The sequence below is a fragment of the Microcoleus sp. SVA1B4 genome (assembly GCF_036700545.1).
Classification (GTDB): domain Bacteria; phylum Cyanobacteriota; class Cyanobacteriia; order Cyanobacteriales; family Microcoleaceae; genus Microcoleus.
In genome coordinates this window covers 1-105,532 of sequence record NZ_JAUBPB010000019.1, presented here as the reverse complement: position 1 = coordinate 105,532, position 105,532 = coordinate 1, and the positions used below count along the sequence as shown (strand labels likewise).

The window sequence follows — 105,532 nt, the reverse complement described above, 5'->3', positions numbered from 1 at the left end:
CGTCCTTTTTGGACGGGCGGGACGCCCATCCCACAATAACAATTAAAATTGTAAGTTATTTAATTCGCAATCCTTAGAGGCTTTTCCATCATCGAACGTTATGTAAAAAAAATGAAAACAAATCTCCATCTCTCCCTATGCTTGTCCATAAACTTCAGCAACTCGTGCAGGGCCAAATTAGAGCAAAAAATTTAGGGATTAAATTTAACAGAGTTGCTAACTTTCAATTACCCGAACAATTAATTGTGCAAGGAAAACTGCATCAAGTAAACGTGCCTTTAGAGAAAGGCATGGACGGAGAATTTATAGAAGTGCTTTTAGACGACTGCTACGGAGTCGAGCAATTATCTGAATCGCTGATGACAATTATTGATATTGGAGCCAATGTCGGCTTATTTCCGATTGCTGCGAGGAACAGGTTTCCCCAGGCCGTAATTCACGCCTACGAAGCTAATCCATACCTAGAAAATTACCTCAAACATCAATCTCAAATCGCAAATTTTACATATTTTATGGAAGCAGTAGGAGGCCGAGATGGTAAAGTAGTCCTCGACATTCGGGAAGTTTCGGGAAAAACCCGATCGACAGTTAGCGAAAGCGGCGAAATACCAATGATATAATTTCGTAGGGCGATCGAGCGAATTGGTGGTAGCGTCGATTTAGCCAAATTATACTGCGAAGGTGCAGAATGGCTGTTATTTGAAGATCGAGATACTTGGCAACTTGTGCAAAACCTTTCTTTAGCATCCCGAACCTGCAACCCTCAAGGATATAGCAGATGTTGAAGAAGGAAGTTCGGCAACGGATTCGCTTTCTTCTGATGTAACGGAGCTCAGAAAGAAAGTTGGTTGTGCTGGAGTTGTGGTGATAAGTTACAGCAGAGGGAGATCAGGGTTTGGATCGCGGGCTTACAGTGGCATTTTTTTTGCGGAGTGGCATAACTACTCGGAATCCACAAATATGGCAATTCCTCAAGCGCTAGTGGGAGAGGGTAAATTAGTATTAGGTAGAGAAAAATCTACAGGAAGTATCGAAGTGCCTGTGCCATTCGGCTTGCCAGCAGGATCGGGCTGGTAAAGTTGGATACGATCGCGCCCAAGTCGTTTAGCTTGATACAGCGCTTGGTCGGCTGCAGCAATCAGAATTTCGGCTCCCGATTCAGATCCAGGAACAATACTCGCTACGCCCAGGCTGAGAGTGACGTAGGGGCTCACCTGAGAACCAGCGTGAGGCAGCTCCAAAGCTGCGATTTTGAGCTGTATGTGTTCGGCTACCAACACCGCGCCTTGAATCGCGGTATTGGGCAAAATAACGGCAAATTCTTCGCCTCCGTAGCGAGCTACTAAATCTGCTGGCCGATTGACTGCATCGGCGATCGCCGCGGCGACTTGTCGCAAACATTCGTCTCCGCCTTGATGCCCGTAAGTATCGTTGTAGCTTTTAAAAGAATCAATATCGCAGAGAATCAGGGACAGAGGCGTTTGTTCCCTGGCTTGTCTGTGCCACTCCATTTCTAAATACTGATCGAAACGGCGGCGGTTGGCTAGCTGCGTGAGTTCGTCTAAAGTTGCCAAACGCTCTAACTTGAGGTTGGCCGCTTGCAACTGCTGGTAGAGTTCTGCTTGCTTGATGGCGATCGCCAACTGGGTGGCCAGAGAAGACAGCAACTCTACTTCCAACTGCATCCACTGCCGGGGACTGCACTGGTGGGCCATCAGCAGCCCCCACAACTCGTCTCCTTGCACTAAAGGCACAACCAAATAAGCTCTCACCGCGAATTGTGCGAGCAAGTCAATTTGATATTGTGGCAAATCTGCAGCCAAGATATCGGCGATCGGTCGGATCGCTCGATGTTGGTACGCTTCGAGATAAAACTGGTCAAAACAGAAATTTTCCAGGGTTTCCCCCAACATCGGCTGGCAGTTGGCAGCTACAGATTCCACTGTCACCGCCCCCGTCGCCGGGCCGGCGCCGAAACTGCCGGTACAGGTGTTAAAGCGGACGATCATCACTCGATCGGCCTGAAGGAACTGACGCACTTCTGTCACTGTTGTGCGGAGCACTTCGCCCAAATCCAGAGACTGGCGGATGTGCTGAGTAATCGTCGCCATCAGCAGTTCTCGTTCGTTCTGCTGCCGCAGCGTCTCTTCTGCCCGCTTGTACTCAGTGATATCTTGAGCGGTGCCGAAAATTTGTTTGGGACAGCCGTCGGCTGTGCGGGCGAAAACTTGGTCGCGGCAGCGAAACCAGCGCCATTGGCCCGATCGATGTTTGAGCCGATATTCCAACTCCAAAATATGCCCGTCTTGAGTCGAGGGAAATTTTTTCTGGTGGGCTTTGAGCCTCGGCAAATCTTCTGGGTACACCAAACTGGAGTACAAAGCAGTTTGCATCTGTAAAATTTCTTGGGGAGTGTAGCCCAGCAATTTAGAAGCTTGACCGTTGACGTAGACGTTGCGCTGTTGGGTCAAATCGTAGATGTAGAGCAAATAAGGCGCCGCGTCAGCAATTTGCTGGATGAAATGCTGGCTCGATCGCAATTCTTCCTCCACCCGCTGACGCACTTGCACTTCTTCCACAGCTTGATCCCGCATTGTGCGGTAAGCTTGGATGCGATGGGTGAGGTCGGTCACGTCTTGAATCACCAGCAGCGCGTAGAACGATGGGGCATTGACCCCCGGCCATATTGATGACGAAACTGAGGGTGGAGATTCCCTAGACACAAAAGCACTTCTTGACGATCGGGAGCCGACAGTACCGTCTGATTCCAACTCAAGAGTATGGAGAACCCAGTCTCTAATCTCCTGTTCTTCAATGCCAGCCTCTACGGCCGGCACAGCAGTCACAGTAGTTTGCTGAATTCGCTGCTGGCCGTCTTGCCAAGTTGCCGGAATCAGGTGTTTGTGAATTTGAGAAGAAAAAATTGTTGGCGGGCCTCCTGCAAAGATTTGCTTGAAGCGAGTGGCGTACTTTAACTGACTCAGGTGAGGAAAATGGGTTGTGATCTTTGTTCCCAATATTTGGCTGCGGGAAATTTTAGTCCACTCTTCGAGACAAGTGTTCCAAAACAGCACCACAAAATCATCTTGCAGCAAGCAGGCGCCGACTGGTACGCTGTCGAGAACCCCAAACTTTTCCTTAATACTTTTGCTCTCCTCAATCATAGACCCCCGGCAAGTTGATTGATAGCAGTCAACAAGGTGTCAAAGGAATTAACATTGAAAATAAGAATGATATCTCCTTCAATGTGAAGCCTTTCAATCATGAAACTGGTCTGGGCTAATAAAACAACTGTATCAGTAGCTAAACCGCCAGATATCAGCAAACTAGCAATCGTCCCTTCGCTATAAGTGGGAATTGAATAGTTCAGGCGCTGCTGAAGTACGTTGCTGATTGCACCCATGACCCCATTAATTACAATATTTCCCACTTCACTTAGCGTACCAATTTTGACTGAATCGAGATCCTGAGTTCCAGCTTCTTCCCCTGTCAGCATTGTCACCAGCAGGGCAGCGCTGTTTGTGGGAAAGACTAGCTGGGCAATGCCTCCAAAGGAGCCTGTGAATTTGAGCTGGACAGCGGCGATTTGCTCGCCGTTGAGGTGTTGCTCTAACTCTTCTGCCACGTCGATGGGAGTCAGAATCTGAAGGTAGGGAATTTGCAAGCGAATCGGGGAGTCGATCATGTCGTTCAAAACCCCTGCGGCTTGACCGATCCCGATGTTGACGAGTTCTTGCAAAGCATCGAGCTGTCGAGTGCTTAATTTCATTGGGTGTTCTCCTCGCTGACACTGAGAGCTTTTTTGATCCACCCGATTAGTTCGTCTGAGTTGGGCATTTTGTGAATGACTGCTAGGGCTCCGAGTTCCATGCACTCGGAGCGTGTGCTGGCTTGGATGTCTGCGGTAATGACGATCACTGGAATTTTATATCCTCGATCGCGCATGGCTTGCAGGACTTCCCTACCTTCCATTTCCGGCATCAGCAAATCCAAGAGCATACAGTTTGGGGTTTTAGTGCCGAGCAGTTCTAGAGCTTCTGGGCCGCTGGATGCTTCCCAAGTCTCGTATCCTTCTGCTCGCAGGATTTTGCAGATTACCCTGCGAGTCAACCACGAATCTTCGACAACGAGAATTGATGTCACTACGTTCTCCTCCTTCTATTGTTTAGGACTGACCGGCGTTGCAGGTACTGCTTTTATCTTGACAGTAATTTAAAGTGCTGAGACGGTGTGCGATCGAGCTTCACTTGCAATTCCTGTTCTTAAAAACTAACGCATTAATGTATTGGATAGTTTAGTATCTTGGACTATGTGAAGAAAAAACCCGGTTTCTGAATGAAACCAGGTTTGCGGGATCTCTATTGCTCCTAACATGGGCGCTCAATTATAGATTACCAAACGCTTCCGGAGGGACTCTACTCGCTGTTTGGCCGTGGTATTGTCTGGCTCGCAGGCGAGAGCTTGTTCGTAGATTTCCAAGGCTTGAGCTGTTAATTTTTTGCGCTCGTAGGCGTGACCCAGATTATTGAGAGATGTAACGTATTCTGGCTGCAACTTCAGGGCTTCTTTGTAGTTGCGGATGGCGATGTCGTACTGTTCTTGGCCAAAGTGTGCAAAACCGAGGGCGTTGTAGATAACAGCTTGATTTTCTTCGCCTTCTAAGTCTTTGGCTTTCAGGGCTTTTTGAAACAGTACGATCGCCTGGGAGTAAAGCTTCTTATCTAGATAGATACTTCCTAATTCGTAGTATTCCTGCGCTGTTCCTTTTTCTACGGTCAGCTTATTTTCTAAGCGTTCCAGAGACATTTCCAGCTTCCGAGTTTTGAGAATCTGGCGCACCACAAACCAGGAAGTGCTGCCGAGTATAGCGAGCAGGACTGACAAGTAAATAATGAGCAAATTACTATCCATGTTTTTCTTAAAATTAGGTAGGTCTGTGGAAGGTTTTATTTATTTTAAGGCAGTAGAAATCTCTGATATCTGCTTCTGCAACTGTATAAAAAACAACGAAATAGCGATCGACTGGCCCGATCGCGATTTCTGAAAAAGCAAGAGTCCAGAAGTAAGAACAAAGAAGGAAAGTTTGTCTCAACCTCCTAAATTTATCAGGAGTTTTCCTTCTCTGGCAGACCGTTAAATCTTTCTTACTTCTGCTTTCTGCCTTCTGAAAATCAAGCTAACTTTCAGCCTCCGGCTCGATTAGCCATTTCCACGACTTTACCGAATGTTGCCGGGTCAATGATCGCCATTTGTGCCAGCATTTTGCGGTTGATTTCGATGTTGGCTTTTTTCATGTTGCCGATCAGTCTGCTGTAGCTCGTGCCGTGCTGGCGCGATGCAGCATTGATCCGAGCAATCCACAGGCGGCGGAAATCGCGTTTGCGTTTTTTGCGATCGCGATAACCGTTACGCAGGGCCTGCATCACCCGTTGGTTAGCTGTGCGGAACTGTTTCGACTGTGCGCCTCGGAAACCCTTGGCTAATTTGAGAATTTTTTTGCGGCGCGCTCTGGCGACATTACCGCGTTTTACCCGTGTCATCTTTAATTTCCGTTAAACTTTACAAGTATGGAAGCATTAACCGCACGTTAGCGTCGTTGGTCTCGTCGATGACGACCAGCTTAGAGAGACGGCTTTTGCGAGCTGAACTTTTGTGCTGTAGCAAGTGGCTTTTGTAAGCTTTGCGGCGCACAATTTTACCGCTGCCGGTCGCTCTAAAGCGCTTTGCGGCTGCTTTGCGAGTTTTGAGTTTTGGCATGGACTGGTGTTATTTGGACACAAGCTTCAACCGTATCACATTTGTGGTACTTTCTGCAAGGGAGATTTGCGGGTTGGGGGCGGCACTGTATTTACTGCGATATACAGGAGGGGCGATCGGGCGATCGGCTAATCTTGTGGTTGTTTGCTGCATAACAAATAGTATAAAATGTTATACTGCCGTTGCGGTATCATAAAGCCTTATCAACAGAGTTAATATTTGAAAGCTGTTCGTGAGGCAGGATAATTAAATTGAATATCCAACCTTAATTATTGATTCGGGCGCTTACATATCCCATGGAAAAAATCCCTGGAAAATATCCATTGCTCAGTAATGACAACTTCAACGGACATTACTTTGCTAATTATAGCGGTTCTGGGGTAAATGAGGTACACAATTCCACTAAAAAAGCTTGATAACACAGGGTTTTGGCGTACTCCATCTTTCTGAGAAAGGCTATATGTCATAAATGTACTGGCGAAATCAATAAGTGCTTAATTGGAATTACCCGAAATATATAGCGTAAAAGCTTCAACCGGGAAAGATTCTTGGGCAAAAGTTCCTTGGATAGCAATATTTAACAACCTTGTAACTGAGAGTTTCCAGTCGTGGTTTTACGGGAGCATCTCATATTTGTAAAAACACTTCTTCTGGCTGCTTCCTTCTGACTCTTTCCTCCTGCCTCCTGCTCCGCAGCAAGAGAGCCTCAAAACTCCAATTTCTAGCTTAGCTGCTTTTCTTGAGATGCTCCCGGTTTTACTGTGTTTATTTCGCGCCTACTTCTCGGAAATTTATCCTTCTCTCAATCAAGGAATAGCAGATCAAAGAAATACAGCATATTCCATGTATATGTAGTACACACAAGAAGAGAGACGCGAGTAAGGTGCAGATACACCCGTCAATCTACAATCTTTATCAAATATGAAGCAGATCCGCCCCCTACCGATTAACACCACATAAGGAATGAGAATTAAATAACTACCACTCTTGAAAGTGGGATGGGCCTAAGAGCCCGTCCAAAAAGGACGGGCTCTTAGGCCCATCCCACAATAACAATTAAAATTGTAAGTTATTTAATTCCCGATCCTAAGCCTCGTTACTCGTTTAAATGCTCCACAGCTTAGGGGATGTCGCTCACCCGATGCGACCATCCTTATGATTAGGGGTTACTATGGCATTTGAGCAAGACTTAAGTGTCAAATAATTTGCTAAACTTATCCATAGTTAATCGCCGAGAGAAAGTTCTATGTGGAAAGTGGCAGAATTCGCAAAATTAGTGGGAGTCTCAAGCTCTACGTTACGGCGCTGGGAAAAGGAAGGCAAGTTAATCCCTGAGAGGACACTGGGTAACCAGCGTGTTTATTCAGAAAGTCACCTAAATATAGTCCGGAACCTCAAAACCGGTAAAACGCCACCCCATCGGGTGATCGTATATTGTCGCGTCTCGTCCACTGGACAAAAACAAGACTTACTTCGTCAGACACAAGCTATGGAACAATTCTGCTTGGCGCAAGGAGTTGCTATCACAGACTCCATTCAGGAGATTGGGGGTGGACTTAATTTCAAACGTCCCAAATTTCTGCAAATCCTACAATGGGCGATGCTGGGCGATGTTAGGGTGCTGTACGTGGCCCATAAAGATCGCCTGTGCCGATTTGGTTTTGAACTTGTCGAGCAAATTCTAGAGTGGAATGGCGGGACAATTATCGTCGCCAACGCCGAAAGCCTTTCACCGCATGAAGAATTGACTCAAGACTTGCTTTCCATAATCCACTGTTTTTCTTCCCGCCTCTACGGACTGCGGAAATACAAAGCTAAAGTTAAGAATATTGTAGAGGGTATAGATCCTTGTTCGGATTCCTCTATAGTGAATCAAGTAAGCAGCTCCAAGTAAGTTTAACTATATTTGGCGTCAAACTATCGCTAAAATTGAATAACAATGAAGCAACCTTGGTGGCCAAACACCTAGGATTTTGGCACGTAGTATTTAATTGTGGATTAAGCCGGAGAACCCAAATGTATAGCGATGGGAAGCTTTCTGACTCCAAGGTACTCAACCAAGTCAAAAAAATTCTCACCAACCACGTCAAGAAACAGCCTAAATTCGTTTGGATGAACCAGTTGTATAGTCGAGTTTATCAAAATGCTTTGATTGACTTGAAAGATGCGTTTAGTCGATATCGTTCGGGGAAAGCAGGTTATCCAAAATTCGCTAGCCTCCGGGGAGGTATTTAAGCTGGATTTAGTATTAAACTCTCAATACAGGCCTGTCGGGATTTTCGGGATTGGGAATTAGACGCTGATTTTTGCAATCTACTAGCAAATCTAAAGTTTCTAACACAGTGTGGCCGATTAGCACCATATCACCTAAAACCATTGCCGCCTCAATCGTTTCGCGCCCTTCTATTTCAATGATAATAGGCCCAGTCAACCCCACTGTTTCTTGTCTGCCATCAGCATATTTTGCTATTTCCTGACTCCTAATTCTTAAACCAAGGTGTTCGCAGACTTCTACAGGAATAGCTGTGCGTACTGCGCCAGTATCTATGAGTGCTTCTGCTTCGTACACACGCAACAGATTTGGATTGAGCAATCCTCTCTTGACTAACTCTGCATCAAAGGCATTCGTTAGCTTGACTTTGACTCGAACTGCACCCATATTTTTGCGGGATTGAGTTTGAGCGCGATCGAGATTTATCATATCGCCTCTTTTCGTCTAGAAAGTCTACCTTTGATTCTAGCCCTAATTGATGGTTGTAAGGTTCGCAATGCACACCCTACAAGTAGAGTTTGTACGTAAGTCTTACAGCGTATTTCTGGTTTAGGAAGTGCAGTAGGGACAAAGGCTTTCGCCGTATCCCTACGGGGTTCTATCACTCTTGTGGGGAGTAGGGGTTGGGCCTAAGAGCCCGCCCTAAACATACAAGTTAAATGCACAACAGCTTACTCATCTTCTGCATAGATAAACCGATACAATTCGCTAGGATCTGGTTCAGCGCTTTTCTCAGCAAAATCCACTGCATCGTCAATTACTGCTTGAATCTTACGATCGATCTCTTTCAATTCTTCAGCCGTTGCCAAAGTTCGATCGATCAACTCAGCAGCCAACTTCTTAATCGGATCGCGGGGGAACCAATATTCCTTCTCTTCCTTAGAACGCAACTCATCAGGATCGGCCAAAGAATGGCCGCGAAAGCGATAAGTCAAAGCCTCAATCAAAGTCGGCCCCTCGCCGGCCCGCGCCCGCGCCACAGCTTCCTTCGCCACTTCCCGCACCGCCAAAACATCCATCCCATCAACCTCAAAACCAGCCATGCCAAAAGCATGAGCTTTTTTGTAAATCAGCGGGTCAGAAGTAGCTCGCTCGTGGGCCATCCCGATCGCCCATTTGTTGTTTTCCACAACATAAATAATCGGCAACTTCCACAAAGCCGCCATATTCAAACACTCAAAAAACTGCCCGTTATTTGCAGCACCATCGCCAAAAAAACAAGCAGTCACGCCATCGGAACTCTCATCCCCCAAAGCTTCGCGCCGGTACTTCGATTGAAAAGCCGCCCCGGTAGCTACAGGAATCCCCTCAGCCACAAAAGCATAACCTCCCAACAGTCGGTGTTCTGCCGAAAACATATGCATCGAACCGCCGCGGCCCTTCGAGCAACCCGTTTCCTTCCCGAACAACTCCGCCATTACCTCCCGCGCCGGCACGCCCGCGCTCAAAGCGTGAACGTGATCGCGGTAGGTGCTGCTAACGTAATCGGTGTCATCCCGGCGCATCGATCGAATCACGCCAGTAGACACAGCTTCCTGACCGTTGTACAAGTGGACAAAACCAAACATTTTGCCCCGGTAGTACATCTCAGCACACTTGTCCTCAAAATAGCGCCCCAAGACCATATCCTCGTAGAGCATCAAGCCCTCATCCCGAGAAATGGTTACGCTTTGCGCGTCAAAAACTGGTAAAGTCCGTTCCTGAACCATAAATAATTAATAGATGGCAAAAGTATAGTCATTTATTGCACAGGACATGGGAGGCGTCAAGTCCCTCCCCCTTCACTTTCACTTTGAGCGGATTAACCCGCCTCGGCTGAACTACGCAGCTCTCTATCCCATTGCTGAAGGCATTTGGGATTGCTTTTCTCAGGATGTTATACGCAGCATTAACATCAGAATTAATTAATTGACCGACTGATGTTTTGTACAAACCTCTCTTGATTCGCTTACCCTGGAACACAGGGTCTTTATCGGTTTTTCCGTAAACAGGGATTGGGTCTAGATTCAGAAAATTTGCGCGCGAAGTGTAAGATTCTTCTTGCACGATCACCTTAATCCCAACCAACCGAGTCTTGTATTCCAACATCTCAATTAATCGAGCGTGAGGAATACTGACAAAGTTTTGATTAGTTTGCTTTCCTAAATCAATCTCGGTTTTCCACTGTGCATTCTTACCAATTACTAGCGTCCCAATTTGTTTCGCTGCCAAATGGTCAACAATTAGGCGACTTGTGTGATGCAAGTAATTATTGACTTTTTGGTGGATCCAGCGAGTTAAGCGTTGAATGCGGGGTGAACTCTTGCGGCTTCCTTTCAACTGAGATTGTAACTGTGCTTTACGTTTGTTGTAGAACTGGTTGATTGATTTCAATGGTCGCCCGTTAATCAACAGAGGGATAAAACCCGGCTGATTTGAAGTTAACGCCACTAAGTTATCCAATCCTAAATCAATACTAGCTACAGAGTTGCCGTTACTAACGGTGGACTCCGGTTCATCATAAATCACCTCAATTACATAGGAATCGCATTTGGGAACCAGTCTAACTTGACAAATTTGAGCGGAATTGACTTGAGTTTTGATTAAAAGCTTCGTACCCGAAAGCTTGATAATTCCTTTTCTCAACTGTGTAGTGCTAATCGCTTGAATCGTGTAGACAAGAATGTTTCGCCCTTTAGCTTTATCTTTGTACTTCGGCAGTTTTGGGCGGCCGGTGAATTTAGAGGAATCGGCTTTGTAAGCTTTGACCGCTTCAAAGAATGATTTCCAATTCTTATCCAATATCATCAAGATTTGTTGGCTAACCGATTCAGGTAAAGCCTTGTAGGCTTGATGATGCTTCATCAAACGGTTCATTTCGTTGTAGTTGATATAGCCCCATCCATAGATAAAACTCTGACGAATGACGTAGTTAGCGGCATTGTAGAGATTTTTGGATTTAAAAGCTAATTCATCAATCAGTGGGAAACGGTGTTCCGTAGATTTAATGATATGTCGCTCTGTTAGTTGCATCCAGACTCTCCATTCGTAACGAGCGAAAAAATTTCATTTAACTCTCGTGACTATATAATAGTCCTATTGTTTATTGATGCTTACCATCTTAATGAAGTTTTATAATACCAGACGATCGGTTTCCTAGACATCTAAATTTAAACCCACATCTTGCACCATTCTCCAGAACAGGCAAGATGCCTGTTCCACAAAGAATAGATTTTCTTGTGGAACGGGCCGGAGAACCCGTTCATAAAAGGCTTATTCACAATGGTGCAACATCTCAGTTTAAACCCAGATGGGACACAACCGCAGCCGAAAACGATCGCACCTTGACTCCGCAGCAGTTCACCAATTGTTAAAATGAGTTTGGCCATCGGGGCGGATTGCCGGGACTCGGAGAACAAACTCCCATCTAAACCCCATGCACACGAATGATATAATTCCATTACTCTCAAACCCGAAAATGCTCAAGAGTCAAACTACTCATTTAGCTGACGGGCAGTGGGCCTTTGCATTTTCCTCACTGTAAAACGCCCTAGAGGGAAAAAAATCAGAGTATCTCTACGGCAAGTCCAACATACCGTGAATGGGGCGGTTGGAAGCCAACACCAGAATTTTTGATTTGGTTTGCGGGAGTATGTCACTTAAGATAGGCTAATTCAGTTGCTAGCGCTTTGGGGAAGTGGACAGTTCTTTAACTTATGTTAATTCCACTAGATTACTACCGGATTTTGGGTCTACCGATTCAAGCTACTGCCGAACAGTTGCAGCAGGCTCACCGCGATCGAACTTTACAGCTTCCGCGCCGGGAGTATTCTGAAGTTGCGATCGTCGCCCGCAAACAACTGCTCGATGAAGCCTGCGCCGTTCTGTCAGACTCAGAGGGGCGCAAAGCTTACGATGCCAATTTTTTAGCCAAAACTTACGATCGAGAGTCGGAAGCAGCACAGGAAGCCAAGCACCAGAGGTCAAAAACCTCAGCAGGCCCGGCCACCTTCCTGCAAGACGCAGGAGAAACCGTTCCGGCAGAGTCCAAGGCTTTAGAGGCTGCTCCCGACCCCCACACTCCAAGTATTGAAATCGATGACAACCAATTCGTAGGAGCCCTGCTCATACTGCAAGAACTGGGAGAATACGAACTCGTACAGAAGCTGGGTCGCCCGTATCTTAACAATGGCAGCATCGCGATCGCAGAAGGTCGTTTCGGCGACCCGCAGCTCGTGAGGCCAGATATAGTTTTAACCGTCAGCCTTGCCTGTCTAGAACTCGGCCGCGAACAGTGGCAGCAAGGTCAGTACGAAAATGCCGCAAAATCATTAGAAGCAGGTCAAGAATTGCTGCTGCGCGAAAGCCTATTTGCAAGCGTGAGGGGTGAAATGCAAGCCGACATATACAAACTCCGTCCGTACAACATTTTAGAGCTATTATCACTTCCCGAAGAAAAAGTCGCTGAGCGTCGCAAGGGACTGGAAATCCTGCGAGAAATGCTTCAAGAACGAGGCGGTATCGACGGTTCGGGAGACGATCGATCGGGTTTAGGAATAGAAGACTTCCTCCGGTTCGTGCAGCAAATGCGTAAACACCTAACTAGCAGCGAGCAGCAGGCGCTATTTGAAGCCGAAGCCGGTCGCCCCTCCGCAGTCGCCACTTACCTCTCGGTCTACACCCTGTTAGCCCAAGGATTTGCCGCCAGACAGCCATCGATGATCCGTCGGGCAAAGCTGATGCTGATGCAGCTCGGTCGCCGCCAAGATGTTCACCTGGAAAAAGCCGTCTGTTCCCTGCTGCTGGGCCAGACAGAAGAAGCCAGCAGAGCCCTCGAACTCAGTTCGGAAAAAGAACCCCTGGCCTTCATTCGCGAACATTCCCAAGATTCACCCGACTTGTTGCCCGGACTGTGCTTGTACGCCGAACACTGGCTACAAGAAGAAGTGTTTCCCCACTTCCGCGACTTGGCCAACGAGTCAGTGTCCTTGAAAGACTACTTTGCTGACCCGAAAGTACAAGCTTACCTAGAAGCTTTGCCACAGGACGCAGAAACCGCCAACGAATGGGTCGTGGTGCAGCCCCGCGCCGGCAAGCAGCCAGGGCGACTGCAACCGACAGCAGGTCGATCGCCCGCTGCCATACCCCCACAGCCACCCACAGCCAAGCAGGGAGCCAGTACGGTCACTTTGACCCCCGTACCGGGCGAGGCTTCCACCGCAGCTTCGGGAACGAAATCCCCGGCAACGGTGGCCACGCCGAGCGCTGTTGCCCCTGTCTCTCTCCCGATAGCTACAGTGCCACACCCAGCAGAATCGACTTCCAAACATCGCAGACGCCAACATTCAGGGCGCAGCGGAGCCAGCGGCAAAGGGCTAAAGGGCGATTTGGTCGATCGAGCGCGCACCAAGGCAACAGAAATTACCGCCCAAGTCAAGTCCATGCCTCCAAACAAGCTGGCTTTGCTTCTAGTGGCAGGTGTCCTGAGCCTGTTATTCCTGTGGTTAATACTCAGTCTGTTGGCTAGCGCGATGCAAGCCCTATCGGGCCCCCTCCAAGGAGAGCAAGCCCTCGTTCGCCTGGAAGAACCGCCCATAGAAATCCCTGCCTTGGCCGCAACCCCAGAACCGAGCGCCACAGGCGCAGTATCGGGAGCAATCACTGAGGAATCAGCCGGACAAATAGTTCAAAGCTGGCTATCGGCGAAAGCAGCAGCTTTGGGCCCCAATCACGCTGTCGAAGAATTAAAGCAAGTTCTGACAGAACCGGCTTTGTCTCGCTGGCAATTGATGGCGGAAGCTCAACAGCGTAACAACGCGCACCAGCGTTATGTACATAAGCTGCAAGTTAATGGAGTTACCACAAATCCGACTAATCCCGATCGCGCTCAAGTAGAAGCCCAAGTCGCGGAAAAAGCCGAAGTGTTCGATCGTTCTCAACTCGTTTCTTCCCGCAATGAAAACCTGCGGGTGCGCTACGACTTGATCCGCCAAGAGGGACAGTGGCGGATTATGGATTGGCAAGTGATTAAGTAAGAAATTGGTAATTAGTAATTGGTAATTGGTAATTTCTGCTTGCTAATTACTAATTCCCAATTTCTGATTATTAGGTGAGTTTTTAATATCAAATCCGTTAGCATCGGAATAGTAAATTCGAGTTCACTGTTGACTGTTGACTGTTGACTGTTGAAAGTGAACAGTGAACAGTCAACAGTGAACAGTCAACATCATTCCGGTGTTACCGGAAATGATATAATTCCAAAAGCGGGAGTTTTGAATTGCAGATTATTGTTGAAGGCTGGCGTTTTATTTATCATTCCTATTGCGTAGCCAATCAATTTCAACTGCTGGAAATGCTCGATCGCCCGCGAGGACAAATTGAGCTTTTCCACCGCGATATGCCCTACATTGACGCAGCTTGGGAGACGAAAATTAGTTTGTTCGATCGCCCAAATGAAACATTACTTCGCAGCATTAAGAGCCCGGCGGTAAATCAGTCAGCCGATGTTACCCTGCGAATGTACTGCCCGTGGGACTTCTCGGCATCCAGCAGCGCTCAAACTTGGGTATTTGCAGCCACAGAATGGGGGATTGTTACCAGTTCAGTATTACAGGCGATGGGTGTTAAGTCGATCGCCGAAACTCCGGTTAACTCAGAAACGAAAATTATTACACCTTCAGCGTGGTCAAAAGCCGGCTTAATTCGCAGCGGTGTTGAGGCCGATCGCATTTCGGTTGTACCTTTGGGTGTCGATCCTCAGATTTATTATCCTGCTGCGGGCGATCGGCGTCAATCACTGCGCGAAAGCTTCGGCTGGTCAAACTATTTTATATTTTTAAACATCGGAGGACAAACGGATCGCAAAGGTATTCGCCCTTTATTAAAAGCCTTCGCTGCGGTAGTTGACAAATATCCAGATGCGAGATTAGTTTTAAAAGGTTCTGAACTGCTTTATCCGTCGAGAGACGAGATTGCTGAAGCCAGCCGAGTTGCGCTCAACGATGCGGAAAGAGCAAGGGTTTTACCGAGATTAATTTATACTGGTAGCCAGCTATCTTTTGCTCAAATAGCTGAGTTTTACCAAGCAGCAGATGCTTATGTTTCTCCCTATTTGGCAGAAGGTTTTAATCTGCCAGTGTTGGAAGCGGCAGCGTGCGGTTTGCCGGTTATTTGCACTGCGGGCGGCCCTACGGATGATTTTACGCGATCGGACTTTGCACTGCGGATTGAAAGTAAATTTATGAGTGTGGAGAGTGAGGGGGAAACCTTATTTATCTTAGCTCCTAAGTGGGAACATTTGACTGATTTGATGCAAGGGGCGATCGAACAGCCTGGAATCGCTGCGAAAGCGAGGGTTGCGGGCCCGGCTTTTGTGGCTGAAAATTTTACTTGGAGGCGCGTAGTCGATCGATTGCTTGAGGTTATGGGAGGAGATAGAAAGAGAGAGGAGAGGTCTATTTTTGAGCCAATAATTTTGTAGTTTGGGCGTTTCAAGCCCTAGATGGGGAAATAGGTATTTTCCGGCGTAGTGATTAATCACCGAGAAAGTATGGCGTTTAGCGTTTCAATCCCTGATAGGGTTTTAGGTATTTTCCGGCTTAAGGGGCCGATTGCGATGAGTAAGAGTTAAAAAAGCGTGTTTCAATCCCTGATAGGGTTTTAGGTATTTTCCGGCAACTGTAGCTAACTAATGCTGAACTATTCCACCGGGTTTCAATCCCTGATAGGGTTTTAGGTATTTTCCGGCTTTAGTTAGTGGGTGACAAACATGGTTCAAGTCAAAGTTTCAATCCCTGATAGGGTTTTAGGTATTTTCCGGCACTTAGATTATGATAATAGAGATTATACACGATTAGGGTTTCAATCCCTGATAGGGTTTTAGGTATTTTCCGGCTTTGGTGTGTATTTTTACTTATGTGCAAAAAATGCGTTTCAATCCCTGATAGGGTTTTAGGTATTTTCCGGCGAGATTTAGCATTATTAGTGGGCAAGCAACTGAAGTTTCAATCCCTGATAGGGTTTTAGGTATTTTCCGGCCGTAGATGAGTGTAGGCAATCGTTTCCTCTTCTGGTTTCAATCCCTGATAGGGTTTTAGGTATTTTCCGGCACTATCAAATCACCCCAGATAGTTGCTTTTTTGTCGTTTCAATCCCTGATAGGGTTTTAGGTATTTTCCGGCGTTTATTGTAGCGAGTAAAACCGTTGGTGTCACGTGTTTCAATCCCTGATAGGGTTTTAGGTATTTTCCGGCCGGCTCAGCGTGTTTGGGAGCAAAGATCGGGTCAGGTTTCAATCCCTGATAGGGTTTTAGGTATTTTCCGGCTTTATGGCATTGAAGAAAATATTTTATCTCCCTACGTTTCAATCCCTGATAGGGTTTTAGGTATTTTCCGGCTAATTTTGATTTAGATGATGTTGAGATTAGTGACACGTTTCAATCCCTGATAGGGTTTTAGGTATTTTCCGGCCCGTAATTGCCGGCGATCGACTGCTGTACATCCACGTTTCAATCCCTGATAGGGTTTTAGGTATTTTCCGGCGGAGATATTGCGGGTCAATGTGCAGCACTCCTCGTTTCAATCCCTGATAGGGTTTTAGGTATTTTCCGGCTAGACGATCCGATCGCCCGATCTCATCTGCGGATTGGTTTCAATCCCTGATAGGGTTTTAGGTATTTTCCGGCTTGATGTAAACGCAGCATCTGCTGCAATTACTATGTTTCAATCCCTGATAGGGTTTTAGGTATTTTCCGGCACATTTGTAAAATTGAAGCAAAAAAGCACCCCTAAGTTTCAATCCCTGATAGGGTTTTAGGTATTTTCCGGCCCTCGCAGCATTCTTGCAGTTTTTTGAGATTAGTTGTTTCAATCCCTGATAGGGTTTTAGGTATTTTCCGGCAGTAACGGGGTGTTAAAACCCCGCTGTAGATTTGTTTCAATCCCTGATAGGGTTTTAGGTATTTTCCGGCTTATAGTGAGTATATGTACTCATGAAATATTTTTGTTTCAATCCCTGATAGGGTTTTAGGTATTTTCCGGCATCGCTAATAATTTCTTGATAGCGATAAGGGTTAGTTTCAATCCCTGATAGGGTTTTAGGTATTTTCCGGCCCGCGCCGCCGGAGTAATTGTCCCCAAGGGCGATCGGCAAGTTTCAATCCCTGATAGGGTTTTAGGTATTTTCCGGTCGGCTCCAATCTTGCACGGAAAGTGCCTTGAAGTTTCAATCCCTGATAGGGTTTTAGGTATTTTCCGGCTCGGCATCTCGGAGTAGAGCACCGCCGGGGGCAGTTTCAATCCCTGATAGGGTTTTAGGTATTTTCCGGCAAAGCAATTTCATTGTCCAATCTGACAGAATCTAAGTTTCAATCCCTGATAGGGTTTTAGGTATTTTCCGGCTTACTATCGGGGTTGAGCGATTATGTCGTACCAGTTTCAATCCCTGATAGGGTTTTAGGTATTTTCCGGCCTCTATCCGATCGCCCCACAGACCCCCAGCCAACAGGTTTCAATCCCTGATAGGGTTTTAGGTATTTTCCGGCTGTCCGGCGCTACCTTACCTCTACGATAACGACAAGTTTCAATCCCTGATAGGGTTTTAGGTATTTTCCGGCTAGTCGCTCCAGTCGCCGCACCTGCGAAACCCAGTTTCAATCCCTGATAGGGTTTTAGGTATTTTCCGGCCCGATTATCTGCAACCTTTTAATCAGTTAGCCGCAGTTTCAATCCCTGATAGGGTTTTAGGTATTTTCCGGCTGGAAGTTGTGGGCGGACGATCGGCTGTTCTTCGTTTCAATCCCTGATAGGGTTTTAGGTATTTTCCGGCAGTCAAGGGATTCAGGCGCTATCACGTTCCCTCCGTTTCAATCCCTGATAGGGTTTTAGGTATTTTCCGGCCGAAAAAGTAACAGCCGCGCAAACTTGGGCAGAGGTTGCGTTTCAATCCCTGATAGGGTTTTAGGTATTTTCCGGCTCAAATTCTGAAGAGTCGAATTCTGAGATATTCATGTTTCAATCCCTGATAGGGTTTTAGGTATTTTCCGGCAATCACGGCGGGGAATCTGGCGGGCAAAAATCCGTTTCAATCCCTGATAGGGTTTTAGGTATTTTCCGGCGGGGTTGCTGGTAGCACCTTCGGAACTTTGCTCGGGTTTCAATCCCTGATAGGGTTTTAGGTATTTTCCGGCAGTCGCGATCGGCGATTCGGCCGGTTTGGGATAGTTTCAATCCCTGATAGGGTTTTAGGTATTTTCCGGCCCGCAGCAGTAAGCATTATCACTGATATGCTCAGTTTCAATCCCTGATAGGGTTTTAGGTATTTTCCGGCTGCCCGTTCCAGAAGCCACGGTGTATTTGGTTTTCAAGGTGCAGTTGCGTCCAGCTAAAATAAAAGTACCATTCCAGCCTTCGGCTTGTCAATACCGGAGTTTCCATACTCACTCCAAAACCTTATCCTGTAAAGCTTTCAGACTTTGCGTCCAGCCTTTTTTTACACTAGGGGCATCAAACTCTTGCTGCACATGAGTTTGAGCCGAAAAATTTGATACCCCGATTTTAACACCTACCCATAGACGCAAACTCAGTAAAAAATATTCTGCGAGCAACGCGCTCTACGCCACCAATACATTCGATCTTACCCTGACAGCCAGCGCACAGCGGAAAAAACCAAATACTGTCTTCCTTGGGTTGGATGACTTTGTTCGGCGTGGCATCGTAACTTAGCACAGTTTCAACAGATACGGCAATGGCGCCGCTTGTTGGATTATATTGTTGTCTCGTTGTCGGACTCCATGAAAGGTTTCAACAGATACGGCAATGGCGCCGCTTGTTGGATGACTTTGTTCGGCGTGGCGATCGTAACTTAGACTTGAGTCCTAGCCGGAATCAATCTCCTCAACAGGTTTGATAACTTTGTTCGGCGTGGCGATCGTAACTTAGACTTGAGTCCTAGCCTCCATCAATCTCCTCAAACTATTCCGCCAACCAGAAAGCAAAGCGATTAAAAAACAACTCCGATCTATCAAAAAAAATTAGCTCATATTCAACAGCTAACGACTTAGACACTTATCTCTAAAATCTCACGAAAAAGCCATATAAAAGCTGCCAAGTCGTAGACTTATCAAAATCTATGCTTTAGAAAATCCCAGACCACAACTTATATTTTACCGAAATTGAATTCCCAATTAATTGCTAGGCGTGATTTGCCGCGACTTCTTCAGCGAAACCTAAACTTTCAATAAATAGCGAATTTTTACCTGCCATATTTGCGGTATTTGCGCTTCGCGGTTGCGAAAAATATTATTGGCGAATGGCCTAAAAATTGCCCAAATTAACTTAAAATCAGTAGAGTGGCATTTACCTTAAAACTCCCGATGACAAAAGCCGAAATTATCACCAAAAACATCACAGTTCCTAACGGGGATTTGGAAATAGCTGCATACCTAGCCCAGCCAGCCTCCCCAGGACAATTTCCCGCAGTTATCGTGATTCAAGAAATCTTCGGCGTCAACTCGCACATCCGCGAAGTTACTGAAAGAATAGCAAAAGAAGGATATGTGGCGATCGCCCCAGCCATTTACCAGCGTCAAGCCCCCGGCTTTGAAACCGGCTACACACCCGAAGCCATCCAAATCGGCAAAGAATACAAAGAAAAAACCACAGCTTCCGAACTTCTGGGCGATATCCAAGCCACCATCGATTACCTCAAAACTCTACCCTCTGTCAAACCAGAAAGTTTTGGCTGCATCGGTTTCTGCTTTGGAGGGCACGTCGCCTACCTAGCCGCTACTTTGCCCGAAATCAAGGCTACAGCGTCGTTCTACGGCGCCGGTATCGCCACCCAAACCCCCGGCGGCGGCACCCCCACGATCGCCCGCACAGCAGACATTAAAGGCACTCTCTACGCCTTTTTTGGCACTCAAGACCCCAGCATTCCCTTAGAACAAGTTGACCAAATCGCCGCCGAATTGCAAAAACACAGTATTTCTCACCAAATTTTCCGCTACAATGCCGATCACGGCTTCTTCTGCGACCACCGCGGCAGTTACGACGCTACGGCAGCAGCCGACTCGTGGGTGCAGGTGAAGCAGCTATTTCATCAGCAACTTCAACCAGCTTAGAGAGTGGGAGATGGGGAGATAGGGAGATGGGGAGAGTGGGAAATTTTTTTCTACTGACGACTGCCAACTAAATTACTGACAACTGACAACTAAACTGACATGAATTCCAAATCTACAGGTTCTCAAAGCGCAAAACCATCCTTTTCAATGGATGATTTTGCTAAAGCCCTCGAACAGCACAATTATGAGTTCCAGAAGGGACAAGTAGTGCGCGGCAAAGTGTTCGAGTACGACTCAAACGGCGCGTATGTTGATATCGGCGGCAAGTCTTCGGCTTTTTTGCCGATCGAAGAGGCTGCTTTGAGAACAGTAACGGATTTGTCGGAAGTGGTTCCGCTGGACGAGGAACGGGACTTTTTGATTATCCGCGAACAAGATGCAGATGGCCAAGTTACTTTGTCTCTGCGCCAGTTACAAATTCAGCAAGCTTGGGAAGATTTAGTCGAATTGCAAGAAACCGGTAAAGTTCTTCAGGTGCGGGTTTCTGGCGCAAATAAGGGCGGTGTGACTGTAGATGTTCAGGGAATGCGCGGCTTTATTCCCCGATCGCACTTAGTCGATCGCGATAACCTAGAATCGCTGATCGGTCAATCTTTGAGCGTTAATTTCTTGGAGGTCGATCGCGAACGGGAAAAACTCGTACTTTCCCAGCGGATGGCCACTCAATCGAATGCTTTCAAGGACTTGCAAATTGGTCAGTTGGTGGAAGGAAAAGTCAGCAGCATCAAGCCTTTTGGCGTGTTTGTGGACTTGGAAGGAGTTAGCGGTTTGCTGCACATCAAGCAAGTCAGCCAAAAATATATTGATAACCTTGGCAAGGTGTTTGCTCCCGGTCAACCCCTGAAAGCGATCGTGCTTGACCTCGATGAAAGTCGTGGCCGAATTTCACTTTCTACGCGGGTACTAGAAAATTACCCAGGGGAAATGGTGGATAAGATGGCGGATGTTATGGAGACTGCTGAAGAGCGATCGGAACGTGCTAGAAAGACTCTTTCTTAAGGCTTGATCTAATTACCACCCCGACTTCTTAAAGAAGTCGGGGTTCTAAGAGTGCGATCGTTTTACGTTTAATTAAGTTGATTTACTTATTTTGCATTTTACATCGACTTCTTATACCAGTTTCCCAAAAGAATCCCACTATAGCAATCGTCGCATCATTTAGGAATTTCTTACTCCCTCCCCTTACCAAGGGGAGGGTTGGGGTGGGGTAAAAAATTTACGACTCCTGCAAGGATTGCTATATAGGCTAACTCCAAACCCCTATCCAGTAAGTTAATACCTCTCGCCCATCAAAAATCCCAAATAGTCTTACGTCTTCCTTTCCCTATCTAACTCCATTTTTAGCGTTCGTTACTTAACCCCATTAGCTACTACTCCCAATACTTTAAAATCTGCTACATTTAGTTGATCTAAAGCTTTGCTTACCATGCCGCGATCGGTTTTTTCTATTTTTACTATCAGCACTGTACCATCAGTTTGAGACGCTAGTAAATGGCCGTCTGCTAAACCAATTAAAGGTGGCGTATCGTAAATCACTAAATCAAATAACGCTAGAAATTGTTCCATTAAATAGTGCATCTTTCTCGAAGAAAGTAATGTAATTGGGTCTGAGGGAATAGTACCAGCAGTCAGGACAAAAAGATTGTCATCGTCGGGTAATCGCTGAATAGCCTCATTTAAGCTTAAATCAGAACTTAAAACATTACTTAAACCTTTCATATTTGATAAGCCAAGATATGTGTGCAGTTGAGGCACACGCATATTAGCATCCACTAATAATACTCGTTTACCAACAGCAGAAGCAGTTTTAGCTAAATAAAGTGCTACAGTTGACTTACCCTCACCTTTAATGGTCGAAGTGATGGTTAAAGAACTTATTGGGTGTTCAGCATTTAATAATTGAATATTTGTGTATAAGTAGTGAAATGCCTCGACTACAGGAAAATCTTTGTAATTTGAAACTATTATTCGTTTTAAGCTTGCACTGTTAGTATTTGAACTTACGCTAGTGAATTTAGCTGGAACACGTTCACCTCGACCAGATTTAATTTTCATCGCTTTGGCGATCGGAATGACTCCCAAAATAGGGCGTTTAGTTGCTGATTTAATTTCTTCGGGAGTATGGAAAACAGTATTTAAAACTTCTACTAGGAAACCTATAGCAATGCCTAGTAAAGTGCTAATAACGATCGCAATGGCTAGGTGGCGACGGGTTGGTTTTTCTGTTACTGGGTAAAAATCACCATTTTCGTTTGTGATTAACTGTGGTTTAGATATAATTTGCCAAGAGCCATCAATTTGACCAGCATCTAGTTGTAAAGTTTTTTGTTTTTCGAGGAAGAGTTTGAGATTATCTTTAGCTAGTTCTAGTTTTAATTGTATGTCATCATAGCGAAGTTGAGCTTGAGGCATTTGAGTGATTTTTGCTTGCAGTGAATTTTGGCTATTAGTTATCAATCGCTCGCGAGCTTCCAACTGTTTTAGTTGTGATTGCATCTGCAAGAGGACAATATCAGCTTCTTTTTTGATTAAATCACGCAAACTTTGCTGCTTTTCCCGCAAAGATTGAATGGGAAGGCTATTTTCATAAAATTGAGTAGAGCTTAAAGCTAATTGCGACTCTATTTCATTTACTTTGCTAATTAAATTTTCATAGGATTTGGGGCTAATATCAATAATCCAACGATTATCGCCCGTTAACGCTCTTTTTTTGTAGCTTTCATATTGAAGCCTACTTTCTGCCAGTTGTGCTTGCACTTCTAGGCGACGATTAGTTAAATTATCGAGCTGATCTGATAGGCTGCGGCTGCGTAGTTCGGGTTGATTAAAGTTATACTGAAGCCTTAACATTTGTAATTCTTGTTGCAATTTATCGACTCTCTGCTGGAGTGGGGGCAGTTGTCGATCTATAAAATCAATACTTTGTTTGCTAACTTTCAAACGCTCTTTATCCATATATTCTAGGTAATATTTTGCAGTTTCATCCAGCACATATTGGATGCGCTTTGGATCTCGATCGCGATAGCTAATATCTATGAGTTTAGTACCACCCTGCTTCCCATCTCGCAAGAAAGTAATACGTTGGATAGTCAAGCGGCTACTGAGACTTTTATAGTCAAACTTTGGATATTTTGTTTGCAATTTATTGACTAATGGTAGTAACACTTCTGGGCTTTTTAAAACCCGCGCTAAACTTTGATAATCCACCGAGGAACCGTCTTCCGCTGATGATTTAATTTTGTTCAAGTCTGTGATGCCTAAACTGTTATTTTGAGCTTGAACCAATAGTTTTGATAGCCGATCGTCAGCCGTAATCGGTTCTGCTAAAACTGTGAATTTTCCTTCATACTCAGTAATAGAGTTTTTGGCAGCCCTGAGCACGAAACTACCGCTTAAAGTAGCTATGCTGGCAGCTACTATGCCCATCACCAGAAGGCGACGTTTGATGACAGCTAGTACCCAATTCATATCAAGAACTTGGTCATCCTCTGCTGGGGTACTAGCTAGGTAATTAGCGGAGGGAGCAGACAAATATTGACCATTAAGGTCATTTTTGATGGAAGACAACAGTTTTTTATCCATAGCAAGAATCTTATTTAATTCCTAATTTCCGAATAGTCTGAGTAGCTCTATCAGTCGGGTGGGAACGAGAATTCCACCAATAATATTACTAGCTGGTGAGAAAACAGTATTAATGTTGTCTACGAATATAGCAGTCCTCGATCGTGCCACTATAATTATGTCATTATCTTGAATCAGTGGGTTGCTTTGAGCGTCGATTCCTTGATTAAAGTTAATTGATACTTGCGATCGAGATATCGTGCCATTAGGATTTAGCCTGATCAGTTCCACATATCTAGAGTTAGCGCGATTTGGTCGAAAACCTCCCGCACTCATAATTGCTTGATTTAAGGTAGTATTAGGAGGTAATTTGAGTCCACCCGGAGCATTGACTTCTCCGATAACACTTACTTGCAAAGTCGCCGGAGCAAAGCTAGCAGTAGCTAGAACAGAAACTTCTCCGGGGTCGATCGCCGTCGCTGTCGGGACAAAGATGATATCCCCTTCTTGTAGTATAGTATCTTGAGAGGTATCTTGTTCTTGCAAATATTGCCAGAGGTTAATAGTTCTAATTTGTTGTTGGCCACTTCTAGTATAACGTTGGAGTTGGATTTGCCGAATATCAGCGATTGATGTTATGCCACCAGCTAGTTGTAGAGCTCGAATGATGGTCGGTTGTCCGCTGGTTCTTTCACCATTTCGGGTATCACCACCAATGGCTACATATCTACCCGGACGCTTCACCTCTCCGAATACTGAGACAGTACGGGGTTGATCTGCTGGTATAGAAAAATTAGATTCACTAAGTTGATTTGTTTCTGCTAAATTAATGGTTTCTTGAGGGGGAACCAAGATTTGATCTCCATCTCGCAACGTGATATCTTGGCTGCTCTGACCAGTTTGTAAATAATCCCACAGATTATAAGTGATAGTTATTTCTTTGTTAGCCGTAAGCCGACGCCGCACAATTACTCGTCGAATATCAGCGCTAGCTCGAATACCCCCAGCTTTTTCTAAAGCTTGAGGAAGCGTGGGAAACTGAATCGATGGTCTAGTTCCACCTCCATTAGCTAGGGGTAATAAGTAAGAGCCCGGACGACTTATTTCACCCGATAACCAAATATTAAGCGGGCGGGCAGCTTGTAAGCTGATTGTAACTAAAGGTCTTTTTACGACCTTACCATAAGCTCTAGTGATAACTTGGGCTGCCTGTTCTAAAGTTAATCCTTGAAGGGAAACACTACCAATAATGGGGATTTGAATAGCTCCCCCAGCGGGAATTTGATACTCCCCACTAAGCTGAGGCAGATCGTAGATATCAATTTTAATATTGTCTCCACCACCTAGATAGTAATCAGTATTAATACTTGTTGCGGGGGCTGGCGACTGAGCGAGGTTGGTTTGAGGGTAGGAGAGAGTGAGTACGAGCGCCAGCAGTGGCAGTTGTAAAGCACGGAGAGTAAGCCATTTCATAGGTAGTAACAAATTTATGATAGAGGTAAAGCCATGAAAGATATTTTAAGAATGCCGATGTTTGCGTTGATGCTATTGTGTTTAACGCTTATCGTGTTTGTGACTATTTATATTTTAGCTGCACGCCATCCGAAATTGAGTGGCACATTAGAAAAGATTTTTGTGGGCATACTTTTTTTTACCATCACTGGTGGTTCGGGGATCACGGCAATGCCCTTTACCAAACTCCATCCTAACGTTTTCTACAACTTAGAAACTACACCCCCAACGATGATTGCTCAAATTGCCATTTATGGGGGCATGATATTAATGCTATTTCCCCGCTTAACTAAAACTACCCAAAAAACAGTTTCTATGTGCATTAAATGGATAGCAGGAGACATTTTTTTAGGTGTGTTTTTGTTGATTATGACTTTATCGGGCTTGTGGTCACAAACTCCTGAAATTACTTTTAGGGCTATTTTTGCTATTTGGGTAGTAACACTGGCTTCTATTTATGTAGGGAAAGTGTATAGTTGGTTAGAAATTTATGGATTATTGAGATGGCTAACTGGTTTATTAGCTTTATGGTCACTTGTGAAAACAAATGCAGCGCCGGACGGTTGTTGGACAGGAGTTTTAGGTCATAAAAACCCTTTTTCTTTTCAAATGGCTAATACAGCTTCTTTATGGCTTTTATATGCTTTTAAGGATCGTAAGTATCGATATTTATCATTATTTATAACTTTAATAGCTTTAGTAGGATTGCAAAAAGGTTGTAGTGGTGCTAGTCGGATTTTGACAGTGGTATTAATCAGTTTGTGGAGTTATTTAGCCCTCTTAAAAAAATTACCTGTAAAATGGGCTTTTCTCTGCTTTATCTTATTTTTGGTCGGTAGTATAGGTATAAGTATTTTGGTATTAAATAATTTAGAGGCTATTATTGTGGATGGTTTGAAAAAAGATATGACTTTAACAGGTAGAACCGATTTTTGGCCTTTAATTATTGATCGAATTAATCAAAACAATCCCATATTTGGTTATGGAATACAAGGATTTTGGCAGTGGTGGCGTCGCTCGGAAAATCCCGCTTACGGAATTGTAGTAGCTAAAACTGGTTTTGTGCCACCCCACTCTCACAATGGTTTTATTGATATACTTTGCGAACTGGGTTGGGCCGGACTCTTGTTGTTTATTGGGTCATTCTTGAATAATATATTTAGAGGTATAAAGTACCTAGTTAAAGGAACTTTTCCAGAGTCAGGTTTGCCTTTGTATTTATTAACATTTATGCTAATGACCAATTTGACAGAGGGGGGACTATTGGGGGTTGGTACTTATTGGTGTTGGTATGTAGTTTTATCGGTAAAATTGAGCTTAGATAGGACAGCTAAGGATAATCCACACTGATGATGTCAGCGTTTGGTCAGGCCTATTAGGAGAATCTTTACAAAGAATAGGCATCTCCCCCACTTCTTAAAGAAGTCGGGGCTTTAACACCGATCGCGTTTTACGTTTAATTAAGTGGGCTTACTTAATATGACTCGCAATTGTTTCACTCTCCACCGTGGCTTCCACTGGCCAAGAATTTTCCATCTCTAGTGTTTGTTTCGGCTGATAAACTGCCAAGTCGAACCAGAAAGTCGTACCCACATTAACTTCGCTAACTAAATTAATTTTAGTGTGGTGCTTGTCAATAATGTTTCTGACAATAGAAAGACCTAATCCCGTTCCTTCTAAAGTGTGTACTCGGTTTTCTACCCGGAAAAAGCGATCGAATATTGCTTGTTGATCTTCAGGATCTATGCCAATTCCCGTATCAGAAATTTCGATCCGCACTACCGGAAAATGTTTGGCATCCGGTGACAAGTTTTGGTGTACGGATTGACCGTCTTTGTGAGTGGACGCCTCCGGCTCTAGCAAATACGCTCGAATTGCCACCTTGCCACCGGACTGAGTAAATTTTAAGGCATTTCCTACTAAATTTGCAAATACTTGCAGCAGCAAATCGTAATGACCTAAAGCAGGTGGCAAATACGGGTCAACTTCTTGCTCTAATTCAATGCCTTTATCCTTAGCATTTAACTGATAAGTCCGCAGGGTTTGTTCGACAGCTTGCGGGAGGTCAACCGCCTCCAAGTGATAAACTCGGCAGGATTCCAGTCGCGACAAGTCTAACACGTCGTTAACTAAACGAGTTAGTCGATCGGTTTCTCGATTGGCAATTTCTAGGAATTCCCTGCGCTCGCTTTCTAGAAGGTCTTCTCCGTACTCGTGGAGAGTCTCGATAAAAGATTTGATATTAAATAAAGGCGTTCTCAATTCGTGAGAAACATTGCTGATAAAATTGCTTTTAGCCTCATTTAGTTCTACTTCGCGAGTAATGTCCTGCACTGTCATTGCAATGCCTTTGAGACTTTCTCGGTAATTTCCTGAACCTTGATGCTTGGAGGTTTGCTCGTAGAAAGTACACTCTACAGCTAGCGGGCGTTGTGGTTCGGTACAGGTATCTTCCTCATGGCGGATGCAGCTTTTGCACAGCGGTTCGGCACCGGGCGCTTTGTGCAGAATGACTGTAGTTAAAACAATGCGAATTGTACGGTTAACTGGTTCGCTCATCGAGATGCGAAATTCGCCGCCGTCGCGATCGCCCGCAGCTATTTCCTGCAAAGGTCTAGCCAACTCCTGCTGCACTTCCGAAGGCAAAATGTTGAGAACATTTACTCCGAGCGCATTTTTGCCTTCCCATCCAAAAATCCGCATCCCCGTCGGATTAACTAAAATCACCTGCAAATTTGCGTCTAATAAAAGCGCGCCATCAGCAATCGTTGATACCAAAGTTTCTAACTTAGCTTTTTCCGCTGTCAGTTCTTCAATATTTTGTTCTTCATAACTTTCGAGTTTCTGGGCCATTTCATTAAAACTGCCAATTAACTCGCCCAATTCTCCCCCTAAAGGCAGGTCAACTCGCTGCTTAAAATTCCCGCTGGCAATGTTTTTGACCCCGAAGACTAATTGTTTGATCGGCTGAGTAATTGTCAGGGCATTAAATACAGCTCCCAAAATTACCATTACCCAAATTGTCACAAATACTGCTAAAGTGACATCCCTAGTCAGATTTGAAGAGATAACTGCTGCGGGATTTGGGTTAATGCCGATCGCCAAAACTCCCAAATATTTGTCTTCATGAATTAACGGCACAAATACATCGGTAACTTCTCCATCGGGCGTCAAATGCTGCCGCACCAAAGGCAAAGAAGTTAAATTTCTCGCCTCAATATCGGCGAGAAAATTATCGGGAAGTTTGATCTGGCGGCGCAGTGTCAGGGAAGTCTCCACCTCGGATTCCGAAAAGGGTATCCCCAGGAAAATATCTCCCGCTTCGTCTGCGTAAAGCATATAGCGGACGCTGGAGGTGCTGCTGTAAAATTGGCGGGAAAAGCGGGCGACTTCGGAGCGATCGTTTTGGGCAATCAGCGGCGCCACATTTGCCGCCAACAGCAGGCCCAGGTCTCGGCCGTAACGAGTATCGTTAAGTCGGGCGTCTTGCTGGATAGTATTCACGGCCCAGAATGTCAGGCCACTCATAATTAACGACACTACGAGGGTAGCAGCGGCCATCAGGCGGGTCTGGAGGGTAAAATCCGACCACCAGCGGGCAATAATTTCTCCGATTTTGTTTAGTATGGCCAGCATTTCACCAGTTCACCCGTTCAATATTAAAAGCAAGATAAATTCAGTTGGCTTCAGATAAAATTTTCTGATGCGACTTGTCCGCTACCGCCACCGCAGAGATACCAAACTTCATTGTTACATTTCTACATTGAGATTGCTTGGCTTTCGGATGGCGGTCGATGTCGCAATTCCTAATTTTTATCGCCCAGAGCTCGGCGACCGATGTCCCGACGGCAGTAGACGCCTTCAAATTGGATGCAATCAACTGCTGCATAAGCTGTGGAGATAGCTTGTTCCAAAGTTTCTCCCGCTGCGGTGACGCCCAAAACCCGGCCGCCGTCGCTCACCAACTGCTGGTGCTTCAACTGGGTGCCGGCGTGAAAGACTTCTGCTCCTTTGGCTTCAGCTTCCTCGATACCTGTAATAACTTTGCCTTTTTGATAACTTCCAGGATAGCCCCCAGAAGCCAAAACTACGCAAACAGATGCCCCCGACTTCCAGCGAATAGAATATTCACCGAGACGCTGCTGACAGCAGGCCAGCACCAAATCTTCCAAAGGAGTTTCCAGCAGTGACAAAACCGCTTGAGTTTCGGGGTCTCCGAAACGGCAGTTGAATTCTAAGACTGTGGGTTCTCCTTCTGGCGTAATCATTAAACCTGCGTAGAGTACACCCCGGTAGTCGATTTTGCGTTTTTGCAGTGCGGCGAGGGTGGGTTCGAGAATTTCTTCTTGAATCCTTTCCATGAGTTCCGGGGTGACGATGGGCGCTGGGGCGTAGGCTCCCATACCGCCGGTGTTGGCTCCCTTGTCGCCTTCGCCGATAGCTTTGTGGTCTTGGGCCGGCAGCAAAGGTTCCACTGTGATGCCGTCGGTGAGGGCGAGAATCGAGACTTCTTGACCTGTTAAAAATTCTTCGACGACGACTCGGATGTTGTCGGTGCCGAATTCGCCTCGGAAAATGGTGTTGATGGCGCTGTGAGCCATTTTGACGGTGGTGGCAACGGTGACTCCTTTGCCTGATGCGAGTCCGTCTGCTTTAATGACTATTGGGGTTCCTTGTTCCAGAACGTATGCTTTGGCTGCTTCTGCGTCTGTAAATACGGCAGCTTTGGGTGTGGGGATGCCTGCTTCGAGCATCAATTCTTTGGCCCAGGATTTGCTGGATTCAATTTGGGCGCCGGCTTTGGTGGGGCCGAAAATCATCATTTTTCGCTGTTGGAAATAGTCGGCGATGCCTAGGGATAGGGGCAATTCGGGGCCGACGATGACTAATCCGATGTTGTTGACCATCACAAAGCGTTCGATGCCTTGGAAGTCGTCGATGTTGAGCGACAGATTTTGACAGCCTGGGGTGGTAGCTGTGCCGCCGTTGCCCGGTACGCAGAATACTTGTTTAATCCGCGTAGATTCTAGCAGTTTTTTTGCGATCGCGTGTTCGCGACCTCCGTTTCCCACAACTAAAACTTTCACAGTATCCTCACCTATAAATTGTGTTCCCTGAATGTCTGATTTTCAGTGTTGGCGTCTGTCTATCTGCTTTTTGCAGTGCTGTCAATTATGCCATGCTTGGCGCTAGGGAATTGCTAGATGTGGCACTTTTCTGGAGGAGTGAGGTTCGACTGCGGTTTCTCAATGGCTGGGAGCGTGCAATAATTAAAGACTTTAGCCGTCCAATTTTTCTAGGTTCTGCCTCGATTTAATCCTGCAATTCAAACTATTTTTTGGCTTTTAACTCTGCAATTACTGTAATTGAACCAGGGCCAAATAGCGATAAGATAGGCAGGTTGACTCTGGGGAATTTTACTCACATGAAATCAAATAAAACCGCTGCTAGTTCGTCTGCCAAATTTAAGCGGGTGGGCGTTGTCGGTGGCGGCCAGCTAGCTTCGATGATGGGGGATGCTGCTAGGGGGATCGGTATTGAATTGGTAGTACAAACTCCCCATGCTACTGACCCGGCAGTTTCTGTTGCTGCTGGTGCTGTTTTGGCTGCTGTTGATGATGTTTTGGCTACGGCTCAATTGGCGGATGACTGCGATGTTATTACTTTTGAAAATGAGTTTGTGGATTTGGATGGTTTGCGGCCGCTAGAGCGGCAAGGTGTGTTATTTCAGCCGAGTTTGTCGTCGCTTTCTCCTTTGTTGGATAAGTACGTTCAGCGCTGTTATTTACAAGGTTTGGGTTTGCCAACTCCGAGGTTTTGGGAATGGGATTGCAGCGCGGATTTGCCCCCGGAATTGTTTGATTCGGTGACGATCGACTTTCCGGCAATTTCTGTTTCCGACAGCGTGCAGATTGCAGGAGACTCGGATGCTGGATCGATCGACTTTCCCTTTGTGGTCAAAGTTCGCCGCCACGGTTATGACGGCCAAGGTACTTTTATTGTTAATGATCGGGGGAGTTTTGAGTCAATTCGTGCTACACTCCAAGGTCAGTCTTTGCTACTGGAAGAGTTTGTGCCGTTCGATCGCGAATTGGCTGTGATTGCAGCTCGATCGGCAAATGGGGAAATTGCGATTTATCCGATCGTGGAAACTCAGCAACAAAATCAGGTTTGTCATCTGGTGATTGCGCCCGCTGATATTAGTTTAGAGGTGAAAAATGAAGCTTGTGCGATCGCCCGCACTCTCCTCAACAGTTTGCAAGCTGTCGGCGTATTCGGCATTGAATTATTTTTAACCGCCGACAATAAGCTGTTAGTCAATGAAATTGCACCCCGCACTCACAACTCGGGACATTTTACGATCGATGCTTGCGAAACTTCCCAATTTGAACAGCATTTGCGCGCAGTTTGTCAACTGCCTTTAGGTAATTCGGCTCTGAAATGTGCAGGCGCTGTGATGGTAAATTTGCTAGGCTACGAGTCTGCCCAGTCCGATTATTTAGCAAAAAGACAACAACTGGCACAAATTAGTGGTGCTTTTGTCCATTGGTATGGTAAGGAAGTATCGCGTCCGGGCCGCAAACTCGGTCACGTTACAGTTGTGATCGACGCGGAGTTGGTGGCTCAAGGGCGATCGCAAGCACTGGCGATCGCTCAAACCGTAGAATCCATCTGGTATGCAAGTTAAATTGCTCAAAGCTTGCCAAAATCGGGTTAGTTGGTATATATTTAATAAAGGTTCTACTGCGACGTTGGTGACTGCCAATAATGTTTTTTTGATCTATAACTCTTAACTCTCGGGAATCAAGATGTTTGGACAGCAGTAAACTGGGCTTGTACCCAGAAACTTTAAGTCCGAGCCAACGGTACCCACCTGGTAAAATACCAGGTCAAAAGCTGAGGTAAGACGGCGTTGCGGGGAACCATTAAAATTTGGATAGAGATAGGCGCTGTGAAATATGGCTAGCCTATTTTTTTTTGAGATAAGCTGTTGCATATTTAAACTATACAAGCATTACCCTTGTTTTTGATTTGGCGACCCCATTTAATTATTAATTGTCCTTCATTTAAGAGGCGAGGCAATAAATACTCCAGCTATTCAATTGATATAAAAAGTCGATTTGCAATATATTTTATCGAAAAATAACGGATATGGAATGAGAATTAAATAACTTAGAATGCGTGATGGTTCTTGTGGGATGGGCGTCCCGCCCGCCCTGAATATACAATTTAAATGCGCGACAGCTTAGCAGTCTATTTGCAAATTTGAGATGTTCCCAATCATCTTGCGATCGCCCTATTAATAATTTCCACAAACTGATGCAGTAAAGCAGTCATTCTATTTTAGATTTGAGATTTTGGATTTTGGATTGAACCCACGGATAAATTCGGGGGCTTGAGGATTTTAGATTTGAGATTTTGGATTGATTCCACGGATAAATTACGTGGCGGGTACCACCTTTGAAATTCTTGGTCAACTCTCAGCAAAATCTCCGGCGTGGACTCGATCGCCCTTCCAATAAAAATATTTAACCAAGGTGGGCAAAAGCCCACCCTAATTCCTACTTCCCTACAGTGAAATACTCATTCTTAGCATACACGCTAATAATGCAATCTCCCAATTCAAAAAACATCCCCTCTTGCTCATCCTTAGAAAATTGCAAGTTGCCGTATTTAGAATTAATTTCCTCAGCAGTCGCCGCTTTTGCCTCCATTTCATCCGGGATAAGTCCGGTAGAACCGATATAGAAAACCAGCGGTGAAACTTTTTCCCTGTACGCTTTTTCAGCATAAGCTTCCAGTCGCTCATTCGCATTAGCTAAAGCAGCGACAAATTCGTCTCGCTTGACATCTTCTCCCTGCCATTTCGCTTGCAAAAGGCGCAGCAAACTATCTGCACCCACTTTGGCTAAAGTAGCGCTAACAATTCCGTTATCCTCCAACCCCAAAAACTCATCAAAAATCAGTTTCATCAAGTCGTCAACTTTGGTGATTTTTGTTCGGGATGACAGCGTTTTGTGTGCGAAGACAACAGGCTCATCTAAGGTGATGTCAAATGTCGGTTTTGCTAGCTTTTCGCCCGTGTTTTTGTGGTAAACTTCATAAAGGCGATCGAGAAATTTGTTGGCCGAGTGCAACTTGCCGAAGTTGAGAATGTTTTTGCTGCCGATGTCGATTTTGTAGCTGACTCGCGAATCTACTGAACCGTTGGCGATCGCACTTTTTAATTCCGTGTATTCTGTCGTCGTCGGAAAGTTGATGTAAAGGCTTTTTGACAGATAATGCTGTTTCAATTCTTCCAATTGTTCCGCAGTGTAAGCCTCGGATTCCTCCTTCAAATGAGCCGAGAGAATGCTAGAGAGAATTTTGATTTCTGCTAGTTCCTCAAACACTCCGTCAAGGCTGCCGTAACGCCCGTCAAAAGGCACGAGGGGCAAAGTCTCTAACTTAATATCGTACTCGGAACGGAAGTCAAATTCTTGCACGGGCGAACCGTCTTTTTCAAGGAGACCGCATTTTTTGAGCAAATCAAACACAGGTTTGCTGCTGATTTTGGTTCGCAGCGACTTAATATTAACTTCGCCGTCGCTGACAATGGTATAATTGTTGAAAGTATTGAGGTCTGTAACTAGAATTCCCGCCACTTCGGCGATTAAAGTTTCATCCTCAACTTTTACCAGCTTAGCTTTTCGGGTAATCAGCATATTGATGGTAGCGGTATTTTGATTGATGGCAAATGAACCCATTTGCACGTATTCGCCACCATCTAAGAATTCAGTTTTCAGCCAAGGCTTGACAAGGTTGCCGTTTTCGTCTCGCTTTCCTTCAATTCGCTTTAAACCTTTTCGCTGATAATTTTCTTGCAAGTGTTTCAAGTTGATGATGATGCTGTTGCTGTTTTCCTCCAATATCTTGATTAACTCCAGCAGGGAAATTTTATCGCTGACTTTTACCCGATCGCCAATTTCATGATTTTTCAACACATCAGGCGCAAAAACAGCCTCTTCCAAATCTTCCGTAAACTCGGCTATTTGGGCATTTGTCAAAGCTTTCGCGTGTTTTTCCGTCAAAGTAGCGTCGAAGGTGCTCGCCAGCGCATACTTAGCCGTATTTAAATTGCCGTCAGCGAGGTTAGCTTTCGCAAAAGCCAACACCGACTCATCAGTTTGAGCAACGGGAACATCTAATTTGTCATACTCATCTTTGGCGACTTTCTGATATTTGTAAAACAGTCCGCGATCGTCTGCTTTCAGCCCGCAGATTTTCAGCGTACTCGATGAACCGTTGATTTTCTTGCCACTTTTGGAAACAAAAACTTGATAATCATATTCCTTAATTAACGGTTCTTCCAGCGGCGGTGCAACGGAACTGCCTAACAGTTTTGTGCTGTCGTAAAGAGCATCATAAACCATTTTAACTTCGCCCGCGCGGATGCAATTTCCCGATAATGTGTTGGCGATTTTGGAGAGAAGTTTGAAGTCAGCAGAGGCATAGGATATGGTGTTGGCAAACACATCCATGTCTTTGAGTTCTTCGCAAATTTCCCCTAGTTTTGTAGCTTCGGAATTAGCACTGGGGTCATTTGCATAGCCGTCTGTGTGCAAATTGATCGCTGTCATTTCTCCCGCTTTAACCAGAGATTTAGCGAGTTCCATCGACTGCGATATGCAGGTATAGCCAGCCGTGTGGATTTTTTGAATTTCTTTGATGTATTGAGAGTCAAACTTCAGCACTTCTTGAATGGGAATTCGCTGGAAATGACAAATTACGTCCCCATTGCTAGCATAGGAAATCAGGCTGACAATTAGCTGGTAATTGTTGTATTCGTCTAAGGTCAAAAGCTTGATTAGGGTTTCTTTCAGCGGTTCTAACTCATAACACATTGAGCCGGAACGGTCGATGATGATGATGCTGTGAGCGACGGATTTTTCTGGGATATCGCCTGGTGTTCTTTCTAAATTAATGCGATCGACTAGATAGAATGCCTTGGCGTTTCCGGCAAAATTGTAGAGGGTAAACTTGGTGCGAGTATTGGAGGCTGCTTGGCTGCTGGAACGTTTGACTTGAGATGATTGTTTTGCTTGCCGTGCCATAGTTTTCACCTATGTTGATTTATTCATCAACTTAATCATGACACGCGCTTCTGTAGATGTCAAGGCCTGTGTGGAAAATTATGTGCAAAGCTGAATAAGCATTAATATTTAGCAAAGGTTGCCAAAAGTAGTGGATGTGCATCAAGGCCACAGAAACCGGGTTTTTTACCGAATCTGCGGGTAACAACGAAATATTTTCGTAAAAAAACCCGGTTTCTAACTATCGGCGCCAGTCCTAAAATATTTAGCCAAGCATGGTTTATTTAGAAAATCCGCTGCTCAAACTTTATCTAAATGTAATCGGATGGGTGACGTTGGGATTCATTCTCGGCCGCCTGCTACCAAGAAGCTATTCTACATATTTAGCCAAGTTTCTTTTCTTCTTTGGGACGCCATTGAGCATTGTTGCTTTCATCCGCCGCGCCAATTTGTCGGGCGCTATTTGGATGGCGCCGCTGATAGCTTGGGCGGCAATTCTAGCAGGTGGAGGACTCGCTGGGATTTTGATAAATTTTGGTGTCGGTGAGGAACGTTTCAAGACTCTTAATCCGGCCCAAAATAGCCCGGAACACACCAGCGCTTGGAGTTTGCCCACTCAAGGCAGCTTTTTATTGGCAACGATGCTGGGTAATACGGGTTTTTTAGGCATTCCCGTCACCTTGTCCTTATTAGGTTCGGAACACTTTGCCTGGGCGTTGTTTTACGACTTGCTAGGCACTACGATGGGAATGAATATACTGGGAGTTGCTATTGCTTCTCACTGCGGTAAAAGCGATCGCCGTCAGGGTTGGTTAACACCCCTGCAGGCAATCTTTCAGAATCCGGCACTGTGGGCTTTTGGTCTAGGATTTATCTCGCGCAGCTTGCCGCTGTCGGCACAAATCGCAGAATTGTTAACAACAGGCGCTTGGACTGTAATTACTTTAGCTTTAATTACGATCGGGATGCAGTTGAGCAAGTTGAATTCCTTGCACAACCTCAAACCAGTTTTGGCTTGTCTGGCGATTAAAATGCTGTTTATTCCCTTGGTAATTGGCACGGGATTAACGTTTTTTGGCATCGCGGGCGCGCCGCGACTTGTGCTCGTGTTGCAAATGGCAATGCCTCCTGCTTTTGGTACTACATTGCTGGCCGAAGCTTTCAATCTCGATCGCGAATTAGCCGTAACTGCGATCGGCATCGGCTGCGTTAGTTTATTATTCACTATTCCCCTATGGATGAGGCTATTTAATTTTTACTAAAAATAGGAATTGCTCAGCTTGAAAATTTTATTATTTTAGTGATCCCCATCACAAACATTGAACGATATATAGTCTTTCTCAGTAAAATGAGGTGTTCTCCGATCGAGGGCATAGGGCATAGGGCATAGGCCTCCGTGGGTATAGGGCATAGGGTAGACCTAACTTTATTTAAAACTGCTATAAAACTGCTATCTCTCATCTTGATTTAAAATAAAAATCACGTGACTTGGAAACTGTATTGGCTTCTGCTAATGTGGAAATAGCCCGTGGAGGACGGGAAGAATATAAGTATGGCAAGTATAAATTTTAGATTGACAGGTTATCAAATTCTCGATCGCATTTACTCAGGAACTCGCACCCTAGTTTATCGAGCTTTCCGTATTGATGACAAACAGCCAGTCGCCATCAAAGTCTTGCGGAACGAGTATCCCAGCTTCAGCGAACTGGTGCAATTTCGCAATCAGTACACGATCGCCAAAAACCTCAACTTGCCCGGAATCATCGAAACCTACAGCTTGGAAACCTACCACAACAGCTATGCGTTGGTAATGGAAGACTTTGGGGGAATTTCTCTGAAGGAATGGAGGGAACAAGGAGAAACGGGGCCGACTCTGATCGAGTTTTTGCAAGTGGCGATCGACCTGAGCAATATATTAGATATACTCTACCGCCACCGGATAATTCACAAAGACATTAAACCCGCCAATATTTTAATTCATCCCCAAACAAAACAAGTCAAACTCATTGACTTTAGTATTGCATCTTTGCTACCAAGGGAAACTCAAACCTTGATGAATCCTAACCTGCTGGAAGGGACACTCGGCTATTTGTCTCCCGAACAAACGGGAAGGATGAATCGCGGCATAGACTACCGCAGTGACTTTTACTCTTTGGGCGTGACTTTTTACGAATTGCTGGCGGGACGATTGCCGTTTCAATCCAACGATGTGATGGAATTAGTACACTGTCATATTGCCAAGCAACCACCATCACTGCATGAAATCAATTCTGAAATCCCGCCCCTACTCTCGGAGATTGTCAGCAAATTAATGGGGAAAAATGCCGAAGACCGCTATCAGAGTGCGTTAGGGCTGAAATTCGATTTAGAATGTTGTTTGGAGCAACTTGAAGAAAACGGTAGGATAAAGAGTTTTGCGATCGCGCAGAGGGATGTTGGCGATCGATTCATGATACCAGAAAAACTCTACGGTCGCGAAACAGAAGTAGAAACCCTACTCGAAGCCTTTGATCGCGTTAGTAGTGGCACAACTGAAATGATGCTAGTAGCTGGTTTTTCGGGGATTGGGAAAACTGCAATTGTGAAGGAAGTTCACAAACCAATTGTCCGCCAGCGCGGCTATTTCATCAAAGGAAAATTCGACCAATTTAACCGCAATATTCCTTTCTCAGCTCTTGTCCAAGCATTTCGAGATTTAATCGGACAATTGCTGAGCGAAAGTGACGAAAGGTTGGAAAATTGGCAAACTCAAATATTCCAAGCGCTGGGCGATAACGGTCAAGTCATTATTGAAGTAATTCCCGAACTCGAAAGAATTATTGGGAAACAACCACCCGCACTGGAATTATCAGGAACTGCGGCACAAAATCGGTTTAATTTGCTGTTTCAAAACTTTATTCATGTGTTCACAAAGCCAGAACATCCCCTGGTGATGTTTTTGGATGACTTGCAGTGGGCTGATTCCGCCTCGCTGCGGTTAATGCAACTGCTTGTTACCGAGTCGGAAACCGGCTATTTATTAGTAATTGGTGCCTACCGAGATAATGAAGTATTGGCCGCACATCCGTTGATGCTGACACTGGATGCAGTGGTCAAAGGTGGGGCCACGGTGAATACTATTACCCTGGAACCGTTGAGTTCAACAAGTCTAAATCATTTGGTTGCTGATACGCTCAATTGTGATCCATCTTGGGCAATACCGTTGGCGGAATTGGTGGCACAAAAAACCCAGGGAAATCCCTTTTTTGCAACGCAGTTTCTCAAAGCCCTGCATCAGGATGGGCTGATTGAGTTCGATCGGCTTGCTGGTTATTGGCAGTGCGATATTGTGCGAGTTCGGGAGGCAGCGCTGACGGATGATGTGGTCGAGTTTATGGCGTTGCAGTTACAAAAATTGCCGCCCGCGACTCAGAATGTGTTGAAGTTGGCTGCTTGTGTTGGGAATCACTTTGATTTGGGGACTTTGGCAGTTGTTTCCAAGCAATTGGAAACGGAAACGGCGGCGGATTTGTGGAAGGCATTGCAAGAGGGGTTAATCCTGCCTGAAAGTGAAATCTACAAGTTTTATATGGGGCGAGAAAGACGGGAGGAAACCGAAAATTCGGAGGTGGTAAATTACAAGTTTTTGCACGATCGCGTTCAGCAAGCTGCCTATTCTTTAATTCCCGAACAAGAGCGATCGCGTGCTCACTATCAGATTGGACAATTGCTGATCCAGCAAATTTCACCCGCAGCTATAGAAGAGCAAATTTTTTCAGTTGTCAATCAGTTGAATTATGGTATTGCGCTGATTGAAGACCAAACACAACGTGATGATTTGGCACAACTCAACCTCACGGCTTGCCGCAAAGCCAGAGCTGCTACTGCTTATCAAGCTGCTCGCGAGTATGCTGCGATCGGGCTAAATTTGCTTGGAGATAACCCTTGGCAACGACAGTACCAGATGACATTGAACTTGCACGAAATAGCCGCAGAAGTGGCTTCACTCTGTGGGGAATTTGAACAGATGAATCAGTGGATTGACACTGTGATTCATCATACCAGAACTCCCCTAGAGCGAGTGAACGTTTACATCGTCAAAATTCAGGCATTATCGTCCCAGAACAAGTTTTTAGAAGCAATTGCTATCGGTTTGTTGAGTCTCAAAGAATTAGGAGTTGAATTGCCCGATCGCCCTACATCAGAAGATATTCAGCAAGCAGTGCAGGAAATTAATAGCTCGATCGCCGATCGACCGATTGAAGAGTTATTCGATCTGCCAGCGATGGTAAACCCCCAAAAACTGGCCACGATGCAAGTGGCGGCAAGTATGGGGTCAGTTTGTTATCTGGTTGGTTCGTCTTTGTTTGCACTGGTGACTGCCTTACAGGTAAATTTATCTATCCAATATGGCAACAGTCGTACTTCAGCTTATAGCTATGGTTGTTATGGGATGATTCTCAACAACTTTCTACAAGATGTGACAGTAGCCGATCGGTTTTGCCGATTAGCTTATCGTCTTGCCAGTGGGGCGGAGGCCAAAAATATTCGCTCTGCAACTTTTGCTGCGCTCGGGATCTGTTTGCACCATCACAAATCGCACTTGCGGGAAACTCTCCCCATTCTTCAGGCAGGCTATCAAGTCGCATTAGAAACAGGCAATCTAGAGTTTGTCGGGTATAATGGGCAGGGATTCTGTCTAAATTCCTACTGGTGCGGTCAACCTTTGGCAGAACTTGAGCCCCAAATTCGGGCATACCGTCAGCAATTATTCGACCTCAACCAACTAGCAACGGCAAATTATTGTTCGGTTTTTTGGGAAACAACGCTGTTTTTATTGGGTAATCCAAACAACTTTGAGATTTCCTTTGAAGTGGAAGGCTATGATGAGAAGCTGGTTTCTGAGTCGCTTGCCTCTAACGATTTTTACCGACTCTGCATCTTCTATCTGTACAGGGCAACGTTGAGATTCCTGCTGGAAGACATTGCTCGGGCCTCCGCAGATGTCGATCGAGCAAGACAGTATATAGCGGGAACCGTAGGAACTACTTGCGAAGCAGGTTTATATTTCTATGACTCACTCATAGCCCTTGCCACTCCTGAGTCCGAGGCTGAGTTAGAAACGCAGTCGCAACGAGTTCAGGAAAATCAAAGTAAGTTGCAGCATTGGGCCGAACACGCCCCCATGAATTATTTGCATAAGTGGCAGTTGGTAGAAGCAGAGAAATACCGAGTTGCCAGACAGAGGGCAGAAGCTATTGAAATGTACGATCGCGGCATTTCTGGAGCGAAAGAAAACGAATACATCCAAGAAGAAGCCCTCGCTAACGAACTAGCAGCTAAATTCTACCTCGACTGGGGCAAAGAAAAAGTAGCGCAAGCTTATATGCAAGAAGCCTACTACTGTTATGCTCGCTGGGGAGCGAAAGCCAAAATCGATGACTTAGAAAAATGCTATCCCCAACTTCTTGCTCCCATATTGCAGGCAAGAGAAAATCGTGGTGTAATCAGCGAAACTCGCCTCCACACGATCAATAAATCGTCAGTTTTACATCAAACCTGGCACACAACTCTATCTAGCAGTAGCAGTATTTACGAAGCCCTCGATTTCGCGACTATTCTCAAAGCCTCCCAAACTCTATCCAGTGAAATTCAATTAGAAAAATTACTGGCTGCACTGATGTGTGTGGTGATGGAAAATGCCGGGGCAAAAAAAGCAGTTCTCCTGTTGATTAAGGATGGGAATCTCGCGATCGAAGCTGTAGCCTCCTTCAATCAAGATGTCATCTCAATATCTGTACCACTGTCAGCCAGCGACGAGTTTCCCCCTGCTGTGGTCAACTATGTTAAGCGGACTTGGAAAACTGTCGTTTTGGATAATGCAGCAGTACAAAATGATTTTATTGCCGAGCCGTATTTGATGCAGAAAAAGCCCAAAAGTGTGCTGTGCACCCCGATTTTAAATCAGGGTAAATTAATCGGGTTGCTCTACCTAGAAAATAACTTAACAATTGGTGCATTTACAGAAGATCGTACTGATGTCATCCAACTTTTGTGCGCCCAAGCGGCTATCTCTATAGAAAATGCTCGCTTGTACCAGCAATCTCAAGCTTATGCACAAGAATTAGAGCGATCGCTCCTTGATTTGCAGCAAGCACAGTTACAGATCGTGCAAAGCGAAAAAATGTCCGCATTGGGCAATCTAGTCACAGGAATAGCCCACGAAATCAATAATCCTGTCGGGTTTATTAGCGGCAATATTGAGGAAGCAACGACCACGATCAAAGATGTGATTGGTCACTTAAAATTATATCAAGAAAAACTGCCAAATCCAGGCGAGGAAATTGAAGAAAATGCTGAGGATATTGATTTAGAGTATGCCTTAGAAGATTTACCCAAGATGCTGTTGTCGATGAAAGTGGGATGCGATCGCATTCGCGGCATTAGCACCAGCCTCCGCACCTTCTCCAGAGCCGATAAAGACTACAAAGTTCCCTTTAATATCCATGAGGGCATTGACAGCACCATCTTAATTTTGAAACACCGGCTGAAAGCCAACGAACACCATCCGGCGATCGAAGTCGTCACAGATTACGGGAATCTTCCCCCCATCGAATGCTTTCCCGGTCAACTGAACCAAGTCTTTATGAACTTGCTTGCTAACGCGATCGATGCCCTAGAAGAATCAAACCAAGGACGCAGTTTGGAGGCAATTAAAGCGAATCCACACTGTATCACAGTTCGTACCAGTCAGTCGGGCGATCGACACATCAAAATTCAGATTGCCGATAACGGTGCGGGCATGACAGAAGCCGTGAAAAAACGGATTTTCGACCATTTGTTCACAACGAAGGCAGTAGGAAAAGGCACTGGGTTAGGATTGGCTATCGCCCGCCAGATTGTAGTCGAAACCCACGGTGGAACAATTAATGTCAATTCTATTTTGGGGGGAGGGAGTGAATTTGAGATAGTGTTACCTATTAGCGAATAAAAGTTGACTGTTGACTGTTGACTAATGACTAATGACTAATGAAAAAGGTTATTCATTTTTCATTCTTCATCATTTTGTTTGTCTAGTTTGACTTCCTTGAGTACGATCGACTAATTTCTATTTGAAAAAATCCCGAATAAGTAAATTAGATTGCCGATCGGGAATTATACCAGCCCCGATCGCAACTGCGGACACGAGCAAAACTTCCAGCGCCCCTTCGCCAGATTGCCAAAATCTCAATTATGCTAACCTAGGCAAGCAGCAATCCCTTGTCATGAAGGCGATTAACATAATTTCAAACAATTTATTGGATTTAGGAGCGGTGTATCCCGTATGGCAAATCTGATCGGCACAGACAGCAACGACTTTATTCTAGGAACTCCGCTGAGCGATCGAATTCGCGGCTTAGATGGCGATGACACGGCCCTGGGTGCGGGAGGAGATGACACCCTAGAGGGCGACGGCGGCAACGACCAGCTTCTGGGAGGTGACGGAGCAGATTCGCTGATTGGCGGTGAAGGAAATGACGAACTTATTGGCAACCAAGGCCGCGATTTTGCTTCCGGCGGAAACGGCGACGACTCGATTCGTGGCGGTTTGGGCAACGACATCCTCGAAGGCAACGACGGGATAGACAGCGTGTTGGGAGACGCCGGGGACGACTTAGTTTTTGGCAACGCAGGCTTTGATGTGATTGCCGGCGGTACTGGGAACGACACCCTCACAGGGGGTGACGGCGACGATTCCGTGTTCGGCAATGCTGATGACGACTTTCTCTACGGGAATGCGGGGAACGATTCTCTCAACGGCGGCAGTGGTAGAGATCAAATGTTGGGCGCTGAGGGCAACGATTATTTGACTGGCGGCGACGGCGACGACACTTTGTACGGCAATGCCGACAACGATTCGCTCTTCGGAGATGCTGGTAATGACCAGATATTCGGCGGCAAGGCTGACGATACAGTTTTTGGTGGCAGCGGTTCCGATACCCTTCGCGGCGATGAAGCCGACGACTCGGTACTGGGAGATGAAGGCAATGACTTTTTGTTTGGTGGCAAAGGTAATGATGGTATCGACGGCGGTTTTGGCGATGACTCCTTGGCTGGAGGTATCGGCGACGATACAATTTTGGGCGGTTTCGGCAATGACAATTTATTTGGAGCAGAGGGTAATGATTCTTTAATCGGAGGTGAGGGTTCGGATACTCTGACTGGCGGCAGCGGCAGCGATGTTTTTGGATTGGGAGCCGGGCCTGGCAGTCTGGCTTTAATTACTGATTACAATGACACAGAGGATTTCTTTGGACTGCCGAGCAATTTATCTTTCGCTCAACTGCTAGTTACCCAAGGCAACGGTGCAAATGTCAGGGATACAGTAATTACGACACTTGACGGCAAGCTTTTAGCAATTTTGATCGACACTCCGGCGGCGCTGATCGAGGCGAATGATTTTATCGCTGTGACTGGGACGGCTACTCCCAGGCCAACCACCATTACAACTACCACTACAACTACAGTTACAAGCACAATTACAGATCCAACTCAACCTCAAACTTCAACTACAGAATCACTTCCAACTCCGTCTCCAACTCCCACGGAAGCACCGACTCCAACTCCCACGGAAGCACCGACTCCAACTCCCACGGACGAAGCGACGCCTACTCTCACGGAAGCACCGACTCCGACTCCCACGGAAGCACCGACTCCGACTCCCACAGCAGCGCCGACTCCGACTCCCACAGCAGCGCCGACTCCGACTCCCACAGCAGCACCGACTCCGACTCCCACAGCAGCACCGACTCCGACTCCGACGCCAACTGCTGCGAGGATTCCTACTGCACCGACAGTTAGCCCGCCTGATGATTCGCCTCTGGTGTCAATGAGTTCTCTGGCCCCGACTCCGACTCCCGGACTATTGCCAATGCCGGGCCAGACGCCGATATTCCCGACGGTGCCGAACCTGATACCTTTTCCTACACCTGTCCCTCCACCTTTCGGGTTGTAGGTGCGATCGCGCAGTTTAGTGATGAGTTATGAGTTAATGTAAAACTCACTAAACTCATAACTCAAAACTATTTAACGTCCTGGGGAGTTTCGGCCGAGTCTTGTGGCGACTCGGCTGGAGAATCTTCTAGGGGAGATAATTGTTGGCTATACTCCAAGAGCGATCGAAGTTTCATGCGGTGGATGTAAGGCCAGCCGCCATTGGCTTCAATATTCCTGAGCAGTTTGTAAAGTGCTTGGCGGTTGTCGGGAAAAGACGCTTGAAACAAACCGTCCCGAATTTCCCGGTGCGAAGCTTCCAGCCTCCGCAGCAGGGCCAAAAGCAGCAGACTGTCTCCCTGACAACTTTCGCCTAAAGTCCGAATCGCCTCTGTCAGCGATTGCATTTGAGACTGCAACTTTTCTGACTCTAAATCTTTGCCGTTGTCCATACTGCTGCTTCCTTTGAAATCTACAAGGCCTTTGTCCCCAGCCTTTTGGTCAACCGACTAATCGAGCTAGTCGCGATCGCCATTCGGGGTCATAAGCAAAGTAACTTAAGTAGGTTGACTTAAGCAATATTAATTTGCAGTCCAAGTCAGGAAAAGAGCACAACCCGTCGTACCATGTGTATTGGGCTGCGATCCGAACATGATTGAGAAATCATAAGTTCATGCTTATTTTCACGGCGCACTAGCTTGATTTTTTGAGTCAATGCCGGTCTCGGTGAAGCGAGGGATCAGGATCTAAATGCTACCCTAAGCGCTGGCCTAGCCTGCCGGCGGGCAATTATATTTTGCTCGAACTAGGGCTTTTTCTTAATATAATCCGATGTTGGATATTGAGGTTTGCAATGAAATATCGTGCTTTAATTGTTGCACTTTTAGCTTTTTGCATGAGTGCGCTGGTTGCTTGTTCTTCTGCTTCTGACACGACGGTGGCAACTACTGAGTTGCTCACCTACGACCAGATTAGAGGTACTGGCTTGGCTAATAACTGCCCTAGCTTGGCAGAAACTTCTCGGGGATCGATCCCCATCGAAGCGGGCGCCACCTATAAACTGACTGGTTTGTGTTTGCAGCCCACAACTTATTTTGTGAAGGAAGAACCAGCAAACAAACGCCAAGAAGCGGAATTTGTGCCTGGTAAATTGCTGACCCGGTTCACGTCGAGCATTGACCAAGTTCAAGGTACGCTCAAGGTCGGTACTGATGGAACTCTGACTTTCACAGAAGAAGACGGCTTGGATTTTCAAGCTATTACGATTCAATTACCGGGCGGAGAGCAAGTACCTTTCTTGTTTACCATTAAACAGCTAGTGGCAAGTTCCGAACCCGGAGTGGTTGCTATCAATACTTCCACCGATTTGAGAGGGGAGTTTAACGTTCCTTCTTACCGCAGCGCAGGCTTTTTAGACCCTAAAGCTCGCGGGGTATCGACTGGCTACGACAATGCTGTAGCGCTTCCGGCTAGTGACAATTCCAAACGGGTGCGGGCTAATGTTAAGGTTGCTGACACTCGCACCAAGGCCGGCAAAATTTCTCTCCAAGTTGCTAAAGTCAACAGCGCCACAGGCGAAGTTGGCGGGATTTTTGAGAGCACGCAGCCTTCTGATACTGATTTGGGAGCTAGACCGGCTCTTGACGTGAAAATTCGGGGTTTGTTTTACGCTCGCATTGAGCCTTCTGTGTCATAAAATTGGCTTTCAGGATCGATCGAACTTGAGCAGTTTCTGACCGTAAAGCTCCTGCTCGCCCTTCATTAGCCAACAGTCTTGAGCAATATAACTTAGGACTGTTGACTAATGACTAAATTTATGGTTGAATTGTGGTCATTCGCAAGTTATTAAGTTGGGATTTTTAATTAATTAAAGTATTGTATTCAAACCGCTTTCAGATTATAATATACTTGGGCAAAATCCCGGTTTAATTCGGGCTTGTGTCGAAGGTCTTCTACCTGATAAAGTTCTGCCTTATGCGGAAAACCTTCGGATAATTCAGCTAAATCCCTGCACCTTCGGAAAGTTAAACGGGTGTGTCCGCTATCACACCGATTAAGTGCTAGGATTACACTACCTAAAAGTGAATTTTTTTAGACTAGATTGGAAACTAGATATAAAGCAACTTCAGTCCTCTGCTCTACCAACCCTTATGTCACCATGTCTACCACAGTGCCGAACGAGCTAAAAAGCGAAAATTTGCAATTGTTGCGCGAGTACCAACTTTCTGGATCGAATGAAATCCGCAATCAGTTAGTTAAACTGAATGTTGGACTGGTCAGAAAAGAAGTTTACCACTGGCTCAACCAGTGCGGTGAAAGCTACGACGATTTGCTGCAAGTCGGATGTATTGGGTTGATCAGGGCGATCGAGCGGTTTGATATCGCCAAGGGACACGCTTTTAGTTCCTTTGCAATTCCCTACATTCGGGGCGAAATTCAACACTACTTGCGCGACAAAAGCCCTTCGGTGCGCTTTCCCCGCCACTGGCAGTCCCTGGAACGCAAATCAGTAGGAGCGATCAAGGATTTGCAGGTGCAGTTAAACCGCAAGCCTACGGATGCTGAAGTAGCAGCAGTCCTTGAGGTTTCTGTAGAAGAATGGCACGAAATTAAGCTGGCTCATCTGAACCGATCGCCTCTGAGTTTGGACGCGCCGATGCAAGATGAAGACGAGGGGGCGACTTGTCTGGGAGAATTGGTACCCGATAGCAAGTATCGGAGTTTTCAGTTGGCGCAAGAGGATCAAATTCGCGTACAGCAAGCTTTGGCTATGTTGGAACAACGGACTCGCGAGATATTGGAGTTTGTTTTTCTCTACGATTTGACTCAGAAGGAAACGGCTGAACGCTTGGGTATCAGTGCGGTGACTGTTTCTCGGCGAGTTAAGAAGGGGCTGGATTTGCTCAAAGAGATTATGACTAAACAGCTTTAGTCATTGGTCAGTTGTTGGTTGTCAGTTGTCAGTTGTCAGTTGTCAGTTGTGAACAGTTAACAGTTAACAGTCAACCGTTAACAGTTAACAGTTAACCGTTAACAGTCAACAGACTAATTTTTAGATGCTGCGGACAAATTTATCGAGCCTTTCTACGGCTTTTTTAATGGTGCCTAAATCGGTAGCGTAAGACAAGCGAATATGGTCATCTGCGCCAAAAGCAATCCCCGGAATAACTGCTACTTGCTGCTTTTCTAAAAAAGCGTCGCAAAATTCCAAAGAATTCATTCCAGTCTTGCTGATGTTGACAAACATATAGAAAGCACCGTCTGGTTTAATACAGCTAATTCCAGGGACAGCATCGAGTAATTCAAATATTACCTGACGCCTTTCGGCAAAAGCTAGACGCATTGTTTCGACAGACTCTTGACTGCTTTCCAAAGCTGCGATCGCGCCGTACTGTGCAAAGGTACAGACATTTGAGGTACTGTGACCTTGAATGGTGTTGGTGGCTTTGATTAATTCGATCGGCCCGGCCAAATAACCGATTCGCCAGCCTGTCATCGAGTAAGCTTTAGCAAAACCGCTGCTGATCAGGGTGCGATCGAAGATTTCTTTGCCCAGGGAACCGATGCTGACGTGCTGGGCGTCGTCATATATAATTTTTTCGTAAATCTCGTCAGCAACGACTAAAATATCTCGATCGACTATCACCTCGGCCAATGCTTTGATTTCCGCCGGAGTATACACCATTCCCGTCGGATTAGAAGGCGAATTCAGTACAAATAACTTGGTTTTGGGAGTAATCGCTCCACTCAGTAGTTCCGGTGTAATTTTATATCCTGTAGAAGCATCAGTCCGTACAATTACTGGCTTGCCGCTAGCGAGTTTGACCATTTCTGGGTAGCTTAGCCAGTAGGGAGCCGGAATAATTACTTCCTCTCCCGGCTCGATCAGAGCCATCATCAGATTGTAGAGGGAATGCTTGCCGCCGTTGGTGACAATGATATTTTCCGGTTGATAGTTGAGATTGTTGTCGGATTGGAGTTTGCGCGCGATCGCAGCTTTTAACTGCGGTTCCCCAGCCACAGGGCCGTACTTAGTCTTCCCCGCGTCTAAAGCTTGTTTTGCCGCTGCTTTAATGTGTTCGGGGGTATCAAAGTCGGGTTCTCCCGTACTCAAACTACAGACATCAATCCCTTCGGCCTTCATAGCTTTAGCCTTAGCGGCGATCGCCAAGGTTATAGAAGGAGTAACCTCACCCACTCGTGCTGCCAACTTAATCATTGGATTTTAGATATTAGATTTTTGACTTTAGATCATAGGGCGACAAATCGTGATATTCAACCCTGTTGTTAGGGAATTATGACATTTGTTTACATAGTACGTAAAGGATTAAGCAATTAAAGAATAAAAATTAAAAAAGCTCTTAGTTTTAATTTTTATTTTTTAATTTTTCAATTTTGACGTTATTATTGTAGCATTTTTGATGCCTCGTTACCCTCAACGCCGATCTGCAAGCTTATGGATCTCAAATCTCTGATTCGCGACATTCCTGATTTCCCCAAGCCGGGAATTCTGTTTCGAGACATTACAACTTTGCTGCGCGACCCGCAAGGGCTCCGCTACACCATTGACAGCTTAGCGGAAAAATGCTCTGCAATGTCTGTTGACTATGTGGTGGGCATGGAATCGCGGGGCTTCATCTTTGGCGCGCCGTTGGCTTATAAAATGGGAATAGGCTTTATTCCTGTCCGCAAACCAGGAAAACTGCCAGGTGCGGTTCATTTTGCTGAGTACGAATTGGAGTACGGTGTCGATCGACTGGAGATGCACCAAGATGCGATGACATCCGGCAGCCGGGTGCTGATTGTGGACGATTTAATCGCCACTGGCGGAACAGCAGCAGCGACGGCTAAATTGTTAGAGCAAGCTGGCTGCGAGCTTGTCGGTTTTGCTTTTATCATTGAATTGCAGGCCTTGGGCGGCAGGCAGAAATTGCCCGATGTGCCGATCGTCACGCTAGTGGAATATTAGTTAGTTAACTGTTGGCAGTTGACAGTTGACAGTTGACTGCTGACAGTTGAATAAAAACTACAGACAAATAATATCCTTGACCTTTGCATCGGAATTATTTATTTCTCTCTTCTCTTTCTCTGCGATCTCTGCGTTCTCTGTGGTTAAATCATTCCGATGCAACCGGAATTAATATCATTCACAATTCTTCAAATCTAAAATCTAAAATCTAAAATCTAAAATCCTATGACTTCTATTAAATTGAATCGAAATTGGCGAATGTTGAGTTCTCTGTTTAGCAGCGAGACATTTACTTATGTTTTCAAGCGACTGTTGCAGGCACTTTTAACGCTATTTTTGGCATCGATGCTTTGTTTTGCAATTATTGAGCTAGCACCGGGAAATTACTTGGATACTTTGAGCCAAAATCCCAAGATTTCGCCGGAGACACTCAAGCAACTCGAACAGCAGTTCGGCTTAGATAAACCAGCGATTGTGCAGTATTGGCTGTGGCTGCAACAAATTGTGACGCGGGGGAATTTTGGCACGAGTTTTGTGTATCAGCGATCCGTAGCTTCGCTGCTGTGGGAACGGGTACCGGCGACGTTATTAATGGCGATCGCATCTTTGATTGTAACTTGGGCGATCGCGATTCCCTTGGGAATAGTCGCCGCCGTCAATCAAAACCGCACAGTCGATCGAGTTCTGCAAGTAGTCAGCTACACCGGACAGGGATTTCCCAGCTTTATCACAGCGTTGCTGCTGCTATTTTTTGCTCAAAATACTTCGCCTCTGTTTCCCGTCGGAGGAATGACAAGCATTGACCACGCAGACTTACCTTGGTGGGGTCAAATCCTCGATTACGGCTGGCACTTAATTTTGCCAACTGTCGCCCTCAGCGTTACTGGTTTTGCTGGTTTGCAAAGATTGATGCGCGGACAATTGTTGGACGTGCTGCGTCAAGATTATATCCGAACAGCGCGGGCTAAAGGTTTGCCGGACGATCGAGTAATTTACATTCATGCTTTGCGGAATGCTGTTAATCCGTTGATTACGCTGTTGGGTTTTGAGTTTGCTAGTTTGTTGAGCGGTGCGTTTATTGCGGAATTTTTCTTTAATTGGCCGGGTTTGGGAAAGCTGACTTTGGAGGCGGTGAACAATCAAGATTTGTATTTAGTAATGGCAAGTTTGATGATGGGTGCGACGATGTTGATTGTGGGGAATTTGTTGGCGGATTTGCTGCTGAAAGCTGTCGATCCTCGGATTAAGCTGGAAGATTTGAAGTGATAGAATCATATTTGACTGTAAATTTGATTCTCGTTAAATTCTGTTGTGACACAATCATTTTCAAATAATGTTCCTAGTCCTCGGTTTTCCAATCAGTACCCCGCGACGCTAAATGATGAAATTCGATCGGCAGATGAGTTAGGTATCAGACCCATTAAAGTGGGAGAAGCAGGATTTGACGATATAATTAATGAAGGTACTGTCAAATGGGCAGTGACAACAAACCTAGAACTCCTTATAATTCCGAAATTTTTAGATGTTAACAATGAAATTTACCATACGGTTATAACTCGCGGTCAGCCTGTTTTGGCTGCGGGAGAAGCCGAGATTGTCGGCACCAACGGTTTGTATATTTTGCTAACAATCAGCAATCATAGCGGGCATTTTAGACCAACTTCAGAGAGCTTAGAAGTAGGAATTACAGCCTTTAGGCAGCAAGGAGTTGATACAAATAATGCTGATATCGAATATGTGGAGTAGATAAATTATGACTCAATCTCCTACGACAATATCCCTCGATCGCATTCTCGAACAAAATGCCGAATCTGTACTGATTTGGGCGAACAACATATTTTCAGGTCAAACCACCGAACCACAAGGGTTTAACTGGCTATTATTAGCCGATGTTGCCTCGGCTAAGGCTCGAAAAGGTGAAAATGGTTCCGGTTTGTGCGATCGCAAATGGGCAGAAGTTGCGATCGCAATTTACGATCGCAAAGCCGATGATGCCGATCGGAAAAAACCAGGTAGTGGCGAGTCTTTTACGATTTCCTCAATGATGTTGCGGGCTGCGATGATAGAAAAACAGGAAGTAATTTCCGATCATCCTGTTCTCGATGTTAACTTAATTTTAGAATGGTTTTGGGATAACATCAAAGAGTCGCAGGAAGATGTCCAAAAAAAAGCAGCTAATTGGAAAACGCTACCTATTGCAGAAATTCGCGAGTTAAGAAAACTTAAAAATCGCTTGAAAGTTATTGCAGCACTTTCTGATACTGATAAATATGTTTTAGATGAAAAACTCAACACTTGGCTTGACCTGCGCGATAAACTACCATAAAAGTGCGATAAATATTCCCATGCCCCATTCCCGATGCCCCATTCCCCATCTAGGAGTGTTTTATGTCAGAAAAAAAGCCAAACGAGGCAATGAGTTTTAGTCGCTTTGCCGACTGGTGCAGGCATATTGACAGTCTTTCAGAAGAGGCAAGGCACACAGTTAAAGTGTTGTTAAAAAAGGCTGGCACTGATGACGCACAAGCAGCGGAGCAGATACTTTCAAGCATGACAGAACTGGATCTCCGCAGCAATAAAATTAGCGACATCAGCTCCCTCGCCTCGCTCACCAATCTGACAACACTGAATCTCTACAACAATCAAATTAGCGACTTCAGCTTCCTCGGCTCGCTCACCAATCTGACAACACTGAATCTCGAAAGCACTGGAATTAGCGACATCAGCTCTCTCGGCTCGCTCACCAATCTGACAACACTGAATCTCTACCACAATCAAATTAGCGACATCAGCTCTCTCGGCTCGCTCACCAATCTGACAACACTGAATCTCTACCACAATCAAATTAGCGACTTCAGCTTCCTCGGCTCGCTCACCAATCTGACAACACTGAATCTCAGCCTCAATCAAATTAGCGACTTCAGCTTCCTCGGCTCGCTCACCAATCTGACAACACTGCGTCTCTATGGCAATGAAATTACCGACATCAGCTTCCTCGGCTCGCTCACCAATCTGACAACACTCCATATCTGGGACACTCAAATTAGCGACATCAGCTTCCTGGGCTCGCTCACCAATCTGACAACACTGGATCTCTACGACAATCAAATTAGCGACATCAGCTCCCTCGGCTCGCTCACCAATTTGATAACACTGAATCTCCAAAGCAATCAAATTAGCGACATCAGCTCCCTCGGCTCGCTCACCAATCTGACAACACTGGATCTCAGCTACAATCAAATTAGCGACATCAGCTCCCTCGGCTCGCTCACCAATCTGACAACACTGGATCTTAACTACAATCAAAGTACCGACATCAGCTCCCTCGGCTCGCTCACCAATCTGACAGAACTGGATCTCAAAAACAATCAAATTACCGACATCAGCGCCTTGCGATCGCTCACCAATCTGACAACACTGGATTTCAAAAACAATCAAATTACCGACATCAGCTTCCTCGGCTCGCTCACCAATCTGACAGCACTGAATCTCGAAAACAATCAAGTTACCGACATCAGCTTCCTCGGCTCGCTCACCAATCTGACAGCACTGAATCTCGAAAACAATCAAATTACCGACATTAGCGCCTTGCGATCGCTCACCAATCTGACAACACTGGAGCTCTGGTACAATCAAATTACCGCTCTGTGCGTGTTAGGCGAACTCGCAGAGAAACGTCTTACTCTCTCGACTAAGCCAATTGATGCTCAAAAAGCTACAGAAGCCATCAAAGTTGCCTATGCCGCTATTGGGCTAGAACAACCCGAAGTTATTATTTGCAGCAGTCCCCGCGACGCTTATATCCAACTCTTCAACTTGCCGAAACGCGACCATTCACCAAACTGCTCAGACGAATGGGACAGCAATAGATTGGGGAAAAAGCTAGAGTGGGAATGGATTTCCCCATCGATTATTGTGAGAGAATTTACAAGTCCGGGCGTGTGGGAGTCTGATCTCGCTCACATGACGATCGAGTCCGAAGCAGACAGCACAATAAGGGGGCTGATGTACGAATTGGTTGGCAGCTATGCGCGATCGGAAAAAACGAAGGGGAATGTTTTTCCCGATTATTTGTTCGGCCTCCAATCCCCTGAAACCCCCACGACTTTGGTTAAAAAAATCTATTTGACTGAATGGTATATCTCTTCATTAGGCGTCAATCTTTCCCAAAAGGCACAAGAAATACTTCGCTCCCAAAAGCTGCTTTTCGAGCATTGCGGTTTTATATTTCCCTTTGAAAAGATTTGCTTTGCGTGCGATCGCCCCCGCCACCTCCGCTTTGACAGTCAAAACCGCTTGCACGCAGAAGGGGAACCCGCGATCGAGTTTGCTGACGGATGGAATTTTTACTATTATCACGGCGTCAGATTGCCTGAACAATACGGTCAATTTCACCCAAATAAATGGCAATCCCAATGGATTTTAGCAGAAGAGAATGCCGAAGTTCGGCGAGTGTTAATTCAAGGAATTGGTTACGATCGCATAATTCAAGAGTTGTCAGCAAAACAAATAGATAGTTGGCAGGAATATGCACTATTACAAATAGATGACGCCGATGATATAGATGACGCCTATGATGTCGAGCCGATTTGTTTGTTAAAAATGACTTGTCCAAGTACGGGATTCATTCACGCTTTGAGAGTGCCGCCTGACCTGACATCAGCGAGGGAGGCAATTCGCTGGGTAAATTGGGATATTGATCCAGAGGAATTTTCCGTGCAGACTTGATATAGCAGAAGGAAGAAGGAAGGCACTACACGGATTAACACGGATACACGGATACACGGATTAAAGGGTGCGCGTATCAGATGTCATACCGAATCAGCGATCGGGAAGAAGGAAGACTTAATACTAGCAAGAATTTCAGCGATCGAGAATGTCCTTGTTTTAATTTCAGAAACGAGATGACAATTCCTGGAAGAACGAGCTAGGCTAGCTGTAGACATCTATTTCGATCGGGATTTACGCACGGGTGGCCAGAAACCGGGTTTTTTCTGAGAAGACGTGTTATACCAATTTTTTATCAGGTTGCATAGAATCCGATCCCCCCTAGCCCCCCTTAATAAGGGGGGGACAAGATTCCGATCAAAGTCCCCCTTCTTAAGGGGGATTTAGGGGGATCGAGATATGTGCAACTTCACATTAAATTGGTATTATAGCACCCAAAAGCGACAAAAACCCGGTTTCTTTGGTGTTGATGCGTAATATCCTGTGCGGTAGATTAGCGATTTGTCGTCGAGGGGGCAGGTTTATGAGATTGTCGGTTTTCGGCAATTATTGTCGGTGAACCTGCCCCTACAAGACATGGCGTTTGTAATAACGGATCGGATCTATCTGAGATATTGCAGCATTCTCCATTAGCTGTAGGGGCGGGTTCGCCAGTAGGCTTAAACGTTTGCAGACAGGTTAAATAAACCCGCCCTCCCCCACGAATAATCCCCTCAAGTCAATCGGACTCGATATAACTCCTATTATTCCCAGGAATGCACAGATAAAATTTCATTCACCCTCCAAACATGGCAAAACCACTAGCAATAGAAACTCGCGGGCTGACGAAACAATTCGATCGCCATATAGCCGTCAATGACATCGATTTGCAAGTAGCAGCAGGCGAAGTATGCGGACTGATCGGCCCCAACGGTGCCGGGAAAACTACTTTGCTGCGGATGTTGGCGGCGGCCCAGGAACCGACTACAGGGGAAATTTACATCAACGGGGATAGGTTATTGCGCGATCGATCGCACCCGATTCTCAAACAGCGCATCGGCTTTCTTCCCGATGACTTTCCCCTCTACGACGACTTGACTGTTTGGGATTATTTAGACTATTTTGCCCGACTCTACAACCTCCAGCAACCGCGCCGCCGAGAGCGAATCAACTCCGTGTTAGAACTCGTGCAACTAACCAACAAGCGCAACAGCTTAATTTCCACCCTTTCGCGGGGAATGAAACAGCGCCTGAGTTTGGGGAGAACTATTATCCACGAACCGCTATTGTTGTTGTTAGACGAACCGGTTTCTGGCTTAGATCCGATCGCCCGAATGCAGTTCCGCGAAATTATCAAACTTTTGCAACAAGTGGGCATGACTGTAGTCATATCATCTCACGTCCTCAGCGACTTAGCCGAACTTTGTACCTGGGTTGGTATCATGGAACTCGGATATCTGGTCGAAAGCGCACCTTTACAAGAACTTTACAAACGCCTCAGCCGCCAGCAAATTTTGATGTCGGTTTTAGGAAATAAATTAGAAGCGCTAACATCGGCATTAAAAAACTTTCCTTGGGTGGAAAATTGGGCAATAATCCCGGAAACTCAACAGGTGTGCGTTGATTTTTCAGGAAGCCCGGAAGATGCAGCCAATTTATTACGCGAACTCGTCGCCGCCAACATTCCCCTAACCGAATTCCACTGCACTCAAGAAGATTTAGAAACCATCTTCCTCAAGATGGGACACCAGCAAGCATCTTAATTTAGTCGTTTCCATAATCAAATTAATTCTTTGTGGAACGGGCATCTTTCCCGTTATTGAAAATAATTCAACAGTGAGTTATAACTGAGTTATATTCTTTACGGTTGGACCGGAATTATTTAACCGCAGAGAGCGCAGAGGACACAGAGGAAGAGAAGAGAGAGAATTACCAATTACCAATAACTAATCAACCATGACACTCAACTTACTGGACAAAGTCGGCAACTGGAATCCTCAGTTATTTCGAGAAATCAAAGGCCGCTTGAATACTGGCAATATGGCGATCGCATCTGCTTTCTCGTTAGGGCCTCAACTGCTGCTGTTCATGTATTACAGCGCCCAGTTACCCGTTGCCCTTCGTAATGTCGATCGTACTGAACCGATTTATAACAGATTTTGTGTTTTAAAGACGACCACTAACACGAAACAAGGAACACAATGTCTCACAGATGCCTTGGGTAATATAGTAATTGATTGGCCCAAGTGGTGGGTAGAAATATTTATTTGGCTGAGTATATTTAGCGTGTTAGTCCTATTAGTAGCAGGGACTTATATGCTCGTCAGTGACTTAGACAAGGAGGAACGCCTGGGTACGCTCAACTTTATTCGCCTCAGTCCCCAATCTGCCAACACCATTTTTATTGGCAAAATTCTCGGTGTCCCTATTTTAGTGTATCTAGCAGCAATTCTGGCGATACCACTACATCTATACAGTGGATTAGCTGCTCAAATACCTTTGAATGAAATTTTATGCTTCTACATGGCGATTGCAGCCAGTTGTAGTTTATTCTACAGCACTGCGATGCTATTTGGATTGACAACCAGTTGGTTGGGAGGATTTCAACCTTGGTTGGCTAGCGGTATCGCTTTGTTTGTGTTTGTAATCTCTACCATGAAGTTAACAGTAACTGCTGGGGATTTAGGAACATTTGTATCTGCCATTGGCATCCTAAGATATCTAATTGTTGGAAGAATGGATAACTATGAATTTAATTCATTAGGTGCAGACATACACCAGTTACAATGGTTTTACTTGCCCATCGGTAAAAATATTGTAAGTGGCATTATTTTGTCTCTGTCAATTTGTAGTATCGGAACCTATTGGATGTGGCAGGGATGGCAGCGCCGTTTTCCCAATCCCACTACTACAGTTTTGAGCAAGCGACAAAGTTATTTTGCTGTTATCTGCTGTCAGCCCATTATCTTAGGCTTTGCACTCCAATCTGACCCCCTAGCCTACGGTAAAACTTTTCCTTTGCTAACATTGAATTTGGTGATGTTCTTAATTGTAATAGCATCTTTAACATCTGAGAGACAATCTTTGTATGATTGGGCAAGGTATCGGCAACAAATTGTTCCCAGCGGTCACAAGTTGTGGCGACGTTACCCACTACTCGATTTGGTTTGGAGCGAAAAAAGTCCGGCTGTAGTTGCGATCGCGATTAATCTTCTCAGCTCATCCTTCATTTTACTCAGCGGACTAATTTTAATAGATCGGGGCGAGTTTGAAAAGTCTCACACAAGCATATTTTGGAATGTAATTCTCGGTATCAATCTGATCCTCATCTACGCAACCATCACCCAACTATTCCTATTTCTCAAAACCCGCAATCAGGAAATTTGGGCCGTAGGTACTATCAGCGGTGCTATCTTGTTACCACCTGTGATTTTATCTATGCTCTTGCTCACTCCAGAAAAAAATCCTGTCTTCTGGCTATCTTCAACCTTTCCGATTTTTTGGTCTTTTTCGCCTGACATAGGATCTGGAACTACGATTTTGATTTCGATACTCAGTCAGTGGACTGTGTTGCTGTTGTTGAATCTCAAATTGCGATCGCAACTGAGACTCGCAGGGGAATCAGCTTCTAAAGCACTGCTGAAAGCTTGAAAAAGCAGGGGAAACTTGAAACTCCGATTCAGGCCGGGATTTAAACCCCTGCCTGAAACCTTAAGTCGTCTGAAGACGACTGTTCAACTAACTTAGGAGCGCGAATTAAATAACTTACAATTTTAATTGTTATTGTGGGATGGGCGTCCCGCCCGTCCACTCATGACGGGCGGGACGCCCATCCCACTTTCAAGAGTGGAAGTTATTTAATTCTCATTCCTTATTATGCCAATTCCGCATTTATACTCGACTTTATATTAAGCGATAGCGGTCGCCGCTACATACAAAGCTCACCTTCGCAGGCTTTAAGATTAAAGTTGAAAAAAAAATCTGACTGTAAGCTGTTCGACATTTAAAGGACGATTGTAGGGTGCCCAGCGTACATAAGCGTTTCCCTTGTAAGCGTAAGTGTTCGCGAATGGCGCACCTTACCTGGTTCGTTAGTCGTTTAAATGCTCCACAGCTTACAGATCCAAAATTATAGAGTCAGCGTATATTACTAATGAACGCAGTACAAAATTTCATAGGTTCGCACCGCTAAAAATTTCAGCTTGCCTGTTTGGAGTTGAGCCGCGCTCCCCCGCCAGCTACACACCCAACTATAAAATACGGCTAAGCGATCTGTCTTTAGGACTGGGTTTATTTGAATCCGGGGGCGGGTTTATATATCATTTTAGCTGCCTGTAATACTTGTATGGCAAGCCCCCCCCTACAGCCGAAAATCATAAAAACTATCCTAAAAGTGCGAATTTGTGATATTTTGACTGAGAATACCACCGCCGTTAGGCAACAGAAGTATCAAATTTAGAGGGTGATTAGAGCATGGCAGAAATTAGAGGCACCGCCCAAGCAGACTTGCTAGCAGGAACTCCAGAAGATGACCTGATTTTTGGTTTGATGGGCACTGACACCATTGCCGGAAACTCTGGTAATGACAGTATTTTTGGAGGTAAGCAAAGCGATTTAATTGATGGCAATTCTGGTCAAGATTCGCTTTTTGGAGATTTAGATAACGACATTATTAACGGCGGCGAAGGTAACGATTTTTTAGTGGGCGGAAAAGGCAGCGATTCCATATCGGGCAACTCCGGCAATGATGTTTTGTCGGGCGATCGAGATACTGATATCCTGATAGGCGGAGACGGGGCAGACCTATTTGTTTTGAGGCGCTACGCTGAGGCTGACCCTTTCCGTACCAGTGGCGGTGTTAGTTTGGCAAATGCGGACGCGATCGCCGATTTTACACCCGGTACAGATTTAATCGGTTTGGGGGAAGGTCTCAGTTTTAGCGACTTAAATATTTTGGAAGCTGGAAACAATACTGTTATTCAAGACCGGGTAACAGGAGAATTTCTCGCTACTCTCCAAGGAGTGAGACAAAGTGCGATTAACCAGGCAAGTTTCACTAATAATATTAGCAGCGTTGTTCCCAATCCCCCGCCTCCAGCGCGGACAACGGCTTATGCTTTAACTCCTGCTAATCGGATTGTCGGTTTTAGTCTTTCCAATCCCGGAAGTGTCCTCACAGATTTGCCCGTAACTGGATTGCCAGCGGGAGAAAGTTTGCTGGGAATTGATTATCGGCCGGCTAATGGTGTGCTTTACGGTGTGGGTTCTAGCAATCGCTTGTATACTATCAATCCGATGACTGGGGAAGCAAGTCCAGTCGGTAACGGGCAGTTTGCTGTTCCCCTAAATCCGGGGGCTGCAGGTTTTGATTTCAATCCGACAGTCGATCGAATTCGGTTTGTCAATGAAGGCGATCAAAACGCCCGCCTCAACCCGGATAACGGGGCACTTGTGGATTTTGACACGGTGGCGGGGGGAATTCAACTCGACGGGAATTTGGCTTATGTTGCGGGCGATCGCAATTTTGGGTCAAATCCGGCTGCAGCAGGGGCTGCGTATGTGAATAACTTTGCCGGGGGAACTTCGACCACACTATTTGTAATTGACAGCGATTTCGATGTTTTGGTGCGACAAGATCCGCCGAATAATGGAGGGTTGAATACGATCGGATCTTTGGGAGTTGATGCTACTAGCGTTCTCGGCTTTGATATCAGGAGTATTGGCGGCCGCGAGGTGGCTGTGGCGGCGCTGGAAGTCGGTGGCATTTCCGGCTTGTACAATATCAATTTAAGCAGCGGTCAAGCTTCCTTTGTCGGTCAAATTGCCGACGGAAGACAGATTAACGGTTTGGCTTTGCCTTTGCCTACAGCTTACGCCTTAACTGTCAGAAATGGCGCTGAAACAATTGTCGGTTTTAACGAAGCGGCACCGCGGGCGATTCTCAGTGACGTGTCAGTTACAGGGTTGCAGCCCGGAGAAAGTTTGCTGGGAATTGATTTTCGCCCCGCTAACGGTGTGCTATACGGTGTGGGTTCTAGCAATCGCTTGTACGCGATTAATCCAGTTACTGGGCAAGCCAGTGCCGTCGGTAGCGGGCAGTTTGCTGTTCCCCTAACTCCGGGGGCTGCGGGTTTTGATTTCAATCCGACAGTCGATCGAATTCGCTTTGTCAATCAAGCCGGTCAAAACGCCCGCCTCAACCCGGATACGGGGGCAATTGTCGATGTTGACACGCTGACGGGGGGAGTTCAACTCGACGGGAATTTGGCTTATGCTGCGGGCGATCGCAATTTTGGCAATCCCGGCGCGGCGGCGGCTGCTGCGTATGTGAATAACTTTGCAGGGGCAGCTTCGACGACACTGTTTGCAATTGACACCAATTTAGACATTTTGGTGCGGCAAGATCCGCCGAATAATGGGGTGTTGAATACGATCGGATCTTTGGGAATTGATGCTGGTACTGTTCTCGGCTTTGATATCAGGAGTGTTGACGGTAACGAGACGGCTTTGGCTGCGATCGATGTTGGCGGAGTTTCCAGTCTATACAATATCAATTTGACGACTGGTCAAGCTTCGATTGTCGGTCAAATTGGTGACGGGCAAGGGATTAAAGGCTTAGCACTAACTTTGATTTAAATGGTGCAGTCCGACAGTCCCGCAGTCCAACAGTCCGACAGGGGTTGAAACCCCTGTCTCATAGCGAAAGTCCTCTAAAGAGGACTAAAAATTAGCAACTAAAAATTAGAATTTGAGTCGGTTTTTAACCGACTTTTGCTATTAGCCAGGGAATTCATTCCCTGGCGGGTTTCGGGAGAATGGAACAGCCTTTTTTCTTCAGGAAAGTTGGAAGGTATCGAGAATGTACCTCACACGCACGCAATCCGCTATCAAATAAATTCATCGTTAATTTGATAATAATATCAAGTCGGGTCGATCCATTATAATATAATGCCATATCTTGTAGGGGCGGGTTCACCAGTATTCTCTCCCTCAAAACCAACAAATTCATCAACCCGCCCCCGCCCATAGCAACACTAATCGATCGGACACAACATAAAATGTTATCTCAAGTTTTTTACTTGCTACGTTCCCGCAGTGACGGCAAATATCTGTCCGCGAATCCCAATCCAGATGCGGCAGTGAGTTACCTGCTGATGTTTCGCGAAGACTATGACGCTTTGAGCTATCTCAATGCCCACGCTGCTGATGTTGCCGATCGATTCGGAGTAGAATCGATTTCCGGTTCTCAGGTAAAAAAGCTACTCGAACGTTGGGGCTTTAACGGCGTGGGGGTTGTTCAAGACCCGCTGTTACCGAATATTGAGTTTTTATTGACAAATAATTGACAATTGACAAGATTTGCGCTTCACCCGGTTTCTGGAAGAAATCGGGTTTTTTTGTCAAGTTTTGAGCCGATCGCCCGATCGAGTTTGTACAGTTCTGTGCCCCATATCTAGTGCAAATTGTCAAATATATTAACCTTTTACCCTAAATCTGAATCCTGTTGTATATTCGTAGTCTGTTGATTTATTCCGACACGTCAGTACACAACCTATGGTTAGAGAATTAGAGCGATCGAGTGCCAACGAGAAACGCAACCTGTCCGATTTCCCCGAAACAGCACCCGCCGCCAATCCCGTATTTTTTAGGACTTACAGCCGCCGTACCGAGACGGGAAGGGAGACTTGGGCCGAAGTGTGCGATCGAACAGTCAAGGGGCTGCAAAAGCTGGGAAACCTCACCCCCGAAGAAACACAACTGCTGCACCGAATGCAAAACCAGCTCAAAACCCTCGCTTCAGGCCGCTGGCTGTGGGTAGGTGGCAGCAAATGGATCGAGCAACCAGAGAATTTTTCCGGCGCATATAATTGCTCCTCAACAAATATTCTCGACTGGCGTTCCTTTGGTTTGTTAATGGATTTGGCAATGATGGGCTGCGGCACCGGCGCAGTCTTGGAACCACAATATATCAACCAACTGCCGCCGATTCGCAACCGTTTAACCCTAACCATGCAAGGCGAAATCGGCTCTACACCCGCCCAGTCGCGCCGTCAAGAAACAGAAGTAAAAATAGCAGAAAAAACCGCAACTATTTATGTCGGAGATTCTCGCCAAGGTTGGGTACAATCCTATCAAAGTTTGCTGGAATTATCCACAGATGAAAGATTTGCAGGAGAAGTTCAAGTTTTTATCGATTTGAGCGACGTTCGCCCGGTGGGAGAACCTTTAAAAGGTTTTGGCGGAGTAGCAAATCCGGTGAAATTGCCCGATCTTTATCAGCGCTGCGCCGCAATTTTGAATAAAGCTTTAGGGCGGCAGTTAAATTCAGTTGAATGCTGCGTGTTGATAGATGAAGCTGCGGTCACGATCGTCGCTGGAAATATTAGAAGATCGGCCGGAATGCGTCAGTTTTCTTTTGATGACGAACTGGGGGCAAATGCTAAAAATAATTTGTGGCAACAAGATGAAAGCGGCAACTGGAGAATAGATCCAGAACGCGATGCCCTTCGGATGGCAAACCATACGCGAGTTTTCCATACCAAACCTACACTAGAAGAATGTATTGATGCTGTCCGCAAACAGTATTATAGCGGCGAAGGTGCGATTCAATGGGCCGGGGAAGCTGTAGCTCGATCTAACGTTGATTTACTTTCAACACCGAGTCTTAGAAGTGAGTTTTTGAAAGCTTACGACGAAGGAAAAGCTAAAGAGTGGTTGCAGGAGCGCCATCCTAACATGACTGCTGGCGAGTTAGAGCATCGGTTAGTCCGTGTGGGCTTAAACCCGTGTGGTAAGTAATTTTGCCTCACGTTAAAAACCTCGCAAAATCGGAGAAGACTGAGATGTTAACTCCGAGGTAAGTAAGGGAATTAAAAATCCTTTACCACCGTAGAGCGTACCGGGTGAACCTTCTTTGTTGAAGAATATAATCCTGGCAAGAGTGCGGGGCATTTACAACTAAAGTAGATGAAAAAGTACGCCGAGCTACAGGTAAAATGGAATCTGTAGAACTAGAGGATAAAAAGCCTTTAGGATAACAAAACTGGAAATCATCGGCTCGAATTTTCATTGCAACCTTTCGGAGGTTCACCTCAATCAAATTGACCCTTACAACTTCAAAGAACAGGAGGAAGCTTTCAGGGCTGCGGCTCTATCTGTCGCGGTACTTCTCAATCACAAATTTCTTGAACCCCGCTATCAATACAGCCGCGAACTAGACCCGATTGTCGGCGTATCTTTCACGGGATTGTTCGATTTCTTTGTTCATGCTTTTGGCGTTGAGTGGCTGCGCTGGTGGGTGGAAGGCCGCCCGCAAACTCCGCAAGGAATCGCTTTTAAACAGCGGGAAGAAGAGTATTTGAGTGGTTGGCGCGAGATTGTGAATCGGGTAGTATGGGATTATTGCGATCGCCATTCCTTAAAACGCCCAAATCGCTGCACAACCGTTCAACCATCGGGTACTAAATCTCTGCTGACAGGTGCTTCCCCCGGCTGGCATCCGCCGAAAGCCCAGCGTTTCATTCGCCGAATCACTTTCGGCAAAAACGACCCCGTAGCCCTCGCCTGCATCGACTACGGATACAACGTGATTCCGTCTCAATCTGACAAAGATGAAAACGGCAATTTGCTGAACAATCCCTTCGATGAACGCTGTACGGAATGGCTGGTAGAAATACCTGTAGCGGTAAGTTGGGCTGACTTGCCCGGTGCTGATGAAATTGACATTAACAAGTTCTCAGCGGCGGCACAAATGGACTTTTATATGCAGGTGCAAAAGTTCTATGTCAGACATAACACTTCGGCTACGATTGAACTGCGCGAAAACGAAGTTGAAAGTTTGGGTACTCGGATTTATGAAGCCATTCGCGATGATGAAGGTTACATTTCCGCAGCGCTTTTGGCTCGGTTTGATGCTCTTGAAACTTTCCCACGTCTGCCCTTTGAACCGATAAACAAGGAAACTTACACCAAGATGGTGGAAGAGAGTTTAGCGCGCCGCGAAATAGATGTTTTTCATGCGGCACTGAGTCGCTATGACTTGGGTGAAATGATGGATTCGGGGCCGGCGGGCTGCGATTCAGATAAGTGTTTGATGCCGGAGACTAAGGCTATGTAATAGCCAATAGCCAAATCCCCGACTTCTGAAATTACTTCAATATTTCACGAAAATAACCAGAAGAAGTCGGGGATTTTATTTCTCAACCGTTCACATAATAATCCCGCGTTCCCTTCGCATTCATCGCTTCTCCGAGTCGATTTAACCCGTACACGTAAGCCGCAGTTCTCATGGAAACTGACAATTCCTGAGATTTTTTCCAAATTGCTTCAGTTTCTTCGACCATTTTATGCTTTAACCGCTGGTTGACTTCCTCCAGCGTCCAATAAAGCCCGCTGCGGTTTTGCACCCACTCAAAATAACTAACCGTTACGCCTCCGGCATTGACTAAAATATCAGGAATTACCTGAATTCCCCTCGATTCTAAAATCAAATCAGCAGCAGAATCAATCGGCCCGTTAGCTACTTCAAAAATAAACTTAGCCTTAACATCATTAACATTCGCTTCCGTTATTTGATTCTCCAAAGCTGCTGGAACCAGCACGTCTACATCTAATGCTAAAAGTTGCTCATTTGTCAAGATTTCGTGTTCGACAATATTGCAAACAGAACCTTCACAGTAAAGAGCTTTGATACCTTTGTTAGAGTTTTTAAAGCCTCGAATACTGGGGATATCCAGCCCTTGTTTAGCATAAATTCCCCCTTGGGAATCGCTGACAGCAACAACTTTGTAACCTGCTTTCCAGAGCAGTTCTGCTATTTCTGCACCGGCATTACCAAAACCTTGTACTGCTACAGTTGTATCTTGAGGATTTAGCTCAAATTTGGGTAGAATAGTTTGTACTACAAAAAAAGCACCCATTGCTGTGGCCGTATCTCTGCCCAAGCTGCCGCCAATTGTCACTGGTTTTCCAGTCACCACCGCTGGAGAAAGCTGCCGCTTAATAATATTGTACTGATCCATCATCCAACCCATAATCATGGGATTGGTGTAGACATCCGGCGCGGGAATATCGACATCGGGGCCGATGAAATCTGCGATCGCATCGACATAGCCCCGGCTCAACCGTTCCAATTCGAGTTTGGACAATTCCTTGGGATTGAGAGTAATTCCGCCCTTGGCTCCTCCAAAAGGCAAGTTCAAAACTGCACATTTAAAAGTCATCCAAAATGCTAAGGATTGCACTTCATCAAGGGTTACTCCCGGATGATAGCGCACTCCTCCTTTAGACGGGCCTCTGGTATTGTCGTAGCGCACCCGATAACCTTGGAAAATTCGCAGGGAACCGTCGTCCATCCGCACGGGTATCGATACAATTAAACTGGATTTGGGGTGTTTCAGCCGTTCGATCGTATCCTCGGAAAGGGACACATATTTTAAGGCTCGTTCTAATCGGCGGCTGGCATCGGCAAATAATGATTCAGACATAATTGGAAGAAAGAAGGAAAGCACGACACGGATTTTGATACGGATACACGGATTAATTATTTAGTGTCCGTCAGATTTTGAAGTCAGAGGGAAGAAGCAAGAATAGCTGACATCTTAATTTTAAGTGTCTCGGCTGATCTACTGGTTTTCCTATACATTTTAATTTAATCACAATCCAGGTTGAATTCTGTCAACTGTCAATGGTTAACTGTTGACAAACTGCCTTGTGTCGATCGACAATATCGCAGTTTCAAGCAGGATTAAGCAGATACACTTACAATAGATGGTGATATTTAAGCTCAAGCCTCAATTTGAGTTCGATCGCTCAAATCACAGCCAGCCATCAGGGGAATTAAATTCTGAAATAGATCGAGGCTTTAGCTGACGTTAGAAACTGAATTATTATTATGCTTGGACTCCTAGCCGCACTCTCTGCGTCTGCGGCAGGGGGTATGAGAATTGCCATGCCCCTGCTGTTAATTGGTTTGTTGCGGATTGACAAACTTTGGTCGGAAATACCTCTATTGTCTGGGCTTCACCCCCAGGTGGTGATAGCAATTTTAGTGAGTTGGTCGCTGTTAGAGTTATTTGCTTCTAAAACCTTTGTAGGACAGCGGGTACTGCAAATTGTGCAAATTATTTTCAGCCCTATTGTAGGAGCAATTATGGGAATTGCGATCGCTCAAGTAAGTTCGATCGACGAAATTATTGCTCACCCTTGGATGCTGTGGATAATTGGTATTGTCGGAGGTTTGTTGGCTTTAGTGCTGCAACTGGTACAAGCAGGATGGTTTTACCGGCTGCGGGGTTTGCCGATTTGGGTGATTTTCCTCCAAGATGTTCTGTGCATTTCCTTGGTTTTGTTTGCCTTTGACGCACCGCGGCAGGGAGGGTTAGTTGCTATGATGCTGCTGTGGCTGGCTATTCGCAGTTCTAAAGAGTGGTATCGATGGTACAAAAGTCAGGGAATACCGGGCGATAAGGGAAATCCCCGCCGCCACAAGCGCGATCCTGATTAATTAGTGATTAGTTATTGGTTATTGGTTATTTAAGTAAAATTCAAAATATGTAGGTTGAGTTGAGGTAACGAACCCTACGCTTCGCTCCGCCCAACTCTTGGTTGAAAATAAGGTGTTGGGTTTCGCTATCGCTCAACCCAACCTACTTCTGTCAACTGTCAACTAACTATGAGCGATTTAAAGCAATCCGATCGAGTGTAGCGGGCCCTGACCCGTAATTAACTCCAACAATAGTGCCACAAAACCAATCATCGCCACACGACCGTTCCAGACTTCCGCCCCCGTGGTCAAACCCCACTCCCACTGCTCTTGAGGGTACATTTTCACTGTCTTGGAAGGGCGTATAACATCGGAGAATTTAACGCTGGGAGATTCGATCGACTCGATGACTAAATCAGCTAAGGCTTCAATAAACACCGGATGAGTATTCAGTGCGGGCACTCGGTAGAAATTTTTAATCCCCGATTCTTCTGCTAATTCTCGATACTCCATGTCAATTTCTTGCAGAGTCTCGATGTGTTCGGAAACAAAACTAATCGGAACTACCAACAAATCTTGGACTCCATTTTCTGCCAATTCGGTAATGGCGTCTTCGGTGTAAGGCTTGAGCCATTCCACCGGGCCAACCCGACTTTGATAAGCTAGAGTGTGTTCGTTCGATCGATTCAAATGTTCCATAATCAGACGAGTGCAATCTTCAATCTCGCGCTGATAGGGGTCTCCAGCCTCTTCTACGTAGCTGAGGGGGACGCCGTGGGCGCTGAAAAAGATATGAACTCGATCGGGATTCGGATTGTGGTCTAGTTGTTGGGCTATCAGTTCCGACATTGCCTGAATGTAGCCTGGCCGCTTATACCAAGAAGGAATCGCGGTATATTCTATATCCTTGAGGGCAGGATCTTTGCCCCACATTTCTTCTAGCTGCCGGAAGCTAGAACCGCTGGTGCTGATGGAAAATTGAGGATACAGCGGCAAGATTGTCAAGTGTTCGATGCGATCGCGCTTAATTTTGGCGATCGCCTCTTCGGTAAAAGGATGCCAGTAGCGCATCCCCACGTATACTCGAGCATCTTGTCCCTTTTCTTGCAAGAGTTCTTGCAGGGCTAGGGCTTGTTCCTCGGTAATTCGCCGCAAAGGAGAGCCGCCACCGATTTGGCGGTAGTTTTCCTGGGATTTTTGAAAGCGCAGGGTCGAAATCAACCAGGCGAGGGGTTTTTGCATCCACGGAAACGGAATGCGAATGATTTCCGGGTCAGCAAACAAGTTGAACAGGAAAGGACGGACATCCTCGATTTGATCTGGCCCGCCCAAGTTTAATAGCAATACTCCCACACGACCCATAGCGGTTACAGCTCTCCCATCGTCTCAGTTCTGTTACTTATCTTTATCATATGATTTAATAATATCTTATGTCGATAACAAGGTATACATAATTTTGACTATTGCAACACTTTTTAGAGATTTAAGTTATCGGTATCAGTGTCTCTAGGATTGCGATCGCGCGTCTGGCTGCTTTGAGCGTAGGCGGCAATGCTCGTTTGGGTGACAACGGCCAAGGAAAAATGTACCATCAGCCAATTATTCTTTAGAAGCTTTTGCCGACTGTCAGTTTGACAGGAGTACGCAGCAGCGTTGGGATGCACGAAATGCAACGGGCGCAATTGCGACAAATCTTTCAGGAAGTATACCGCGCGATCGAGCCCGGTGGTCTATTCATTTTGGTAGATATTCATCGGCATACAAATCCGGTATTTAGGTCAGGGTTGGCTGTATTTTTGTGGTTGTTTGAGACTGAAACTGACTTGGGGAGTTTGTTGGCAGAAGTGGGATGGCGATCGTACAATTCCGAAGTAACTCCACAACCCAAACTTTATGCTGGCGGCAGCATTGAAGTAATCCAAGTTCAAAAGTCATTAGTCAGCAGTCATTAGTCAGCAGTCATTAGTCATTAGTAAAGGACGCGCCAATTATTGACTAAACACTGCTGAATTCTTACTTTTAAAATGAGGAATATTTAGTCATCACTAATCCTTCCTAACTAATGACTACTGACTACTGACTACTGACTAAACAAACTTTTTCGCTGCTGCCAAAGCCGCCTCAAACTTGAGCAATACATCCTTTTCTGTGTGAATAGCTTTCTCTTGTTCCAGCAGCGGCCGACCAAAGCGAAAAATGCCGTCCTGTTCTACGTGGTCTACATAAGGCAGCGTTTCTGGATGCGGCAAAAATTTTCTGCCGATTGTGTACGGCGTGTGGAAAGAAAAGCTAAAATCGGGAAACTTGTCGCTCTTGATTTCCAGGTAGTAAAGCGAGTAATAATCTTTGGTTTCGCAGTACACACATTCGCGGCACTTATTTACAAGTTTGCGGTTCTGATAGAAAAAGTCCCACTTGTCCCAATAGTAGGCATCTTTCATCATTTCCTGGTGGTCGTCGCACAGTTCGAGATATAATTTGTCAGAATCCGCCGGACGGTAGAAGTAAAGCATGGCGTAGGGCATTTCAATCAGTAACTTGACTGCTTGATTTTTTCGCTGGTACCATTCCTGCTGGTGAGCTTCGTAGATTTCCTTATATTTATTAATTGCTTTAAAGCTGTTGAGCTGATTTTCTTTGGCCCACCGCGACGCCCAAACAGTCCAGTAAGCTAGCTGGAAGGTTGCTGAAATTTCCGCCGAACCTTGTTCTTTCCAGTCGGCAATAATTTTTTCCCACTCGGAACTAAAAGCTACTCGTGATTGTTCGTTTTCTTCAGGCTTTTCTGTATGGATTGGGGTGGGTGTTTGGCGATTATTTTTAATCAGCCCTTTGGGTTCTTGGCGCCAATTATTAATATCGGTTGGCGTTAGACTTAAGATGAATCTTCTGTCGTGAACGGGATATTCTAAATGGATTCCTGATTTGCGGAAAGAGCGGTATTCGAGAATAGGGAGTTTGTCTTGTTCAATCCACTGCTGGCGTTCTGCTGGCGAACACTTGAGCATTGCTTCTAATTCAGCAGGATCGACGGCTAATTCACTTTTGAATGTCTCCCAAAATCTTTCTTGTTCGGCTGGATTTGCTTCCAGCAGGGATACAATTCGGTTGACGAGATGATCTGTTTGGTCTGGGCAATTTTCGGGAAGTCCTAAGAAGTCGAGGAGTTTGGTCTTGAGTATTCGTCTGGCTGAGATTAGCTCGGCTAACATGAGAAGCTCCAGTAGAGTCATGACTTGCGCCCTTGAACTGGCAAGATTTATGCAAGTCTTATATATCTTAACTCAATTGGCGTAAGTCCCACGCTGTAATTGTACTCAATTGGGCGTTGGGATATAAGCTTTCGCAAGGTCTATGAAATAATCAAAAATTTCCTGATTTATCACAAAAAGATGGTAAGATATAATTGGTTGCGACCCACCCACTCGGCTGCAAACAACAGGTCACAGTAGCAGTAGTATGCTTACCAAGGATAACTGCGAGAGAAAGGGGGAAAAGACAGACCGCTGGTTATTGGGATACGTCCTAATATGAAATACAATCCAAGTTTGTCATACGGAATAGTTTTTTGCCTTGGGAAACAGGGTTTCTGCGTGGGTTCCCTACGAAGGGATAAAGGCTGCAAAGCTTTCTTATGCTGTGTAAGACTTGGATCGTCTTAGGTGACGAATACCCAGTAATGGGATACCCAACAGAGCAACGGCAAATGAGACACGAAGCCTACACGCTCACCGCAAGGTTAGTGTTAGGTATTTCACTAGATTCTCCTGGGTTGTCGGCAATTAAAAGGTGTGCGCGAGCGAAGCTATCCCATTGCGCCTGCAAACCCGTTGCGGTAGGGAATCGTCCAACCTCCGCCCCATCCCTAAGCCAAAATACTCAAAACTAGACCAAAAGACCGATCGACCTTTTGGCCTGATTGGCTAAAACTCATATGTTGCACCATTCTCAATTAGTTGTTTAGGAACAGGCAAGATGCCTGTTCCACAAGAAAATTTATATTTTGTGGAACAGGCATCTTGCCTGTTGCTGAAAATGGTGCGAGATATCAGCTAAAATCGATAATTGCGATCGCGCACCCACAAACTCACAGGCACAGCATGGCCTGTTTTGTCAACCTTTACTTCTACCAAAAAAGATTGTCGCTGGTTCCTTTGAGCTTCGCTAATCTCCTGATTGACTTTTTCCCTTTCATCCTCTGGCATATAATAAGTTTCTAAGCCGTATTCCATCTGCCAACCGTTATATTTGCCCTTAATTGCGATTTGGTTGGCGGGCAAATTGGTGGGATTTTCTAGGCTGACGCGGATGGGTTTCCAAGCTTGGGGGCGGCCAGGATTAGTCGCGGCTTTTGGCGCTTCTAAGATTACATAAAAACTGGTTTGTGGTTTGAGATTGTGCGTATTTTTTGAACAAACAATTCCGGGCGGACAAGGTGTTTTTTCGGTCGGTAAATCTTTCCAGCCGGGGAGTTTTTGGAGATTTGTGAGATCGGAAATATCATATCTCAAAACTTGGTAATATCCGCGCAAAAAGTCGTAAGGGTCTACTGGTGCTGTTTGCAGGACAACTGTTTTGCCAGTAATAAAAGTGTAAACGGCGGTTGCGGGTACGGCGGCAATTAGTCCGATTTGCAGCAGCAAAGGAACCCACAGCCGCCACGCAGGAAGGCGTTTTGCTTCCGGGGGAAGCTGAAACACATTTGTTGTATCTGGATTTTCAACTAATAAGTCAATGTTGTTTGTGTTCATGTTAGGTATGGGTTATATTGTTTGCGGTGGTTTCGGAATGATTAAACCGCAGAGAACGCAGAGGGCGCTGAGTTAGAGAAGAGAGAGATTAATATTTTCTATTCATCGGAGATTGTTGCGAAGTGGCGCTCGAACCACAAACCCGCAGCAATTACGCCAATTCCGCACAAAACAAAGACAAAAGATTTGAGCAACAATCCTGTGTTATATTCAAATACTCTGCTGATGATTTGCAGGGTGATTAATACCATGCCTCCCCAAAAAGTCTTGCGGTTTCCTAATGCTAAACCTTCTCGGATTAAGCCGACCGCGAGTAAAAATGATAAAACATTGAACAGGAAAGTCGCTAATTGAGGAATGGGAGTAAAACTGAGGTGAAAAAGCGGTATAAAGGCGCTGGCGAGGATGAAAATGCCGATCGCACTTGTAGTCAAATCCACTGCTTTTTGTTTTGGTCGCCGCAGTTCCAAACGTCCCAAACGCAGCCATTCAAACAGCGTGAAACCGCCCAAAACAGCCACATTTGCCAGCAAAACCCAATCCGACTCCGTTGGCGCAGGATTCGGCAAATCTTGCCACCACCAGTGGAAAGAAAGAACATAAAACAAACCGGCGAGAAACAGCAGGGCTAAACTGCGGGCGGTAGGTTGAAACAGCTTGCGGCGTACCTGTGGCCAGATTGCATCGTCGTATCCCCACAGCAAAGCGGGCGGTAAAGCACAAAAAATTGCTGTACCCCAGGTTTGATTTAACCCTTGGACAATAGAAACTTGTAGGGAGAAAATTATCGCGATCGCACCTAGGGCAAAAATAGCACGCGATCGACACCAATAAGCCAGCGGCACAAACATTATACTGGCTGCGATCGGCATTTGCCGCACCAAAACTTCCAGCCAAGAAAACTCGACTTTGGAAGACCAATCTAACACGGCCAGCCAATAGCCTAAACCGACTAAAAGTGCGGACAAAACGCCCAAGGAAGTCAACCGCAAACTGTAAGCCATTCCGAGCACGCCGATTCCCCAAGTGAGGTAAAGTCCGTAGGAAGAACCGCCAATGTGAAACATTTGTGCCATCAAAGCCATATTTGCTCCTAAAATCAGAGCTCCTAACAGCAACAATCCTTGACCTAGGAGTTTGTTTCGCCCTATTGTTAGGGGCAAATTTAGATTGGAGTTTTTGCTTCGGGATGGGGGAATTCGCCACAGATAGAAACCTGCTGCATTGACTGCTACGAAAAGACTTAGCAGCAGCGCAACTCTCACTTCCCGCGACCAAACTTGCCAGTTTGCGGCTACAAAGGTGATGACTCCTATACCGAGGAGAATGCCGCCGAGACTCATCAGAATGCTGAGGAAACGGTTGCGGGAGGCGGTTTCGAGTGTGTTGAATTGGTAGCGTTCCGAAAGTTGTTGGTAGAATGAAGTGTCGATGAGTCCTTCTGCTTGCCAGAGTTTGGCTTGTTCGCGCAACTCGCGTCGAAATTTATCTGAAATCATTGTTTATATTCCAGAGGATTGGAACTGTGATAGTTTTTAATATGTCACTTGTGGGTTGATTGTCGATGGAGGCTGGGACACCTCTCTAACTTGCACAGCAGATTTGATTGAGATCCTTCGGCGGTTGAAACCGTTTCTATATAAACAAACTCCCAGCAGCAAGGGACGAATAAATTAAGGAAGGTAATTTTATGGTACAAGCTCAATCTAAAAAATTAACTTTTGACGAGTACCTTAATTACTCAAATGATACGGATCAACGCTATGAGTTAATTGATGGGGAGTTAATCGCTTTGCCGCCAGAATCTGAACCTAATAATTTCATTGCTAACTATTTATTTTTCTATCTTGCTAGCAGCGGGCTAGTGCCACTTAGACTGATTAAAACGCATAATTGCGAGGTTCAAGTTGCCGTTTTGCGATCGGGAGATGCCGCCAACCGCTACCCCGATTTGATAATTCTGGAACCTGAACACATTCCGCTGACAGCAAACAGGCTAACTATCACCTTCGATATGTTGCCTCCTCGGTTTGTTGTGGAGGTAGTCAGTCCGGGTAGACTGGGCAGGGATCGGGATTACGATCCTCTTCGAGGGCTTCGCCAACGCAAACGAGCTCAGTACGCAGCGCGGGGCATCGCAGAGTATTGGGTTATCGATCCAATTGAACAAGTAGTGACGGTTTTGCGGCTTGAGGATGGGCAATATGTTGAGGTTGGGGTATTTCGGGATGGAGAGGCGATCGTATCTCCGATGTTTCCACAGCTAAGTTTGACGGTTCAACAGATTTTGAGTGGAGAGGTTTAATGGCGGATCAATAGCTAATTGGTTAGCATTCATCTAACCACCTACCGATTAGTGAAAATCTCCACCCTCAACCTGATTGAGGCCATGTTTCAATCCCTGATAGGGATTTAGGTTGATTGCAACCTGTAAGTTTCGCTAACAGTCACACCCTTTTTAGATAGTGACGTGAGAATATCACCAACCTTACTTTGCTAAATAAATCTAGGCGGGGAAAATTCTATTTCCCAGCCTACCTAAAGGCTGCAACCCTTACACATCAGAAAACGCCCATATCCTGAGCCAACATTTGGAGAAGGGGCAGATCTCGCTCGATTGCAGATTCAATTTTATTACGTTATAATCTAAGAGTCAGCCAACCACTTGTAAAAATATAGCTTTTGCTGTTTTCTACAAAGTAAGAACGGCTGTATCAAACCAGCAATTATACTCTCTCAAAATACAAGAATAAGCTTAGCCGGCGTTCCTCAAGGAGCGCCTTTTTTTTTGGCTTGTTTCCAAACGAAAGGAGAGTGTGTTGCACAATCAAACTAGAAGAATTAAACCATGAACAAAAGTCTGTACTTAATCTCTACTATTACTCTAACTGCTGCGTTGAACTTCTTGCCCGCTTCTTCAAGCAGTATTCAGCTAGAAAAGGCAGCACTGAGTATAACTCTAGTTGAATATGTGAAAAAACTCCTAGATAAAGAGGATTAATCGTAGATAGGCGAGGGATTCCCATCTACAGCTTACAATGTTGTAACTTCATTAGGATTCGCTCATTTCCTGATTTAGAGCCTCAAATAAAGATAGGCGGGGATAGTCACATTTCCCCGCCTAAGCCCTGTAAACCTTACCGATACATCGAAAAAAAAAAGATACTAATCATTTAATTTTGGACTATCATCGTTTTCTTTTGTACTCTGAAGAAGTAGTGTTGTATTGACAATCATTAGAATACTTATGGTATTCATATTGATTAAAAATTGTGGGGGTATGATTCGACTTGGTAAATAAAGAAATATAAAATAAGTTATTGCAAAGTAAGTAAAAAAAACAAAAATATGTTTTATACTATACCAAAAAATTGTCCAGAAAAAACCTACTACCTTACGTAGAAATAAAAACAATATATGGATGATTTCACTCTTTAGTAGTTCTTTATCTGTCCTTGGATCATCATCATATATAAAAAAAGAATATTTACTCTTACCAGCAGCCTTTAAACCCTCATTAAGTGACCATAGCGTGAGATATAAAACCACTCCAATAAAATACAAAAAAGCACCAAGAATAAAGAATGCTTGTAATTGATTCATTAATGCTTGTAATTGATCCATTATATTATTTACCCAAAAAATTAAGTAACTTGTCTCAATTTCATTCTTACCCACACACAAAGAGATGTGCAAGGGTAAACGTAAACTATTTACATAAAACACAGCTTAAAAGTCTCAAAACCTTAATTATGTAAGGTTTTATCTGTCTGTGACCACTCTCACCGCCCTCACCGCTCTCACCGCTCTCCGACCGTGCAACCTCACCCCCTCACATCCAGTTTTTAAAAAGCTGTGGGTTCTCAGGTGCGAGTGTGACGCAAAAAATCTAGACCGCTCCGACCGTAACAAGGTGCGACCGCTCTAACCGTGCCAGCCAGTGCGACCGCTCCGATCTTGCGACCGTGCCAGCGCTGCGACCATGCGACGTTGCCACCTTGCCAGCCGTGCCTGTGATGCGATTTAGGCAGTACCAGCCGTGCCAGACATCCAATCACCCCAAAACTCCCCACAACGCTCTAGATAGCTGTATTTTGCCAGCTTGCCAGTGCCAGCCGTCCGATCGTGCCAGCCGTCCGATCGTGCCAGCCGTCCGATCGCCGTGTTGCCTCGGAGTCATCCGATCGCCCTGTTGAATCTGGCAATTTGAAGGGGTAACGACAGCCGAAAAAAATTACTCCCTCAAAAAAACACCTATCCCTAGGCGCAAATTTTATCCATCAACCCGATTCAAATTCCAGTCGTAAGGCAAAAAAACGATCGCCCATCCATCACCCACAGCCGCCTCCGGCCCCAAATAACCGCCCACATACTCAGCCACCGAACCCGCCGCCTTCACAAAATCCTCGCCGTACCACTTAAAAATCTTGCTCAAATAAAGCGTCTTTTTCTGGGCATCATATCGCACCTTATCAGGATTGTGAATAAAACGGCTGGCATCCGCTTCTAGTTGAGTCCGTACCGACTCCGGGAAATAAGCCCCGCGACGCAGCAGCGGGCACCCGACAGCAGCGCAAACTAATGCAAAATGGATGCGCGGTTCCGCAAATTCCGGCCGCAAAATTGCGTGTTCGATTTGATTGAGACTGTACTTTTTGCCGCCAATAATCACATTTGAACGAGTGAAAAAATCCAAAAAACTCAGCCAATTGGGAATTCCCAAAACTTTGGGACGGATCGACGCGATCGGATATACTGCCAGAACTTGAGAAATTGCGATCGCATTATACGCATTCAGCCACAACGCCAGCCGCGCATCCGCATCAGTACCATCCGCCAAATCCACATCCGCCAAACTTTCCAGCCACCCCCTCAAAACATCGGCCCCCTCAGCTTTCCAGCCCCGATAATTGACGCGGCCGAAATCGTCAACGTAGCGTTGCAGCAACTCGTCCCAAATCGTAAAGTCGATCGTACCGATCATTTATTACTATCCATCATATAAGGCGGACATTGCTTTAACTTCTGCTTCTATAGCAATCCTAAATCATTTGTGAATTTCTTACTCCCTCCCCTTAGCAAGGGGAGGGTTGGGGTGGGGTTAAAAATTTACGACTCCTGCAAGGATTTCTCTATTTAATACTAGCCTCAACCCAAATAACACCTGGAACACGGTAGCATTTTTTAGATTAGCCCCGTCAAACGGGCTCTGGATTAAATTAGCTTGAGTAAAATTAGTACCTTGTAAATTAGCTTGCCGCTAAGAAGCCCCGCTCAAATTTGGCCCGGATAAATTAGCTTCCCTAAAATTTGCTTCTCTCAAATCTGCCCCTCGCAAATTCGCATTTGCTAAACTCGCCTGCGGTAGAGGAATGCCGATCAAATCGCCGCCCGGACACTGGTTAGTTTACCGCAACTAATTGATTTGCTGCAGGTTAGGTGCAATCACCGGTGTAGCCAACCCGAAAATCATTCCCCATCAAACTGCTCCCAAAGTTACAGATTTCCTGCTCTTTACATTCTACAATCTTAGAAGATTCTTAATTTCAATTTCAACGGGGATCGGTTTCTTCCGGCACAACACCAATCCCACTTTGATCTGCAATTTTTTTAATTCCCCTTACCTCCATAACACACTATGAGCGATCAAACCAACTTTTTCGATAAACTGTTAGCTGCTGTTGAAAGCAATCAAAGTTTGCTCTATTTAGCCCTCGATCCCGACCCGGAAACCTTGCCCGCGCTGGTTTCCATGACTGGGGAAGAAACTCAAACTTTTGTAACTGATTTGTTGTCTAAGCTAAAAAGTGCGATCGACCAAACAGCCGATTTAATCTGTGCCTGCAAAATCACCCTCGGTTTTTACCAATCTCTCGGTATTCCCGGTTGGGCATTGCTGCAAGAAATTTTAACAATTATTCCCCCTCACCTGCCAGTAATTTTAGATGCCAAACACTGCGATTTAAATACCAGCACAGTGTTTGCCAAAATTGTATTTCAAGACTGGCGAGTTGACGCTATTACTTTAAGTCCCTATGCCGGATTCGACCAAGTAGCGCCTTTTTTGTTATACGCCGGAAAAACTGTTTTTGTGCTCTGTGCCACCGCCAACCCGTCAGGGGCTGCTTTGCAAGAATATCCGACGCCAAACAACCCTTTTTACTTGCAATTAGTCCGACTCTCTCAAACTTGGGGAACTCCCGAAAAACTCGGTTTAGAAGTAGGAGTAATGCCGGATATGTTAGCCCGCATCCGCAAAGAAGCTCCTGAACGCCTAATTTTAGTCGAAGGAGACATCGCCGAAGAAAATGACCTGACAGAAGAAAACGACCTCGCACAACTGCTGGCGGCCGGTTTAAGCACAAATGGTGACGGTTTGCTGCTGCCAGTCCCCCCAAGTTTATTAGCGGGGAAAGAGGCGCGCCAAGAAATTGAGAAATTGCGGGATAGTATTAATAAACAGAGGGTGCGGGCGATCGAAGGTAGTCCCACTTGCGAACTGTGGCTGCCCGATGTTTGCTTTTTGCAACCGGAACCTCACCGCGATTTAATCTTGCAACTTTATGACATCGGCTGCGTAGTTTTTGGCGACCACGTACAAGCATCGGGCGCCGTATTTCCATATTACATCGACTTGCGGAAAATAATCTCAATTCCGCAGATTTTCCACCAAATTGTCAGCGCTTATGCAGACATTCTCAAGGATTTAAAATTCGATCGCATTGCGGGAATTCCCTACGGTTCTTTACCCACAGCAACCGGTTTAGCATTGCGGATGGAACGCCCGATGATTTTCCCGCGCAAGGAAGTGAAAACTTACGGTGCGGGCAAATTAATTGAGGGGCATTTTCAGGCAGGAGAAACGATTGTCGTAGTCGATGATATTTTGATTAGTGGCAAAAGCGTAATGGAAGGCGCGGCTAAGTTAAAATCGGCTGGCTTGAATGTGGAAGATATTGTGGTATTAATCGACCACGAACAGGGAGTCAAAGATAAGATGCAGGCCAACGGTTATCGCGCACATTCTGTGTTAGCGCTTTCGGAAATAGCTGAAGTTTTGTATCGAGCAAATCGCATTGATACCGAGCAATTCCATCTTTTGACAGCGGCACATTAAATTATAAAATTTCTAGTTACCAGGCTCTGCCTGGTAATTAATACCCGGAGGCTCTGCCTCCTTTATTTATGTCTCATTTGGCTTGTTTTAATGGAGGCAGAGCCTCATGAAATGCGTTACCAGGCAGAGCCTGGGAACGAGTAAGAACGAGTAAGAATTAATTGTCTAGTTTTCTAGTTACCAGGCTCTGCCTGGTAATTAATACCCGGAGGCTCTGCCTCCAAAATTCAGTCTAGTTTGCCTTGTTTTAGTGGAGGCAGAGCCTCATGAAATGCGTTACCAGGCAGAGCCTGGGAACGAGTAAAGGTAAATAAATCAACCTTGCAGAACTTCAATTAAAGCATCGCCCATTGCCCGACAGCCGACGAGTTTCATGCCTTCCGACATGATATCACCAGTGCGATAACCTCGATCCAAAACTTCGACAACTGCTTGCTCGATTTTATTAGCAGCTTCCGGTTGATTTAAGGCGTAACGTAGCATCATTGCCGCGCTTAAAACTTGGGCGATGGGATTGGCTTTATCTTGTCCCGCGATGTCTGGTGCGGAACCGTGCACAGGTTCAAAAACTCCCGGCCCGCTTGCTCCCAAACTAGCAGAAGGCAGCATCCCAATGCTACCAGTTAGCATCGCCGCCGCATCGGAAAGAATGTCGCCAAATAAATTGCCGGTGACAATTGTATCGAACTGTTTCGGCCAGCGAATTAACTGCATGGCTGCGTTGTCAACATAGAGGTGAGAAAGTTCGACATCAGGGTATTCTGAAGAAAGGGCAATAATACGATCGCGCCACAGTTGCGAAACGTCCAAAACATTCGCTTTATCAACGGAACACAGCCTTTTGCTCCGCTTCCTGGCCGTCTCAAAAGCGACTCGCCCGATTCTATCAATTTCCGACTCGGTGTAAGCCATCGTATTAACGCCGCGTTTTTCGCCTGTTTCCGTCTCAAAAATACCTTTCGGTTTGCCGAAATAAATGCCGCCTGTGAGTTCGCGGATTACCATAATATCCACGCCTTCGACAACTTCCCGTTTCAAACTAGAAGCATCAACCAATTGCGGTAAAATAGTCGCCGGACGCAAATTGGCAAACAATCCCAATCCGGCGCGCAGTCCTAATAATCCTGTTTCCGGGCGCTGTTCGCGGGGCAAATTATCCCACTTGTAACCGCCAATAGCTGCTAACAATACTGCATCGCAGTTGCGGCATTTTTCCAGTGTTTCTTCGGGTAGCGGATTGCCTGTTGCGTCAATAGCAGCGCCGCCCATTAAAGCTTCTTGAAATTCAAAGCCGATGTCCAATTGTTGACCGACAAGTTTCAGGACATCTACCGCCACAGCGATAATTTCAGGGCCGATGCCGTCTCCTGGTAAAAGAGTGATGCGGTAGTTTTGAGTCATATCGATTTAGGAGTTTTGATTTGAGATTTGAGATTGAGAGTTAATGGGAATTCTTTGGAAATGCCAGACATTCTCACAAGGCTATAATCATATCAGGATAAGCAACCTCAGAATTGATTATGACATTCCCGACTTACCCGCCTGCTCAAGCTGAACCGCCTTTAGACCCCCGGCAGAGTTTGCCAACAATGTATGATTTACCTAGCGAAGACCCAAAGGAGCCCGGTTTGCCAGATACATTTCATTTAGATCAGCCGCAACTCTTGGAATTCACGTTTTTGCCGCCGGGATGGGATGCGGAACAAGTCTTTACAGCCAGCGACCTAAATTTGTATTACGATGCAACACAACCGCGCTGGCATAAACGCCCGGATTGGTTTGCTGCGGTGGGCGTGCCAAGGCTTTATCAAGGGCGCGATATGCGTTTGAGTTATGTAGTTTGGCAAGAACGGGTAAATCCGTTTGTGGTGGTGGAATTGCTATCGCCGGGCACTGAAGATGAAGATTTAGGGCGGACTGTTCAGCAAGCTGGGGAACCGCCGACTAAGTGGCAAGTTTATGAACAAATTTTGCGGATTCCTTACTATTTTGTGTTCAGTCGCTACACGGATGAATTGCGAGCTTTTCATCTTGTAGGAGGCCACTATGAACCGGCAGAATTAATTGATGGGCGGTTATTTATTCCTGAGTTGCAGTTGAGTTTAGGTTGGTGGCAAGGCACTTATAAGAGTATGAATCGGTTGTGGTTGCGGTGGTTTACGGCCCAAGGAGGGTTGATTTTGAGTCCGGGTGAAAGGGCGACGGCGGCGGAACGGCAACTGATAGAAGCTCAACAGCAAGTTCTAGAATCTCAACAGCAACTGACAGAATCTCAACAGCGAGAGGAAAGACTAGCGGCGCGGTTGCGGGAGTTAGGCATTGATCCTGAACAGTTGGTTTAATAGTTCTCGCACCCAGGCCTGGTGAAACCCGGTTTCAACTCCTCGAATCCGCGCAACACGAGTGAAATAAGATAAAAATAGTTCGATCGCACGCACGTACAAAAAAATCGGCAAGGAGTCGCACCAGTGGCAGAGGGCGAAGGCATACCAACATCAGCACAGATTGACAATCGGGACTATTCTTGGGCCTTTTGGCCAGTTGTTCCCCTCTATCCCTACAGCAAGCGGCGCACCATCCGCAAGGAAATAGTTAAAGATACAATCTGGACTTTTGACCAACTACAAGGCATTTTCTACGTAGTCGTCCCGATTCGGATGACAGTAATTAAACTAGAACCCGAAGGCCTTCTCGTCTACGCCCCCGTTGCACCGACTCCTGAGTGCATCCGCTTGGTAAAAGAGTTAGTAGCAGAGCACGGCGAGGTGAAGTACATCATGCTGACAACGGTTTCGGGCATCGAGCACAAAGTTTTTGTCGGCCCCTTTGCGAGGAGTTTTCCCGAAGCGCAGGTGTTTGTCGCCCCGCAGCAGTGGAGTTTCCCGGTGAATTTGCCGCTGAGTTGGCTGGGTTTGCCCGCGAAACGCACCTCTGTACTGCCGTTTGACAGCAGCAACACGCCGTTAGCCGATCAATTTGATTGGGCAATTCTCGGCCCCCTCGACCTCGGTTTGGGCAGATTTGCGGAAGTTGCGTTATTTCACAGACGATCGCGCACGCTGATGTTAACAGATTCCGTGGTTTCCATTCCCGAAAATCCGCCCGCGATCGTCCAACTCGACTCGTACCCGCTGCTGTTTCACGCCAAAGACAGCGCCTCGGACACGGTGCCAGACACCCACGAAAATCGGCGCAAAGGGTGGCAGAGAATCGCCTTATTTGCCATGTATTTTAGCCCCAGCGTGCTGGAAGTGCCGCCGTGGTCCCAGGTATTTGCCAGCGCACGCAAAGCGCCAGAACGCTCTAGGAAAGCTTATTTCGGGTTGTATCCGTTCAAGTGGAAAACACATTGGGAGCGATCGTTTGAGGCTTTGCGGGGAGGGGGGCGGTTGTTTGTCGCGCCGATTTTGCAGACATTGATTCTCAACCGCGCGCCGAGGGAAACTCTCGATTGGGTGGATCAAGTGGCGAGTTGGGACTTTGAAAAAATTGTACCTTGTCACTTCGATGGTGCGATCGACTCCCGGCCGCGTGAATTGCGGCAAGCATTCTCGTTTCTGCAAAAACACTCGCCTGTTAATTCTTTACCCGAAGACGATTTTAAATTGCTCAAGCAGATTGATGCGGGTTTGAATAAAACTGGTTTGGTTCCCCCTGCAAAAGAGAAGGTTTAATCTGAAATTTTTGACAATTCTGAATAAGCTGTTTGAGCACAGGCAAGATGCCTGTGCCACTAAAAAATTTAGATATTGTGGAACGGGCATCTTGCCCGTTTCAACACAGGCAAGATGCCTGTGCCACTAAAAAATTCAGATATTGTGGAACGGGCATCTTGCCCGTTCCGGCTAGAAGCCCCTCGCAAAGATAAAACCCTTGACAATTACTGGAAATTTATTCACTTATCTCATTAAATTATTAATCAACTCATCCACCTTCAAAAGTTCTTGAATAATTTGCTCTACCCTCTGCAGTTCATTTATAGGATTGAGAACTCTAATAGTTTTAGCAGATGTCGCTGAAGTATGTACCGCAACACCTCTTTCTTCCCCAAACGTATTCATCGTACCTAGCCAAGCAGAATCTAAATCATCAGTATCTATCCCTATTGGCAAAAGCAACGCCAGAAGATTAGCTTCTTTAATTCCATGATTTTGGTCAATTACTCGCTTAAAACTCTTAATAGCTAAATCTATTTTTTTATTGATTTTTATTTTTTCCTCCTTAACTTTTGTACTTCCCTTGGTTGGATTAAGTGTATCAGGCGGTACTTCCATCATTTGACCCGAAAAGGCAAGCAAGCAGATTAAAGTACGGCAAGTCTTACCCTGACTGTCCCAATTATTTTTAGCGTTAAGGGTGACTTCCCAAACTCTGTCCTCAAAATAAGCCTCAATTTCGGCATGAACGAAAACTCTGTAAGTAAGAGTTAAGGCTAACTGCCGATCCGAATATAAACCTGTAGGGCTAACTTTAGGAATAAATTGTTTTTTTAATCTATTTAACTCCTTGGTTAGAGTCCGAAATCTAACGGATTTTGACATACCTATGAATAACTTACCTCTACCTCAAACCGTTAAATATAATACGGTTATCTACAAGTTCAGGTACATTAAACTCTACATCCAAAACCTTTAACAAAGCTTTGCCCCACAGTGAAAGACGAGTATGAGTTTCACGAATGCTAGTTGTGCTTTTCTCAACAGCTTCTCTGAACTCGCTACTAGATGATGAACATAACTCTTTAAAAGCATTTGCCACACCCGCCGGATTCTTCTCAGCAGCTTCTCTAATAACTGGATCTGAAAAATAAAAAACCATCACATCTAAAATAGCTCGATTAAACTTGCTTCGGTAAGTATGAGAATTGCCTAACCACACACGAAATATATTTTCTTCTCCAAATATTTTAGTAGTTGTTTGCACTGCTTTTTCAAATTGGCTAACTGTAGATTCTATCTCCAGTTTGCGATATTTCCAATCCTGGTTGAGTTCTTTGCAAGTTATATCCAGGAACACTTTAAGATTACCGCGATACTCGGATAAGAAATGATGAAATCCTACATATCGAAGCAATAATTCGACATCGCGCATCCGAGGATCGGGATTTTTGGATTTGAGTATTTTTCTTAAAGCCGGATTTTCAATTGATTCATCATCTAAAAAATTGATAAAATCACCTGGATGTAATGCCTGCCTTAGTTCTTGTGCAGATAGCGGAGTATTTTCTACATTCAAACGTAGAAAAATTTTGTAGAGTAAACTTTCTGTCTTCCAATTCCGAATCAATGTAGTACGAAGAGTTTGATTGTCGAGTGCATCAAGTACAGAACTATGAAGAAGATTGTTTTTTAGATCCTCATGGGTACAACCATTTAGTTCTGGCATAAATTCTAAGTTTTTCAAAGCAAAACTATCGTTAGTAGTTTCGCTCATTCCATAAAATTGTAGAATCGTCAGCAAGCGTTGTTTGCCGTCAAGGACTACAAATTTTCCGCGTCTTTTGTCTGGAGAAGCTAAAACTATTTCTGGAATAGGAAATCCTAGAAAAATTGATTCAATAAACCTACTTTTACGAGTTATATCCCAGGCGTCTCGTCTTTGAAATCTTGGATTTAGTTGAATGTTGTCACGAACAAGTTGATCGAGTATGGTGGCTGTTGTCCAGTCATTTCCAGCTACAAGAATTTCGGATATCTCGTCTAATACTGATTTTGAGTTGCCATTAGATTCAAGCTCATCATCTAGAGCTTCATCTTCCTGCTCAAAGCTTACTTCTTCTTGTTCTTGTTTTTCCAAGAGTTTTAGTTCAGGCATGACCGCGCTCTAATGGGTGAGTTGAATCTGGATAGACTATCTATTACCTAAGTATAGCAGAAGTCAGAAGGCTTATGTTGACTATTTACCGATAGCGAGAGTATTTTATGCCTAAATTATCAGTTTCGGAACTTCCATAACTATTGCAATATTGTCGATTGGTGCGTCGCTGTAATATTTTCTATCTTTCTTTGGGGATGATCGATAGCGACGCACCAATGGAATACTTGGTAACTTAAGCAACTACCCAATCTCACGATTTTTTCAACTTAAACTCATCAAACTTCACCACTTCCGAATCGGGTTTCCGCGTATCAAAATAGTAGCTGCTAACCGTACCCTCCCCCGTATCAAAAATAGTAAAAGCCGTAATATCATTACTATCAATATAGGGCAACGGTCGCCCATCTTCTCCCAACAAAGGCGCAACAGTCGGCACCACAGGTTCCAATCCGTTCGGGTCTCCAATAGCGCTGTAATCTTCCCGATATGCCGGCGGCACAAATCGGCGCTTTTTCCCCGCAAAAGCACCGTAACTGTTGCCCACATTAGAACTCTCCAAAAAGTGCATTCCGCTGGAACTTACAAACCGATTCCACAAGTGCGAATGTCCGTAAAATACCAACTGCACCCCCGCTGTTTCTAGTAGCGGCACTACATCCCGAATCAGATAATCTTGCGGTTTCGGATACTCGTAACGCACCATTTTAATCTCGCCATCGAGAGCGCGATCGACTATTTGCACTGGATCAGTATAAGCAGGTACAATATTGTCACCCAGAGAATGTGGCGGGTGGTGAAACATCACAATTTTATATTTTGCCTGCTGGAATTCCGAGCTTTTTAACTCTTGTTGCAGCCAATTATATTGAGCGCTGCCCTTGACAATCGGCTCAAAAATATGCTGTCCGTATCCCCATTTTTCGGGATGATTAAAATCTTCGTCCCGTTCCCGATACCTGCCTCTCGCACGCGGATCTAAATTCGGAGTCCGCCAGATATTCGTAACGTACAAAGTCACTAACCGCACGTCGCCAAAAGTCACAGCATAGTAATTTTTGCCTCCCGGTAAATTGAAAATCTCGTCATAGGTATCGCTATTAAAAGTATTGTTTTGTAGCCATATTTGCCGCACTGAAGAGTCATTATTAGGATTCAAAGAGGCAGCACGTTGAGCGTATATTTTCTCCGCAGCGGCGCGGGGAAAAGGATCATTAAATTGGTCATCGAGTTTGCTGTTGGTTGCAAACCGGCCCATGATTTCGTGATTGCCAATGGCGGGAAATAAAGGCGCGTGTTGGATCAGTTCGCCGCCGCTGTAAACGGTTTTGATGTCGTTTTTGTCGAGTTCGGAAAATGCGCGACCTTGCAGAGACGGAAAGAAGGCGCGGCCTCGGTAGTCGTCAAACCATTCAGAAGCGCGATCGGGTATATTAATTAAATCCCCAGCCATGAAAACCGCGTCAACTCTGCCAATGGTTTCGGCTACTTTCTGGAGATTTGCTGCTGTCATCGGCATCAATTGATGGTCAGAAGTGAGGAGAATTTTGAGCGCACTTCCTGCTGCGGGTGTCGGAGAAAGAGTGAAAACTTTGCTGCTGACAGATGCGCCGTCTTTCCTTTCGCTAGTGACTCGATAAGGAATGCGAGCACCGGGCATTAAATTGGGGACTTCTGCTTCGTGGCGCCAGATGTCGCGGACAATTGGATTGCTGTCAATAATGCTTTGTTTCATTTCATCGGAAATGCGCGAGTCTTTGTCTTCGCGAGTGCGGCTTAGCTTGGTAGTATTTGCCGTCACAACTTGATTCAAATTTTCGCCGTAAGCAACAGTGTTGCGAGTACCGGCAAACTCTGTGAACCAGACAACTCGCACCGAGTTTGCTGTTGGGACTTGCAGAAACGGGTCGGTTAAAAGCTGAGGTTTGTTAAGGTAAGATTGCATCATGAAACCTAGCAATAGGACAATCAAAATCAAAACACCAAAAAACCAGGGATTGCGAGAATAACCTTGAGAAATTTCTACTTTATTGGGCAAAGGCGTTAACATAATTCATTAGTCATTAGTTTGTAAGGGCGGGTTACACCAGCCAAACAGAACTCCCCACCCCAATAATATATAAACCCGCGCCACCGACTTTAAATTTTAAACTACCCACGTTATCAAAAAGTTAAGAAATTAGTAAAATATTTCCGATAAAAGAAACCTCCACCCTTTTTGGAAATCTTCTGAGTTCTCCATTCTCTTTCTCTGTGCCCTCTGCGCCCTCTGTGGTTCATTAAAAAAAATTATCCAAAATGCTTGAGACTTGCGATATAACATTCTTAACACCCTTCCTTCAATCTAAAATCTAAAATCTAAAATCTAAAATCCCATGACCCGCCACCTTCTCAAGGCTAACTGCAAAACCGTACACTTGGGCGGTTTTTCTCCGAATATCGAACCTGCTTTAACTGTCGATTCGGGCGATCGCATCGATATCGAAACCTATTCAGGATATTATGTTGCTGACAAAGCGCCGCCGGAATTTCTCACCCCCGAATTTTTAGATATTTGTCAGAATTTGCCTCCCAACCGCAAAGTTGGGCCGGGGCCACACTTGCTGACAGGCCCGATTTATGTTAACCATGCCGAACCGGGAGACGTTTTAGAAATTCACATTGAGGATGTTTACCCAAGTTTACCAGTAGGATTTAATGCAATTCGCGCCGGATGGGGAGCTTTACCTGACTATTTTCCCGAACCTAAATTGCGGTTTATTCCGCTAGATTTAGAGCAAAAAACTGCGGAATTTCCCCCAGGTAGCCGCCTTGGGATTCCTCTGCATCCTTTTTTTGGAATTATCGGCGTCGCCAATGCCGAAATCAACCGTTCTTCTATTCCTCCAGAGCGCTACGGCGGCAATATGGACAATCAGGAACTCCAAGCAGGAACGCGGTTATTTTTACCTGTTTTTCTGCGCGGCGGTTTACTGTCCATCGGCGACGGACATTCGGCACAAGGAGACGGTGAAGTTGACGGTACTGCGATTGAAACTTCGATGAACGGGACTATTCAAATCATCTTACGCAAGGATTTATTTCTGATATTTCCGTTTGCGGAAACGCCCACTCATATTGTGATTATGGGATTTGGTAGAACATTAGATGAAGCGTTTGAGCTGGCGGTAAAACAGACGGTTTATTGGCTGCAAAAGTTTGCGGGTTTCCAAGAGGAAGATGCTTATGTTTTCTGTTCCCTCGCGGTAAATTTTCGGATTACGCAGGCTGTCAACAATCCTCAAAAAGGAGTTCACGGAATGATTCCCAAGTGTATTATGCTCGATGTGAACATTATTGACCACCGAGTTTGAGGTAATATGATAACACGCGAGCGACCAAAAAATTAGGATCGCGATCGCACAAACTACACAAATTTGTCACTGCTGTGGTCGATCAGGATCGCGATCGTGTTGACAATTAAGCTTAAAATGGATAAGTTACCAGTTCTACCTAAATCGAGCTCAACGTCAGGAACCTCAGCCTAAAGGCATGAGGCTTGAAAGAGAAATCTAACAAGCCATCCTGACCAGCCTAAGTCTTTACTGACTACGTTTTTTGAGTCACGATACCGGAGAATGCGAAGCTAGTTTTCCGCTCTATCGCTTGCAACTAAACAGTCTTAAGGTCACTGAGACAGTGTTGCTAGCCGGCGCAAGCTCATTAAACATTGGCGAAGCTAACTTTACCCCAGAAATGGGAGTTTGAGGCAACCATACCTCACCGGAGGGGCAACCATACCCCTCCACCCCGCGAGGAGATTCAAATTAAATGTAAAGCCGTGCTAAAAGCACGGGGTTTCTACCCATTTTTATGATGAAAAACCAGACTGACGATGTTGCCAAAAAAGATTTAGTCGATCGAGCTTTTGGGAGTGCAGCAATACCAGATCCGACAGCGTGGGTGCACGAACATTATTTTCTGGCTAATTTCGCCGATACTCTGGCCAACATTCAAGAACATATGTCTGAAGACAGTTGCGAAATCGGCGAGAATGGCGACTCTGGTGAGGGACTCTTATCGATCGATGCTAAAATTAGAGATATGTTGAGAGCTACTTTTAGCGACGACGGCTGGCAGTATGTCGAAAGTTTATTGTGAGTTTGGTAAAATCCATAAGTATTTGTACGTTCATAATTTGAGAGCGTAAGTTATAGCAGTTTAAAAAAGAATCCAACTTTATGCCGGTGATCTAAACCATTAGATCATGCGTTATGCCCAATTCTTTAATCTCAAATCTCAAATAATATCAATTTCCTCCCTCAACGCAGACTCGCAACTCAGAATAGCTGGGTGCATTTCCACCCCCAGTTTAAGTAAACTTGACCTATGGTGATGTAGGATACTTTAGATGGGGGGGAAATTACTGTCGCTAGGAATTTCGATCGATCGCAAAAACGCTGCACTTTCTTCTGGCAAAGCAGTATTGATAAACATCCCGCTGCCCAACTCAAACCCAGCTTGCTTGGTGACTCTGGGAATAATGGCGATATACCAGTGAAAGTATTTTGTTGCACGTTGGGCGATCGGCACCGATCGAATATTATAGTTGTAATCGGGATTGTTCAATCCGTAATAAAGCTTAGCCAGTACAGTTTTCAAAGTATAAGCAAGATCCGAAATTTCCGCATCAGTAATTTCATCAAACGAAGAGGAATGCCGACGCGGAAAAATCCACGTGTGAAACGGTGAAAGTGCAGCGTAAGGGATAAAAGCCACAAAATGTTCACTCTCACAAATCACTCTTTCTCTCGCCGCTAATTCATCTTCCAAAGTCCGGCAAAACAGACATTCTCCCGTGTCATCAAAATATCTAATAGCTTCGTCGATGCGGCTGCGAAATTGGCTGGGTACAACGGGCGTCGCCGCTATCTGCGAGTGGGGATGTTCGAGAGAAGTTCCGGCAGTTTCCCCGTGATTTTTGAAGATAATAATTGTTTCAATGTAGGGATTTTTTCTAATTTCTACATAGCGCTGGCGGTATACTAAAAGTATGTTTTCAACTTCTTCAACGCTCAACAAAGCTGTCGTCAAATCGTGTCGCGGGTGTTCGACAATTACTTCGTGCACGCCGATTCCCGCCATCGTGCGGTGAATTCCCGATGATATCCTCATCCATTCTGCTGTCGGGGAGAGGGCGGGATATTTGTTGCGAATTGCCCTGACTTTCCAGCCAGTGCGATCGCCCAAACGGCAAGTTTCTAAGGTTCCATCTTCCTCATTTCCCACGCAAAACGGGCAATCGGCGCGGTGCGGTGGCACTGCTGCTGTCCACTTTTTTTTGTTGGCGAATTGATCCGGTCTTGTCGCCCGTTCGGTGGCGATGATTACCCAATCTCTGGTAATTAGATTTTGTCTAAGTTCAGACATTTTCTTACCTTCAGTTTCCGGGTCAAATTGTCTCTTATTTTAGATAAATATGTGTCCTCTGTCAGTGTCTGATTGCGGACATTTAACAAATCTTGATATCTAATTCCGAAGGTATTAAGTCGGTTGTCATGAGTAAAATTTTACCTAACATCAGACTGACCGTATCTAAAGCGTTAGACATCAATCTATTTGTTACGCCCTAGATTACCCGGAGTACCAATGAAAGCAATTAAAGTAATGGCATCAAGTTAAGTCTGCTTCGTCGGATTATGGGTGTGCTGTTTTCGTGTAATCCTAAATCACACTTATAGTGTGTAGATTTTGGAGTGCACTCACCGATATCTTGCTCGTGTGGCAAAAAATCCAGAGCTAAAAAAATTTGGAGAGCAAGTTCGCAGGCTAAGGACATCAAAGGGCTTTTCCCAAGAAAAGTTAGCAGAACTAGCCGGACTGCACCGCAACTACATTGGTGGTATTGAGCGGGGTGAAAGAAACATAGCCCTATTAAACATTTTGCGGTTAGCAAAAGCTCTAGGAGTATCGCCCAGCGAACTATTGCAGGAAATAGAGTAAATGCAATCACCTTATACGGGGCTTCCTGTCCAGGATTGGCAAGAGAAGACACTAGAACTAATAGAGCTACACCCACTAGATCCACAAGAAATTTATGACGTGGTTATTCAAGTTTGGAGTGAAATTTTTCAATCCAGCATAACCAGCAGAGGCTACAGAATAGGAGTAAATTTATTCCCAACTCCCCAAATTATGGGATTTTTTTTACATGAACTAATCCCCTTAGAATTCGCCAGCAAATACCCCGGAATTTGGCGGCGCGATCACAGCGCCATCGAAAAAGATCTTGTTCACATCCCGAACAATGACTTCTCAATTGAAATTAAAACTTCTTCAAGTAGTCGTAACACTTACGGCAATCGCAGTTATGCTCAACAAAGCGCCACAGGAGCCAAACCGAAGAAAGACAAGTCCGGCTATTACCTTGTAGTTAATTTCCAGAAATTCAATCCCCAAATGGCAAGCGTGCAAACTCTAAATATTAATTTAGTTAGATTTGGATGGATAGATCGAGAAGATTGGCAAGGGCAAACAGCAGCCACTGGTCAGCAAGCTAAATTAAGCCCTGATGTAGAGCGATATAAGTTGCTGCAATTGCCTATTTAGCAATATTTACCATCTTTAAAATAAAGATAATTGAGCTTCGCTAATCTGCTTTTGTCTTAGAAAATCATCAATTCGGTTGGCAGCTAAATCGCAGTATTCCTGACAGATATCAAATCCGATAATAGTGCGCTGCAAATCTAAAGCAACAACCGCCGTAGTTCCTGAACCCAAAAAAGGGTCTAAAATGATTTCATTTGGGTTGGATGAAGCTTTGATGATTCGCTGTATAACAGCACTTGGAAATTGAGCGGGGTGAGAGGTTCGCTCTTTTGATGCTCTATTTTTACCAGAAGTTACCTTCGGGAATTCCCAAACATCAGTCGGATTTTTGCCTTGGGAGTTGACTTTAATTTTTCCATTCTTTTTTTGATTAGGATATTTTACATTTGGATCGCGCACATCATCTAGGTTAAATGTATAGTCTTTATGGTTTTTAACATACCAAAGAAACTTTTCATTGCGCGGTGAAAAGAACTTACTACCAGCAACCCCAGCGCCATAGTGCCAGATAACTTCTTGGATTAGGTAAAAAGGAATTTTGTCCCAAAGTAGATAGGGAATGGGGATAGCTTTAGCTTGATTGGGAATTGATAGATACCCCAAGTTGAGCCAGAAAGCGCCGTTAGGAAGGATGAGCCTATAATTTTCACTTATCCAGCTTTCACACCAGTTTAAATATTTATCTAGTGGTAGTGTTTTTTCGTATTCTTTGCCAATGTTATAGGGGGGACTGGTCACAGTAAGATTGACGCATTCATCAGGGAGCTTGGACATTGCTTCTAAGCAGTCCATCTGATAAATGAGGCAGTTTGGCGCTTGGAAGTAGGGTTTGCCTAAAAAATTCACTATATCAGTTATAAGCATGATAAAATTTATGATGGTATAAATCTATATTGGCACAAATTTGCCGTTTTTAATGATTAACTCAGGGAGTAATTAAATCATGTGTACTTCCTTAATTCGTCTTCCTGAATTCCCAAACATCATGCCAACTGCAACTGCACATTCTGCAACTTGCAAATCGCTTTCAACACTTGCGCCAACAAGAGCGATCGCTCTGGCTCAATCAAATTCAATTCCGGTAAAATCTGATAAGTACAAGGATTTCCCCGCGTCACCCGCACAAACCGATAACTTTCGCCATTCGTCGTCAATCCCCAAACAGACGATTGCTGCTGCAAACTTTTATAAGTATAAGTCAGGAGTTGTGGCAAACCAGTCAAAGGTGCGATCCTCTTCGAGGGCTTCGCTAACGCACTATTTTTCGCCTCCACTACCAAAATCCAAAACTGTGCAGCCGCGAGTTCTGCATCCGGCTGATTTACCGCTAAGACATCCAAGCGGCCTTTAATTAAAGTATCCTCATCCTCAACCTCGATGGGGATGCTATCTTCCATTGTCAGCACGAGCGGAATATCAAAAAATCCTGCTAATCTCATTAATGGTGAAAGCACTAAAAACTTAACCAGTTTTGCAGAAACTTTCCCTGCTTCTAGATGACGCCAAAAGTGATTACCGATTAGCAATAATTCCTGCTGTTCAAAATCCGTCAGAGGTTCCAAAGATACAAATTCAGCAAAAGAGCCTCCTATTTGTCTTTCCAATTTGAGAAGGCGGCGAACGTCATTTAGCGAGAGTTGGCTTGCTTCTAAATTTTGCGTCATGGCTTTAGTGCGATCGGCTGTTAATGTCAATTATAAAAGCATTACCATCGGATTTGTTATGATATAATCATACCAGATATCGCTCCTGTAAATCGGGTAGATTATATGAAAGCAATTAAAGTGATGGCAACGATCGACGATCGAGGACAATTGTGCGTTGGTGAACCGCTCAAGTTATATCGCAACAGCCGAGCCGAAGTAATTGTGCTGGTTCCCGAAGGAACAGACATTAATAAAGAGAAGCAATCTCATGAAGCCAACCACCAAACCACGACGCAACTAGAAGACTATTTCAACTTCCTAAGACCTGACGATATTCGGCTCAAAGGTTCTCGCATTGGCATCGAAACCATTCTCTATGAATACCTATTTCGCGCTCGAACTCCCGAAGAAATCGCTAACATTTATACATCGCTCACCCAGGAACAAGTTTATGCGACCATTTTGTACTACCTGCACAACAAAGAAGCAGTCGGTAAATACATAACCGAATGGCTGGAGTGGGGCGAAAAAATGCGAGAAGAACAAACTCGTAATCCTCCCCCAGTGACAGAAAAACTTCGCAAATTTAAAGCAGAAAGAGAGGCAAGGAGCAAAGCTGATGCCAATCCAGTATCTCTTTGATGAAAATGTCGAGCCTGTGTATGTTAACCAAATTCGCAGGCGCAATCCCGATCTGGTTGTTCTAGCAGTGGGAGAACTAACAGCACCTTCTAAAGGGACTCTCGATCCAGAAATTCTTATTTGGTGCGAAATCCACAATTTCATTCTTGTTACCAACAACCGCCGCTCTATGCCTGTTCATTTAACAGATCATCTAGAGCAAAACCGCCATATTCCCGGAATCTTTCTCCTGAATTCCAAGCTGAGTATCGGTCAAAATATTGAACTACTGCTTCTGATTTATGAAGCATCATTTGAGAATGAGTACGAAGATAGAATTTACAATTTACCAGTGCTATAATTTCTAAGACAGTCCCAACATTTACAAATTTCCCCAAAGTCTTAAGGAAAATAAACATACTTTTGCTCCAACTTATGCAAACAATAGTTAAAAAGACTAAGCGAAGTTAAAGTTAAAAGCAATGTCGCAAGATACCATCGAATCAATTCTGCATGAAAAACGGCTATTTCAGCCGCCCGCTGAATTCTCTCAAAAAGCTCACATCAAAAGCCTAGAAGAGTACCAAGCCCTCTACGACAAAGCCAAAGCTGACCCCCAAGCCTTCTGGGCAGAACTCGCCTCCCAAGAATTGCACTGGTTCCAAAACTGGGATACCGTGCTCGACTGGCAGCCGCCTGTTGCTAAATGGTTTGTCAACGGTAAAATTAATATTTCTTACAATTGTCTCGATCGCCACTTAACAACTTGGCGCAAAAATAAAGCCGCCCTGATTTGGGAAGGCGAACCCGGAGACTCCCGCACCCTCACCTACGCGCAACTCCACCGCGAAGTCTGCCAAATGGCGAACGTCATCAAACAATTGGGAGTCCAAAAGGGCGATCGCGTCGGCATTTATATGCCCATGATTCCCGAAGCTGCGATCGCCATGCTAGCCTGCGCCAGAATCGGTGCAGTACACAGCGTTGTTTTTGGCGGTTTTAGTGCAGAAGCTTTGCGCGATCGACTCAACGACGGCCAAGCAAAACTCGTCATCACCGCAGACGGTGGCTTCCGCAAAGATACCGCCGTCGGCCTCAAAACACAAGTAGACAAAGCATTAGCAAATAATGCCACACCAAGTGTTACCAACGTTCTCGTAGTTCAGCGCACCAAACAGAAAATTGACATGGAACCAGGGCGCGATCATTGGTGGCACGATTTGCAAAAAGGTGCATCGGCAAATTGTCCCGCCGAACCGATGGACAGCGAAGATATGCTGTTCGTACTCTACACCAGTGGCAGTACCGGCAAACCGAAAGGAGTCGTCCATACAACCGGTGGTTATAACCTTTATACCCACATGACAACCAAATGGATATTCGACCTCCAAGATACCGATGTTTACTGGTGTACTGCTGATGTCGGCTGGATTACTGGACACAGTTATATTGTCTACGGGCCGCTGTCCAACGGTGCGACAACTTTAATGTATGAAGGTGCTCCTCGCCCTTCAAATCCTGGCTGTTTTTGGGATGTAATTGAAAAATACGGCGTCACCGTTTTCTATACTGCACCCACCGCCATCAGAACATTCATGAAAATGGGCGAACACTTGCCCAACGCGCGCAATTTGTCATCTTTACGATTGTTAGGAACCGTCGGCGAACCGATTAACCCCGAAGCTTGGATGTGGTATCAACGAGTAATTGGCAAGTCGAATTGTCCGATCGTGGATACTTGGTGGCAAACAGAAACCGGGGGAATTATGATTACCGCTTTGCCCGGTGCAATTCCTACAAAACCCGGTTCTGCAACCCTACCGTTCCCCGGAATTGTGGTCGATGTTGTTGACCAAGATGGCGAACCAGTCACTAACGAAAGCGGCGGTTATTTAGTGGTGAAACATCCTTGGCCGGGAATGATGCGTACACTTTACAACGATGCCGATCGCTTCCGCCGCACTTATTGGGAATATTTGCACCCGAAAGATGGCGAGTTTGTGTACTTTGCTGGAGACGGCGCGCACAAGGACAAAGACGGTTATTTCTGGGTAATGGGCCGCGTTGACGATGTAATTAATGTGGCCGGACACCGACTCGGCACAATGGAAGTCGAGTCAGCTTTGGTATCGCATCCAGCGGTGGCGGAAGCTGCGGTTGTTGGTAAACCCGACGAGATTAAAGGAGAGGAAATTGTCGCTTTTGTCACGCTGGACAACTCGCAGCAACCTAGCGATGAATTGGCTAAGGAATTGAAGCAGCACGTTGTTAAGGAAATTGGGGCGATCGCCCGTCCCGGCGAAATTCGATTTACTGATGCTTTGCCGAAGACTCGAAGCGGGAAGATTATGCGGCGTTTGCTGCGTTCTTTAGCGGCGGGACAAGAGGTTTCTGGGGATACTTCGACTTTGGAAGACCGGACGGTTTTGGATAAGTTGCGCGGTGGTGCGTAGGGGTATTTTGTAACCGCAGATGTAGGCAGATTAACGCAGATGAACGCAGATGTAATCTTATCTGCGTTCATCTGCGGTTTAATTGTTAAATATGAGCTACAATCAAGATAACTTCTGGACTGGATCTGAGCGCGATGCCTCCACTACTTAGCAAAACCACAGATCAGCGAATTGTTCATCATGGAATGTGGGAACGGTTTAAATTTATCCAAAAAGGCTTTGAAGGCTCCCCTAGAGTGCGACTATTTTACTATGATGGGACGATCGAGATTCTGATGCCTGGAGAAGACCACGAAACTTTTGCTCATGTTATCGGTTACTTAGTGACTACTTTTCTCGTCGAACAGGGAATTTTCTTCAAGCCTACAGGGGCAATGACGCAGGAAAGATCGGGAGTTGTCTCTGTGCAAGCAGACGAATCCTACTGCATTGAGAGTGTAAAACCAATTCCTGATTTGTCGATCGAAGTTGTCTTTACCAGTGGAGGAATCAGTAAGTTAGAGCGCTATAAAGCTTTAGGTGTTCCAGAGGTTTGGTTTTGGGAAGATGGATTACTGAACATATATCATCTCCATGACGGTAGCTATGAAAATAGCGATCGCAGTCAGCTACCCGGACTCAACAACCTCGATCTCGATTTGATGAAACGCTGTATTTTGATGGCCGAAACTGATGCTGGGGAAGCTATTAGAGCGTTCCGTCGAGAGATGTAGGCGATCGCAATTTAGCAAATTATGTATGACGGTAGCAGCCAAGAGGCAGTCAGTATTTTGATGCGATCCGTTTATCATTAAAAAAGCAGTGTTTTGCAAATTATATCAACAGTTTTCAGATGAACAGAGCTACCCATTCAATCCCTACATTTGACTCAATGCTCTTGCCCACAATTCAAGCTCTACAAATGCTTGGTGGATCTGGAACTACTGAAGAGATTTATGACCGAGTAGCGCAGATTCTCAACTTACCTGACGAGGTGCTGGATATCCCACATGGTAACAAATCCCAGAGTGCGGTTGAGTATCGACTTGGTTGGAGTCGTACTTACTTGAAGAAATACGGGCTGTTACAAAATTCGGCACGTGGCGTGTGGTCTTTAGTTTCAACATCTATAGATTTTGATATTCTGGATGCAAAAGAAATTGTCAAGGTTGTTCGAGATACTGACAAGAAAAAGGTGATGCCGTCAGATAATTTAAACGAAAATGTTGGAGCCGTTGAAGCTTTAGAAGAAGTTGCATGGCATCAACAACTTCATCAAATACTGCTATCACTAGAACCTTCTGCATTTGAGCGTTTGGCACAGCGCCTACTACGTGAATCAGGCTTTATACAAGTACAGGTTACAGGTAAGTCCGCCGATGGTGGAATTGATGGTGTAGGTATTGCCCGTATTAGTGGTTTCTTGAGCTTTCATGTTCTGTTTCAGTGCAAGCGCTATCAGGGTTCTGTTACGGCTAGTCAAATTAGAGACTTCCGTGGGGCAATGCAGGGGCGAACCGACAAAGGTTTATTCATTACAACTGGGACATTTACCAGAGATGCTGTCAAAGAAGCAACACGAGATGGCGCACCCCCAATCGATTTGATTGATGGTGAGCAGTTAGTTCAACGACTAAAAGAGTTGGGGCTTGGTGTCAACATACAAATGATTGAGTCTGTGGAAGTTGATGCTAATTGGTTTACAAATATTTAACCTTCTATTGTGAAACGATCAAGAATCAATCGATCGCAAGCAATATTTGAGCGTGGGTGGAGCGATCGCCTGCATACTACATTTAGGCGATCGCTCTTTTGTTATCCAAAATTCATCGAAGGCAAGAATAATTTGACCGAATTTAGCACCCGGTTTTACACATTCCAGAAGAGTCATTATTCTTTCTCCTTATGCTATCTTAGATATTTTTACTGTAGCAATGAATTATTTGGCTCATCTATTCTTATCAAAAGGCACGCCAGAATCCCTGATTGGCAACCTCTTAGGAGATTTTGTCAAAGGTTCGGCAATCAACCTTTATCCCGATGAAATTAGAAAAGGCATCGATTTGCACCGCAAAGTAGATAGCTACACCGACTCTCACGCAATAGTGCGATCGAGTAAAAGCCTTGTTTGCGCCGATAGACGCAGGTTTGCTGGAGTTTTGATTGACGTGTTTTACGACCACTTCTTGGCTAAAAATTGGCGGGAATATTCAGAAATTCCGCTACCCGATTTTTCTCAGGATGTCTATAAAATCCTGCAAGACAACCGCGATATATTGCCTGAATCTCTCCAGCGGGTGCTGCCCACAATAATTGCCCGCGACTTGCTTTCATCTTATCAGGACATCGCCGAAATCGGCATCACTCTTACAAGAATGTCGGCGCGACTCAAACGGACAAATAACTTGGCAAGCGGCATAGAAGATTTGACAGCTAACTATCAGCGATTAGAATCAGATTTTCGAGAGTTTTTCCCAGACTTGATAAAATACGCCACCGTTGACAAATATTAATACAAACCACAAAAATTACAGTTGCTATTGATAACGAACTCGTGTATACTCCAAGCGATACCTGCATGAAATCTCAAGTGCAACAGGGTTCAAAATATGGCAACCAGAATTCCGAACCTGCAAATAACCAAAGTAGTTGATGGCGACAGCATCAAAATTTCTCTCAACGGCAAAATAGAGGCTCTGCGCCTGATTTGCGTCGATACAGAAGAAAGTCATCCGGGAGGCTCTAAACCTGTAACTGCGGCGGGGAAAGCAGGTACGGAAATGGCTAAAAAATACTTTGCGACAGCAGATGGCGGACTTGCTCAAATTGACATAGAATTTGATACAGACGATTCGGTTGAAGTGGCTCTACAAAAACACCGCGACAACTACGGGCGTCTCCTCTGTTACGTACATAAAGACGGAGAAAATTACAATCTTAAACTGATTGAAGAAGGCTGGAGTCCCTACTTCGTCAAATACGGGCGCTCCCGATTGTATCACCGACAAATGACTGAGGCAGAATCGGCAGCAAAAGCTTACAATCTGATGATTTGGAATCCGATTATCAATGCCAAAATCCCCTCTCGCAACTATGCTAATTTACTGCCTTGGTGGTCGATGCGAGGCTCGATTGTTGAAGAGTTTCGGTTGTCGGAAGCAACGGCAGGAGCGCTTTCTTTGAGGTTGCACTATCCGAAAATATTAGCTGCTTCTGAGAAAGCTAAATCTCTTACTATTTTCTGCGATTTGCAGGCGGGAATTACTAAATGGAGCGGCGGTAGCGCTCTAATTTATGCTGGTTCGGTATATCATAAATTAGATTTGTGGATACCAGATGCTGAAACTGATGAAAGAGCTCCCTTGAAGCGGCTAATCGAGAAACGTTATGCGGGTCTGGGACGGGGATATGTGTATGTCAGTGGGAAGGTAGAACAGTACAAAGGGAAGCCTCAAATAGTTTTGAAGGATATCAAACAACTTTCAGACTTTCCCCCACAAAAGTGAATTTTACATAAATTTAATTAACAAAATTGCAGGAGAAATGGAACGATGAAGACTGTTCTCCGAGGAACGGGATTGAATTTTGGGCGATTCCCTACCGCAACGGGCCCACTTAACGAACGGGATAGCTTGGCTTCGCGCATTTTTTGAATTTTAAGTAGCATGACGGTTGAAAATCAAAAATTATTGTGTTTTTTTATTAGGCTAAATCAATTCATACTATAATAGTATAATCGCCAATCTGTAGCTGCCAATAGCTGCGACATCTATCCAAACTCCAGAAATTTAAAAGCTATGTGCCAATTACTGGGAATGAACTGCAATGTTCCAACAGATATTTGCTTTTCTTTTGAGGGTTTTTCTGCAAGAGGTGGCAGAACAGACGTTCATCAAGACGGTTGGGGAATTGCTTTCTTTGAAGGTTTGGGATGTCGCCTTTTTATAGACTCTAAACCTGCGATTGCTTCTCCGGTTGCTGAAGTAGTGCGTCGCTATCCCATTCATTCAACTAACGTCATTGCTCACATCCGCAAAGCTACCCAAGGCGAAATTGCTCTGGAAAACTGCCACCCTTTTATTCGGGAACTGTGGGGACGTTATTGGGTGTTTGCTCACAACGGAAATCTCGAAAGTTTTTATCCAGAATATGCCGGAGTCTACAAACCGGTTGGCAAAACTGACAGCGAAAAAGCATTCTGTTTGATATTAGAAAAGCTGCGCTCTACTTTTCCTCAAAGTAAGCCTGCTGTAGCGGAAATTTACCCGGTACTGGAGGAAATCACTAAAAGTTTGGCAGAACACGGAATTTTTAATTATTTACTTTCGGATGGAGAACACTTGTTCACCCACTGTTCTACTAATCTGCATTATATTGTGCGACAAGCACCTTTTGCTAGCGCTCACTCGATCGACGAAGATGTAACAGTCGATTTTCGGGAATTGACTAAGGAGGGCGATCGCGTGGCTGTTATTGCCACTTTTCCGCTGACAGATAACGAAGTTTGGACGCAAATTCAGCCAGGAGAATTGCTGGTATTTCAGGATGGTTTGCCTGTCTCTTCTGGGCGGCTAGAGTTAAGTTAAGGAGATTTAAACAAATTTATAGCCTTTCTCAGAAAGATGAGGTACAATAACAGCCGTGTGTAATACCAATTAAAAATATTTGACGCTGTAACTTGTCCGAACGCAAACTCGATGGTTTTTCCTAACTCTTGATAATTAGTAGTCTTGATAGAACGGAGAATGATTTTAAGTTTTGACCATAGATTCTCAATTGGTGAAAAATCTGGTGAATAAGGTGATAAGTATATTAATTTTGCGCCTTTCTTTTCAATAGCTTTTTTTACCAAGAATTTATTGATGGTACCCGCCACGTGATTTATCCGTGGAATCAATCCAAAATCTCAAATCTAAAATCCTTGCGTCCCCCAAATTTATCCGTGGGGTCGCCTCCAAAATCTAAAATCTAAAATCTAAAATCGAATGACCCTCACGAGTGAGTGTCAGTAACATGATACCTCATCTTTCGCTCGAAAGGCTATATTATTTGTTTTTTGTTTTCGTTTCACATACCAATGATTTTTTAATAGTTTTGCCACTAAGGGGAGACTAATGGTAAAACCTGCCGCTTGTATTGCAGAAGCTATTTCTTTATGCGTCAAATTAGTTTATTTGATTAACTCATTCATTGGGTCTCAGGCTGTGTGATTTTTTAAAATTTATAAAAATTCTGCATCAATGCCGATTTTAGTAGACAGAATACTTTTTCTTTCCCCTCCTATCTTTCTTATCCTGGAACTATTCAGTGTCTTTAATTCCATTTTTTCTAAATCTTCTATTACCTTGATGATAGTATTTCGACTGCATCCCAAAATTTGCATTACATAGCTAATTCCACCCCATCCTAATTTTTGAGCTTAAGAAAGCTGCATATCTTCTTTGATCTTTTTCGGATAATGATTTATAAAAGTTTTTAATTTTTGACTCAATTGAATTAGACTCATACAGGGAGTTAAAACTAAATTAGAATAGTTAAGTATAAAAATTAGTTGTGAGTTGTTCTCTGTAGGATTGAAAATTTTTATCTCACACTTTTTTCATTATAACCGATAACTCATCAACTTATTTATTTTTCATTTCTAACTTCTTTAAATAGTGATGCTCAACTTTTAGGTCGAGTTCTCCGAAAACATTGGGGGATTGAAAATGAGGCTCATTGGGCTTTAGATTCTACCTTTGCTGAAGATGCCTGCCGGATTCGCTTTTTCCACAGTCCCCAGAATTTAGCTGTCCTGCGACGGCTCGCGCTCAATGCCTTCAATCGTGAACCGACTTACAAACGTAGTTTTAGACAAAAAATGAAAAGGGCAGCTATGGATAGTGATGATTTGATTCAAATTATTCGTTCTTGTTTTGCTGACAATATATTAGATTCTTTTGAGTCCTTTTGTCAAGGGTGATTGAGATGCTCTTACCCTGTATTAATTCGCGGCTTGGATGCTGCAAAAGTTACGGGCAATTTGTGTATTATCCGAGGGGAACAGCTTTTGGAGTATCAAGCAATATGGGAAGATGAATGTGACTAAAAAAATCAAATAAAGTAGTGATGCAAAGTAACCTGATTTTAAGGTAAAGAATGTCGATTGTGATTCTGCGTTTGGTAATAAGAAGGGGGGTAGGAAACCCGGATTGAGTATTATCAGTTTAACACTCCTCATAGCGAAGACTTTTGCGAGGAGACAGGGAATTAATTCCCTGTCTGGATTTCGGCAAAACGCGCTATTTTATCCACATTAATCCGAGTTTATCTCCGGTTAAAAATCGGGTTCTGCAGCCAAAAGCTCGATCGACAAATCCATCTGTTCCTTCCCCCGCGCCAAAAAGCTTTCGCACTGCTGCAAACACTCGACAGCCACCCCAAACTGCTCGAAAACCTCCTCTAGGGGCAACTCTCCCGATTCCACCCGATCGATAATCGCTTCAATTCGATCGACCGTTTCCTCATAATTCCAGTCAGACTGGCGCAACTGCGAATCAATCATAACTTGTCTTCCGCATCCAATACTTCTACAATCTTAACTTTCAGCACGCCCCGACTCAACCTCACAGTCAATTCCTCTCCCAATTCCAAACCGTCAGTTGTGCGGACGATCGTACCGTCACTTTGGATTACCGCCGCATAACCCCTTTGCAATACCGCCGCCGGATTCAGGGCGGATAACTTTTCTTGCAATACCTCCAGTTTACCAGTTGCCTGCCGCAAAGTTCGGGATGTCGCAGGCAAACGTTTTAATCGATTTTGTAACTGTTGCAAATGCTCTTCTTCTGCCTGAAATCTGGCCCGCACAGCACTTGCTAAATTGACCATTCGCTGCTTGTGTTCAAAGTAAATATCTGCTAAAATTGGTACAGCTTGAACCGCCGCCGCTGTTGGAGTGTGGGCTCGTTTATCTGCTACTAAATCGGCGAGAGATTCGTCTCTTTCGTGTCCGATACCTGTAATAATTGGAATCGCACAATTCGCGATCGCCCTGACAACTCTCTCATCATTAAAACAAGCCAAATCTTCCGCAGAACCGCCGCCCCGCCCTAAAATGATCACCTCCGCCCTACCGTCCAATTCTACGCGCGCGATCGCCCTAGCAATGGCAGCAGCAGCCAATTCTCCCTGCACTCCTGTCGGTGACAGCAACACCCGCAAACCCGGATATCTTTGGGCTAGAGTCCGCTGAATGTCTCCCCAAGCAGCGCCAGTATCGGATGTCACCACTGCCACAATTTGCGGGTGTGCCGGAATCGGGCGCTTTCGGGCGGGATCGAAGAAACCCTCAGCATCCAAGCGCGATCGCAATTGCTGCAACCGCAAAGCCTGCAATCCTTCCCCAGCCGGTAGCGATTGCACAACCGTCAACTGGTACTCGCCGCGATTTTTGTAAACCCGGATGCTTCCCAAAACCAGCAACTGTTCCCCTTTTGCGGGCATTTGCACCAATTTTTGCCGCTGAGAATTCCACACCACGCAGCGAATCGCAGCGCTTTTGTCGGTGTCGCACAGAGTGAAAAAGCAGCCGCTGGGGTGGTGCGAAACGTTCGACACCTCGCCTGTCAGCCAAATTGATTGCAGGTTGCGATCGCCCTCCAACAAGTCTTGCAGGTAAGATGTTAGTCCAGCAACAGATAAAGCTGTATCGGGAAGAATTGAAGTCATCCAATTTTAGATTTTAGATTTTAGATTTTAGATTTTAGATTTAGGCTACTATCAATGCTTCGGACACTGTGTGATTGCCAAGCGTAAAATAAGGGTTTCAGGGCGATTGTGCAATCTCCTTCATAACGGAAAATCACGGATTTCAGAAGACAATCTAAAAATAGTCCGGACTATTGTACTATATCTAAGGTAATTTATTTGTAGGCTGAGCGGGCGATCGTAAATTTAACTGCAAACAAACTAATGATATCAGATACAATGACTTCGATTAATGTGCTGCGCCAAGAGGCTGCGGCGATCGGCATTACTGAGGAAGAAGCCAGAAAATATGGCGACCTCCGACATAAAAGAACTTGGTCTTTGGCGATCGAACATCACCTCTCAATGCAAGATTTTGCCGTTGGCGAAGCCCTCGAAGAGGATCGCATAGAACAATCCTTCACAACTTCCGAACCCGATTCCTCCAGCCCACTCAACCACTCTCAGACTGAAGAGTCGAAAGACTATGGTATTCAGCTAACTGCGAACCTAGGCGAATCTAGAGTAACCAGGGAGAACCAAACAGCCTCTCTTGCTTCGCCACAACAGCAAGCAGTAGCAATCGGGCGATCGCACGGCAATTCCGACTACCGCAGCAACCAAAACCGAGGTTTTAAACAAGTCGTTCAAAATCATATTAAAGCATTAACAATCGCATCCGCCTCCCGCACAAATCTACTCCATTCACAACTGGGCAATTGGGTGTGTCCTGAGTGTGGGCCGGAGGGCGAATTGGGTTGTTACCTTTGCGCTGGAGAAGGCAATGTAGGGGACATTGCAGCTATTGGCTGGACGCTAGCTTATATGGAAATGTTGGGCTGTTCTGCTCGCGAAATTGAACCGTTGAGAAAAATGTCTCCTTCATCTAATATTCTCGAATTGAATTTAAAAGTTTGTGTTGCTATCAAACAAAGTAGCGAAGTTTTAGCCAGGACGGAGAAATGGGTAAGATTGAAGGAACAAGGAATGCACGACACTGATTTTGACACGGATACACGGATTAATTCTTAATGGTGATTCAGAAGTTAGAAGAAAAAACAACTATCAGTGTATCCGTGACTTTCGTGTCGTGCTGTTGGGCATTAATATCAATAAAACTTCAAAATTCACTCATCCCCACCTAAAAGTTACTCCAAATTAAGTATTGATTCTAGCTTTTTCAAAGCAACTTCCAAATCGTCATTAACAACTTGGAAATCGAATTCCCCCGCCGCTTCAATTTCCTCTTTAGCCCGCACCAACCGACGGGCGATCGCACTTTCGGAATCTTGACCCCGACTCCGCAGCCGTCGCTCCAATTCTTCCCAAGAAGGAGGTAAAATAAAAATTCGCAGCGCCTCTGGAAAATTATTCCTAATTTGCCTTGCCCCTTCCAGCTCAATTTCCAGGATTACCGATTTTCCCTCACCGATTCCTTGTTTAAGACCAAAATAAGGAGTACCGTAAAAATTACCGGCAAACTGGGCCCATTCCGCCAAATCTCCAGCCTCAACCATTTGTTCAAAACGGCTGCGGCTAACAAAATAGTAATGCTTTCCCTCAATTTCTCCCTCACGGGGCTCACGAGTTGTCACCGATACCGAAAGATACAATTCGGAATGGCGATTGAGGAGCGATCGTACTAAGGTGCCTTTCCCCACACCGCTAGGCCCCGTCAGAACAATTAATTTACCAGATTTCATTTTGAGAATAGAAACGTGTAACAATTTAAGTTTCTGCTTACTTTAGACCGTAAGCGCTCAAATTGCAACTGACAAACCTCAATCATCCCGACCTTGACCGTCTTTGCTGATCACAAAACGATTAGCAACAGTTTCCGGCTGAATCGCCGAGAGGATGACGTGACTCGAATCTGTAATAATTACCGCTCTCGTGCGGCGGCCGTAAGTTGCGTCAACCAGTTGTCCCCGCTCCCGTGCATCAGTAATAATCCGCTTAATTGGCGCTGACTCGGGACTGACAATGGCAATCACTCGATTAGCAGACACAATGTTACCAAAACCGATATTAATTAATTGAATATCCATGAAATTCTTAATCTGTAGGTGAACGATTGACTATCAATCCTTACTTTTGATCATATAATATACAAAGATTTTTTATGACAATCCTCAAATTAATCGCAATTAACTTTTTTATTTCCTACCTAAAAATTTTACCCTTTTGACGCCTAGTACCCCGTTCTTTATCAAAAATTTAAAAAAGACTCGCTGTTGTCGCTCTATCTTAAAGATTCAGTAAAAGCGTCGATTTTGAGTTGCAAATGATAGCATTAGCTGTATCGAGACAACATCCAGTAAATGTTGCGAAATATAAATTTAATTTCCCAGATAGCAATACTCCGGACAGTTTTTAAGGATCGCGAATTAAATAACTTACAATTTTAATTGTTATTGTGGGATGGGCGTCCCGCCCGTCCTTTTTGGACG

85 protein-coding genes, 1 other RNA gene, 1 pseudogene and 1 CRISPR repeat array are annotated in these 105,532 nt (G+C 45.2%); of the genes and pseudogenes, 49 read left to right on the top strand and 38 right to left on the bottom strand.

Translation table 11 applies throughout. The features are described 5' to 3' along the window. Window positions 1–137 precede the first annotated feature (137 nt). Window positions 138–620, top strand: a complete 483-nt coding sequence (locus QT987_RS11880; protein ID WP_333240025.1) for a hypothetical protein — start codon at window positions 138–140, stop codon at window positions 618–620. Window positions 621–971: 351 nt separating this feature from the next. Here the strand turns inward: QT987_RS11880 and QT987_RS11875 are convergent, their stop codons facing one another. The 6 genes from QT987_RS11875 to rpmI all read right to left on the bottom strand — a co-directional run bounded on the left by QT987_RS11875 (window position 972) and on the right by rpmI (window position 5,757). After that, window positions 972–3,164, bottom strand: coding sequence for a diguanylate cyclase domain-containing protein (locus QT987_RS11875; RefSeq protein ID WP_333240023.1), 2,193 nt, complete (start codon window positions 3,162–3,164; stop codon window positions 972–974). Beyond that, complete coding sequence (locus tag QT987_RS11870) at window positions 3,161–3,769, bottom strand: chemotaxis protein CheC (RefSeq protein WP_333053716.1); 609 nt, start codon at window positions 3,767–3,769, stop codon at window positions 3,161–3,163. Before QT987_RS11870 ends, QT987_RS11875 begins: the two co-directional genes overlap by 4 nt. Then, the gene (locus QT987_RS11865) at window positions 3,766–4,143 is read right to left on the bottom strand and encodes a response regulator (RefSeq protein ID WP_333053715.1); all 378 of its coding nucleotides are present in this window, start codon (window positions 4,141–4,143) and stop codon (window positions 3,766–3,768) included. Before QT987_RS11865 ends, QT987_RS11870 begins: the two co-directional genes overlap by 4 nt. 237 nt (window positions 4,144–4,380) lie before the next feature. Beyond that, window positions 4,381–4,911, bottom strand: a complete 531-nt coding sequence (locus tag QT987_RS11860; RefSeq protein ID WP_333231755.1) for a tetratricopeptide repeat protein — start codon at window positions 4,909–4,911, stop codon at window positions 4,381–4,383. 272 nt (window positions 4,912–5,183) lie between these two features. Next, window positions 5,184–5,540 carry a 50S ribosomal protein L20 gene (gene rplT / locus QT987_RS11855; RefSeq protein ID WP_190658174.1) on the bottom strand — a complete coding sequence of 119 codons (357 nt, stop codon included), beginning with the start codon at window positions 5,538–5,540 and terminating at the stop codon, window positions 5,184–5,186. Between the two features lie 19 nt (window positions 5,541–5,559). Further along, window positions 5,560–5,757, bottom strand: coding sequence for a 50S ribosomal protein L35 (rpmI, locus tag QT987_RS11850; protein WP_006634164.1), 198 nt, complete (start codon window positions 5,755–5,757; stop codon window positions 5,560–5,562). A 498-nt stretch (window positions 5,758–6,255) separates the two neighbouring features. Between rpmI and QT987_RS29925 the strand changes: the two genes are divergently transcribed. From QT987_RS29925 to QT987_RS11840, 3 genes are all read left to right on the top strand, one after another. After that, the gene (locus QT987_RS29925; RefSeq protein ID WP_445299718.1) at window positions 6,256–6,396 is read left to right on the top strand and encodes an MrcB family domain-containing protein; all 141 of its coding nucleotides are present in this window, start codon (window positions 6,256–6,258) and stop codon (window positions 6,394–6,396) included. 607 nt (window positions 6,397–7,003) lie between these two features. Next, the gene (locus QT987_RS11845; RefSeq protein WP_333053712.1) at window positions 7,004–7,651 is read left to right on the top strand and encodes an IS607 family transposase; all 648 of its coding nucleotides are present in this window, start codon (window positions 7,004–7,006) and stop codon (window positions 7,649–7,651) included. A gap of 122 nt (window positions 7,652–7,773) precedes the next feature. Next, window positions 7,774–7,992, top strand: a complete 219-nt coding sequence (locus QT987_RS11840) for a hypothetical protein (protein WP_333240021.1) — start codon at window positions 7,774–7,776, stop codon at window positions 7,990–7,992. A 13-nt stretch (window positions 7,993–8,005) separates the two neighbouring features. On the opposite strand, the gene QT987_RS11835 is transcribed toward QT987_RS11840, so the two are convergent. The 3 genes from QT987_RS11835 to QT987_RS11825 form a co-directional block, all read right to left on the bottom strand. Further along, window positions 8,006–8,458 (bottom strand): clan AA aspartic protease, encoded by a 453-nt coding sequence (locus QT987_RS11835; RefSeq protein WP_333240019.1) that lies wholly within the window; start codon window positions 8,456–8,458, stop codon window positions 8,006–8,008. A gap of 242 nt (window positions 8,459–8,700) precedes the next feature. After that, window positions 8,701–9,738 (bottom strand): pyruvate dehydrogenase (acetyl-transferring) E1 component subunit alpha, encoded by a 1,038-nt coding sequence (gene pdhA, locus QT987_RS11830; RefSeq protein WP_333053708.1) that lies wholly within the window; start codon window positions 9,736–9,738, stop codon window positions 8,701–8,703. A 28-nt stretch (window positions 9,739–9,766) separates the two neighbouring features. Next, window positions 9,767–11,041, bottom strand: coding sequence for a transposase (locus QT987_RS11825; RefSeq protein ID WP_333240017.1), 1,275 nt, complete (start codon window positions 11,039–11,041; stop codon window positions 9,767–9,769). Window positions 11,042–11,217: 176 nt separating this feature from the next. Here QT987_RS11825 and QT987_RS11820 point away from each other — a divergent pair, with 176 nt between their 5' ends. The 5 genes from QT987_RS11820 (at window position 11,218) to QT987_RS11800 (ending at window position 21,126) form a co-directional block, all read left to right on the top strand. After that, on the top strand, window positions 11,218–11,382 hold the full coding sequence (locus tag QT987_RS11820) for a hypothetical protein (RefSeq protein ID WP_333240015.1): 165 nt from the start codon (window positions 11,218–11,220) through the stop codon (window positions 11,380–11,382). Window positions 11,383–11,724: 342 nt separating this feature from the next. Further along, complete coding sequence (locus tag QT987_RS11815) at window positions 11,725–14,043, top strand: IMS domain-containing protein (protein WP_333240013.1); 2,319 nt, start codon at window positions 11,725–11,727, stop codon at window positions 14,041–14,043. Between the two features lie 242 nt (window positions 14,044–14,285). Further along, complete coding sequence (locus QT987_RS11810; RefSeq protein WP_333240012.1) at window positions 14,286–15,488, top strand: glycosyltransferase family 4 protein; 1,203 nt, start codon at window positions 14,286–14,288, stop codon at window positions 15,486–15,488. A gap of 81 nt (window positions 15,489–15,569) precedes the next feature. After that, window positions 15,570–18,335: a CRISPR direct-repeat array (repeat unit 37 nt; unit sequence GTTTCAATCCCTGATAGGGTTTTAGGTATTTTCCGGC). 1,045 nt (window positions 18,336–19,380) lie between these two features. Continuing rightward, window positions 19,381–20,127 carry a dienelactone hydrolase family protein gene (locus QT987_RS11805; RefSeq protein WP_333240010.1) on the top strand — a complete coding sequence of 249 codons (747 nt, stop codon included), beginning with the start codon at window positions 19,381–19,383 and terminating at the stop codon, window positions 20,125–20,127. 99 nt (window positions 20,128–20,226) lie between these two features. Next, window positions 20,227–21,126 carry a S1 RNA-binding domain-containing protein gene (locus tag QT987_RS11800; protein ID WP_333053701.1) on the top strand — a complete coding sequence of 300 codons (900 nt, stop codon included), beginning with the start codon at window positions 20,227–20,229 and terminating at the stop codon, window positions 21,124–21,126. Window positions 21,127–21,477: 351 nt separating this feature from the next. On the opposite strand, the gene QT987_RS11795 is transcribed toward QT987_RS11800, so the two are convergent. After that, a complete protein-coding gene (locus QT987_RS11795) occupies window positions 21,478–23,709 on the bottom strand; it encodes a polysaccharide biosynthesis tyrosine autokinase (protein WP_333240008.1) in 2,232 nt (743 codons plus the stop codon). Window positions 23,710–23,730: 21 nt separating this feature from the next. Further along, complete coding sequence (locus QT987_RS11790; RefSeq protein WP_333240006.1) at window positions 23,731–25,161, bottom strand: SLBB domain-containing protein; 1,431 nt, start codon at window positions 25,159–25,161, stop codon at window positions 23,731–23,733. Window positions 25,162–25,194: 33 nt separating this feature from the next. Between QT987_RS11790 and QT987_RS11785 the strand changes: the two genes are divergently transcribed. Further along, complete coding sequence (locus tag QT987_RS11785; RefSeq protein WP_333240004.1) at window positions 25,195–26,550, top strand: O-antigen ligase family protein; 1,356 nt, start codon at window positions 25,195–25,197, stop codon at window positions 26,548–26,550. Between the two features lie 120 nt (window positions 26,551–26,670). Here the strand turns inward: QT987_RS11785 and QT987_RS11780 are convergent, their stop codons facing one another. Together QT987_RS11780 and purD are read right to left on the bottom strand one after the other, a co-directional pair. Continuing rightward, a complete protein-coding gene (locus QT987_RS11780; RefSeq protein ID WP_333240002.1) occupies window positions 26,671–28,836 on the bottom strand; it encodes an ATP-binding protein in 2,166 nt (721 codons plus the stop codon). Between the two features lie 170 nt (window positions 28,837–29,006). Beyond that, on the bottom strand, window positions 29,007–30,287 hold the full coding sequence (gene purD, locus QT987_RS11775) for a phosphoribosylamine--glycine ligase (protein ID WP_333240000.1): 1,281 nt from the start codon (window positions 30,285–30,287) through the stop codon (window positions 29,007–29,009). 338 nt (window positions 30,288–30,625) lie between these two features. Between purD and QT987_RS11770 the strand changes: the two genes are divergently transcribed. Next, entirely contained in the window at window positions 30,626–31,888 is a 1,263-nt protein-coding gene (locus tag QT987_RS11770; RefSeq protein WP_333239998.1) for a 5-(carboxyamino)imidazole ribonucleotide synthase, read from the top strand. Window positions 31,889–31,938: 50 nt separating this feature from the next. Further along, a non-coding RNA gene (gene ssrS, locus QT987_RS11765) (6S RNA) lies at window positions 31,939–32,126 on the top strand. A 636-nt stretch (window positions 32,127–32,762) separates the two neighbouring features. Here the strand turns inward: ssrS and QT987_RS11755 are convergent. After that, the gene (locus QT987_RS11755; protein WP_333239996.1) at window positions 32,763–35,294 is read right to left on the bottom strand and encodes a vWA domain-containing protein; all 2,532 of its coding nucleotides are present in this window, start codon (window positions 35,292–35,294) and stop codon (window positions 32,763–32,765) included. Window positions 35,295–35,548: 254 nt separating this feature from the next. Between QT987_RS11755 and QT987_RS11750 the strand changes: the two genes are divergently transcribed. The 3 genes from QT987_RS11750 (at window position 35,549) to QT987_RS11740 (ending at window position 44,247) form a co-directional block, all read left to right on the top strand. Next, complete coding sequence (locus tag QT987_RS11750; RefSeq protein ID WP_333239994.1) at window positions 35,549–36,535, top strand: AEC family transporter; 987 nt, start codon at window positions 35,549–35,551, stop codon at window positions 36,533–36,535. Between the two features lie 290 nt (window positions 36,536–36,825). After that, on the top strand, window positions 36,826–42,243 hold the full coding sequence (locus tag QT987_RS11745) for an AAA family ATPase (protein ID WP_333239992.1): 5,418 nt from the start codon (window positions 36,826–36,828) through the stop codon (window positions 42,241–42,243). A gap of 333 nt (window positions 42,244–42,576) precedes the next feature. Next, window positions 42,577–44,247 carry a calcium-binding protein gene (locus tag QT987_RS11740; protein WP_333239990.1) on the top strand — a complete coding sequence of 557 codons (1,671 nt, stop codon included), beginning with the start codon at window positions 42,577–42,579 and terminating at the stop codon, window positions 44,245–44,247. 67 nt (window positions 44,248–44,314) lie between these two features. On the opposite strand, the gene QT987_RS11735 is transcribed toward QT987_RS11740, so the two are convergent. Continuing rightward, window positions 44,315–44,677, bottom strand: a complete 363-nt coding sequence (locus tag QT987_RS11735; RefSeq protein ID WP_333239988.1) for a hypothetical protein — start codon at window positions 44,675–44,677, stop codon at window positions 44,315–44,317. A gap of 401 nt (window positions 44,678–45,078) precedes the next feature. Between QT987_RS11735 and QT987_RS11730 the strand changes: the two genes are divergently transcribed. Together QT987_RS11730 and QT987_RS11725 are read left to right on the top strand one after the other, a co-directional pair. Further along, the gene (locus tag QT987_RS11730) at window positions 45,079–45,921 is read left to right on the top strand and encodes a photosystem II manganese-stabilizing polypeptide (protein ID WP_333053687.1); all 843 of its coding nucleotides are present in this window, start codon (window positions 45,079–45,081) and stop codon (window positions 45,919–45,921) included. A 462-nt stretch (window positions 45,922–46,383) separates the two neighbouring features. After that, complete coding sequence (locus QT987_RS11725) at window positions 46,384–47,157, top strand: RNA polymerase sigma factor SigF (protein ID WP_333239986.1); 774 nt, start codon at window positions 46,384–46,386, stop codon at window positions 47,155–47,157. Window positions 47,158–47,277: 120 nt separating this feature from the next. Here the strand turns inward: QT987_RS11725 and QT987_RS11720 are convergent, their stop codons facing one another. Continuing rightward, the gene (locus QT987_RS11720) at window positions 47,278–48,444 is read right to left on the bottom strand and encodes a pyridoxal phosphate-dependent aminotransferase (RefSeq protein WP_333239984.1); all 1,167 of its coding nucleotides are present in this window, start codon (window positions 48,442–48,444) and stop codon (window positions 47,278–47,280) included. Window positions 48,445–48,681: 237 nt separating this feature from the next. On the opposite strand from QT987_RS11720, the gene QT987_RS11715 reads away from it, so the two are divergent. From QT987_RS11715 to nrdJ (QT987_RS11665), 11 genes are all read left to right on the top strand, one after another. Then, complete coding sequence (locus QT987_RS11715) at window positions 48,682–49,194, top strand: adenine phosphoribosyltransferase (RefSeq protein ID WP_333239982.1); 513 nt, start codon at window positions 48,682–48,684, stop codon at window positions 49,192–49,194. Window positions 49,195–49,419: 225 nt separating this feature from the next. Further along, the gene (locus QT987_RS11710) at window positions 49,420–50,460 is read left to right on the top strand and encodes an ABC transporter permease (RefSeq protein WP_333239980.1); all 1,041 of its coding nucleotides are present in this window, start codon (window positions 49,420–49,422) and stop codon (window positions 50,458–50,460) included. A 45-nt stretch (window positions 50,461–50,505) separates the two neighbouring features. Further along, window positions 50,506–50,940 (top strand): hypothetical protein, encoded by a 435-nt coding sequence (locus tag QT987_RS11705; protein WP_333239978.1) that lies wholly within the window; start codon window positions 50,506–50,508, stop codon window positions 50,938–50,940. A gap of 7 nt (window positions 50,941–50,947) precedes the next feature. Then, window positions 50,948–51,520: a hypothetical protein gene (locus tag QT987_RS11700; RefSeq protein WP_333239975.1), complete on the top strand. Its 573-nt coding sequence runs from the start codon at window positions 50,948–50,950 to the stop codon at window positions 51,518–51,520. Between the two features lie 62 nt (window positions 51,521–51,582). Next, window positions 51,583–53,922 carry a leucine-rich repeat domain-containing protein gene (locus QT987_RS11695; protein ID WP_333239973.1) on the top strand — a complete coding sequence of 780 codons (2,340 nt, stop codon included), beginning with the start codon at window positions 51,583–51,585 and terminating at the stop codon, window positions 53,920–53,922. A gap of 788 nt (window positions 53,923–54,710) precedes the next feature. Next, complete coding sequence (locus QT987_RS11690) at window positions 54,711–55,664, top strand: ABC transporter ATP-binding protein (RefSeq protein WP_333239971.1); 954 nt, start codon at window positions 54,711–54,713, stop codon at window positions 55,662–55,664. A gap of 193 nt (window positions 55,665–55,857) precedes the next feature. Next, entirely contained in the window at window positions 55,858–57,552 is a 1,695-nt protein-coding gene (locus QT987_RS11685; RefSeq protein WP_333239969.1) for a hypothetical protein, read from the top strand. Window positions 57,553–58,374: 822 nt separating this feature from the next. Continuing rightward, window positions 58,375–60,537 carry a DUF4394 domain-containing protein gene (locus tag QT987_RS11680; protein WP_333239966.1) on the top strand — a complete coding sequence of 721 codons (2,163 nt, stop codon included), beginning with the start codon at window positions 58,375–58,377 and terminating at the stop codon, window positions 60,535–60,537. A 422-nt stretch (window positions 60,538–60,959) separates the two neighbouring features. After that, a complete protein-coding gene (locus tag QT987_RS11675) occupies window positions 60,960–61,247 on the top strand; it encodes a hypothetical protein (RefSeq protein WP_333053679.1) in 288 nt (95 codons plus the stop codon). A gap of 208 nt (window positions 61,248–61,455) precedes the next feature. After that, the gene (gene nrdJ / locus QT987_RS11670; RefSeq protein ID WP_333239964.1) at window positions 61,456–62,700 is read left to right on the top strand and encodes a ribonucleoside-triphosphate reductase, adenosylcobalamin-dependent; all 1,245 of its coding nucleotides are present in this window, start codon (window positions 61,456–61,458) and stop codon (window positions 62,698–62,700) included. 235 nt (window positions 62,701–62,935) lie between these two features. Further along, window positions 62,936–64,018 carry a ribonucleoside-triphosphate reductase, adenosylcobalamin-dependent gene (gene nrdJ / locus QT987_RS11665; protein WP_333240031.1) on the top strand — a complete coding sequence of 361 codons (1,083 nt, stop codon included), beginning with the start codon at window positions 62,936–62,938 and terminating at the stop codon, window positions 64,016–64,018. A gap of 82 nt (window positions 64,019–64,100) precedes the next feature. Here nrdJ (QT987_RS11665) and QT987_RS11660 read toward each other — a convergent pair whose 3' ends face one another. Next, on the bottom strand, window positions 64,101–65,387 hold the full coding sequence (locus tag QT987_RS11660) for a Glu/Leu/Phe/Val dehydrogenase (protein WP_333239962.1): 1,287 nt from the start codon (window positions 65,385–65,387) through the stop codon (window positions 64,101–64,103). A gap of 407 nt (window positions 65,388–65,794) precedes the next feature. Here QT987_RS11660 and QT987_RS11655 point away from each other — a divergent pair, with 407 nt between their 5' ends. Further along, window positions 65,795–66,406 (top strand): DUF4126 domain-containing protein, encoded by a 612-nt coding sequence (locus QT987_RS11655; protein ID WP_333239960.1) that lies wholly within the window; start codon window positions 65,795–65,797, stop codon window positions 66,404–66,406. 177 nt (window positions 66,407–66,583) lie between these two features. Here QT987_RS11655 and hemH read toward each other — a convergent pair whose 3' ends face one another. Then, window positions 66,584–67,747 carry a ferrochelatase gene (gene hemH, locus QT987_RS11650; protein WP_333239958.1) on the bottom strand — a complete coding sequence of 388 codons (1,164 nt, stop codon included), beginning with the start codon at window positions 67,745–67,747 and terminating at the stop codon, window positions 66,584–66,586. A 254-nt stretch (window positions 67,748–68,001) separates the two neighbouring features. Here hemH and QT987_RS11645 point away from each other — a divergent pair, with 254 nt between their 5' ends. Continuing rightward, the gene (locus QT987_RS11645; RefSeq protein ID WP_333239956.1) at window positions 68,002–68,337 is read left to right on the top strand and encodes a hypothetical protein; all 336 of its coding nucleotides are present in this window, start codon (window positions 68,002–68,004) and stop codon (window positions 68,335–68,337) included. A gap of 135 nt (window positions 68,338–68,472) precedes the next feature. On the opposite strand, the gene QT987_RS11640 is transcribed toward QT987_RS11645, so the two are convergent. The 3 genes from QT987_RS11640 to QT987_RS11630 all read right to left on the bottom strand — a co-directional run bounded on the left by QT987_RS11640 (window position 68,473) and on the right by QT987_RS11630 (window position 72,635). Next, window positions 68,473–69,597, bottom strand: coding sequence for a hypothetical protein (locus QT987_RS11640; protein ID WP_333239954.1), 1,125 nt, complete (start codon window positions 69,595–69,597; stop codon window positions 68,473–68,475). Between the two features lie 840 nt (window positions 69,598–70,437). Beyond that, window positions 70,438–71,136 carry a GDYXXLXY domain-containing protein gene (locus tag QT987_RS11635; protein ID WP_333239952.1) on the bottom strand — a complete coding sequence of 233 codons (699 nt, stop codon included), beginning with the start codon at window positions 71,134–71,136 and terminating at the stop codon, window positions 70,438–70,440. Between the two features lie 98 nt (window positions 71,137–71,234). Beyond that, a complete protein-coding gene (locus tag QT987_RS11630; RefSeq protein ID WP_333239950.1) occupies window positions 71,235–72,635 on the bottom strand; it encodes a DUF2157 domain-containing protein in 1,401 nt (466 codons plus the stop codon). 191 nt (window positions 72,636–72,826) lie between these two features. Between QT987_RS11630 and QT987_RS11625 the strand changes: the two genes are divergently transcribed. Both QT987_RS11625 and QT987_RS11620 read left to right on the top strand, forming a co-directional pair. After that, window positions 72,827–73,441, top strand: a complete 615-nt coding sequence (locus QT987_RS11625) for a Uma2 family endonuclease (protein WP_333239947.1) — start codon at window positions 72,827–72,829, stop codon at window positions 73,439–73,441. Between the two features lie 543 nt (window positions 73,442–73,984). Then, complete coding sequence (locus tag QT987_RS11620; protein WP_265237021.1) at window positions 73,985–74,137, top strand: hypothetical protein; 153 nt, start codon at window positions 73,985–73,987, stop codon at window positions 74,135–74,137. 164 nt (window positions 74,138–74,301) lie between these two features. Here the strand turns inward: QT987_RS11620 and QT987_RS11615 are convergent, their stop codons facing one another. The 4 genes and pseudogenes from QT987_RS11615 to QT987_RS29920 all read right to left on the bottom strand — a co-directional run bounded on the left by QT987_RS11615 (window position 74,302) and on the right by QT987_RS29920 (window position 76,519). Further along, a complete protein-coding gene (locus QT987_RS11615) occupies window positions 74,302–74,760 on the bottom strand; it encodes a hypothetical protein (protein ID WP_333239944.1) in 459 nt (152 codons plus the stop codon). A gap of 430 nt (window positions 74,761–75,190) precedes the next feature. Beyond that, window positions 75,191–75,316: a hypothetical protein gene (locus QT987_RS11610; RefSeq protein WP_333239942.1), complete on the bottom strand. Its 126-nt coding sequence runs from the start codon at window positions 75,314–75,316 to the stop codon at window positions 75,191–75,193. Between the two features lie 93 nt (window positions 75,317–75,409). Beyond that, window positions 75,410–76,120 (bottom strand): DUF547 domain-containing protein, encoded by a 711-nt coding sequence (locus QT987_RS11605; protein ID WP_333239940.1) that lies wholly within the window; start codon window positions 76,118–76,120, stop codon window positions 75,410–75,412. A 117-nt stretch (window positions 76,121–76,237) separates the two neighbouring features. Continuing rightward, window positions 76,238–76,519, bottom strand: a pseudogene (locus QT987_RS29920) (pentapeptide repeat-containing protein). A 255-nt stretch (window positions 76,520–76,774) separates the two neighbouring features. On the opposite strand from QT987_RS29920, the gene QT987_RS11600 reads away from it, so the two are divergent. After that, window positions 76,775–78,253 (top strand): bifunctional orotidine-5'-phosphate decarboxylase/orotate phosphoribosyltransferase, encoded by a 1,479-nt coding sequence (locus QT987_RS11600; protein WP_333239938.1) that lies wholly within the window; start codon window positions 76,775–76,777, stop codon window positions 78,251–78,253. A gap of 315 nt (window positions 78,254–78,568) precedes the next feature. Here the strand turns inward: QT987_RS11600 and leuB are convergent, their stop codons facing one another. Beyond that, entirely contained in the window at window positions 78,569–79,654 is a 1,086-nt protein-coding gene (gene leuB / locus QT987_RS11595) for a 3-isopropylmalate dehydrogenase (protein ID WP_333239935.1), read from the bottom strand. A gap of 119 nt (window positions 79,655–79,773) precedes the next feature. Here leuB and QT987_RS11590 point away from each other — a divergent pair, with 119 nt between their 5' ends. Continuing rightward, window positions 79,774–80,595: a Uma2 family endonuclease gene (locus QT987_RS11590; RefSeq protein WP_333239933.1), complete on the top strand. Its 822-nt coding sequence runs from the start codon at window positions 79,774–79,776 to the stop codon at window positions 80,593–80,595. A 126-nt stretch (window positions 80,596–80,721) separates the two neighbouring features. After that, the gene (locus QT987_RS11585) at window positions 80,722–81,927 is read left to right on the top strand and encodes a DUF4336 domain-containing protein (protein WP_333239931.1); all 1,206 of its coding nucleotides are present in this window, start codon (window positions 80,722–80,724) and stop codon (window positions 81,925–81,927) included. Window positions 81,928–82,152: 225 nt separating this feature from the next. Here the strand turns inward: QT987_RS11585 and QT987_RS11580 are convergent, their stop codons facing one another. The 3 genes from QT987_RS11580 to QT987_RS11570 all read right to left on the bottom strand — a co-directional run bounded on the left by QT987_RS11580 (window position 82,153) and on the right by QT987_RS11570 (window position 86,117). Continuing rightward, complete coding sequence (locus QT987_RS11580; RefSeq protein ID WP_333239929.1) at window positions 82,153–82,794, bottom strand: HEPN domain-containing protein; 642 nt, start codon at window positions 82,792–82,794, stop codon at window positions 82,153–82,155. Window positions 82,795–82,813: 19 nt separating this feature from the next. Beyond that, the gene (locus QT987_RS11575; RefSeq protein ID WP_333239927.1) at window positions 82,814–84,067 is read right to left on the bottom strand and encodes a DUF262 domain-containing protein; all 1,254 of its coding nucleotides are present in this window, start codon (window positions 84,065–84,067) and stop codon (window positions 82,814–82,816) included. A 253-nt stretch (window positions 84,068–84,320) separates the two neighbouring features. Continuing rightward, a complete protein-coding gene (locus QT987_RS11570) occupies window positions 84,321–86,117 on the bottom strand; it encodes a metallophosphoesterase family protein (RefSeq protein ID WP_333239925.1) in 1,797 nt (598 codons plus the stop codon). A gap of 325 nt (window positions 86,118–86,442) precedes the next feature. On the opposite strand from QT987_RS11570, the gene QT987_RS11565 reads away from it, so the two are divergent. Further along, entirely contained in the window at window positions 86,443–87,420 is a 978-nt protein-coding gene (locus QT987_RS11565; protein ID WP_333239923.1) for an acetamidase/formamidase family protein, read from the top strand. A gap of 499 nt (window positions 87,421–87,919) precedes the next feature. After that, window positions 87,920–88,207 carry a hypothetical protein gene (locus tag QT987_RS11560; RefSeq protein WP_333239920.1) on the top strand — a complete coding sequence of 96 codons (288 nt, stop codon included), beginning with the start codon at window positions 87,920–87,922 and terminating at the stop codon, window positions 88,205–88,207. A 246-nt stretch (window positions 88,208–88,453) separates the two neighbouring features. Here QT987_RS11560 and galT read toward each other — a convergent pair whose 3' ends face one another. After that, a complete protein-coding gene (galT, locus tag QT987_RS11555) occupies window positions 88,454–89,476 on the bottom strand; it encodes a galactose-1-phosphate uridylyltransferase (protein ID WP_333239918.1) in 1,023 nt (340 codons plus the stop codon). Window positions 89,477–89,827: 351 nt separating this feature from the next. On the opposite strand from galT, the gene QT987_RS11550 reads away from it, so the two are divergent. Both QT987_RS11550 and QT987_RS11545 read left to right on the top strand, forming a co-directional pair. Further along, complete coding sequence (locus tag QT987_RS11550) at window positions 89,828–90,049, top strand: helix-turn-helix transcriptional regulator (protein ID WP_333145260.1); 222 nt, start codon at window positions 89,828–89,830, stop codon at window positions 90,047–90,049. Next, window positions 90,050–90,655 (top strand): ScaI family restriction endonuclease, encoded by a 606-nt coding sequence (locus tag QT987_RS11545; RefSeq protein WP_333239915.1) that lies wholly within the window; start codon window positions 90,050–90,052, stop codon window positions 90,653–90,655. It abuts the gene before it with no gap. Window positions 90,656–90,670: 15 nt separating this feature from the next. Here the strand turns inward: QT987_RS11545 and QT987_RS11540 are convergent, their stop codons facing one another. Further along, a complete protein-coding gene (locus QT987_RS11540) occupies window positions 90,671–91,519 on the bottom strand; it encodes a site-specific DNA-methyltransferase (RefSeq protein ID WP_333145261.1) in 849 nt (282 codons plus the stop codon). 119 nt (window positions 91,520–91,638) lie between these two features. After that, window positions 91,639–92,349 carry a restriction endonuclease subunit R gene (locus tag QT987_RS11535; protein WP_333239913.1) on the bottom strand — a complete coding sequence of 237 codons (711 nt, stop codon included), beginning with the start codon at window positions 92,347–92,349 and terminating at the stop codon, window positions 91,639–91,641. A 75-nt stretch (window positions 92,350–92,424) separates the two neighbouring features. Here QT987_RS11535 and QT987_RS11530 point away from each other — a divergent pair, with 75 nt between their 5' ends. The 5 genes from QT987_RS11530 (at window position 92,425) to QT987_RS11510 (ending at window position 97,068) form a co-directional block, all read left to right on the top strand. After that, the gene (locus tag QT987_RS11530) at window positions 92,425–92,943 is read left to right on the top strand and encodes a DUF433 domain-containing protein (protein ID WP_445299720.1); all 519 of its coding nucleotides are present in this window, start codon (window positions 92,425–92,427) and stop codon (window positions 92,941–92,943) included. After that, window positions 92,921–93,283 (top strand): DUF5615 family PIN-like protein, encoded by a 363-nt coding sequence (locus tag QT987_RS11525; RefSeq protein ID WP_333145263.1) that lies wholly within the window; start codon window positions 92,921–92,923, stop codon window positions 93,281–93,283. Before QT987_RS11530 ends, QT987_RS11525 begins: the two co-directional genes overlap by 23 nt. 121 nt (window positions 93,284–93,404) lie before the next feature. Next, on the top strand, window positions 93,405–95,375 hold the full coding sequence (gene acs / locus QT987_RS11520; RefSeq protein WP_333239911.1) for an acetate--CoA ligase: 1,971 nt from the start codon (window positions 93,405–93,407) through the stop codon (window positions 95,373–95,375). A 134-nt stretch (window positions 95,376–95,509) separates the two neighbouring features. Then, window positions 95,510–96,088, top strand: coding sequence for a Uma2 family endonuclease (locus QT987_RS11515; protein WP_333239909.1), 579 nt, complete (start codon window positions 95,510–95,512; stop codon window positions 96,086–96,088). 119 nt (window positions 96,089–96,207) lie between these two features. Then, window positions 96,208–97,068 (top strand): restriction endonuclease, encoded by an 861-nt coding sequence (locus tag QT987_RS11510; RefSeq protein ID WP_333239907.1) that lies wholly within the window; start codon window positions 96,208–96,210, stop codon window positions 97,066–97,068. Between the two features lie 18 nt (window positions 97,069–97,086). Here the strand turns inward: QT987_RS11510 and QT987_RS11505 are convergent, their stop codons facing one another. After that, complete coding sequence (locus tag QT987_RS11505; RefSeq protein WP_333239905.1) at window positions 97,087–97,245, bottom strand: hypothetical protein; 159 nt, start codon at window positions 97,243–97,245, stop codon at window positions 97,087–97,089. Between the two features lie 43 nt (window positions 97,246–97,288). On the opposite strand from QT987_RS11505, the gene QT987_RS11500 reads away from it, so the two are divergent. From QT987_RS11500 to QT987_RS11490, 3 genes are all read left to right on the top strand, one after another. Next, the gene (locus tag QT987_RS11500) at window positions 97,289–97,867 is read left to right on the top strand and encodes an ACP phosphodiesterase (RefSeq protein ID WP_333239903.1); all 579 of its coding nucleotides are present in this window, start codon (window positions 97,289–97,291) and stop codon (window positions 97,865–97,867) included. 96 nt (window positions 97,868–97,963) lie between these two features. Beyond that, entirely contained in the window at window positions 97,964–98,860 is an 897-nt protein-coding gene (locus QT987_RS11495; RefSeq protein WP_333239901.1) for a thermonuclease family protein, read from the top strand. 291 nt (window positions 98,861–99,151) lie between these two features. Continuing rightward, entirely contained in the window at window positions 99,152–99,940 is a 789-nt protein-coding gene (locus QT987_RS11490; RefSeq protein WP_333239899.1) for a class II glutamine amidotransferase, read from the top strand. Here QT987_RS11490 and QT987_RS11485 read toward each other — a convergent pair. Further along, on the bottom strand, window positions 99,937–100,230 hold the full coding sequence (locus QT987_RS11485; RefSeq protein ID WP_445299650.1) for a transposase: 294 nt from the start codon (window positions 100,228–100,230) through the stop codon (window positions 99,937–99,939). The genes QT987_RS11490 and QT987_RS11485 overlap by 4 nt on opposite strands. Window positions 100,231–100,965: 735 nt before the next feature. On the opposite strand from QT987_RS11485, the gene QT987_RS29915 reads away from it, so the two are divergent. Beyond that, window positions 100,966–101,316, top strand: a complete 351-nt coding sequence (locus QT987_RS29915; RefSeq protein WP_445299652.1) for an ISAs1 family transposase — start codon at window positions 100,966–100,968, stop codon at window positions 101,314–101,316. Window positions 101,317–101,670: 354 nt separating this feature from the next. Here QT987_RS29915 and xseB read toward each other — a convergent pair whose 3' ends face one another. Together xseB and xseA are read right to left on the bottom strand one after the other, a co-directional pair. Further along, entirely contained in the window at window positions 101,671–101,898 is a 228-nt protein-coding gene (xseB, locus tag QT987_RS11480) for an exodeoxyribonuclease VII small subunit (protein ID WP_333239897.1), read from the bottom strand. Beyond that, window positions 101,895–103,064, bottom strand: coding sequence for an exodeoxyribonuclease VII large subunit (xseA, locus tag QT987_RS11475; RefSeq protein WP_333239895.1), 1,170 nt, complete (start codon window positions 103,062–103,064; stop codon window positions 101,895–101,897). The genes xseB and xseA overlap by 4 nt, the downstream gene beginning before the upstream one ends. A gap of 258 nt (window positions 103,065–103,322) precedes the next feature. On the opposite strand from xseA, the gene QT987_RS11470 reads away from it, so the two are divergent. Then, window positions 103,323–104,114, top strand: coding sequence for a hypothetical protein (locus QT987_RS11470; protein WP_333239893.1), 792 nt, complete (start codon window positions 103,323–103,325; stop codon window positions 104,112–104,114). 116 nt (window positions 104,115–104,230) lie between these two features. Here the strand turns inward: QT987_RS11470 and gmk are convergent, their stop codons facing one another. Next, window positions 104,231–104,785 (bottom strand): guanylate kinase, encoded by a 555-nt coding sequence (gene gmk / locus QT987_RS11465; protein ID WP_333240027.1) that lies wholly within the window; start codon window positions 104,783–104,785, stop codon window positions 104,231–104,233. A 78-nt stretch (window positions 104,786–104,863) separates the two neighbouring features. Further along, window positions 104,864–105,130, bottom strand: coding sequence for an extracellular matrix/biofilm regulator RemA (gene remA / locus QT987_RS11460; protein ID WP_006632566.1), 267 nt, complete (start codon window positions 105,128–105,130; stop codon window positions 104,864–104,866). Between the last annotated feature and the right edge of the window lie 402 nt (window positions 105,131–105,532).

Excerpts from the sequence above, each read along its gene's own strand:
- QT987_RS11880 (WP_333240025.1), top strand. The coding sequence starts at position 138 with ATGCTTGTCCATAAACTTCAGCAACTCGTGCAGGGCCAAATTAGAGCA.
- QT987_RS11875 (WP_333240023.1), bottom strand. The coding sequence starts at position 3,164 with ATGATTGAGGAGAGCAAAAGTATTAAGGAAAAGTTTGGGGTTCTCGAC.
- QT987_RS11870 (WP_333053716.1), bottom strand. The coding sequence starts at position 3,769 with ATGAAATTAAGCACTCGACAGCTCGATGCTTTGCAAGAACTCGTCAAC.
- QT987_RS11860 (WP_333231755.1), bottom strand. The coding sequence starts at position 4,911 with ATGGATAGTAATTTGCTCATTATTTACTTGTCAGTCCTGCTCGCTATA.
- rplT (WP_190658174.1), bottom strand. The coding sequence starts at position 5,540 with ATGACACGGGTAAAACGCGGTAATGTCGCCAGAGCGCGCCGCAAAAAA.
- rpmI (WP_006634164.1), bottom strand. The coding sequence starts at position 5,757 with ATGCCAAAACTCAAAACTCGCAAAGCAGCCGCAAAGCGCTTTAGAGCG.
- QT987_RS11845 (WP_333053712.1), top strand. The coding sequence starts at position 7,004 with ATGTGGAAAGTGGCAGAATTCGCAAAATTAGTGGGAGTCTCAAGCTCT.
- QT987_RS11840 (WP_333240021.1), top strand. The coding sequence starts at position 7,774 with ATGTATAGCGATGGGAAGCTTTCTGACTCCAAGGTACTCAACCAAGTC.
- QT987_RS11835 (WP_333240019.1), bottom strand. The coding sequence starts at position 8,458 with ATGATAAATCTCGATCGCGCTCAAACTCAATCCCGCAAAAATATGGGT.
- pdhA (WP_333053708.1), bottom strand. The coding sequence starts at position 9,738 with ATGGTTCAGGAACGGACTTTACCAGTTTTTGACGCGCAAAGCGTAACC.
- QT987_RS11825 (WP_333240017.1), bottom strand. The coding sequence starts at position 11,041 with ATGCAACTAACAGAGCGACATATCATTAAATCTACGGAACACCGTTTC.
- QT987_RS11820 (WP_333240015.1), top strand. The coding sequence starts at position 11,218 with ATGCCTGTTCCACAAAGAATAGATTTTCTTGTGGAACGGGCCGGAGAA.
- QT987_RS11815 (WP_333240013.1), top strand. The coding sequence starts at position 11,725 with ATGTTAATTCCACTAGATTACTACCGGATTTTGGGTCTACCGATTCAA.
- QT987_RS11805 (WP_333240010.1), top strand. The coding sequence starts at position 19,381 with ATGACAAAAGCCGAAATTATCACCAAAAACATCACAGTTCCTAACGGG.
- QT987_RS11800 (WP_333053701.1), top strand. The coding sequence starts at position 20,227 with ATGAATTCCAAATCTACAGGTTCTCAAAGCGCAAAACCATCCTTTTCA.
- QT987_RS11795 (WP_333240008.1), bottom strand. The coding sequence starts at position 23,709 with ATGGATAAAAAACTGTTGTCTTCCATCAAAAATGACCTTAATGGTCAA.
- QT987_RS11790 (WP_333240006.1), bottom strand. The coding sequence starts at position 25,161 with ATGAAATGGCTTACTCTCCGTGCTTTACAACTGCCACTGCTGGCGCTC.
- QT987_RS11785 (WP_333240004.1), top strand. The coding sequence starts at position 25,195 with ATGAAAGATATTTTAAGAATGCCGATGTTTGCGTTGATGCTATTGTGT.
- QT987_RS11780 (WP_333240002.1), bottom strand. The coding sequence starts at position 28,836 with ATGCTGGCCATACTAAACAAAATCGGAGAAATTATTGCCCGCTGGTGG.
- QT987_RS11770 (WP_333239998.1), top strand. The coding sequence starts at position 30,626 with ATGAAATCAAATAAAACCGCTGCTAGTTCGTCTGCCAAATTTAAGCGG.
- QT987_RS11755 (WP_333239996.1), bottom strand. The coding sequence starts at position 35,294 with ATGGCACGGCAAGCAAAACAATCATCTCAAGTCAAACGTTCCAGCAGC.
- QT987_RS11750 (WP_333239994.1), top strand. The coding sequence starts at position 35,549 with ATGGTTTATTTAGAAAATCCGCTGCTCAAACTTTATCTAAATGTAATC.
- QT987_RS11745 (WP_333239992.1), top strand. The coding sequence starts at position 36,826 with ATGGCAAGTATAAATTTTAGATTGACAGGTTATCAAATTCTCGATCGC.
- QT987_RS11740 (WP_333239990.1), top strand. The coding sequence starts at position 42,577 with ATGGCAAATCTGATCGGCACAGACAGCAACGACTTTATTCTAGGAACT.
- QT987_RS11735 (WP_333239988.1), bottom strand. The coding sequence starts at position 44,677 with ATGGACAACGGCAAAGATTTAGAGTCAGAAAAGTTGCAGTCTCAAATG.
- QT987_RS11730 (WP_333053687.1), top strand. The coding sequence starts at position 45,079 with ATGAAATATCGTGCTTTAATTGTTGCACTTTTAGCTTTTTGCATGAGT.
- QT987_RS11725 (WP_333239986.1), top strand. The coding sequence starts at position 46,384 with ATGTCTACCACAGTGCCGAACGAGCTAAAAAGCGAAAATTTGCAATTG.
- QT987_RS11720 (WP_333239984.1), bottom strand. The coding sequence starts at position 48,444 with ATGATTAAGTTGGCAGCACGAGTGGGTGAGGTTACTCCTTCTATAACC.
- QT987_RS11715 (WP_333239982.1), top strand. The coding sequence starts at position 48,682 with ATGGATCTCAAATCTCTGATTCGCGACATTCCTGATTTCCCCAAGCCG.
- QT987_RS11710 (WP_333239980.1), top strand. The coding sequence starts at position 49,420 with ATGACTTCTATTAAATTGAATCGAAATTGGCGAATGTTGAGTTCTCTG.
- QT987_RS11700 (WP_333239975.1), top strand. The coding sequence starts at position 50,948 with ATGACTCAATCTCCTACGACAATATCCCTCGATCGCATTCTCGAACAA.
- QT987_RS11695 (WP_333239973.1), top strand. The coding sequence starts at position 51,583 with ATGTCAGAAAAAAAGCCAAACGAGGCAATGAGTTTTAGTCGCTTTGCC.
- QT987_RS11690 (WP_333239971.1), top strand. The coding sequence starts at position 54,711 with ATGGCAAAACCACTAGCAATAGAAACTCGCGGGCTGACGAAACAATTC.
- QT987_RS11685 (WP_333239969.1), top strand. The coding sequence starts at position 55,858 with ATGACACTCAACTTACTGGACAAAGTCGGCAACTGGAATCCTCAGTTA.
- QT987_RS11680 (WP_333239966.1), top strand. The coding sequence starts at position 58,375 with ATGGCAGAAATTAGAGGCACCGCCCAAGCAGACTTGCTAGCAGGAACT.
- QT987_RS11675 (WP_333053679.1), top strand. The coding sequence starts at position 60,960 with ATGTTATCTCAAGTTTTTTACTTGCTACGTTCCCGCAGTGACGGCAAA.
- nrdJ (WP_333239964.1), top strand. The coding sequence starts at position 61,456 with ATGGTTAGAGAATTAGAGCGATCGAGTGCCAACGAGAAACGCAACCTG.
- QT987_RS11660 (WP_333239962.1), bottom strand. The coding sequence starts at position 65,387 with ATGTCTGAATCATTATTTGCCGATGCCAGCCGCCGATTAGAACGAGCC.
- QT987_RS11655 (WP_333239960.1), top strand. The coding sequence starts at position 65,795 with ATGCTTGGACTCCTAGCCGCACTCTCTGCGTCTGCGGCAGGGGGTATG.
- hemH (WP_333239958.1), bottom strand. The coding sequence starts at position 67,747 with ATGGGTCGTGTGGGAGTATTGCTATTAAACTTGGGCGGGCCAGATCAA.
- QT987_RS11640 (WP_333239954.1), bottom strand. The coding sequence starts at position 69,597 with ATGTTAGCCGAGCTAATCTCAGCCAGACGAATACTCAAGACCAAACTC.
- QT987_RS11635 (WP_333239952.1), bottom strand. The coding sequence starts at position 71,136 with ATGAACACAAACAACATTGACTTATTAGTTGAAAATCCAGATACAACA.
- QT987_RS11630 (WP_333239950.1), bottom strand. The coding sequence starts at position 72,635 with ATGATTTCAGATAAATTTCGACGCGAGTTGCGCGAACAAGCCAAACTC.
- QT987_RS11625 (WP_333239947.1), top strand. The coding sequence starts at position 72,827 with ATGGTACAAGCTCAATCTAAAAAATTAACTTTTGACGAGTACCTTAAT.
- QT987_RS11620 (WP_265237021.1), top strand. The coding sequence starts at position 73,985 with ATGAACAAAAGTCTGTACTTAATCTCTACTATTACTCTAACTGCTGCG.
- QT987_RS11615 (WP_333239944.1), bottom strand. The coding sequence starts at position 74,760 with ATGGATCAATTACAAGCATTAATGAATCAATTACAAGCATTCTTTATT.
- QT987_RS11610 (WP_333239942.1), bottom strand. The coding sequence starts at position 75,316 with ATGACTCCGAGGCAACACGGCGATCGGACGGCTGGCACGATCGGACGG.
- QT987_RS11605 (WP_333239940.1), bottom strand. The coding sequence starts at position 76,120 with ATGATCGGTACGATCGACTTTACGATTTGGGACGAGTTGCTGCAACGC.
- QT987_RS11600 (WP_333239938.1), top strand. The coding sequence starts at position 76,775 with ATGAGCGATCAAACCAACTTTTTCGATAAACTGTTAGCTGCTGTTGAA.
- leuB (WP_333239935.1), bottom strand. The coding sequence starts at position 79,654 with ATGACTCAAAACTACCGCATCACTCTTTTACCAGGAGACGGCATCGGC.
- QT987_RS11590 (WP_333239933.1), top strand. The coding sequence starts at position 79,774 with ATGACATTCCCGACTTACCCGCCTGCTCAAGCTGAACCGCCTTTAGAC.
- QT987_RS11580 (WP_333239929.1), bottom strand. The coding sequence starts at position 82,794 with ATGTCAAAATCCGTTAGATTTCGGACTCTAACCAAGGAGTTAAATAGA.
- QT987_RS11575 (WP_333239927.1), bottom strand. The coding sequence starts at position 84,067 with ATGCCTGAACTAAAACTCTTGGAAAAACAAGAACAAGAAGAAGTAAGC.
- QT987_RS11570 (WP_333239925.1), bottom strand. The coding sequence starts at position 86,117 with ATGTTAACGCCTTTGCCCAATAAAGTAGAAATTTCTCAAGGTTATTCT.
- QT987_RS11565 (WP_333239923.1), top strand. The coding sequence starts at position 86,443 with ATGACCCGCCACCTTCTCAAGGCTAACTGCAAAACCGTACACTTGGGC.
- QT987_RS11560 (WP_333239920.1), top strand. The coding sequence starts at position 87,920 with ATGATGAAAAACCAGACTGACGATGTTGCCAAAAAAGATTTAGTCGAT.
- galT (WP_333239918.1), bottom strand. The coding sequence starts at position 89,476 with ATGTCTGAACTTAGACAAAATCTAATTACCAGAGATTGGGTAATCATC.
- QT987_RS11545 (WP_333239915.1), top strand. The coding sequence starts at position 90,050 with ATGCAATCACCTTATACGGGGCTTCCTGTCCAGGATTGGCAAGAGAAG.
- QT987_RS11540 (WP_333145261.1), bottom strand. The coding sequence starts at position 91,519 with ATGCTTATAACTGATATAGTGAATTTTTTAGGCAAACCCTACTTCCAA.
- QT987_RS11530 (WP_445299720.1), top strand. The coding sequence starts at position 92,425 with ATGAAAGCAATTAAAGTGATGGCAACGATCGACGATCGAGGACAATTG.
- QT987_RS11525 (WP_333145263.1), top strand. The coding sequence starts at position 92,921 with ATGCCAATCCAGTATCTCTTTGATGAAAATGTCGAGCCTGTGTATGTT.
- acs (WP_333239911.1), top strand. The coding sequence starts at position 93,405 with ATGTCGCAAGATACCATCGAATCAATTCTGCATGAAAAACGGCTATTT.
- QT987_RS11515 (WP_333239909.1), top strand. The coding sequence starts at position 95,510 with ATGCCTCCACTACTTAGCAAAACCACAGATCAGCGAATTGTTCATCAT.
- QT987_RS11510 (WP_333239907.1), top strand. The coding sequence starts at position 96,208 with ATGAACAGAGCTACCCATTCAATCCCTACATTTGACTCAATGCTCTTG.
- QT987_RS11505 (WP_333239905.1), bottom strand. The coding sequence starts at position 97,245 with ATGACTCTTCTGGAATGTGTAAAACCGGGTGCTAAATTCGGTCAAATT.
- QT987_RS11500 (WP_333239903.1), top strand. The coding sequence starts at position 97,289 with ATGAATTATTTGGCTCATCTATTCTTATCAAAAGGCACGCCAGAATCC.
- QT987_RS11495 (WP_333239901.1), top strand. The coding sequence starts at position 97,964 with ATGGCAACCAGAATTCCGAACCTGCAAATAACCAAAGTAGTTGATGGC.
- QT987_RS11490 (WP_333239899.1), top strand. The coding sequence starts at position 99,152 with ATGTGCCAATTACTGGGAATGAACTGCAATGTTCCAACAGATATTTGC.
- xseB (WP_333239897.1), bottom strand. The coding sequence starts at position 101,898 with ATGATTGATTCGCAGTTGCGCCAGTCTGACTGGAATTATGAGGAAACG.
- xseA (WP_333239895.1), bottom strand. The coding sequence starts at position 103,064 with ATGACTTCAATTCTTCCCGATACAGCTTTATCTGTTGCTGGACTAACA.
- QT987_RS11470 (WP_333239893.1), top strand. The coding sequence starts at position 103,323 with ATGACTTCGATTAATGTGCTGCGCCAAGAGGCTGCGGCGATCGGCATT.
- gmk (WP_333240027.1), bottom strand. The coding sequence starts at position 104,785 with ATGAAATCTGGTAAATTAATTGTTCTGACGGGGCCTAGCGGTGTGGGG.
- remA (WP_006632566.1), bottom strand. The coding sequence starts at position 105,130 with ATGGATATTCAATTAATTAATATCGGTTTTGGTAACATTGTGTCTGCT.